This window comes from Lachnotalea sp. AF33-28, from assembly GCF_003477885.1.
GTDB lineage: Bacteria > Bacillota > Clostridia > Lachnospirales > Lachnospiraceae > AF33-28.
Genome location: NZ_QUEE01000001.1, coordinates 173,015 through 288,357 on the forward strand (window position 1 = coordinate 173,015; position 115,343 = coordinate 288,357).

93 protein-coding genes, 2 pseudogenes and 1 riboswitch (2 of these 96 running past the window's edge) are annotated in these 115,343 nt (G+C 49.5%); of the genes and pseudogenes, 32 read left to right on the forward strand and 63 right to left on the reverse strand.

Translation table 11 applies throughout. The annotated features are described in order from the left end of the window. Positions 1–272: the 5' portion of an ABC transporter permease gene (locus DWZ56_RS00710; RefSeq protein ID WP_199679532.1), read on the reverse strand. Its footprint begins 658 nt before the window's first position; only the first 272 of its 930 coding nucleotides appear in the window; it begins with the start codon at positions 270–272; its stop codon lies beyond the left edge, outside the window. A 94-nt stretch (positions 273–366) separates the two neighbouring features. Next, a complete protein-coding gene (locus DWZ56_RS00715; RefSeq protein WP_118554467.1) occupies positions 367–1,191 on the reverse strand; it encodes a metallophosphoesterase family protein in 825 nt (274 codons plus the stop codon). Positions 1,192–1,453: 262 nt separating this feature from the next. Here DWZ56_RS00715 and feoB point away from each other — a divergent pair, with 262 nt between their 5' ends. Beyond that, a complete protein-coding gene (gene feoB, locus DWZ56_RS00720; RefSeq protein WP_118554468.1) occupies positions 1,454–3,370 on the forward strand; it encodes a ferrous iron transport protein B in 1,917 nt (638 codons plus the stop codon). Between the two features lie 156 nt (positions 3,371–3,526). On the opposite strand, the gene DWZ56_RS00725 is transcribed toward feoB, so the two are convergent. After that, a complete protein-coding gene (locus DWZ56_RS00725) occupies positions 3,527–4,378 on the reverse strand; it encodes a hypothetical protein (RefSeq protein ID WP_147369367.1) in 852 nt (283 codons plus the stop codon). Between the two features lie 250 nt (positions 4,379–4,628). Between DWZ56_RS00725 and DWZ56_RS00730 the strand changes: the two genes are divergently transcribed. Further along, entirely contained in the window at positions 4,629–5,996 is a 1,368-nt protein-coding gene (locus tag DWZ56_RS00730) for a sodium-dependent transporter (protein ID WP_118554470.1), read from the forward strand. Between the two features lie 98 nt (positions 5,997–6,094). Here DWZ56_RS00730 and DWZ56_RS00735 read toward each other — a convergent pair whose 3' ends face one another. From DWZ56_RS00735 to DWZ56_RS00755, 5 genes are read right to left on the reverse strand one after another with little or no spacing between them, the layout of a single operon-like run. Continuing rightward, positions 6,095–7,771, reverse strand: a complete 1,677-nt coding sequence (locus DWZ56_RS00735; protein ID WP_118554471.1) for a hypothetical protein — start codon at positions 7,769–7,771, stop codon at positions 6,095–6,097. Beyond that, positions 7,768–9,468, reverse strand: a complete 1,701-nt coding sequence (locus DWZ56_RS00740) for a hypothetical protein (protein WP_118554472.1) — start codon at positions 9,466–9,468, stop codon at positions 7,768–7,770. The genes DWZ56_RS00735 and DWZ56_RS00740 overlap by 4 nt, the downstream gene beginning before the upstream one ends. 4 nt (positions 9,469–9,472) lie before the next feature. Then, positions 9,473–10,312 (reverse strand): carbohydrate ABC transporter permease, encoded by an 840-nt coding sequence (locus tag DWZ56_RS00745; RefSeq protein WP_118554473.1) that lies wholly within the window; start codon positions 10,310–10,312, stop codon positions 9,473–9,475. A gap of 17 nt (positions 10,313–10,329) precedes the next feature. Then, positions 10,330–11,226: a carbohydrate ABC transporter permease gene (locus DWZ56_RS00750; protein ID WP_118554474.1), complete on the reverse strand. Its 897-nt coding sequence runs from the start codon at positions 11,224–11,226 to the stop codon at positions 10,330–10,332. A 37-nt stretch (positions 11,227–11,263) separates the two neighbouring features. Next, positions 11,264–12,604 carry an ABC transporter substrate-binding protein gene (locus DWZ56_RS00755; protein ID WP_118554475.1) on the reverse strand — a complete coding sequence of 447 codons (1,341 nt, stop codon included), beginning with the start codon at positions 12,602–12,604 and terminating at the stop codon, positions 11,264–11,266. Positions 12,605–12,847: 243 nt separating this feature from the next. Between DWZ56_RS00755 and DWZ56_RS00760 the strand changes: the two genes are divergently transcribed. Continuing rightward, entirely contained in the window at positions 12,848–13,600 is a 753-nt protein-coding gene (locus DWZ56_RS00760) for a response regulator transcription factor (protein WP_243094997.1), read from the forward strand. After that, positions 13,527–15,410, forward strand: coding sequence for a sensor histidine kinase (locus DWZ56_RS00765; protein WP_118554476.1), 1,884 nt, complete (start codon positions 13,527–13,529; stop codon positions 15,408–15,410). The genes DWZ56_RS00760 and DWZ56_RS00765 overlap by 74 nt, the downstream gene beginning before the upstream one ends. Positions 15,411–15,501: 91 nt before the next feature. Here DWZ56_RS00765 and DWZ56_RS00770 read toward each other — a convergent pair whose 3' ends face one another. The 6 genes from DWZ56_RS00770 to DWZ56_RS00795 form a co-directional block, all read right to left on the reverse strand. Further along, on the reverse strand, positions 15,502–16,596 hold the full coding sequence (locus tag DWZ56_RS00770) for an ABC transporter substrate-binding protein (RefSeq protein ID WP_118554477.1): 1,095 nt from the start codon (positions 16,594–16,596) through the stop codon (positions 15,502–15,504). A gap of 89 nt (positions 16,597–16,685) precedes the next feature. Beyond that, positions 16,686–17,660: an ABC transporter permease gene (locus DWZ56_RS00775; RefSeq protein WP_118554478.1), complete on the reverse strand. Its 975-nt coding sequence runs from the start codon at positions 17,658–17,660 to the stop codon at positions 16,686–16,688. Between the two features lie 16 nt (positions 17,661–17,676). Beyond that, complete coding sequence (locus DWZ56_RS00780; RefSeq protein WP_118554479.1) at positions 17,677–19,170, reverse strand: sugar ABC transporter ATP-binding protein; 1,494 nt, start codon at positions 19,168–19,170, stop codon at positions 17,677–17,679. 146 nt (positions 19,171–19,316) lie between these two features. Continuing rightward, entirely contained in the window at positions 19,317–20,297 is a 981-nt protein-coding gene (locus DWZ56_RS00785; protein WP_118554480.1) for a substrate-binding domain-containing protein, read from the reverse strand. A 31-nt stretch (positions 20,298–20,328) separates the two neighbouring features. Next, positions 20,329–22,110: a cache domain-containing sensor histidine kinase gene (locus tag DWZ56_RS00790; protein ID WP_118554481.1), complete on the reverse strand. Its 1,782-nt coding sequence runs from the start codon at positions 22,108–22,110 to the stop codon at positions 20,329–20,331. After that, positions 22,107–23,726 (reverse strand): response regulator, encoded by a 1,620-nt coding sequence (locus tag DWZ56_RS00795; RefSeq protein ID WP_118554482.1) that lies wholly within the window; start codon positions 23,724–23,726, stop codon positions 22,107–22,109. The genes DWZ56_RS00790 and DWZ56_RS00795 overlap by 4 nt, the downstream gene beginning before the upstream one ends. A gap of 246 nt (positions 23,727–23,972) precedes the next feature. On the opposite strand from DWZ56_RS00795, the gene DWZ56_RS00800 reads away from it, so the two are divergent. Further along, positions 23,973–24,629, forward strand: a complete 657-nt coding sequence (locus tag DWZ56_RS00800) for a TetR/AcrR family transcriptional regulator (RefSeq protein WP_158584373.1) — start codon at positions 23,973–23,975, stop codon at positions 24,627–24,629. Positions 24,630–24,659: 30 nt separating this feature from the next. On the opposite strand, the gene DWZ56_RS00805 is transcribed toward DWZ56_RS00800, so the two are convergent. The 8 genes from DWZ56_RS00805 to DWZ56_RS00845 form a co-directional block, all read right to left on the reverse strand. Further along, on the reverse strand, positions 24,660–25,238 hold the full coding sequence (locus DWZ56_RS00805; RefSeq protein ID WP_118554484.1) for a manganese efflux pump MntP: 579 nt from the start codon (positions 25,236–25,238) through the stop codon (positions 24,660–24,662). 251 nt (positions 25,239–25,489) lie between these two features. Then, a complete protein-coding gene (locus DWZ56_RS23005) occupies positions 25,490–26,686 on the reverse strand; it encodes a cob(I)yrinic acid a,c-diamide adenosyltransferase (RefSeq protein ID WP_243095000.1) in 1,197 nt (398 codons plus the stop codon). Further along, entirely contained in the window at positions 26,673–27,542 is an 870-nt protein-coding gene (locus DWZ56_RS00820; RefSeq protein ID WP_118554485.1) for a cobyric acid synthase, read from the reverse strand. Before DWZ56_RS00820 ends, DWZ56_RS23005 begins: the two co-directional genes overlap by 14 nt. Next, positions 27,539–28,063, reverse strand: a complete 525-nt coding sequence (locus DWZ56_RS00825; protein ID WP_118554486.1) for an ATP--cob(I)alamin adenosyltransferase — start codon at positions 28,061–28,063, stop codon at positions 27,539–27,541. The genes DWZ56_RS00820 and DWZ56_RS00825 overlap by 4 nt, the downstream gene beginning before the upstream one ends. Positions 28,064–28,070: 7 nt before the next feature. After that, on the reverse strand, positions 28,071–28,817 hold the full coding sequence (locus tag DWZ56_RS00830) for an ABC transporter ATP-binding protein (protein WP_243095024.1): 747 nt from the start codon (positions 28,815–28,817) through the stop codon (positions 28,071–28,073). Between the two features lie 12 nt (positions 28,818–28,829). Next, positions 28,830–29,852 (reverse strand): FecCD family ABC transporter permease, encoded by a 1,023-nt coding sequence (locus DWZ56_RS00835; RefSeq protein ID WP_118554488.1) that lies wholly within the window; start codon positions 29,850–29,852, stop codon positions 28,830–28,832. Next, on the reverse strand, positions 29,849–30,874 hold the full coding sequence (locus DWZ56_RS00840; protein WP_158584374.1) for an ABC transporter substrate-binding protein: 1,026 nt from the start codon (positions 30,872–30,874) through the stop codon (positions 29,849–29,851). The genes DWZ56_RS00835 and DWZ56_RS00840 overlap by 4 nt, the downstream gene beginning before the upstream one ends. A gap of 73 nt (positions 30,875–30,947) precedes the next feature. After that, positions 30,948–31,088: riboswitch (adenosylcobalamin (AdoCbl) riboswitch) on the reverse strand. Between the two features lie 339 nt (positions 31,089–31,427). Beyond that, positions 31,428–32,786, reverse strand: coding sequence for an ATP-binding protein (locus tag DWZ56_RS00845; protein ID WP_118554490.1), 1,359 nt, complete (start codon positions 32,784–32,786; stop codon positions 31,428–31,430). Between the two features lie 470 nt (positions 32,787–33,256). On the opposite strand from DWZ56_RS00845, the gene DWZ56_RS00850 reads away from it, so the two are divergent. The 9 genes from DWZ56_RS00850 (at position 33,257) to DWZ56_RS00890 (ending at position 45,898) form a co-directional block, all read left to right on the forward strand. Next, on the forward strand, positions 33,257–33,961 hold the full coding sequence (locus DWZ56_RS00850) for an HAD family hydrolase (RefSeq protein ID WP_158584375.1): 705 nt from the start codon (positions 33,257–33,259) through the stop codon (positions 33,959–33,961). 17 nt (positions 33,962–33,978) lie between these two features. Beyond that, positions 33,979–36,198 (forward strand): helix-turn-helix domain-containing protein, encoded by a 2,220-nt coding sequence (locus DWZ56_RS00855; protein WP_158584376.1) that lies wholly within the window; start codon positions 33,979–33,981, stop codon positions 36,196–36,198. Between the two features lie 183 nt (positions 36,199–36,381). Further along, the gene (locus DWZ56_RS00860) at positions 36,382–37,950 is read left to right on the forward strand and encodes an extracellular solute-binding protein (RefSeq protein WP_118554493.1); all 1,569 of its coding nucleotides are present in this window, start codon (positions 36,382–36,384) and stop codon (positions 37,948–37,950) included. 70 nt (positions 37,951–38,020) lie between these two features. After that, on the forward strand, positions 38,021–38,953 hold the full coding sequence (locus DWZ56_RS00865; RefSeq protein WP_243095002.1) for an ABC transporter permease: 933 nt from the start codon (positions 38,021–38,023) through the stop codon (positions 38,951–38,953). A gap of 12 nt (positions 38,954–38,965) precedes the next feature. Beyond that, positions 38,966–39,856, forward strand: coding sequence for a carbohydrate ABC transporter permease (locus DWZ56_RS00870; RefSeq protein ID WP_118554494.1), 891 nt, complete (start codon positions 38,966–38,968; stop codon positions 39,854–39,856). A gap of 45 nt (positions 39,857–39,901) precedes the next feature. Then, positions 39,902–42,187 (forward strand): alpha-L-rhamnosidase-related protein, encoded by a 2,286-nt coding sequence (locus DWZ56_RS00875; protein ID WP_158584377.1) that lies wholly within the window; start codon positions 39,902–39,904, stop codon positions 42,185–42,187. A 154-nt stretch (positions 42,188–42,341) separates the two neighbouring features. Next, complete coding sequence (locus DWZ56_RS00880; RefSeq protein ID WP_158584378.1) at positions 42,342–43,061, forward strand: response regulator transcription factor; 720 nt, start codon at positions 42,342–42,344, stop codon at positions 43,059–43,061. Between the two features lie 17 nt (positions 43,062–43,078). Next, positions 43,079–44,380, forward strand: coding sequence for a sensor histidine kinase (locus tag DWZ56_RS00885; RefSeq protein ID WP_118554497.1), 1,302 nt, complete (start codon positions 43,079–43,081; stop codon positions 44,378–44,380). A gap of 282 nt (positions 44,381–44,662) precedes the next feature. After that, on the forward strand, positions 44,663–45,898 hold the full coding sequence (locus DWZ56_RS00890; RefSeq protein WP_118554498.1) for a BTAD domain-containing putative transcriptional regulator: 1,236 nt from the start codon (positions 44,663–44,665) through the stop codon (positions 45,896–45,898). A gap of 108 nt (positions 45,899–46,006) precedes the next feature. On the opposite strand, the gene DWZ56_RS00895 is transcribed toward DWZ56_RS00890, so the two are convergent. From DWZ56_RS00895 to DWZ56_RS00920, 6 genes are all read right to left on the reverse strand, one after another. Further along, on the reverse strand, positions 46,007–48,466 hold the full coding sequence (locus DWZ56_RS00895) for a hypothetical protein (protein WP_118554499.1): 2,460 nt from the start codon (positions 48,464–48,466) through the stop codon (positions 46,007–46,009). A 19-nt stretch (positions 48,467–48,485) separates the two neighbouring features. Continuing rightward, a complete protein-coding gene (locus tag DWZ56_RS00900; RefSeq protein WP_118554500.1) occupies positions 48,486–49,325 on the reverse strand; it encodes a carbohydrate ABC transporter permease in 840 nt (279 codons plus the stop codon). 12 nt (positions 49,326–49,337) lie between these two features. Further along, positions 49,338–50,273: a carbohydrate ABC transporter permease gene (locus DWZ56_RS00905; protein WP_243095003.1), complete on the reverse strand. Its 936-nt coding sequence runs from the start codon at positions 50,271–50,273 to the stop codon at positions 49,338–49,340. A gap of 112 nt (positions 50,274–50,385) precedes the next feature. Next, complete coding sequence (locus tag DWZ56_RS00910; protein ID WP_158584379.1) at positions 50,386–51,930, reverse strand: response regulator; 1,545 nt, start codon at positions 51,928–51,930, stop codon at positions 50,386–50,388. Further along, positions 51,902–53,770, reverse strand: a complete 1,869-nt coding sequence (locus DWZ56_RS00915) for a cache domain-containing sensor histidine kinase (protein WP_118554502.1) — start codon at positions 53,768–53,770, stop codon at positions 51,902–51,904. Before DWZ56_RS00915 ends, DWZ56_RS00910 begins: the two co-directional genes overlap by 29 nt. A 70-nt stretch (positions 53,771–53,840) precedes the next feature. Beyond that, positions 53,841–55,271 carry an ABC transporter substrate-binding protein gene (locus DWZ56_RS00920; RefSeq protein ID WP_118554503.1) on the reverse strand — a complete coding sequence of 477 codons (1,431 nt, stop codon included), beginning with the start codon at positions 55,269–55,271 and terminating at the stop codon, positions 53,841–53,843. A 268-nt stretch (positions 55,272–55,539) separates the two neighbouring features. Between DWZ56_RS00920 and DWZ56_RS00925 the strand changes: the two genes are divergently transcribed. Next, the gene (locus tag DWZ56_RS00925) at positions 55,540–56,040 is read left to right on the forward strand and encodes a DNA-deoxyinosine glycosylase (RefSeq protein WP_118554504.1); all 501 of its coding nucleotides are present in this window, start codon (positions 55,540–55,542) and stop codon (positions 56,038–56,040) included. Between the two features lie 44 nt (positions 56,041–56,084). Here the strand turns inward: DWZ56_RS00925 and DWZ56_RS00930 are convergent, their stop codons facing one another. From DWZ56_RS00930 to DWZ56_RS00995, 14 genes are all read right to left on the reverse strand, one after another. Then, positions 56,085–56,651: a hypothetical protein gene (locus DWZ56_RS00930; protein ID WP_118554505.1), complete on the reverse strand. Its 567-nt coding sequence runs from the start codon at positions 56,649–56,651 to the stop codon at positions 56,085–56,087. A gap of 74 nt (positions 56,652–56,725) precedes the next feature. Next, positions 56,726–57,940, reverse strand: coding sequence for an LL-diaminopimelate aminotransferase (locus tag DWZ56_RS00935; RefSeq protein ID WP_118554506.1), 1,215 nt, complete (start codon positions 57,938–57,940; stop codon positions 56,726–56,728). A gap of 55 nt (positions 57,941–57,995) precedes the next feature. Then, positions 57,996–58,853, reverse strand: a complete 858-nt coding sequence (dapF, locus tag DWZ56_RS00940) for a diaminopimelate epimerase (protein ID WP_118554507.1) — start codon at positions 58,851–58,853, stop codon at positions 57,996–57,998. Positions 58,854–59,062: 209 nt separating this feature from the next. Beyond that, positions 59,063–60,229, reverse strand: coding sequence for a sporulation integral membrane protein YtvI (gene ytvI / locus DWZ56_RS00945; protein ID WP_118554508.1), 1,167 nt, complete (start codon positions 60,227–60,229; stop codon positions 59,063–59,065). An 8-nt stretch (positions 60,230–60,237) separates the two neighbouring features. Next, positions 60,238–61,050: a metal ABC transporter permease gene (locus DWZ56_RS00950; protein WP_118554509.1), complete on the reverse strand. Its 813-nt coding sequence runs from the start codon at positions 61,048–61,050 to the stop codon at positions 60,238–60,240. Position 61,051: 1 nt separating this feature from the next. Beyond that, positions 61,052–61,786: a metal ABC transporter ATP-binding protein gene (locus tag DWZ56_RS00955; RefSeq protein WP_118554510.1), complete on the reverse strand. Its 735-nt coding sequence runs from the start codon at positions 61,784–61,786 to the stop codon at positions 61,052–61,054. A 13-nt stretch (positions 61,787–61,799) separates the two neighbouring features. Then, a complete protein-coding gene (locus DWZ56_RS00960) occupies positions 61,800–62,738 on the reverse strand; it encodes a metal ABC transporter substrate-binding protein (RefSeq protein ID WP_118554511.1) in 939 nt (312 codons plus the stop codon). A gap of 27 nt (positions 62,739–62,765) precedes the next feature. After that, positions 62,766–63,821, reverse strand: coding sequence for a histidinol-phosphate transaminase (gene hisC, locus DWZ56_RS00965; RefSeq protein WP_118554512.1), 1,056 nt, complete (start codon positions 63,819–63,821; stop codon positions 62,766–62,768). Between the two features lie 24 nt (positions 63,822–63,845). After that, positions 63,846–65,045, reverse strand: coding sequence for a pyridoxal phosphate-dependent aminotransferase (locus DWZ56_RS00970; protein ID WP_118554772.1), 1,200 nt, complete (start codon positions 65,043–65,045; stop codon positions 63,846–63,848). Positions 65,046–65,283: 238 nt separating this feature from the next. After that, complete coding sequence (gene glmM / locus DWZ56_RS00975; RefSeq protein ID WP_118554513.1) at positions 65,284–66,630, reverse strand: phosphoglucosamine mutase; 1,347 nt, start codon at positions 66,628–66,630, stop codon at positions 65,284–65,286. Between the two features lie 134 nt (positions 66,631–66,764). Next, positions 66,765–67,616: a dTDP-4-dehydrorhamnose reductase gene (rfbD, locus tag DWZ56_RS00980; RefSeq protein WP_118554514.1), complete on the reverse strand. Its 852-nt coding sequence runs from the start codon at positions 67,614–67,616 to the stop codon at positions 66,765–66,767. Positions 67,617–67,621: 5 nt separating this feature from the next. Further along, a complete protein-coding gene (rfbB, locus tag DWZ56_RS00985; protein WP_118554515.1) occupies positions 67,622–68,647 on the reverse strand; it encodes a dTDP-glucose 4,6-dehydratase in 1,026 nt (341 codons plus the stop codon). Between the two features lie 21 nt (positions 68,648–68,668). Beyond that, positions 68,669–69,550 carry a glucose-1-phosphate thymidylyltransferase RfbA gene (rfbA, locus tag DWZ56_RS00990; RefSeq protein WP_118554516.1) on the reverse strand — a complete coding sequence of 294 codons (882 nt, stop codon included), beginning with the start codon at positions 69,548–69,550 and terminating at the stop codon, positions 68,669–68,671. After that, positions 69,547–69,798, reverse strand: a complete 252-nt coding sequence (locus tag DWZ56_RS00995; protein WP_147369368.1) for a hypothetical protein — start codon at positions 69,796–69,798, stop codon at positions 69,547–69,549. The genes rfbA and DWZ56_RS00995 overlap by 4 nt, the downstream gene beginning before the upstream one ends. Before the next feature lie 432 nt (positions 69,799–70,230). Between DWZ56_RS00995 and DWZ56_RS23570 the strand changes: the two are divergent. Further along, positions 70,231–70,479, forward strand: a pseudogene (locus DWZ56_RS23570) (PD-(D/E)XK nuclease family transposase); the annotation flags it as partial. Between the two features lie 132 nt (positions 70,480–70,611). Here the strand turns inward: DWZ56_RS23570 and DWZ56_RS01005 are convergent. After that, a complete protein-coding gene (locus tag DWZ56_RS01005) occupies positions 70,612–73,839 on the reverse strand; it encodes a glycoside hydrolase family 2 protein (RefSeq protein ID WP_118554518.1) in 3,228 nt (1,075 codons plus the stop codon). A gap of 69 nt (positions 73,840–73,908) precedes the next feature. Next, complete coding sequence (locus DWZ56_RS01010) at positions 73,909–75,663, reverse strand: extracellular solute-binding protein (protein ID WP_118554519.1); 1,755 nt, start codon at positions 75,661–75,663, stop codon at positions 73,909–73,911. Between the two features lie 272 nt (positions 75,664–75,935). Here DWZ56_RS01010 and DWZ56_RS01015 point away from each other — a divergent pair, with 272 nt between their 5' ends. Together DWZ56_RS01015 and DWZ56_RS01020 are read left to right on the forward strand one after the other, a co-directional pair. Continuing rightward, positions 75,936–77,156, forward strand: coding sequence for a response regulator transcription factor (locus DWZ56_RS01015; RefSeq protein ID WP_118554520.1), 1,221 nt, complete (start codon positions 75,936–75,938; stop codon positions 77,154–77,156). 26 nt (positions 77,157–77,182) lie between these two features. After that, complete coding sequence (locus DWZ56_RS01020) at positions 77,183–78,949, forward strand: sensor histidine kinase (protein WP_118554521.1); 1,767 nt, start codon at positions 77,183–77,185, stop codon at positions 78,947–78,949. A gap of 108 nt (positions 78,950–79,057) precedes the next feature. On the opposite strand, the gene DWZ56_RS01025 is transcribed toward DWZ56_RS01020, so the two are convergent. Together DWZ56_RS01025 and DWZ56_RS01030 are read right to left on the reverse strand one after the other, a co-directional pair. After that, entirely contained in the window at positions 79,058–79,972 is a 915-nt protein-coding gene (locus DWZ56_RS01025) for a carbohydrate ABC transporter permease (RefSeq protein WP_118554522.1), read from the reverse strand. Positions 79,973–80,005: 33 nt separating this feature from the next. After that, positions 80,006–80,935, reverse strand: coding sequence for an ABC transporter permease (locus DWZ56_RS01030; RefSeq protein WP_118554523.1), 930 nt, complete (start codon positions 80,933–80,935; stop codon positions 80,006–80,008). A gap of 293 nt (positions 80,936–81,228) precedes the next feature. Between DWZ56_RS01030 and DWZ56_RS01035 the strand changes: the two genes are divergently transcribed. Beyond that, positions 81,229–82,224: a serine hydrolase domain-containing protein gene (locus tag DWZ56_RS01035; RefSeq protein WP_118554524.1), complete on the forward strand. Its 996-nt coding sequence runs from the start codon at positions 81,229–81,231 to the stop codon at positions 82,222–82,224. Here DWZ56_RS01035 and DWZ56_RS01040 read toward each other — a convergent pair. After that, positions 82,175–82,591, reverse strand: a complete 417-nt coding sequence (locus DWZ56_RS01040) for a hypothetical protein (protein ID WP_118554525.1) — start codon at positions 82,589–82,591, stop codon at positions 82,175–82,177. The genes DWZ56_RS01035 and DWZ56_RS01040 overlap by 50 nt on opposite strands. A gap of 41 nt (positions 82,592–82,632) precedes the next feature. Here DWZ56_RS01040 and DWZ56_RS01045 point away from each other — a divergent pair, with 41 nt between their 5' ends. The 3 genes from DWZ56_RS01045 to DWZ56_RS01055 are packed head-to-tail and all read left to right on the forward strand — an operon-like array spanning position 82,633 to position 85,334. Beyond that, complete coding sequence (locus DWZ56_RS01045) at positions 82,633–83,592, forward strand: CRISPR-associated endonuclease Cas3'' (protein WP_118554526.1); 960 nt, start codon at positions 82,633–82,635, stop codon at positions 83,590–83,592. A 43-nt stretch (positions 83,593–83,635) separates the two neighbouring features. Beyond that, positions 83,636–84,142: a type I-C CRISPR-associated protein Cas8c/Csd1 gene (locus DWZ56_RS23275; protein WP_118554527.1), complete on the forward strand. Its 507-nt coding sequence runs from the start codon at positions 83,636–83,638 to the stop codon at positions 84,140–84,142. After that, positions 84,114–85,334, forward strand: coding sequence for a type I-C CRISPR-associated protein Cas8c/Csd1 (locus DWZ56_RS01055; RefSeq protein ID WP_118554528.1), 1,221 nt, complete (start codon positions 84,114–84,116; stop codon positions 85,332–85,334). Before DWZ56_RS23275 ends, DWZ56_RS01055 begins: the two co-directional genes overlap by 29 nt. Positions 85,335–85,764: 430 nt before the next feature. On the opposite strand, the gene DWZ56_RS01065 is transcribed toward DWZ56_RS01055, so the two are convergent. Continuing rightward, positions 85,765–86,202 (reverse strand): ATP-binding cassette domain-containing protein, encoded by a 438-nt coding sequence (locus tag DWZ56_RS01065; protein WP_118554530.1) that lies wholly within the window; start codon positions 86,200–86,202, stop codon positions 85,765–85,767. A 29-nt stretch (positions 86,203–86,231) separates the two neighbouring features. On the opposite strand from DWZ56_RS01065, the gene DWZ56_RS01070 reads away from it, so the two are divergent. Continuing rightward, complete coding sequence (locus DWZ56_RS01070) at positions 86,232–87,068, forward strand: serine hydrolase domain-containing protein (RefSeq protein ID WP_330424813.1); 837 nt, start codon at positions 86,232–86,234, stop codon at positions 87,066–87,068. 19 nt (positions 87,069–87,087) lie between these two features. On the opposite strand, the gene DWZ56_RS01075 is transcribed toward DWZ56_RS01070, so the two are convergent. The 3 genes from DWZ56_RS01075 to DWZ56_RS01085 all read right to left on the reverse strand — a co-directional run bounded on the left by DWZ56_RS01075 (position 87,088) and on the right by DWZ56_RS01085 (position 89,289). Further along, a complete protein-coding gene (locus DWZ56_RS01075) occupies positions 87,088–87,591 on the reverse strand; it encodes a hypothetical protein (protein ID WP_147369369.1) in 504 nt (167 codons plus the stop codon). Positions 87,592–87,862: 271 nt separating this feature from the next. Beyond that, positions 87,863–88,978, reverse strand: a complete 1,116-nt coding sequence (locus DWZ56_RS01080; protein WP_158584381.1) for a tyrosine-type recombinase/integrase — start codon at positions 88,976–88,978, stop codon at positions 87,863–87,865. Positions 88,979–89,013: 35 nt separating this feature from the next. Continuing rightward, the gene (locus DWZ56_RS01085; RefSeq protein ID WP_118554533.1) at positions 89,014–89,289 is read right to left on the reverse strand and encodes a hypothetical protein; all 276 of its coding nucleotides are present in this window, start codon (positions 89,287–89,289) and stop codon (positions 89,014–89,016) included. 426 nt (positions 89,290–89,715) lie between these two features. On the opposite strand from DWZ56_RS01085, the gene DWZ56_RS01090 reads away from it, so the two are divergent. Then, positions 89,716–90,393: a hypothetical protein gene (locus DWZ56_RS01090; RefSeq protein WP_118554534.1), complete on the forward strand. Its 678-nt coding sequence runs from the start codon at positions 89,716–89,718 to the stop codon at positions 90,391–90,393. Between the two features lie 216 nt (positions 90,394–90,609). After that, positions 90,610–91,434: an AraC family transcriptional regulator gene (locus DWZ56_RS01095; protein WP_118554535.1), complete on the forward strand. Its 825-nt coding sequence runs from the start codon at positions 90,610–90,612 to the stop codon at positions 91,432–91,434. 268 nt (positions 91,435–91,702) lie between these two features. Here the strand turns inward: DWZ56_RS01095 and DWZ56_RS01105 are convergent, their stop codons facing one another. From DWZ56_RS01105 to DWZ56_RS01120, 4 genes are all read right to left on the reverse strand, one after another. Then, positions 91,703–92,824 carry a helix-turn-helix domain-containing protein gene (locus DWZ56_RS01105; RefSeq protein WP_158584382.1) on the reverse strand — a complete coding sequence of 374 codons (1,122 nt, stop codon included), beginning with the start codon at positions 92,822–92,824 and terminating at the stop codon, positions 91,703–91,705. A 185-nt stretch (positions 92,825–93,009) separates the two neighbouring features. Beyond that, positions 93,010–93,675 carry an HAD family hydrolase gene (locus DWZ56_RS01110; RefSeq protein ID WP_118554538.1) on the reverse strand — a complete coding sequence of 222 codons (666 nt, stop codon included), beginning with the start codon at positions 93,673–93,675 and terminating at the stop codon, positions 93,010–93,012. A gap of 53 nt (positions 93,676–93,728) precedes the next feature. After that, positions 93,729–94,757: a hypothetical protein gene (locus DWZ56_RS01115; RefSeq protein ID WP_118554539.1), complete on the reverse strand. Its 1,029-nt coding sequence runs from the start codon at positions 94,755–94,757 to the stop codon at positions 93,729–93,731. 173 nt (positions 94,758–94,930) lie between these two features. Next, the gene (locus tag DWZ56_RS01120) at positions 94,931–96,307 is read right to left on the reverse strand and encodes an MATE family efflux transporter (RefSeq protein WP_118554540.1); all 1,377 of its coding nucleotides are present in this window, start codon (positions 96,305–96,307) and stop codon (positions 94,931–94,933) included. Between the two features lie 31 nt (positions 96,308–96,338). On the opposite strand from DWZ56_RS01120, the pseudogene DWZ56_RS23720 reads away from it, so the two are divergent. Both DWZ56_RS23720 and DWZ56_RS01125 read left to right on the forward strand, forming a co-directional pair. Next, positions 96,339–96,389, forward strand: a pseudogene (locus tag DWZ56_RS23720) (DUF6783 domain-containing protein); the annotation flags it as partial. A gap of 438 nt (positions 96,390–96,827) precedes the next feature. Beyond that, on the forward strand, positions 96,828–97,925 hold the full coding sequence (locus tag DWZ56_RS01125; protein WP_118554541.1) for a DNA alkylation repair protein: 1,098 nt from the start codon (positions 96,828–96,830) through the stop codon (positions 97,923–97,925). A gap of 73 nt (positions 97,926–97,998) precedes the next feature. On the opposite strand, the gene DWZ56_RS01130 is transcribed toward DWZ56_RS01125, so the two are convergent. Continuing rightward, entirely contained in the window at positions 97,999–99,093 is a 1,095-nt protein-coding gene (locus DWZ56_RS01130) for an SGNH/GDSL hydrolase N-terminal domain-containing protein (protein ID WP_118554542.1), read from the reverse strand. Between the two features lie 222 nt (positions 99,094–99,315). Here DWZ56_RS01130 and DWZ56_RS01135 point away from each other — a divergent pair, with 222 nt between their 5' ends. From DWZ56_RS01135 to DWZ56_RS01145, 3 genes are read left to right on the forward strand one after another with little or no spacing between them, the layout of a single operon-like run. Then, the gene (locus DWZ56_RS01135; protein ID WP_118554543.1) at positions 99,316–99,681 is read left to right on the forward strand and encodes a BlaI/MecI/CopY family transcriptional regulator; all 366 of its coding nucleotides are present in this window, start codon (positions 99,316–99,318) and stop codon (positions 99,679–99,681) included. Between the two features lie 4 nt (positions 99,682–99,685). Continuing rightward, positions 99,686–101,659 carry a M56 family metallopeptidase gene (locus DWZ56_RS01140; RefSeq protein WP_158584383.1) on the forward strand — a complete coding sequence of 658 codons (1,974 nt, stop codon included), beginning with the start codon at positions 99,686–99,688 and terminating at the stop codon, positions 101,657–101,659. Further along, positions 101,656–102,195 (forward strand): hypothetical protein, encoded by a 540-nt coding sequence (locus tag DWZ56_RS01145; RefSeq protein ID WP_118554545.1) that lies wholly within the window; start codon positions 101,656–101,658, stop codon positions 102,193–102,195. The genes DWZ56_RS01140 and DWZ56_RS01145 overlap by 4 nt, the downstream gene beginning before the upstream one ends. Before the next feature lie 103 nt (positions 102,196–102,298). Here the strand turns inward: DWZ56_RS01145 and DWZ56_RS01150 are convergent, their stop codons facing one another. The 6 genes from DWZ56_RS01150 to DWZ56_RS01175 form a co-directional block, all read right to left on the reverse strand. Continuing rightward, positions 102,299–104,917, reverse strand: a complete 2,619-nt coding sequence (locus DWZ56_RS01150; RefSeq protein ID WP_158584384.1) for a MerR family transcriptional regulator — start codon at positions 104,915–104,917, stop codon at positions 102,299–102,301. A 242-nt stretch (positions 104,918–105,159) separates the two neighbouring features. Further along, positions 105,160–105,432, reverse strand: coding sequence for a hypothetical protein (locus DWZ56_RS01155; protein WP_118554547.1), 273 nt, complete (start codon positions 105,430–105,432; stop codon positions 105,160–105,162). A gap of 85 nt (positions 105,433–105,517) precedes the next feature. Next, the gene (locus DWZ56_RS01160) at positions 105,518–106,888 is read right to left on the reverse strand and encodes a glycoside hydrolase family 32 protein (RefSeq protein ID WP_118554548.1); all 1,371 of its coding nucleotides are present in this window, start codon (positions 106,886–106,888) and stop codon (positions 105,518–105,520) included. Between the two features lie 21 nt (positions 106,889–106,909). Further along, positions 106,910–107,800: a carbohydrate ABC transporter permease gene (locus tag DWZ56_RS01165; protein WP_118554549.1), complete on the reverse strand. Its 891-nt coding sequence runs from the start codon at positions 107,798–107,800 to the stop codon at positions 106,910–106,912. Positions 107,801–107,826: 26 nt separating this feature from the next. Next, the gene (locus DWZ56_RS01170) at positions 107,827–108,717 is read right to left on the reverse strand and encodes an ABC transporter permease (RefSeq protein ID WP_118554550.1); all 891 of its coding nucleotides are present in this window, start codon (positions 108,715–108,717) and stop codon (positions 107,827–107,829) included. A 65-nt stretch (positions 108,718–108,782) separates the two neighbouring features. Beyond that, the gene (locus DWZ56_RS01175) at positions 108,783–110,543 is read right to left on the reverse strand and encodes an extracellular solute-binding protein (protein WP_118554551.1); all 1,761 of its coding nucleotides are present in this window, start codon (positions 110,541–110,543) and stop codon (positions 108,783–108,785) included. Positions 110,544–110,811: 268 nt separating this feature from the next. Here DWZ56_RS01175 and DWZ56_RS01180 point away from each other — a divergent pair, with 268 nt between their 5' ends. Both DWZ56_RS01180 and DWZ56_RS01185 read left to right on the forward strand, forming a co-directional pair. Next, the gene (locus DWZ56_RS01180; RefSeq protein WP_118554552.1) at positions 110,812–112,530 is read left to right on the forward strand and encodes a sensor histidine kinase; all 1,719 of its coding nucleotides are present in this window, start codon (positions 110,812–110,814) and stop codon (positions 112,528–112,530) included. 12 nt (positions 112,531–112,542) lie between these two features. After that, positions 112,543–114,186, forward strand: a complete 1,644-nt coding sequence (locus tag DWZ56_RS01185; RefSeq protein WP_118554553.1) for a helix-turn-helix domain-containing protein — start codon at positions 112,543–112,545, stop codon at positions 114,184–114,186. A gap of 19 nt (positions 114,187–114,205) precedes the next feature. On the opposite strand, the gene DWZ56_RS01190 is transcribed toward DWZ56_RS01185, so the two are convergent. Next, on the reverse strand, positions 114,206–115,343 hold the 3' portion of the coding sequence (locus DWZ56_RS01190) for a glutaminase domain-containing protein (RefSeq protein WP_118554554.1). It continues 827 nt past the right edge of the window; only the last 1,138 of its 1,965 coding nucleotides appear in the window; the start codon falls outside the window, past its right edge; it ends in the stop codon at positions 114,206–114,208.

Consider the following 115,343-nt stretch of genomic DNA (forward strand, 5'->3'; position numbering starts at 1 on the left):
AGGCTGATCCTGACAGTGTTCCACAGAATTTTTGTAAAATAGGGATAATTGAAAAAATTCACAAAATGTTTGATCCCCACCCATGGGCTGTCCCATATCCCCAAACTGGAACGGAAATCCTTAAATGCGATCTGCACCCCATACAGTGGAATGTAATGAAAAATGAACACAGCCGCAACGGACGGCAAAATCATCAGATAAAGCATTCTGCAGCGATACAGCCGTTTGCAGAACACCCGCTTTCTTGTCTGAAAGGGACTCGTTTCTTTCATGTTTCATACTCTCCTGTCTTGTTTCAAATGTAGCAGACGCCCGCTTTGTTTGCAATTGCGTTATCGTCTGCGGGATCTGCTCTTTTATGTTATTTTATCCCCCGATATCAAAAAGCGCCGCTTCTCCCAGGCTGCCAAAAGCAGTGATATACTGCGGGAGCACACCGCCCACCAGATCCTCATGCGAAAAGTGAAGATGCCCGCAAAGGATAGCCCTCACAGAAGGCGCTGCTGTAAGCAGCTCTGTGATCCGGTCCGCGCTTTCATCCAGGACGATGCCTGATTGACCCATCGTTATATCCCTCTTCCAGACCTTCACCGTGTCTTCATGCAGCGTATCACAGTACAGGGGGACATGCTGCAGAATGATCACATGCTCCGCCGACCCTAGCAGCGCCTTCAACCGACTGTCCGTTTGTGGACGGTATACATCCATGCTGTTGTCCAGCGCCGCAAAGGTCAGCTCTCCGACCTTCCGCACATGGAAATCTTCGTCCCCGCCGCAGAACCGTCTAAGCAACGGCCTGCAGCAACGAACGGCATCCTCTGTTTGATAATTGTCAAAATAGGACCAGTCATGATTACCCGGCGTGTATACATATGGCACCTTCAGTGCCGCCAGCGCATCGTCCAGAACAGCCAGATTTTCCGGTGAGGGGAAATCTATGATATCGCCTGTCAGCAGTACGCCGGAAACCCGGGCCTCATTCGCATACTCAATATAAGTCTGAAGCCTCTTTTCCGGAGCAATGCCGTCTATCGAAAAAGCTCTTCTTCGTTCTTTCGCATATTCAGCCCTCACCGCCGTTTCTGTTTTTCCGAAACATGCTATGTGTGTATCCGTAATATGCAGAAATGTATAGTGTTTTTTTAATCCCTCAATCCGTATTTTTCTATGCAGGATCCTCATGTTTTCCATGTGATATGCCGCCCTCCCCTCCTGTCTGCACCCTCTTATTTCACATCACCTTATCTTCACTATAGCAATCGCATTTGCGAAACGCAATTGCGTTAACGTTTCGGGTATCTGCTCTTTTATCTTTTTCAACTTTCATGCGGATTTTCAGTACTTTTCCTCCATCCGGAACATATGTATAAAACAAACGCATTTTTTTGTATAGACCCGTCCGCAGTGCGTCACAGCAAAACTTTGCGGGTTTATTTTTAATAAGGAGGATTTTATGGATTCTGTCTCCGAATTCAAGGTCGAAAAAAATTCTAACAGTGATTTCGTAATAGCCCTGGCCGGAAATCCCAATGTCGGAAAAAGCACAGTCTTTAATAATCTGACCGGTCTGCGCCAGCACACAGGCAACTGGCCCGGCAAAACGGTCACCTGTGCCCAGGGCAGCTGTATCTTCCATGACCGCCGCTATATCTTTGTTGACCTGCCAGGCACCTACTCCCTTTTGGCGCACTCCGCTGAGGAAGAGGTGGCCAGGGACTTTATCTGCCACGGCGATGCAGATGCGGTCATCACCGTCTGCGACGCCACCAGTCTGGAGCGGAATCTGAATCTGGTTCTTCAGATTCAGGATCTGACCGACAATTTGATCCTCTGTGTCAATCTTTGCGATGAAGCCGAAAAAAGGGGAATTGACATCAATTTCGACAAACTGTCCGAGCTGCTCGGCATCCCCGTAGTCCCCACGGCGGCCAGCCGCAAAAAGGGGTTGAAACATCTGATGGAGGTGACAGAAACACTCTGTCTTAAGAATGAGCCGGTCCATCTGTCGGACGCAGCCTTAGGTGTGATGAATATGAGCATTGAGCCGGAAGAGATCCTGTCCGAGGACCAGGCCATCCGCTACATTCAAAAGGCGGAGGACATCGCCGGGCAGGTAGTGACCGTACATTCCTCAAACTACCACAAACGGGAGGAAAAAATCGACCGGATTTTCACAGGCAAGTTCACCGCCGTACCGATCATGATCCTGCTGCTGATGGGCATATTCTGGCTCACCATCACCGGCGCCAACTATCCCTCCAAACTTCTGTCGGACGGCCTGTTCTATATCCAGGATCAGCTGCTGGCGCTGGCCCAGAGCCTGAATGCGCCTGACTGGCTCACGGGATCTTTGATACTGGGCGTTTACCGGGTGCTGGCCTGGGTAGTATCCGTCATGCTGCCTCCTATGGCCATCTTCTTTCCGCTGTTTACACTGCTGGAAGATTTCGGCTATCTGCCAAGGGTGGCATTTAATCTGGACCGGCATTTCAAGAAATGCTGTGCTTGCGGGAAACAGGCCCTGACGATGTGCATGGGATTCGGGTGCAATGCGGCCGGCGTCATCGGCTGCCGCATCATCGATTCCAAACGGGAGCGTCTGATCGCCATACTCACCAACTCCCTGGTACCCTGCAACGGCCGTTTTCCTACCATCCTCTCGCTGATCACCATGTTCTTTGTAGGTTTCGGAATCGGCCTGAAAAACAGCCTGCTCAGCGCCGCCATGCTGACCTTCGTGATCTTATTCGGAATCCTTATGACCTTTGCCGTCTCCTGGATGCTTTCCAAGACCCTGCTTAGGGGAGAGCCTTCCTCTTTCACGCTGGAGCTTCCGCCCTATCGGAAACCGCAGATCGGGAAAGTGGTGGTCCGTTCCATCTTTGACCGCACCCTCTTCGTGCTGGCCCGGGCGGTGGCGGTGGCAGCTCCGGCGGGGCTGATCATCTGGATCCTGGCCAACAATACCATCGGCGGCCAGAGCATACTGGCCCACTGCACACAGTTTTTGGATCCTTTCGGCAGGCTCATCGGCATGGACGGCGTCATCATCATGGCCTTTATCCTGGGATTTCCGGCCAACGAGATCGTGGTTCCCATCATCCTCATGTGCTATCTCTCCACCGGCACTCTGCTGGAGCTGGATGATCTGTCGCAGCTGCACGCTCTCCTGGTACAAAACGGATGGACCTGGGTCACCGCCGTCTGCGTGATGCTGTTCTCCCTGCTGCACTGGCCATGTTCCACCACCTGCCTGACCATTAAAAAAGAAGCGGGCGGATGGAAATGGGCTGCTCTGGCGGTCGCGATCCCCACCGCGCTGGGGATCCTGGCATGCTTCTTAGTGGCACAGATTTCAAGATTGTTTTGATTGTGGGAATAATGGCAAAATGGATTTGTGAGATATAATCGAAAACAGCCTGCAGACCGTTAATTTAACGGTTACAGGCTGTTTCATTTTTTGCTTGAGATTTTGCAGGATACTGTATTATCTTAATAGAAACGCAGATTGCATTCAAACTCCTGATTATGCAGTCCTATCTTCACCAAGATATTCTCCACTATATAAGTCAATCCATATTACTATTGATCTTACACCGGCATCTGTAGGATAATCAAATTTTAATATCCAGGCAAGTTTGGAAAACATTTCCGCCTTTCCTTCCATGATTGGCCGCACAGTTGATATTTCACCTTGCACAAAATACTCCGCATCCAGTTGTTTAAAGTCCAAAGCTTTCTGTAAGGCCACTGCCTGCGTCAATGGTACATCACTTGTTTCCTGCTGCAACGGATAGTTGAAACGTCTGCACTCTATAACCCGCTTACCGTCTGATACAGCCAACATTTTTACCGCTTCATGTGAAGAATAAATCCCATCGGTTATCTCGCGGCTAAAATAGGCTTCTATATAGTCTCCGGCATTTATCAAACTCGTAAGCACATACTCTTGCGGCAACGGTAGCTTATGATAGATCTCCAGTATATTTGTCCGTATTTTATCTTCATCATAATCTATTTCTGTACAATCATAATCTAATAATGAATAACTCACCAGCATGCCGAGCTCGTCAACTATTATATCGCCGTATTCATATTGAATTTCCACAAAATCTCCATATATGCCATACTTATTACCAGTAATTTTAGTTGTATTAATATCACTGATTATTTCTTCACTGCCACAGGCTAATGCAATATCGGCAGCTAATTCCTCATAATTCGGTTCTGTAACGCTTTCTTTATAGTTCAAAGTCGTTGTTTGAGATTCTTCTATACTGGAATTGTTCCATTCAGCATCGCTAACTGTGGGCTCAGGCGCAACAGATGCAGTACTCTCTTGCACATTTCCTTTTGCACATCCAGAAATAAATACCAAGGAATAAACGCTTAGTATATAAAACAGAAACTTTGCGGACGGGTTTACCGTTACTGCTCACACGCTGCCGATAAAGCAGCGTATGAGAGGGCAGGAATTTTTCGGTGACTGTGAACAGTAACGGTTTACCACAGCCGCAGCATCTCAGATCCGCCATTTCATTTTTCCCTTGCATTTGATATAATATAATTGTACCTGTTCGCGTCTGCGCGGATTAGGAACTACAAGACAATACATGAGGGGTATGAATATGGAAAGAGAAAAGTTTTCCTCCCGGCTGGGTTTTCTTCTGATATCCGCCGGCTGCGCCATCGGCGTAGGAAATGTGATGCGCTTCCCGTATATCACAGGACAATACGGCGGCGCGGCATTTGTTCTGATCTATCTGTTTTTTCTTCTGATTTTAGGGCTTCCGATCATGGTCATGGAATTCTCTGTAGGAAGGGCCAGCCAGAAAAGCGTGGCAAAATCTTTTGACGAGCTGGAGCCCCGCGGTTCTAAATGGCACTGGTACAAATTCGGCGCCATCGCAGGTAACTATCTTTTAATGATGTTTTACACCACAGTAGGCGGATGGATGCTGATCTACTTTGTCAAAACTCTGTCCGGTGAATTTCAGGGACTGGATCAGGCGGGCATTCAGGAAGTCTTTGCCGGCATGCTGGCCGATCCGGCACTCATGATTATTGCCATGGTCATCGTAGTCGTGCTCTGTTTTGGGATCTGCAGCCTGGGCCTGCAGAAGGGCGTTGAAAAGATCACCAAAATCATGATGGTCAGCCTTCTACTGTTAATGATCGTGCTCGCGGTCCGCTCCGTCACACTGCCGGGCAGTGGGGAGGGGCTGAAATTTTATCTCTACCCCAGTCTGGAAAGGCTCAAAGAGGGCGGCATCGGCAACTCGGTTTCAGCTGCTATGGGACAGGCCTTCTTCACATTAAGCCTGGGCATCGGCGCCCTGGCTATCTTCGGCAGCTACATAGGCAAGGACCGCGCCCTGACAGGCGAGGCCATAAACATCACCATATTGGATACAGTTGTGGCACTGCTGTCCGGCCTGATCATCTTTCCCGCCTGCTTCGCATTCGGAGTGAATCCGGACAGCGGTGTGAACCTGATCTATGTGACCCTTCCCAATATATTTAACGCCATGAGCCAAGGCCGTATCTGGGGTTCTCTGTTCTTCATCTTTATGTTTTTTGCCTCGGCATCCACCATCATCGCGGTGTTTGAAAATATAATTTCCTTCGCCATGGATCTGACCGGCTGCAGCCGCAAAAAAGCGGTGCTTGTCAACCTGTTTGTCATCATCGTGCTGTCACTGCCATGTGTATTCGGCTTTAACCTCCTAAGCGGTTTTCAGCCTCTGGGGCCTGGCAGCACTGTCTTTGATCTGGAGGACTTCATTGTCAGCAACAACCTGCTGCCTTTGGGAAGCCTCGTGTATCTGATGTTCTGTGTCACACGCTATGGCTGGGGATGGGACAGCTTTATAAAAGAGGCCAATACAGGCAGGGGCGTGAAATTCCCGAAGTGGATACGTATATATGTGACTTTCATTCTGCCGATCATTGTGCTGGTGATATTCTTACAGGGATATATAAGCAAGTTTTTCTAAGATGAACCGAAACGTGCGCCGCCAGGCGCACCACCAAAATCCCCGGAGATTTGCGGAATATGCGCAATACTGCCGGGGATTTCTCTGACCTTATTTTGTCATGCTTCGGGGATAAATGACATCTGCAGCATCCGATCCACATCCGCCGCAAGGAGATCCAATTCTTTGGTATCCATCACCCAATATACATAGAACGGATAGGATGTATGATCCAGTCTTTTCTTCAAATTTTCTGTATACTGCTTAAGCTTCCGATTTTCCTCCTCCACCTGAGCAAAGTCCGGGGGCATTCTGTCCTCCAAAGCCTTTTGCATATGGAAATAGACCCCTGCCATCCTTTGAAATCCTTTGACATACCAGACAAACAGATCCAGGATCTTCTTTATATCTTCCGCAAACTCCTCCGGTACTCCCAAATGTTCTATATCCAGTATGCTGCCAAGCCTCATAGCCTCTTCCACAGCCGCTGACTTTTCAATCATTATGTGTTCCAAATTTTCTTTTGTAGGGCGGATTAATTCCGCACAGGGCGGATCCCATTGTATCCTCTGATGGTATACGTTCATTACGTTATAAATGCTCTGGCACGCATGTTGAAAACGGCTGCTGTAGTTAAACACATGTCCACGCACATACAGCGCTTTTTCTATGACCTCACAGCAGGCATCCATGAACTGCTTCAGCCGCCCGGCCGCATCCGGCGCAGTCGGTCTCACCGGCGTCAGCTGCTTCGATTCCTCCTGAAGCGGTGACATAAGCCCATAATCTACCCATGCCTGGTAGATTTCCTCTTCAGTGCAATCCGTGTCCCAGGACAGCATGGCGGCCGCAATCAAATTCAACATACTGAATGTATTCTGGCAGCAGCTTTCATCCAGAAGTTCCCAGTCTGTTCTGACCCACATACCGCTGCAGCCATGCATCCCACAGTGGCAGAAACGCTTCATCATGTCCCTGACCAGACCGCAGGGAAATATACCCGCACCGCAGTACTGACCCCATGCATCGTACTCAATCCATTTTTCCACATTTTCATAATGTGAGATAGCAGGGTTATCAGGAAAGGTCGGCCAAAAATCATGAGGCACATTTTTAAGACCCATTACAATATCGCTGCCGCACTGTACGGATGCACGCAGCACAGAGCTTTGTGTTCCCGCAGTATATGCGAAATCTCTGACCACCAGTCTTTTTTTGCATTCCTTCAGAGGCTTGTAGACTGCCTGGATATATCCACGGTACCATTCTTCTTCGGATGTATTCCGGCATCTTTGGCAGCCACACCGGTTTGCCGACACGGACACCTTGCTCTCACGGGTGGCCGGACTTACTATCAGACCGGCCATATCGGGAAAATGCCGCAGCAGTTCCCTGGTTTTATTCTCAAGAAATTCAAACCAGAACGAATTGGACGGACATACGTGTCCGTTTTCCTCAATCAATTCCGGATACTTATCCACCAAAGCTTCCGGATACCAGATTTCCTTAACTTCAAAGTAAAAATCGATCCCCCGCTCTCTGGCTTCCCGGATCACCTTGCGGATATACGCGCCGTTAGTGCCCACCGCACAGTACCGTATGGGCCAATAAGCCCACATTTCTTCCTCTGTAAAGTATTGTTCCGGCAGCACCACCTGATCCATCAGATCATACTGGTGAAAGATCAATGCATTCATATGGAACATCTCCATAAAATCCAGCGCTCTTTCTACAGTTTTCCATTTCCACATATGGTTGTTACACATCTCAAATCCGCGAAATACATATCTGCTCATCCCTGCTTCCCCCCGGCGTTCACCTGCCCTATTGTTCCTGAACTGCCTCCCGCAAGCCTCCTTATATCGGCCGCAAGCAGTTTTAATTCCTCCGGATCCATCATCCAGCAAATATAGAACGGATAATGCTTGTTCCGAAGCGTATCCTCCAGCTCTATGCAGAATTCTTCCAGCTCTTCACAGCTCTTCAACGCATCACCTATGCTCCGCTCATCCTGCATCTCCACGGCTCTGTTCATATGAAAATATACCTGCGCCGAGAGCTGGAACCCTCTCACATACAGCACCAGCAAATGCAGCATTTCCTTTGTATAAGTCTTCAATACATCAGATACGCCCAGGGCTTCGGCATCAAATGTTTCCGCCAGGCGGCGGGCCAGATCTAGCGCTTCCTGTTTTTCCTGAAAGATTATCTCCAGATTTTCTTTTGTTGGCAATATTTTCTGCTTAGACGAAGGATCCCACTGATCCCGCCGGTGATACACATTCATCACACGGTATATGCTTTCATAGGCATGCTGATATCTGCTGCTATAGCTGAATACATGTCCTCTGACAAACAGGGACTTCATGAGTATGGTATTTCCGGTCTCCATCAGACGGCGAAGGCCGTTTACCGAACCCTTAGAAGGTATTTGTGGAGGCGATACCGCAGATTCTTCTATAAACGCGCTGTTTATCCCATATTGAATCCACAGTTGATAGATTTCATTGACTGTGCAGTCTGGATTTTTCGCATGCATCACCCCGGCAATCAGATTCAGCATGTTCAGGCTGTTAAAGCAGCTGCAGTCATCCAGCAGCTCCCAGTCAGTGCGGTACCATATTCCGCTGCAGCCGCATTCCAAACAATGCGTCTGCCGGCGTATGATATCCTCCACCAGACTGCAGGGAAATACCCCCAGCCCGCAATACTGACCCCAAACATCATATTCGACCCACTTTTCCAGCTTTGTTTTACTTTCAACAGCCGGATTGTCCGGAAATGTGGGCCAAAAATCATGAGGCACATTTTTCAAAGCCATGACAATGTTCGAAGAACGGTCCGCTGCCGCATCCATAACTGAGCTCTGTGAATGCGAATCATAAGCAAAATCTCTGACAACCAGGCGCTTTCCGGCCTTTTTCAACGGTTCATATACCGCCTGGATATACCGGCTGTACCACTCTTTGTCCGGCAGCGATCTGCAGCGGCTGCATCCGCACTGGCCCGCAGCAATGGAAACCTTACTCTCCCGTGTTGCCGGACTCACGATCATACCTGCCATCTGTGGAAAGATCTCTGTGAGTTCCTGCACCTTATTACTTAAAAATTCAAACCAAAACGGGTCGGAGGGACATACATGACCGTCAGTTCCCCTCAGATGAGGAAATTTTTCCAGCAAGGCCGGCGGGTACCAGATCTCCTTTACTTCAAAATAAAACTGTATTCCTCTTTTTGTGCATTCACGCAGCAGTCTCTCTATATATTGTCCGTTTGTTCCGATGGCGCAGTAACGGATCGGCCAGTAGGCCCACATTTCTTCCTCGTCAAAATATTTCTGGGGTAACACCACCGCATCCAGCAGATCATTCTGATGAAAGATCAGAGCATCCATGCCGAATTCATCTATAAAGTCCAGCGCCTTTTCCACAGCCGCCCATTTCCACATACGCCGGTTATGAATCTCCAATCCGGTGAATTTAAAATTTTTCATACACTTATCCTTTCAGCCCCGTAGTAGAAATCCCTTCCACAAAGTATTTCTGCATGGATAAATAAAACAGGGTACAGGGAATCAACGATACCACACTCATCGCCAGAATCTGATTCCAGGCGCTGGCCGCATCCGTATCCAGCATCATGCGCAGCCCCAGTGACATCGTATACCGATCCACTCCCGATATCATAATGAATACATTAAAAAAATCATTCCAGTTCCAGATAAACTGAAATACAGCCACTGAAAATATCACCGGTTTCAGAAGCGGCAGCAGTATACCCGTAAGCACTCTGACCGGACCGCAGCCGTCCATACCGGCCGCCTCATCCAGCTCTATCGGAAGACCTCTAAGGAACTGATAAACCATAAAAATGTGAAAAGGTGTAGTTGCAAGCAATGCCGGAACCCAAAAAGGCAGATAGGTATTCAGCCAGCCCAGACGGTTAAACAGCATATACCTTGGGATGATCAACACCGTATTTGGCAGCATCAGCGTGGACAGCATAACCGCAAAGAATGCCTTTCGCAATGGGAAACGGAACCTGGCAAATCCGTATGCTACAAGTGATGTGGACACCACACTGAACAAAACTGTAGGGATCACCAGTTTAAAAGAATTAATCATAAAAACACGAAAACCATACTGCCAATCACTTTTTACACCCAGACGATACCCATCCAGTGAAAACCGTTTTGGAAGCAGTCCAATCCCCGTAAGGATCTCCCGGTTATCCTTAAAGGACGAGAAAAACATCCACAGCAGCGGATAGAGCATAACTAATCCGACTGCAATCAGTACCAGATAACGCAACATGAGTCTGACGTTTTTCTTTTTCATCATTTCTCTCCTGTTCACTACGCCCCGTCTTTATAAAATACCCACACGGAAGATGACTTGAAGATTACGGCAGTTACCGCGGCCATAATCAGGAACAGCACCCAGGATTCAGCGCTGGCATATCCCATGTTGAGATACTGAAACGCATTGTCATAGATCATCATAGAATACAGATAAGTCGCATTTGCCGGTCCTCCGTTCGTAATTACAAAGGGCAGGGTAAATTCCTGAAACGCATTAATCAGCTGCATCAATAGATTAAAGAAGATCACCGGAGACAAAAACGGCAGAGTGATCTTAAAAAAGGATTTCCAGGAAGTCGAGCCATCCACTCTGGCAGATTCATACATTTCGGCAGGGATTTGCTTAAGGCCGGCCAAAAACAATACCATAGATGAGCCAAACTGCCATACGGACACCAGGCTGACGGTAAGCAGCGCCGTCTTCGGACTGCCCAGCCAGTTAGGGCCGGCAATATGAAAGAATTCCAAAATGTGATTTACCACACCGTCACTCTTAAACAGGAATCTCCACAGTATGGATATCGCCACGCTCCCACCGAAGATAGAAGGCAGATAATAAACAGTACGAAACAGATGGATGCCTCTTATCTTGCGATTTAATAACAGTGCGATCAAAAGTGCGGACAGAATCTTTGCCGGCACCGACATCAACACATATAGGAGTGTGGTAAGCATGGACGGAATTACCTTATTATCTTTGCAGAACATCTTTACATAATTATCTATACCGATAAAACGGCAGCCCTTCAACGGATTATAGTTTGTAAAGGAATAGTACAGTGAATCCAGCAGCGGGAAGAGCTGAAATATGGCAAATCCGATGATCCACGGTGAGATAAATATCAATCCCCACAGTTGATGCCTTCTTATTTTACTGTCTTTTCTGTGCATATTTCTCCTCTTTCCCGTGCTGGCTCTGCACTTATTGTTAGCTGTCAAAGGATTTCAGTTCGTCTAAAACATTTATCATATCATCATAGAAACTCTGTCCCGCAGCCTCCGGCGTCATCTGGCCATAAACCACTTTTTCAATATAGTCCTGCCAGATGGTTTCAAATTCCTTAATCTGGCTGACACCGTTATCCACGATGGAGCTCGCATTATCCAAAGCGATTCCTACTGCTTCCGTCACCAGCGGATCACTAATCCCCTCTTCTTGCAGCAGCCGGCGTCCGGCGTCAGTAGGCTGAGTGCTTCTGCACTCTCCCAGTATACGGATCGCCTCCGGATCCGTGACAAACCAGTTTATAAATTCCGCAGCCTCTTTCACATGGCTGCATTTGCTGTTGATACCAAACAGATTTCCGGTACTGACAGTCACTCCGGTATCCAGCATTCCGTCATAAACAGGGGTTGTGCATACCCCATAATTCAAATCCAGCGCCTGATATCGGGAGAAATTTGTAATATATTTTATCTGCATTCCATCCTGCCCGTTGATCCATCTGGGATTTTCATTTGACACGTCGGTATACAGCGACGCTGTTTCAAACGGCTCCGTCACCCCTCTGTCCACCATGGCTTTGGCATACTCAAATGCTTCCGTAAATAATTCCGGTGCAACATTAAGTGTATAATCTTCCGCTATCATTTGGGTGCCGATTCGCTGTTTTACAAAGCATTTCAGCAAAGTCCACATCTCGCCTGCTTCACACACATACAAATAGTGATCCGGATTCTCCTGATGCACACGTTCACCGATTTCCAGAAGATTGTCCCAGGTCCAAACCGTATCTTCCGCAATATTGTGCTCCGCAAAGAAGTCTCTGTTATACAGGAAGCATACGCCGGTCACCCCCAGAGGCAGGCCAAGAAGCTTTCCTTCATAGCTGCAGTAATCCTCTAAAAAGCTTTTGTCAAATGCATTCAGATCCACATAATCCGACAGCGTATTCATATCAACCACCGCGTTCATGCCTGACATAAAGTCATAATACCACCGGTCATTGATCTGCATGATATCCGGAGCGGTATCGCTGGCTATCTGCGTTACCAGTTTATCGTAATGACCGTTCCAATCGCTGTACTCGCCTACCAAAGTGATGTTGGAATGCAGCTCCATATAGCGCTCCATCGCTTTAAGGGTAGCTTCATGCCTGGCCTCAGGTCCCCACCAGCTGACCCTCAAAGTGATCTCCTCCTGATCTTCATCAGACATGGCCGTCCCTGCAGCAGGGGGTGCTTCTGTTTTCGTACAGCCTGCGGTAATGATCACCAGTATCACGGACAGTAAAAGCGACAGCACCTTATGGTAATTTTCCTTTTTCATATTCTAACCCTCCTATCTGTATTATCTGTAATTTGATTATATCATTATATATTTCGCTTCCATAGTCACTTTAACTTTATAAAATGTCGCCAAAATTATAGATTTTATATAATAATCAAATGACAGTGTATTTTTCTTTTGAAAGTATCATCTTTTCTTTATATTCGGCTGTGTTTTTTCACAATTTCTGCTATACTTAAAAATAACAGAAAATATGCTGTACATCGCTCAGGGGGGAGGATAATGATGTATAGATTAGTACTGGTAGATGACGAAGTTTCATCAAGAAATGCTCTCTGCAATTATTTTCCCTGGAATCAAATCGGTTTTGAAGTAGTCAGCCAGTTTACAGACGGCTGTCTGGCGCTGGATTATATCCGAAAAAATCCCGTAGATGTTATTTTCTGCGACATTATCATGCCGAATATGGACGGCCTGCTTTTGGCCAAGAAAATATACCAGGAGAAGATCGGCTGTAAAATCATATTTTTAAGCGCATATAAAAAATTCGATTATGCCCGTGAAGCCCTCAATTATGGAGTGCGCGACTACCTGGTAAAACCGGCAAAATACAAAGATCTGATGGAGGTTTTTCAGCGCCTCCGGATGGAGCTGGATGAAGAAAAACGTATGGCTTTTAACAGGCTTCCACCGGATATGGAAGCCATGGGACAGAGCGTCTGTGATAAAACCATTCATGCAGTAAACGAATACCTTTCCAGAAATTATAAAAATGCAACCCTGGAAAACACGGCTAATTATATTAAAATGAATCCCTCCTATCTGAGTCAGTATTACTATCTGAAGACAGGCGTTCACTTTTCTGATAATCTCTTAAAAATACGTATGGAAAGAGCCGCAGTACTGTTGGATAATTACCGTTACAAAATCAAAGAAGTAAGTGAAATGGTGGGGTATATGAATGCAAAAAATTTCACAAAAGCCTTTAAAAAATACTATGGAAAGCTACCGAGAGATTACCGGCAGAACATTTAACAGAAAACAGTTCCGCAGGACTTTCATCCGTTATCTGCTGATTCCGGCTGCATCTTTGCTGATTCTTGGCATATTCACCTGCATCATCGCTTACTATTCCGTATTTAGAGTCATAAAGCAGAATAACAACGGTACTATACATAGAATCAGCGACTATATGGATCAGGTACTGTATGAATGCGAAGAGTTGAATTATAGCTATAGCAATAGCATTTATTTGAACATTCTGTTAAAGCGTATCCTGCAAAGCGATGAAAAGGATTATGAGATCAGCAGTTCTATGTCCATACTCCAGTCGGTCATGTTCTCCCAATCCATACAGCCCCATATCCATTCGATCTATATATATTATAATAACCCCTACGGCCGCTTTCTCACCTCTTCTGAACAGTCCTACTCTTATCTGGATTCTTATTATGATACGGGCTGGTACACTCTCTGTCAGCAAAAGACCCTCGAGTACCGGCCCTGGAGCGCTGTACGCGAACTGAAGCGGTATTCCTTTGAAAAGGTGCCTGTTAGAGTGCTCACCATATTTATCCCGATCAAGAGCTCCAGTTCCGCCCAGACTTCTGATTACGCGATCGTTAATTTAAATGCTTCTTATATGGAAACAATAATCGAAAATACGCTGCCTTCTGCCGATGAAGGCCAAATGTTTGCGATAATGAATGAAAACGGTGAAATCGTTCTGCATTCTCCCGGATTAACTCTGACCGACAGGGAAATCAGCCGTCAGCTCCTCGCAGTAAACGGGCTTATAAGGCTGAAGATTGCAGGAAGACAGCATGTAGTGACCTCTGTCCGTTCAGCGCAAAATGGATGGACATACTATATCTACACTCCTCAAAATGTATTTTTTCATGTTCCTGCACTCATGCTCTCCCTGATCCTGCTCTTTGTTTTCCTGATGATTGTAATTGAAATTCCCCTGCTTGCGCGCTTATCAAAAAAATCGCAGAGCACTCTGGAAAACATTATTGATATACTGGATGCCGCAAAACACAATCAGATTCTGTCCAAAGAAAATATGCGGAAGGATTCCTATGAATATATCATACAAAGTATCCTGAACAAGTTTATTGAAAATAATCTGTTTCAGACCCAGCTGTCCGAACGCAGATATCATATGCAGGTGCTGGAGCTTCTTGCTCTCCAGTCACAGATCAATCCTCATTTTCTCTTCAATACCCTGCACTTTATAACTTGGAATGCAATAGCCTTGACAGGCGGCCCTAATCCGGCCAGTGAGATGATTGAAAGTCTTTCCACCCTGCTAAACTATACGCTGCGCGATCCGCTGATGGAAGTCACTCTTGCGGAAGAGATTCAATGTACTGTATGCTATATCGATATTCTGAAAGCGCGTTTTCCGGATAATTTTAATATACGGTGGCAGTTCAATGAACCTCTGCCAGAGATTAAAGTGCCGAAACTGCTTTTTCAGCCCCTTATCGAAAACAGCATAACTCATGGGGCGGGCAGTTTCCGCAAAGCCATATCCATTGATATCCGCATTGAAGAATTTTCCGGTTATACAGGCATAACGCTGACCGATGACGGTCAGGGAATTTTGCCATCCCGTCTGGAGGAGATCCGCAGACAGATGTCACAGGCGGACTCGGCGGATACTAAGCATGTAGGTCTGTTCAATCTGTATAAACGCTTAAGGCTGTTTTACAGCGGCGGCTGTTCCCTGACTATAAACAGCAAACCTTCTGAAGGGACCACAATTCATATCAAACTTCCGGCAGTAACTTCTTTTCCGGGTTGCAAAGATCCGGATGAAGATCAATGCCGGCTTAAGTGACCTTCCTGTGAAAAAGGCTTCCAACCCTATTGAATGAAAAACAGCCGGGAGATCACTCTTCCGGCCGCTTCTCATCATTCTTTTATTCGCATTATTCGTACAGACAGGCTGCGATATCAGGTTCTTCAATATTTTCTGCATTATACCACTGGCATCCGGTATCCACATCGCTCACCGCGTTGCCTTTAGCCGCTTCCACAGCCAGCTTCACAGCGTTGTATCCGATGGATACAGGGTCCTGGGTAACGGAGCCGTAGAATGCGCCGGTCTTGATCGCATCGATCTGAAGAGCTCCGGAGTCAAATCCAACGGCGATGACTTTGCCTTCGCCCAGTTTGTTCATGCCTTCGTTGGCATTGATGATACATTTGGCTGCGAATTCATTGGAACCGTAGATTGCAATCAGATCATCCTTATTCAGCAGAGCCAGCGCTTCCGTCTTTCCGGCATTGTCGGTAACTTCCGCAGGAACTCTCACTTCCATAACAATGTTCACGCCGTCAACCTTGCGGGCAAATTTGTCATGACCTTCCACGGAGCACTTATCCTCACCGATCAGTTCGGACATCTTCTCCACGAAACCGGCCGTACGCTGTACGATGGAGTCAGAGTTCGCCTCCTGGGAAACAACGCCGATTCTTACCGGACCGGCCGGATTAGCCAGCTGATCTTTGATCTTGTCATACATCTTCTCTGCTGCCAGAGCGCCTGCCGCATAGTTATCGGTCGCCGCATTGGCTAAAACTGCGCCTTCAGGAGCCCCGGGCACGCCGGAGTCAAAGCCGATGATCGGAATGCCTTTGCTCTGCGCCATGGTGATTGCATCCAGCGCCGCGCTGGTATCCAGAGCTGCGAAGCAGATCGCGTTGGGATTCTTGTTGATGGCGTTGTTTAACTGCTCAACCTGGGCTGCGATTGCGCCTTCACCTTCAGGTCCCACGAAGTTTGTCTTAACGCCGAATTCTGCTTCCGCTTTCTTGCTGCCGGCCAGAACCGCCTGCCAGAAATCATGCTGGAAGCCCTTGGCAACGATCTCAATCGTAATATCGCTCGCAGGAGCACCTGTCTCCCCGCCTTCGGGGGCCTTGGTGGTCTCCCCTCCCGCCTTGTTGCTGCAGCCTGCCAGCATTGTTAACACCATCGCTCCTGCCAGAAGTAAAGCTGCCCGTTTTTTCCATTTGCTCATAATAAATCCTCCTTGATTACATTATATTGTTTTCCGCCGGTAATTGTATTCCGTGCGGGAGTACATCCAAAGTATATCCCTGGCAGAGCTTATGCCCTCCTGCGGTTGCGGTTTCTCACATCGATGTATACAGCTACAATCAGAACGATACCGGTGATGAACATCTGATAATGGGGCTGCAGATCGATGAAGGGAAGCCCTGTTTTCAGCACGCTCATGATGAATACGCCGACGATGGTGCCGGTTACGGAGCCCATGCCGCCTGCCAGAGAGGTGCCGCCGATCACTACGCCCGCGATGGCCTCCAGCTCAAAGCCGTTGCCGGTGCCTGGCATGATGGTGGAGAGGTTTGCCGCGTAAGCCACGCCCGCGATGCCCGCAAAGGTACCGCTGATCACGTAGGCCAGCATCTCCCATTTTACCACATTTACGCCGGAAAGTCTGGTCGCTTCTTTATTGCTGCCTAAGGCCAGGATATAGCGGCCGGGACGGGTTTTCGTAAGCACGATGGACATCAGGATCACCGCCACAATAAGGAGTATAATGCCGGTGGGAAAACCGGATTCCAGGCCCGGGAAACCCTGGGTGCGGAATATGTTCTTATACCATCCGTCCGGGCTGGTGCGAAGCGGGAACGTAACGCTCTGGGTCTTGGTGATGATGGAACCTAATCCTCTTGTCACCATCATGGTGCCCAGAGTTGCGATAAAAGCCGGCAGCTTCATGACCGCTACCATGAATCCATTGGCCAGGCCGAACAGCGCGCCGCAGGCGACGATGGCGATCAGGCAGAGCCACAGCGGGAGTCCCTTATCGTACAGCGTGCCGCCGATCAAAGCCGTGCAGATCAGCACGGTGCCGATGGAAAGATCGATGCCTCCGGTGATGATAACAAAGGTGACGCCTATGGCCATGAATCCGATATAATAGGAAGCATCAAATATGCTGACCAGCGTGTTGCCGGAACGAAACGCCGGGCTCATTGCAAAGAAGAACAGATAGATCACCACCAGAGCGGCAATCGCTACCAGCTTCTGCAGACTTAACGGATTTACTTTCTTCATTTCACTTCTCCTCCTGCTACTCTCTTAATGTGGCCAGATGCATGATCTTCTCCTGGCTCGCTTCTTCTATCGACAGCTCTCCGGTTTTCCTGCCCTCACACATAACCACAATGCGGTCGCTCATGCGGAGCACTTCCTGCAGCTCCGAAGAGATCATGATGATGGATTTGCCCTGCTTTACCAGTTCATTCATCAGGGTATAGATCTCACTTTTCGCCCCGACGTCGATGCCTCTGGTCGGTTCGTCAAAGATCAGGATCTCACTGTTGCAGAGCAGCCATTTGGCGATAACCACCTTTTGCTGGTTTCCGCCGGAGAGATTCATCACGAACTGTTCTACGGAAGGAGTTTTTGTTTTCAGCTTTTCCACAAATTCCTCTGCGTCTTTATGCACGCTTTTGTCATTGATCAGCCCTTTTTTCGTATACCGTTCCAGACAGGCCATGACCGAATTGTCCGCTACGGATTTCTCTACGATGATACCGTACCTCTTTCTGTCCTCCGAGAGATAGCCGATACCGTGTTTAACCGCATCCATCGGGCTGTTGACCGTCACTTCTTTCCCATTTATGAAGATCTGTCCGCTGTCCTTTTTATCAGCTCCGAATATGGCTCTGGCGGTCTCGGTGCGCCCCGCGCCCATGAGTCCTGCAAACCCCAGGATCTCACCCTTTTTCAGGTCAAAGCTCACATTCTGCACCATCCTGCCGGCATTGAGGTTCCTGACGCTTAAGACCACCGGCGCGTCCTCCGGCACATTGGAGAACTGTTTGGGTTCCTCATATATGACACGGCCCACCATCATGTTGATGATGTCGCTCTTTGTGCATTCCTCCGTGATCAGGGTCCCCACATATTCGCCGTCCCTCATGACGGTGACGCGGTCTGTGATCTGTTTGATCTCATCCATGCGGTGGGATATATAGATGATGCCGATCCCCTGATCCCGCAGATCCCTGATGATCTTAAACAGCTCATTGATCTCCGTCTCTGTCAGCGCCGCGGTGGGCTCGTCAAAGACGATGACCTTGGCTTTAGAGGAGATCGCCTTTGCGATTTCCACCATCTGCTGCCTGCCCACGGTCAGTGTTCCGATCACTGCTGCGGGATCGATATCGATATTCAGCCTTTTAAATATCTCCGCCGCATCTTTATTCATCTTCCTGTCATTGATCAGCTTGCCGTTCATGCTTTCCCTGCCGATAAACAGGTTCTGCGCAACGGTCAGATGCGTCATCATATTCAGCTCCTGATGTACGATGATGATGCCGGCTTCCTGTGCTTCTCTCGGATTCTTGTATTCCACCTCTTTGCCTTCGTAGAAAATCTGTCCCGCATCTTTACTGTAGATGCCTGTCAGGATCTTCATCAGAGTGGATTTTCCGGCTCCGTTTTCCCCCATCAGGGCGTGAACTTCTCCGGTCTTTAATTCCAGCTTTGCTTTCTTAAGCGCTGGAACTCCGGCAAAGGCCTTGTCAATGCCCTCCATCCGAATAATTACTTCGCCCATGTTTACCTCCCTGTCCGTTCATATCAACTGGCTATGAAATGATTATATTGAATTAGATGAGTATTTTTAATGGAAATTCTCACGAAAAAAGGTGAAAATCTTACGGTTTGTAAGATTTTCACCTTTTTTCGTAATATAATGACCATTTACTCTTCCTGGAACGGAAACAGCAGCTTCTGATAGATGCCGATATACATATTGTCTTTCGTCACCAGCACCGATCCGGAATCCCTGTTCATGGGCACATGTCCGCCCTGCGCCAGTTCCACCGCCGCCTCTATGCCCAGGTACCCCATGTTAAAGGCTTTTTGAATCACCAGCCCCTCATAGATTCCCTCCTCCAGATATTTGATCTGTTCTTTGGAGTTATCAAATCCCACCACCTTCACCCTGCCGGACAGGCCCAGCTGCGCCACAGCTCTGGCGGCGCCCGCCGAGGAATACTGATCCAGGCCGGCAAGCACTGTGATATCCGGATGTTCATTCAGCAGCTGCGTCGTGAGCTCAAATGCTCTCTGCTCATCTGAATCGCAGTAAACGGTATCATAAACATTGCTGTTATCCTCACCCACTGCGCTTTTTAACCCCTCTTCCCGGTCGATAGCAGTCAGAGAATTTCTCACAAAGCTTATAATTCCCAGCTTTCCGTCCTTTCCCATCAGTCTCTGGATCAGGGCTCCCGCCCGGACACCGGCGCGGTTGTTATCCGTCCCTACCATGGCATCCTCTATGTGATCCTTAAGCCCGGAGTCAATCAGCACCAGCTTGATCCCCGCCTGCTTCACCTCCAGCGCGGCCGGCATCGTCAGATTGGAGTCTATGGCGGCCAGCACGATCACATCCGGCTTTTCCGCCACCGCATCGCGTATGATTTTATTTTGCTGTTCCACATCGGACTCCTCATCAGGTCCGGTGATTCTGACATCCGCATCATATTCTTCCATGGCGGCTTCAATCCCTTCCGTGAGGGAATTCCAGAAGCCGTTTCTCTCGGTTGTCTTCAAAATACATATGATCCGCATTTTAGGATCCGGCTCCGCCTGCAGCGTGGAAAACAGGTACGCGCCGGTCACTGACAGGACCAGCAGGACGATCAGCCATATGCGGTATCTCATTAATCTTTTCATGACATTTCCAATCCGCGCCCATGCGCCTTTCTCACTGCAGTTTTAGGCCCGCACCTTCACAGTCTGCGGGGAGGTTCACCCTCACAGTAGTCCCCCTGCCCTTCTCACTGGCATAGGTCAGGCCATATTCCTTTCCATAATAGAGCTGGATCCGTTCCTGGACATTGCGCACCCCCACACCGTTGGAGCGTTCATCCGGCTCCTTCCGGTCAAAGATATGGGCCAGCTGTTCTTCATCCATCCCGATGCCGTCATCCTCCACCTCCAGAATCATGCGGTCTCCCTGCATAAATCCTCTGACGCGGATTGTGCCCGGTTCCTCTTTATATTTGATGCCGTGATAAAGGGCGTTCTCCACCAGCGGCTGCAGTATCATCTTAATCATCTTTTTGCTCCGTATGGAAGGGTCCACCTCTATTTCATAGCTTAGCTGATCCCGGTAACGCATCTTCTGTATGGTCAGGTAGCTGCTGACATACTGCGCCTCCTGTTCCACCGTCACGAATTCAGCTTCATTGCTGATGCTCTGGCGCAGCAGCCTGGCCAGAGAGGAGGTCATGATCACCACCTCCTCATCCCTGCCGCTCTCCGCCATCCACACGATGGAATCCAGCGTATTGTACAGGAAATGCGGGTTGATCTGCGACTGCAGCGCCTTAAGCTCGCTCCTGCGTTTAAGCTTCTGTTCCTTTATCTGTTCCTCCATGAGTATCTGGATCTTATCCACCATCATGGAAAAACTCCTGCCCAGCTTTCCAATCTCACTGTCATCCTTTAAGATCGGCCCGGTCACCCTGAAATTCCCTTGTTCCACTTCGCGCATGGAATTTTTCAGCGCGCGGATCGGGCGTGTCATATAGCCGGAAAGGATCAGCGAGACCACTACTGCCGCGATGGAAAGCAGGATAGCGGTCAGCAGATACATGCGCTTGGCATTCTCTTCATTTTTAAACAGTTCCGTGGCGTCCACCACCCCCACCACGGTCCATCCGGTGCTCTCCGATCTGGAGCAGGTATAGAGCTTCGCCTTTTTCACATCCGGATCCGTCAGGAAATGACCGGATCCCATCTCCATCACATCGCTGATCCGCTCGTCCTTCAGCCCGCTGTGCAGAAGCTGCTGCTGGGGATGATAGACGATCTGCCCATCCTGGTCCAGCACGAAGATATATCCCCTGCTGCCCAGATCAATGCTCCTGCACAGATCGCTGATGGCATTGTAATTCAAATCGATCCACAGCACACCCACCGGTTTCTCCCCGCCCGGCACGCGCACCGCCCTGGACACGCTGACCACCCACGGATACCTGTCATAGATCACATTCTGCACATGGGAGGAGGTGATGACCGTCTCTCCGTTGGCCTCCAGCGCGCTCTTGTACCAGCTTCTTTCACTGATGTTGGTGTTCCGATTGATGACCTCATCCCCGCCGTTTACCACCAGCCGGCCGTTCTGCCCATAGGCGGCGATGCAGTATATATCGCTCCTTGTGCTCAAAATATTGGAAAACTGATCCGCTATCCCGGCTGCCATTTCCTTCTTCTGCGTATCATCCGTGAATTCCCGGCTTAAATAGTCCCCCACATCTGAATGAAAGAGCAGCATCCAGGAGGTGTTGTCCATATAGTCCAGATAAAAATCCACCTTATCGTTCACCTGCTCCACAAGCTGTGACACGTATTTCTGGGAGTTTTCCAAAATGGATTCTTCGGTGAAGCGAAAGGATATCCAGACAAATACCGCGGTCACCGGCACAATGATCACGGTAAAGGCGGCCAGAAACGCGGAATGGATATTTTTAAACACCCTCATAAACGTCTCGTCTCCCTTGCGTACTCCTTGGGCGTCTTCCCGGTTGCCTTTTTAAACGCGATGCTGAAATAATGCGGATCCGCAAATCCAACCCTCTCCGCAATTTCATAATTCTTCATGTTGGTGTGCGCCAGAAGCTCCATGGCTTTTTCCATGCGTTTTCTGGTCAGCGACTCCACAAAGGTTTCTCCGGTATAATTCTTAAATATGGTGCTGAAATAGCTGGGGCTGATGGCCAGATAGTCGCAGACCATCTGCAGGTTCAGCTCTGCTTTTCCGTAATTTTTCTCTATATAATCCAGGGCCAGCAGAGCCTGACGGCTGCCGCTCCCCTCTCTCTGGAGTTTAAGCTCTTCCGCGGTATTGATGCAGTATCCTCCCAGGTACTCCAGCATCTGGCTCAATGTCCTGGCTTCACTGATATTGTGTATAAACAGCTCCGCGCTCTGGAAAGGACTTGTGCTGTTTAAATCCGCAGTTTTCATCAGGCCGTTGACCGCCACCACCACCTGCTGCAGATAGAGATACACCTTATTCTTCTCCTGATAGGTCTGCGCCAACATCTGACCGATCTCTTCCAGCCCATCCCTGATCTTTCTTTTGTCGTCCGACTGTATTCCCATAATTACCCGGTCGATCGGCTCTTCCAGAGTGAGGATGTCCGTCTGCTTCTCCCGTATCACCGCAGTATCGATCACCCTGCCTTCTCCCAGCAGATAGCGGTAGCCAACCGCCGCCTTCGCCTCCTCATATGACCGGCTGATTTCCTCAGGGCTGTGCACACAGCTGCCGATGCCAATGGTTACAGGCATCTTTACATGGACGGCAATGGCCTTCTGTATGTCCAGGCATGTCTTTGCAACCGCGCTGTGGAATTCCTTCTGGAAACTGGACATAAAGATGATTACCGTGCTGTTGTCATTCCGCTGAAAGGCAATGCCCGCCCTCCGGGCGTTCACCAGTTCATCCGCTATATTAAACACCATAAAGGACATCAGCGCGCTCTGCTCTTTCTGTTCCTTATCCGGTGAAAAAAGCTCGGAATACAGATCGATTTCCAGCGACGCGGCCTCATAAGCGGCGGCTTCAAGCTCGATTCCCGCCTCCGACAGCTCCGCCCGGTGTTCCTCCATCGTCTTATTGCCCAGCACCAGATTCGTCAGCGCCTTCGCCCTCACAAGGCTCCGGTTCTTCCTGTACTCCTGCTGCAGCTCACGGTTGCTCTCATCCTCCTTACGTTCCTCATCCAGCTTACGCTTTAAGCTGCAGAGCGTATCCGTCAGCTCTCTGGCCGTTACCGGCTTCAGCAGATATTCCTCCACACGGTATTTCATGGCGTTTTTCGCATATTCAAATTCATTGTATCCGCTGAAAATCACGATATGTATCTGCGGAAAATCCGTATAGACCTGCCGGCTCAACTCCATCCCGTCCATAAACGGCATGCAGATATCCGTCAGCAGCAAATCCACCGGATTCTGCCGAATAAATTCCAGCGCCTCTTTTCCGTTTTTGCAGGCGCCGGCCAGCTCATAACCCAGCTCCTCCCACCGGATCTTTGCGCTGATTGCGTCCCTTACCAATGCCTCATCGTCCACGAGCAGCACACGATACATACATTACCCCGCCTTTTTATCATATTTCCCCTATAAATTTATTCTACCGGTTTCCTTTGACGGCGTCAATGAACTTATGGCGGCTTTCCGCCTTTTTCCGGTATAAGAATGTATTTGCTGTTACCATTTTACCGCTGCTGGGCGGCTGGTGAATTCTGTGCTCTTGAAAAAAGCCGGCATCGCGCTTATACTGTATATACGCTTTGCACGGCAATGCCGGCGGGAGGAGAGCGAGGGAGGATAATCATGGCACAGTATGAAAAGGGGATCGAGACAAAAAGACTGCTGCTGCAGGCTTCCCGCGAGCTGTTTTACAGGCAGGGCTATGAACAGACCACAACCAGGCAGATTGCAGAAAAATCCGGGACCAATCTCGGCCTGATTAAATACTATTTTGAATCCAAAGCCGACATCGCGCTCCTCATCTATCTGGAGATACGAAACGCCTTCTCCGGCTGGCTGCAGCAGTTCGGCTATACGGTTCCCCAGATGTATTTAATTGACAGCGCGCTGGAGCTTAGACTCTGCTTCAACAGCCCGCCTTTCGGCCGTTTTTATGATCAGATCTATAAGGAGCCAAAACTGCGCGCGCTGTTCCAGTCCAAGGTGCTGGATTCACTGCACATGTCCTCCCGGGTAAATGCGATGGGCGCAGAATACTTCACTTTCGCCTGCCTTAGCATCTCAGCCATAAAACCCGCACTTGTCAGTTTTTATCTGAATCCGGGCGGTGAAAAATATTCTCCGGACAGCTATATCCGCTACTATATGGCCCAGCAGATCCACTACCTGCAGTATGAAAATCCCCAAGAGCTGCTGGAATTCTGTTTACAGGAGCTTACTAAATACTATTTTGATGCTGCGGATAACTTCGCGCCTGTCATGTCGAGGCTGGTACCGTGATCCAAAAAACTGCTCTGCTCCTATCCTTACTCAAAATACCCCCAGATGCTCCAGCAGGATCTTGGTCCCCATTAGAATCAGAATTATGCCTCCGGCCAGCTCCGCCTTTGATTTATAGCGCACGCCGAACACATTGCCAATCTTAACCCCTGCGGCGGAAAGGCTGAAGGTAATAATTCCGATAAAGGATACCGCCGGAATGATCTGCACCTTAAGAAATGCGAAGGTGACTCCGACAGCCAGCGCATCGATGCTGGTGGCCACCGCCAAAAGCAGCATGTTCTTCGCGCCCAGCTCCTCCTTCTCATCGGTGGGACAGACACAGTCCTCTTCTCCCTTAGAAAGCGCTTCCCTGATCATATTTGTTCCGATCAGTCCCAAAAGCACGAAGGCGATCCAATGGTCAAGCGCCGTGATCCTGTCCTGGAACTGCACGCCGAGGGCATAGCCAAGCAGTGGCATTCCCGCCTGAAACGCGCCGAAATACAGCCCGACAATCCCTGCTTTTTTCACCGTCACTTTTCTCATGCACAGGCCCTTGCAGATGCTCACGGCAAACGCATCCATGGACAGACCAACCGCCAAAATAAACAATTCCGCCAATCCCATACTTAATCTCCTTCATATGTAGTAAGAATGAATAAGGGAACATCCTTATGAAATGAAAAAAGACCCACCTGCAGAATTTCTCCGCAGATAAGTCTCATCATTTAAAATAAAGCCAGATAGAATCTATCAGCATGTTGACTTTATTACACCACCGAAGCCGATGATGCCAACTACTCCCTTATCGCCATATCGGCATATTATGAACGTTCTTTTCATTATAGAATTGCCTCGCCAAATTGTCAATCCCATAATTACATCTCTATTCCGCGCCTCGCCCCAACCCCGTTTTTGTAATAATGGCGTATCTCGGTCATACCGGTAACCAGATCCGCTTTTTCCATAACGGATTTGGCAGCATAGCGTCCGGTCAGAATCAATTCCGTAAAGTATGGCTTTTCCTCCAAGAGCTGCAGGATTTCCTCTTCCGTCAGATATCCCTTGAAAGCGGCCACATGGATCTCATCCAGGACAACCATATCATACCGTCCGCTGTTAAGCGCCTGGCGCGCTTTTATAAATCCCGCGTGCGCTGCGGCTTCATCCGCTTCCGGATCCGGATGATACAGCTCATTGCCGTCGCCGTACTGTTCGATTGTAATCGCATCGCCAAAGGTGCGCATGGCCCGGATCTCACTCGTCTCGCCTGTCTTCATGAACTGGCCGAAATATACGTTCATCCCGGCGCCCATCGCGCGCAGAATCAACCCCATCGAAGCGGTTGTCTTTCCTTTGCCGTCGCCGGTATATACCTGCACATAGCCGTTTGTGAGCACCGGCTTTCTGCTTTTTAAGAGAACCGGAAGCACCGCATAACCGTCCGGTACAACAGGGGGTGCAAACTCTACCGGAAGCGGTTTGGAAAAGATAGGGCCGGCTGTAACAAACGTGTGATATTCTCCGTTTTCCCCGCATACATCCGCGCCGACGGCCTCGATTTCCCGCATTACTTCGTGCGTCAGCTGCCGCCCCAGAAAATCAGGGCCGAGCCTTTTTATGTCAACAACCGTTATGCGGGCTGTAAAGCCGCTCTCAATGCATTCCTTCACAAGGTCCGTGCGCTTTTCATGCCAGAGCGGATAGTAAGCTTCCATTCCGGCGGCGGCGCAGCGCGCCCTGCCCCATTCCAGGTGGCCTTCGATATCAATATCCCCAAACACACAGACATCGGCTCCAAGCGCCTTATACTCTCGCAGCATCTGTTCAAAGTTAGCAGCGTAATCCGCACCGCCGGTCCGAATCAGCCTCACAGGAACACCGGCGGCCTGTTCGACCTCCTTTAGGACATCCTGGGGTATGCCATGGAACCAGGAGCGCCCCAGATCGGTATTGTATGTGATAATGAAGGCGTCCGGGACCATTCCCTTTAAAACTGCCCGGTGGATCGCCAGTACGCTGTCCTTTCCTCCGCTGTAGGAGGCCACAAAATGCTTTCCTCTATAATCTTCCATCCGAACCCTCTCCTTCCAGGACCGCCTCGATTGCCGAAATATCCAGACATGCAGCGAGTGCATCCGCCAGCCTGTCAAACTGCAATTCCTGATATTGCCCGAATGTCATCCCATCCGGTATCCGCGCCGCAATGTGCGCACGGGTCTTTGTGTCAGCTCCCTGCAGACTGTCTTCGTCCTCCAGACAAAGATCCAGATGCGGCACCGTGCCAAGCACCGGAACCTTTGTTATTTCACTTAAAATACGCATCCCTTCCCCAAAAGAAGAGGGATCGCCGTAAAAATCATTGACAATCAGTCCGCGCACCAGCGCGCGCTGTGCAGGCTCAAGCAGAGCGACTGTCCCGTAGGCGGATGCAAAGATCCCGCCGCGCCGGATATCGGCAACCAGCAGCACCGGGCAGTTTATCCGCTGGGCAAATCCCATGTTTACAATATCGCCCGCTATAAGATTTAACTCTACCGGACTTCCGGCGCCTTCCGCCACGATGAGATCGTATTCGCCGGCCAGGCGGTGAAACGCCGCCATGATCCGCTCCTGCTTAAGCTCCGGACTCAGCTGTTCGACGGCCACGCCATCCAAAATGGTTTCACAGCCGCCGTGAAACGGCTTTAACAATACCGGATTCATATCTGTATGGGGCGCGATGCCGCAGGCCGCCGCCGCGACTGCCTGTGAACGCGCCATCTGTGAGCCGTCCGGCAGGATATGTGCATTGTCCGATAAATTCTGCGCCTTAAAGGGGGCGACCCTGATCCCCTTACGCGCAAAGAGCCGGCAGAGTCCGATGGCGATTGTGCTCTTGCCAACCCCGGATGCCGTGCCCTGTACCATAATTGCCTTTGCTTTGCTCATAGCTTGTAATTCCTGCTTGTGTAGGGAATTTCATCCACACCTTCCAGCTCATTGAGCTTGAGAGCCAGATAGAAAAAGTAGCCCGACAGGAGATTGGCGAGATCCAGCAGCAGCGGGGAAACCTCGTTTCCTTGCTCGCAATACCGATAGATCAGGCGGACCAGGGTTTTCCCCTGCACGCGCAGCAGATGTGCGGTACAGGCGGCCTCACAGCCCTGGGTCAGCACAAACATCTTACAGCGGGGGCCGCATTCCTGTTTCAGGCGATTGGCAATTTCAAATAAATGATCTTTCTCCGCTTCCGTTACCGTAAGCCTTGTGCGCAGCGTCGGATTGATATGATAGATCAGTTCGCATACCCACAAAAGCTCTTCACGCAGCGTCTCATCCTTAACCTGCGCGCGTAAAAGGCCCGTACGGCTCGCCATCTGATCGGTAAACAGCTCAAAGTCACAGCGAAGGTCATCGCCGGCATCGCTCAAAAAAGGATATGCCTCATAAGGACTATGATAAATTTCCATCCGTTTATTACTCCCATCTTTTCAAAGATTTCCGCATATAGTCCTGCACATCCATATGATAGGTGCGGCTTAACAGCGAAAAGTCAAAGTGATCTGTTTTCTCAACCGCCTGCACGCGGCCTTCATCCATTAAAAGAAGCGTGTCTGCAAAAGCCAATGCCAGATTAATATCGTGCAGTACTCCGGCAACACAGCGTTTTCCCTTTAAAGACCATTCCTTCAGGTATTCAATGAGTTCAATCTGATATTTGAGATCCAGATGATTGGTAGGCTCATCTAAGAGGATAATCTGCGGATCCTGCGCGAATACGCGCGCCAGAAATACCCTCTGCAGCTGGCCGCCGGAAAGCTCGGTAATCAGGCGGTCTTTTAATTCCAAGGTGCCTGTGCGTTCCATGCTCTCCAGCACGATCCTGCGGTCTTCACTGTTTTCTCCGCCAAGCAGCCCGCGCTTCATATGCGCATATCTTCCCAGCATAACTGTCTCATAGACAGTATAGGAAAAACTGTAGGACGAAAGCTGGCTCATCAGCGCTATTTTCTGTGCCGCCTGTCTGCGCTTCATTCCCTTTAAAGACTCGCCGCAGACCGTGATTTCTCCGGAATATGGCAAAATGCCGGCCAGCGCGCGCAGAAAAGTGGTTTTACCGCAGCCGTTCGGACCTAAAATGCAGAGCCGTTCTCCTTCTTCCAGTGAAACGGAGACATCCTTTACTACCGGATATTTGTCATATCCGCAGCTTACATGCTTCACCTGCAGCAAGTTTTATCTCTCCTTCCGTTTCACAAAATAGATATAGATAAAGAAAGGGGAACCGATCAGCGCCGTAATAGATCCGATCGGAATCTCTCTCGGCACCGCCAGCGTGCGCGCCGCAAGATCGCACAGAACCATAAAGGTGCCGCCGAATAACGCGCTTGCCGGCAGGACCAGCCGGTGAGAGGAGCCGAAGAATCTCCTAACAACATGCGGAGCGATTAAGTCCACAAATCCGATGATGCCCACAAAGGCGACCGCCGTTCCTGTAAGGACCGCCACGATGCAGATCAGGAGCCGTTTTACGAATTTGAGATTCACGCCCAACGACAGCGCCTGCTCCTCTCCGAACGTCATGACATCCATTTCCTTGGCATAAAACATAAAAAGCAGCATGCAAAGCACGGTCACAACGAAGAGTATGAGCACACTGTCCCATCCCTTCATGGAGAAGCTGCCCAGCGTCCATAGGTTGATCCGCTGCGCATTGGCAGGGGAGACTGTGGCCAGCATGCTCATAATCGCATTCAGAAACAGCGAGAGCACCATACCGGTAAGGATAATCGTGGTGTTGGACATGCTCCTGTCAATCCGCGAAGAAAATCCGATCACGAGAATCACCGTTCCCAGCCCGCCAAGCAGGCTGACAGCAGGCAGGAAAAACATTCCGAGGATCCCGGAAGAAAGGCCCATTACCATTACAACAGCCGCGCCGAGGCCCGCCCCTGCCGAAATGCCGAGCCCAAACGGGGATGCGAGCGGATTCTGCAGCACGGACTGCATAACCGTACCGGCAGCCGCGAGCGCCGCTCCGGTCAGAAATGCCATGAGTACCCTGGGGAGGCGCATGTCCATGACCATCTTCGGATACACCGGGTTTATGCTTTCCGGGAGAGGAATCTGAAACAGCCGATTCCCCAAAATTGCAAGAATATCGGCAGGTGATACATACACACTGCCGATACCGATGCCGAAAATTAATGCGGCAGCCGCGATGACTGCCATGAGTGTCACCTTTAAAGTGGTTTTCATTCTGTATAATACTCCGGATAAATTGCTTCAGCCATCTGCACCAGGGCCTTTACAATGTTCTGGTTGGAAGAGGAGGAAGCCATATTATCAATATAATATACGCTCTTGTCTGCAACTGCGGTCATATCCGCCCAGCCTTCACGGTCCATGATTTCCTGTGTCGGATTTTCTATGTAGTTCACATTTGTCAGGATCACATCGGGATTAGCGGCCACCACCGTTTCCGCCTCAACTCCCAGCCATCCGTTCTGATCCGCCAATATGTTTTTTGCACCGATTAGTTCTATCATTTCATTTAAGAATACACCGCTGCCGAAGCTGTACATGGAAGGCGCCGCCGCGATCTCAAAATAAACCGTTTTCTTATCGGTTATGGTGGAGCCAATAGCAGCGATGCTGTCGATCTGTGCCTGCATATCGGCAAGCATTGCTTCTCCCTTTTCCGGAACGCCCAAAACTGCAGCCAAAAAGCTGATATCACTCTGTATAGCGGCAATGCTTTCGCTGGTTGGCACGCAGATAACGCAGACGCCCTGATCGATCAGCGTCTGATACGGATTTTCCTGGTCATATAAGGTCATGTTGGAAACGAAGAGCACATCGGGATTCAGCGCTGCCAGCTGTTCCATGTCAGGCTGCATAAAATCCAGTACGATATCACTTTCCGGAAGGCCTTCCAGCCCGACGCTCTGTGCATCATACGCCGCAATCTTATCCCCCAGGCCTAAACCAATGATTGTCTGCGCAATCGAAGGAGACAGCACGGCAATTGTTTCGATGTCTTCAGGAACCTTGATCTGGGCTCCGCTGGGATCTGTCGTCGGAAGCGCTGCGGCAGATGTTTCTGCAGTCTGCTCCGTTCCGGCACTCTGCGTTGTTTCAGGAGTCTCGGCGGCTTTTGTGGTCTGCGTTGTTTCAGCCGCCGCAGTGGAGACGTCTGTTTCCTTCGGCGCGGGTGCGCTGCAGGCCGCAAGGCTCACCGCAAGGGCACACGTCAGGATGATAGCAAGTAATTTTTTCATGTTCTTTCCTCCAAATGTCTGTCCTGATACAACAAAACACCCTTTCATACACGAAAGGGTGTTAATAAGCATAACAATGCACAATCCATCCATCGTGAATTCGTACACAGCAAACTCAGCGATCCGACTTATCGCACAGCGGCGCATCACGGTGGCGGGACCGTACAGGATTCACACCTGACTTCTCTGACAATTGTCTGCTGTTCATATGAAAACGTATTTTGATATCTCAGGCAAATTTTGATGCTTATACTTTCCGCATCACTTGCATTCTAGCTGACTGAAACGGTATTGTCAACCGGTTTCTTCTTTTTGTGCCAATGCCTCATATAAACTGTTACTGTTCACAGTTACCGTAAATTTCCGCGCAAGACAGGGCAGGGTATATTCCTCATGGGGACGCGCTCTCGCTCCGTGAAGCGCACAACGGTACTAATGCTGTAAAATACACAGCATAAGTACCGGCGGGCTTCAAGGGATCCCCATGAGGAATATACCCTGCCCTGTCTTGCGCTGCTTTATCGGTACCCGTGAACAGTAACTATAAACGTATTTAAAGGCAAATCGTCATATATGGCGGGATGCACAGAATATCATCTTTCTCCATCACATTTCGGGGATGGATGATATAGCTGCCGCCAATACGGGATTTATACTTTTCTTTGAACCTAATTAAAGATGCATTAGAATACTGCGGGCTGGATTTCACCTCAATCGGAAAAATCTTATATTTTGTTTTGCTGTTATTGGAAATGATGAAGTCGATCTCAATGTCATTTCTTCGTTTTTTATCATTGTACTGGGTGTAAAAGAACAGCCGATGCCCATTCGCCACAAGCATTTGGGCGATCACATTTTCATAGAGCATTCCTTCGTTCAAACCCAGCTTCCCAGCGAAAATCTGCTTGTAAACTTCGTCTTCCAACAGCTCGTTTTCATCGAAGGCATGGCTGACCAGCAAACCGGTATCGCCCAGATAACACTTAATGCAGGCATCTGTCTCTGTTAGTGAGAGCCCTACATTAGGATCATTTGCTTTCCGGCACTCATTTGCCAACATAGAATCAGAGAGCCAAAAGAAGGTCTCCTCATACTGTTCAGCCTTAGATCCTTCCACGATGCGATTGAAAACGACCCGTTTCTCGTGTCTGGACAAAAGGCCGGGGATCTGATCGAAAATGGCCAACACCTTAGCCCGATACTGTGCATGAATCTTCATAATGTCATTTCGGTAAAGTGCAAGAATATCTCTCTTTTCAAGGTCGGCGGCCCCAAAGTCCTTATGCCCCTCTAGAAAGGCAACAACGGCCATAGGCATTCCGCCAACCAACATATACTGCTTAAAAAGCAGCATCGCCTTGTTGTGCAGATTTCTCTCAAGAGATTCCTTCTTCTCAAAACAGGTCTTGATATAGGGGATAAGCGGTCTTTCATCCAATGCCCAGCAGAACTCCTCGAAGTCCAGTGGGTACATCTTGATTTTCCGCTCCTCGGAGGGGATCACAATGCCCTGTACATTCTCCCTGATAGAGATAAGGGAACCAGTCTCAATATAATCATACCGTCCATCGGCAACCAGATACTTGATTGCTTCCCTTGCCTTCGGATATAGCTGTACCTCATCGAATATGATTATGCTTTCCCTGGGATACAACTGCACACCGTAGTTAACGGACAGCAGCATGAAAAAGGTATCCAAATCATTCAGATGAAGATGGAAATACGACTTCACATCATCTGATGCTCTGGCAAAATCGATAAATATATAGCTCTTATATTCGTTCCGGGCAAATTCCTCCACCACAGTGGACTTACCAATTCGACGGGCTCCTTCTACAAGAAGAACTTTCTTCCCCTTTGTTTCATTCTTCCAAGCAAGAAACTTACTGTAAATCTTGCGCTCAAACAACATAATCTTCGCCTCCCACACACATGATATCACACCGACTCGCAATACGCAACTCGCATTCAATATCAAAATACCGCAATACGCATATGTCATATTGTTATACTATCCCATAATACGCGTACTTATTCAGTATATGCCCCAAATGAAGCCCGACTCACCGCAGATTACAGATTACAACGGAAGTGCCGGTAGCAATATCGGCAATACTATGGTAAAATCAATGTCAAGTTAAACATAATCATATTGCGTTACTATTTACAACTGCCGATAAAACAGCGCAAGACAGGGCAGGGTATATTCCTCATGGGGATCCCTTGAAGCCCGCCGGTACTTATGCTGTGTATTTTACAGCATTAGTATCGTTGCGCGCTTCACGGAGCGAGAGCGGGTCCCCATGAGGAATATACCCTGCCCTGTCTTGCGCGGAACTTTACGGTAACTGTATACAGTACTACAATGCCGGAGGTGCAATTTTGTCTAAAGCTATTTTTTGGGATTTTGACGGTACCATCATACATCCAAATGAGTCATTTTTTAACGCATTGCTCACAGCGCTTAAAAAACAAAAATATGAAATCCCCACTGAACAAATCAGGGCACTTTTGCAATCGGTATGTTCCTGGTACACACCCGAAATAGCATATCCCGATCAAGTGGGGCAGCAATGGTGGAGCGCTCTTTTTAAAAAGTTCAATTTGTTTTACGCAGCATACGGTATTGCCGAAGCAGACCGGCAAAAAATAAATGCAGATTTCAAACGCCAGATATTGGACGTGCACAGTTATACCCTCTACAGCGATGCAATATCAGTATTAACTCTGTGCATTGAAAAAGGTTACAGAAATTACATCTTATCAAATAATTACCCCGAACTCCCATCTATTATAGAGGATTTGGGGTTATCAGCATTTTTTACAGACTATATAATATCTTCAAATATCGGTTATGAAAAGCCGAGGATCGAGCTGTTTCAATATGCCTTGCGCATTGCAGCATATCCTGATATCTGTTATATGATCGGAGATAATCTGATAGCCGATATACAGGGCGGAAAGGATGCGGGTATGCGGACTATTTTAGTACACAGAGACGGCCATTCAGATGCCGGCTGCCGGTGTGAAACCCTGTCTGAAATTCCCCCGCTATTGGAGCCCGCCGCTCCTGCCGGCGGGAAATGACCGGGAGGCCTTTTACCATGAATAAAAAAGAACGGCGTCCAGAACACCGCATAGTGCTTGCCAGGTTCAATCCGACCTTTATTAAGTACTTCATTTCCTATTTTATAATCGTTATTATATTAATTGGATGTTTTTACTTACTATTCAGATTTAACTTTATATCCATCTACCAGGATCATCTGCAGGAATCCGCAGAAAAACAGCTTTCTTCCATTAAGACTACGCTGGATTCAGAAGTCACTGCTTTTGTTCTGCTCGATGCGCAGATCAAGAAAGACCTAAATCTCATTATGTCCAATTATACCGATTCGGCCTATGATCTCTATCAGGCGAATAAAAAGCTGACTGCCTATGCCTCCGCCAACAATATGATCGATTCCATATCCGTGCTCTCTTCCGACGGGGAGGTGCTTTTGTCTACAGCTCTGCCTGTTGTCTTATTTGAAGACGGCTACCGGATTTGTGTGGGAGGAAAAAATTATCCGATTCCTTTAGACGAGTATCTTTCCGCTCCCAAACGCCATTTTTTCCGCCTGGATACCGGCAATAAATCCTTTTTAATTTATCTGGCTCCCCGCAGCCAGAGATCCTCCATGTTCACTGTTTATGTTTTGAGTCTGCAGGGATTTGACAGTATTCTGAATTCAGAAAGCAGCAAAGGGGTAGTGTCCTTTTGGCTTCTTGATGCAGACTGCTCCTTCCTTGCAGGAGATGAGCCTGATGCCCTGTTCTCCCTGGCTGATGAACTGCCTTCCTCTTCAGGTCTTCATGAAATAGATGCTTCCAACTCACTGTACATGATAGCTGATGACAGCGATAATGCCGGAAATTTGGTGCTGACAGCGCTCCTCTCCAATCAGGAAATCGCCAGACAGACAGAAACCGCTATGGGAAGAAGTATCATTGTATTCGCCTTGGTCTTTCTGCTGAGTTTATTTATTATCCTGTTGGCCATGCAGGCCACCTTTAAGCCGCTGCAGAAGCTGATAAAGAAAATAATACCGGCGGACAGCAGCGAACACAATTATATAAGCCTTTTAGAGGACACGTTCAGTAAACTGGCGGCTGAAAAATACACACTGCAGGAAAAATTGAATAACTATCGGAGGCTGATCCAGAAATCGCTGTTTGATTCCGTAATACAGAGCCCTTCCGATATTGATTCCCTTTTTTCCATGGAATCTGACAAATGCGCCATCTATATCGCCAGGATCACAAATGATGCCGGCGGTCCGGATTTCCCCGAACATGTGGAGCTGGCTTTATCCGAAGGCCTGCAGGCATTTGAGAAAAAAATTGTTGCGATGATCGAATATACACAGGAACACGCGGTTGTCCTGATCAGCTACTATGATGACCGGCAAAACGGCTATGGCCATACCGTCATCACTGTGCTTTTGGAAGAACTGCACAAAAAGCTTGGCTGTCACTGCGTTTACAGCGACAGAGCCGATTCGCCCATGGAAATACCGGCTCTTTATAAAAATGTCATGGCAGCCTGCAGTCCTGTGGACGAATCCGTCGTTTTGTACACCAGCGTCATTGGAGAAAGCAGGGACAGCGGCCACTTACAGTATCCGATATCGCAGCTGGAAGAATTGACCCGGCATCTTCGAAACAGTCATTTTACCGAAGCCCGGGCCTGTGTGACAGAGCTTATAGGCTTATTGGACAGCACTTCGGATGTAAATGAGAATCCCTTTATAAATTTTTATGTCCGCAGTATACTGATTGATATTTTAACGATACTGACCAACGCAATCAGTGAATATAACGCTAAATTCAAGGACTACAGCGACCTTTATTTCTCAACGCTCTATCTTTGCAGAAGCTGCCCCTATGAGGAGAACAGCGGCACTATTCTTAAAAATATGCTGGCACTGCTCGACTTTTGCAAAGAAAGCTCCGACAACATCCCGGCGAGATTTTCACAGATAGAGGAAATCATGAACGCGGAATATGCATCCCCCGATTTTTCGATCACAGTGCTCGCTGATGCATTTCATATCAGCATCGCCCACATGAGTTCTCTTTTCAAGATCCGGTTCGGGAAGAATTTCTCGGAATATCTGTGGGAAATGAGGCTTGAAAAAGCAAAAGGTCTTCTTCTCGGCACGGATCAGACCATTGACCAGATCAGTACCAGTGTGGGGTATGTAAATGTATCAAGTTTCCGGCGCAAGTTTAAACAGGAGGTAGGAGTATCCCCCTCCCAATATCGGGAACAGAATATTTAAACAGCGGCGTCTGCTTTTCTTGCGGCAGACGCCGCTGTTTGCTTATTTTACCGGACGGATACAAATTTTCGGCGCGGACCGAAATTATGTACCTTGCCGGAAACGGATATCCCGCTTATATTTAAGTCATCCACTTTGAAAACGCGTTTGAGATGGATTAAAAATAAAAAATGGAGGTATGGTATGAAACATAAATTTATATCAATATTGCTGGCAGCAGCAATGGTTCTTTCAATGGCAGCGTGCGGCGGCTCACCGTCCCAATCCCAGCCCGATCATTCTTCTGCAGACGGGTCAGCTGATACAAAAGCCCCTGAGGATAAACTTACTTATTCGGCAGTAGCCGTACTGCACGCTTCTACCTATGATCTGGATGATTCCCTGCCCATGCAGATACTGCAGGAGAAATACAACATCGATATTGAATTTCAGTCACTTCTAAGTTCCGAGCTCAGTGAAAAGAGAAACCTTCTGTTAAATTCCGGGGACTATCCGGAACTGTTCATTAAGTCAGGTATGAGTTCCTCTGAAATGCTGGATTATGGCAGCCAGGGTATTTTAATCCCCTTAGAGGACCTGATTAAGGAACATATGCCGAATCTGACCGCATGGCTGGATGAGAATAATGCATGGCAGTGGATCCTCTCCAGCGACGGCCATGTATACGGCCTTCCATGCTATGAGCTGGCAATTACCGATTGGACCCCTTATTGGATCAATATGAAATGGATTGAATATCTCGGACTTAAAGAACCTTCCAGTCTGGATGAGCTGTATGAGGTATTAAAGGCATTTAAGGAACAGGACGCAAACGGCAACGGGGATCCGAATGATGAGATTCCGCTGGCCTTCAACGGCATGCCTACTTTCCTGATGCAATACCTGGGGCAGGCGGTTGACAGCAGGACATACTGCACCGTAAATGATGGCAAGCTTTCCTTTGTACCTGTAACAGATATGTATTACACCTATCTGGAATTTTTGGCTAAGCTGTACGCGGAAGGGCTTATTCTGGATACCTGCTTTACAATCACCGGTGAAGAGCTGACCGCTAAAGGCACGGAAAACGATATTTTCGGTTCCAGCGCTTCCGCAGGCATTTTCCTGGTGGTTGGAAGGGACAATGATGATGATTACAAGATGCTGACACCTTTTGGAGAAGGCCAGTATGCGATCGGCAACGGCATAGGCACCGGCGTGTTCTGTGTCACGGATAAATGCACGAATCCGGGTCCGGTTCTCGCAATGTTTGATACCTTTTATTCCCAGGAAGGCGGAATCTTAGCAACCATGGGTGTGGAGGGCGAGACCTATTCCGTAAATGAACAGGGTGAATGGGAATGGATCCTTGGCGGCAAATACGGGGAGACCGTGGATGAGGTGCGCGGAAACGGAACGATTCAGGGCACAACCGCAGGTCCGTATCTTTCCCCGGATATCTGGTGGACAAAGATGTCTCCGAATGCGGATCCGGATGAGGTTTATCTAAATCAGGAACGCGTGCGCACCGCCGCATATGGGGTATCTGTGCTGCCCAATATGCACTATACGGAGGAAGATGAGGATACTGTAGCAGCCTTGGCCACGGACATACAGATGTATTTTGAGGAGTATACCGTGGAGGTAATTACCGGCAAAAAAGATCTGGCATCCACATGGGATAACTATGTTGCGACGGTGGAAAGAATGGGCCTTTCTGATCTGATGGATGCTTACCAGAGGACCTACGACAAGTCAATTGCTTTGCAATAAAATAAATGGGAGATGTGGGATGGAAACAGCCGCATGAGCGGCCGCTTCCATCCCCGGAAAGGTGCTGCAAGTGCGGGTTAAGACAACGGATAATTTCTTACGAAGACTGAAAAAGGATCTTAAGGTGAACTACCTCCTGTACCTGCTGGTATTGCCGGGAGTGGCATACTACATAATTTTCTGTTATGTACCGATGCCGGGAGTTATGATGGCATTTGTAGATTACAAATCAAAGCTCGGGCTTCTGGGAAGTCCTTGGGTGGGTTTAAAGCATTTTCAGCGTTTTTTTAACAGCTATTACTTTGGCGTTCTGATTAAGAACACTTTGGGCATCAGCATTTACAGTCTGTTGGTTGGCTTCCCTATTCCGATTATATTCGCGTTGATGCTCAATTATTTAAACATCAAATGGCTGAAAAAAACCGTGCAGATGGTCTCTTATGCGCCTCACTTTATTTCTACGGTTGTTATCTGCGGTATGCTCACCATGTTTTTAAATCAGGAAACAGGAATTGTAAACCAGCTTTTAGGTAAGCTGGGTTTTGAAACAGTGGGGTTCCTTGCGGAACCAAAATATTTCAAGAGTATATATGTATGGTCGGATGTCTGGCAGGGGATGGGCTGGAGCGCAATCATATATATATCGGCGCTCGCCGGAGTCGATTATGAGCTGCATGAAGCGGCAATAATGGATGGGGCTACCAAAATACAGCGCATGCTGCATATCGATATCCCCTCTATTAAATCTACCATCCTGATGCTGCTCATTCTCCAGTTCGGCTCTCTTATGAGTGTTGGATTCGAAAAGGTATACTTTCTGACCAATCCAAGGAACCAGTCCGCCGCAAATATCATATCAACCTATGTATATCAGGTCGGCATGCTGGACCATGACTACGGCTTCTCTACGGCGGTCGGTCTGTTTAATTCCTTAGTTAATATGATACTTCTCATTACCGTGAACAGAATCAGCAGAAAAGTGGCCGATGAGAGCCTGTTTTAGGGAGGATATACGATGAATAGAAGAAACCATTCGGATACCATTTTTGATACGGCCAATGTCATCATCATGTGTGTCCTTCTGCTTATTTTTATATGGCCCCTGTGGTTTGTGGTGGCCGCCTCCTTCAGCGATCCCAATGAACTGTGGATGGGAAATGTGGTTCTGCTTCCCAAAGGTTTCACGCTGGAGGCCTATGAAAAACTGCTGGAATACTCTGATATCTGGGTCGGATATAAAAACAGCATCCTGTATACTGCGGCGGGAACTCTTGTAAATCTGGCTGCGACAGTCGCTCTGGCATATCCGCTCTCGCGCAAAGACTTTATGCCCAGAAATCTCATTATGATGATGCTGATTGTCACCATGTATTTCAGCGGCGGATTGATCCCGACATATCTCGTCGTAAAAAATCTCGGTATGGTGAATACCTTCTGGGCAATGATTATCCCCGGAGCGATATCCACGTACAATGTGATTGTTACAAGAACTTATTTTTCGAACAGCATTCCCGCCGAACTGCATAACGCCGCCAAAATAGACGGTGCTAACAATCTGCAGTTTCTATGGAAAATCGTGCTGCCGCTATCCAAACCTATCCTGGCCGTGATAGGGCTGTATTATGCGGTCGGACATTGGAACGATTATTATACGGCTCTGATTTACCTTTATGATAAAAAACTGTTCCCACTCACCTGCTTTTTAAAGAATATGATTATTGACGCGTCGCTGTCCATGGAGGGCTCCTTCGGCGTTTCCGCGACAGAGATGGAAAAAATGATACGGCTGTCACAGTCTCTTAAATACAGCACCATCATTATTTCTGTTATACCGCTGCTTATTATATATCCTTTTATTCAGAAGTTTTTTGTCAAAGGCGTAATGATCGGTTCCATAAAAGGCTGAATGAGAAAGAATTCCGTATTTTCCAATCAAACAAAAGGAGAGACTATGCCAATAACGGAAGTTAATAAAAGTATGTTTGACAATGCCCAGCAGATTTTTATCAAAAACTGCCGCAATATTGTAAATTTTCAGGCCGGTTTTAAATGCAGGTTCCATGCGCTGGCGGGCAGTGAATATGAGCTGCACATTACTGGAGCAACTTTGTACAGTATTTATTTAAACGGATCATTTATCTTTTACGGACCGGCCAGAGCTCCCCACGGATACCTGCGCGTGGATACAGTAAAGCTGTATCCGACGGAGGGGGAAAACACCCTATGTGTGAATCTGGCAGGATATAATTGTCCATCTTTTGCGACGATGGCTCATCCTTCCTTTCTCCAGGCGGAGATTTTTGAAAACGGGACATCCATCCGCCATACGGGACGTGACTTTTCAGCGATTTCCTTGAATAAACTTAGAGAGCCGAAAACGTATCGCTACAGTTATCAGAGGGCCTTCACAGAGGTCTGGTATCTGGATAACAGTTCCGCTTTGACTGACTGGATGGAAACAGATTTTGAAAGTGAACCGGTCTGTGCACATGTCTATGATGAGGTGCTGATTCCGAGAATATTTGAACATCCCGATTTTTGTATCGCGGATTTTGGCAGCGCCGCCGCATACGGCGCTTTTGAGCCTGCGGCCAAGCCTGTTGTCTATGACTCAGCCCATCTGACAGGGAGGGATACCTCCATGGTATGTTACCCCACCAGTGAAATCAGGCATCATGTGCTCACAGATGTACAGGGAAAGTATACCCCTGACGGCAGCAGGAACCTGACAGATAACCGATACGCACTGTTCGATTTCGGTAGGGTGAACACCGGCTTTATAAGGGTGAATATTACCGCGCTCAAAGACAGCGAGGTCTATGTCATTTTTTCAGAGGACATAACAAAGGACGCGGGCCTCAAACTGGGGGACCTGCCCAGCATAATCACATACGAGCTCAAAGCCGGCGATCGGCCGTATGATCTGGAGGCATTTGAGGCATATTCACTGCGCTATATGACGGTCCTGGTGAAGCACGGGCAGATACAGATAAACGGTGTAGAGCTGCGTGAGTACTCCTATCCGTTGAGCCACAATACCTCGCTGGAAATCAGGGATGAAAAATTATTGCGTATATTTGACGCTGCGAGGGAAACCTTCAGGCAAAACACAATTGACTGCTTTATGGACTGCCCGGGGAGAGAGCGGGGCGGCTGGCTGTGTGACAGCTATTTTACGGGACAGGCGGAACAGATTTTTGCCGGACACGGTACCGTCGAAGAGCAATTCCTGAAAAATTTCATGCTTGCAAAGGAATTTCCGGGACTTCCCGCAGGGCTGCTTCCCGACAATTACCCGGGAGAGAATCTTCAGGTTATTCCCCAATGGATCATGTGGTATATACTGGAGGTAGATGCATATCTTAGACGCCGAAGGGACGATAAAGAGATTTTCCGGGAGTACTGTTACGTTTTTCTTGAATATCTTGAGCAATTCCGGCGTGAAGACGGGCTGCTGAAAAAACTGGACGGATGGAATTTTATCGAGTGGTCTTTGGCGAACCAATATGTGGAAATGGCCGATGTAAGCTATCCCACCAATATGCTGTATGCCCTGGTACTGGAAACCGTGGGAAATCTCTATGAGGATGAGCGGCTGCTTCACAGCGCAAAACTCATGAAAAAACAGATCGCATTGTGTTCTTTTACAGGCACACTGTTCTGTGACGGCGCGCGCTGGAACGGGACAGAATACATAAACATGGAAGAGATATCCGAGGCCTGCCAGTTCTATGCTGTATTCTGCGGCATCGCGGATGAGCAGGATAAGGGATACGCCCGCTTTTATGAATATTTTTACAATATTCTTGGCTACAGGCGCAAGCTTAAACAGGAATATCCGGAAATCGCCTATTCCAACCTTTTTATCGGGATGACAATCCGATTTGAGTGCCTGCTTAAATCCGGCAGATATGAACAGCTGCTGGAAGAGGTAAAGGAATATTACTGGCATATGGCGGATGAAACCGGCACGCTTTGGGAACATGATTCTAAGTCAGCCAGCTTAAATCACGGCCTTTCCTCTGCCGCGGGCGCGTTTATCATTAAGGGGATAACTGGAATTATTGAGATTGACGAAGCGGCGCAGGTCATAACGTTCGATGAAAGGACGCCAAAAACCGCCGGGTATAAGGTTTCGATCGGCCTGGAACAGGGCTGTTTATACGTGGATAGTGACGGCATGAACCGCAGTGTAAAAGTGGACGGTCCGTATCTCCTGCAATATGTAAATAAATAACGCTTATCCGCTGAAAGGGCGGCCGCCTTATTTCTGTAATTGATACAGAATTCAACAACTTTATAACAGTCTGCTACTTTTCTCTTGCCTTTCAGGCGTTTTTCCCTCACAATAGATCATGTATAACTATCATCATGAACGAGGAGGCGGGCTTATGATAATTGCTGTATGCGATGACCAGATCACTGAGGGCCGGGCTCTGGCCGGGTGCCTCGCATCCATACTCCAAGACCGCAAGCTGTCCGGAAATCCCATATGCTTTTCAGGTTCCGGTGAAATGCTGAAGGCTATGGGAAACGGCACCTTTCCAATCAATTTTCTGGATATTTATATGGACGGCATAAACGGTGTGGAACTGGCCCGCATAATCAGAGAACGGAATCCCAGAGCCGCAATCGTCTTCACAACCGGCAGCAGAGATCACATGGCTGAAGGCTTTGAGGTAGGCGCGGCCCATTATCTGATCAAGCCCTTTTACCGGGCCGATGTGGAGCTGGCGCTGGACCGCTGTCTGATGCTCTCTAACAGCGCGGAGCCGTATCTTGAGCTGCGCATTCAGCGTGAAACCAGAAGAGTGATGTATTCACAGATTCTCTATATTGAGTCCCAGAACCGCTGCTGCATCGTCCACACGCTGGGGGATGAGATACGGTCCTATATCCGTCTGGACCAGCTGCAGGAACAGCTGAAAGATCCCAGATTCCTGCGCTGTCATCGCAGCTATATTGTTAACCTGGACTGTATACAGGGCATCTGCGGCAATGATTTTCTGTTGATAAGCGGAATGCCGATCCCTATAAGGAGGGAGAAGAGGGCAGAATTTAAAGCCTTTTTTGAAAACTACTATTTCGAGAAAACACGCAGTCAGCTGTGAGGAAAGGATGGCCGGTTATGAAGGATACAATACGGATTTTCGTCAGCGGTTTCTTGTTGAATGCGCCCTATTATCTGCTCTGCTGTGTTCCATTTTACAGCAAGCTGCGTGTGAAAAAGCATACGCTTTTTACGCTGATCACCGCTACAACGGTGCTGGTCGCAGTCTATTATGTGCTGCGCAACATCCTGTATCCGGATGCGAGGTGGATGGATACGTTTGCAGTCGTCATCTTCTATCTGGCTTATTTTGCCCAGTATATGTTCTGTTTCCGTCTGTCGCCGCCGAAGCTGCTCTATGTATTTTTAGTCGTGCAGGCCTATGCCAATATGGTCAATATTACAGCCAAATATATCGATTCGCGCTTTTTTACAAAGGATAAGGCTCTATTCGCATCCTGGCCGTACACTCTGCTGCAGCTTAGCATCCTGTTTATCAGCTATCCGTTCCTTTTTCGCCTTTTGCGCAAACATCTAAGCGTTGCCTATGATGATCTGTCGGATAAAAGCTTCTGGCAGCTCTGCATCACTCCGGCTCTGTTTTTTCTGGTGAATATGCTCTATACATCTGTATTTATACGATATGCATTTGCCGACTTTCAGATACTCTTCATCTATCTGCTTGTGCTGGTGACAGGTTTCATCACATATTTCGTCACACTGCGCACAGCGCTGGATGCCGCAAAAGGCGCGCGTCTGGCAGCAGAAAATAAAAACATGGAGCTTCAGCTGTCGCTGCAGGCACAGGGCTACCGCCAGCTCACACAGAACATTGAACAGACCAGGGCGGCGCGCCACGATCTTAGGCATCATCTGGCTGTGATGGCCGCTTATGTCGAGCAGGGCGACAGAGACAGTCTGGCTGAATATCTGGAGAATTACCGCGTCAGCCTGCCGGAAGACACTTCCGTTCCCATCTGCGGCAATTATGCTGTGGATACCATCGTTCGGCATTACCTGGCCGGCGCGCAGGAATCCGGCGCCGAACTGGACATTAAAATCACGCTTCCCATGAACATAGGCATACCGGATACAGATCTTTGCATCGTATTTGGCAATCTTTTTGAAAATGCGGCCAACAGCGTAGCCGGGCAGAAGGACGGGATAAAATTTATCACTTCCCGCTGCAGCCTGACCGGCAGCAAACTGGTCCTGACCGTTGACAATTCCACGGACTGCGGTACAATGGCCGGCGGCATCGGACAGCAGTCTGTCAGGGCTGTGGCTGAGAAATACCAGGGCGGCGTCCGTTTTGAGCGGAAGGGGTTAGTCTATAAGAGCTCTGTTCTCCTCTGCATTCCCGCACAGCGGCCGGGTTAAGACAATGTTTCAATTTTTTTGCCTATGGTTTTGACAAATAATACTTTATTCCGTATAATAAGTCTATATTATGAAAAAGAATCCCGCTCGCGGGATTCTCCGCCTGCGGCGGGTCGCTTTAGCGACATAATACCTTCCCGCCGCAGTGCGATCCTTGCGGAGCATTTTTATTCAATAGGACGCATTTTCCTATTGAATAAAATAGGGTAAGCGTGCCATAACCGTATCCCCTCCGGTTTATAGCCAGCCCAGATTCATGCGGTGGACAATACGAGGTTGAAAATGAAAACATCTGAGGAAAACAATCCGACAAATGAAAAAATAATTGTGAACCTTTTCGGCCAGTTCCAGGTAATCAGTTCCAAGGGTGTGCTGAATGAGGATAATATACGCTCCGAGATGGTGGCAAAACTGCTCGCCTACCTTCTGTCCCATCACGGCAGTATCATTCCGGTGCAGGAGCTCTCCGATGCGATGTGGTCTGAGGATGAAACGGAGAATCCGGTAGGCGCCCTGAAAAATCTCGCTTACCGGCTTCGCAATGTTTTAAAGGAAATCCTGGGGGAGAGCAATTACATACTCACAGGACGCGGTTCTTATTACTGGAATCCTGAAATACCGGTCTATGTGGATGCAGAGGAATTTGAAGAATACTGCCGGCGTGCAAAGAGCGGCGGTTCTTTGCAGGAGCAGACAGAGTGGTATGAAAACGCAGTGGAGCTCTATCAGGGTGATTTTCTGCCCAAACAGGCCTCGGAACATTGGGTGATACCTGTCTCCACCTATTATCACACACTGTTTCTGGACGCCGCCAAGGCGCTGGCGGGGCTGTATGAGCTGGATCAGCAATATGATAAGATGGCGTCCGTATGCTCAAAGGCTATAGAAAAGGATGGGCTTGACGAACAGCTGCACTGTCTGTTCATCAAAGCTTTAGTGGGGCAGAACAAGCATGGTCTGGCCCTGGCTCATTACTCCAAGGCCACCGCGGCGCTGTATGAAAATCTCGGCACGAAGCCTTCCAAAGAGCTGCAGGAAGTGTATCAGGACCTGTTAAAGTCAAAAAATGAACTGGAGACCGACTTAAGCGTCATACAGTCAGACCTGTCTGAGGAAGCGGAGCCAGAAGGTGTATTCCTGTGCGAATACGGGGTATTCCGCCAGATTTACCGCCTGGAGGTGCGCAGATCCGCCCGCCTCGGACTCTCCGAATACGTGTTGCTGCTCACAGTCACCCCCAAGGCCTATGTATCCCAGAACAGCGACACTTATCTGAAGGTCATCAACGACGCCATGGAACAGCTGAAAGGTGTGCTGAACGGCTCCCTGCGCATCGGAGATGTGGCGTCCCGTTACAGCGGTTCCCAGTATGTGGTCATGCTGCCCACCTGCACCTTTGAATCCGCCGAAATGGTGACCAACCGCATTCTGACCAGATTTTATGCGCTGTCCAAGTATCCTAAGGTGAATATACAATTCAGTCTGGAGGAAATATCGCTTTCCAGAGTCGTATCATAATTTTGCCCCCCGCCGGATTGGCGGGGGGCAAAATATTCCCATTTCTCTTCCCAGCTTTTCCGATACCCTGGTGCAGGCAAGCATGGGATAATGGGGTGCTTTATAGTGTCAAACATACTGAGTCCGGTCTCTGCTTGGCACAAACTGCATCTGAAATCCTAAAGCAGTCAGGCACCGGTTCTCTTTGTCATAAACCGGTTCCTTCTTCCGGCAGCAGTCCATAAAGCTCTCCAGATCAGGGTGTTCATCCCTGCTGCCGCACAGGCAGAGGTATGCCATATCGCTGCCATATACCCTGTATTCACAGTCAAACAGCTGATCCCCAAAGGGCTCCGGACTGCCGCTGCACCATATGCAGACATAGCCGTTCTGCCGGGCTCCGAAGAACCAGCTCCCTTCCATGTGTGTTCGGTCAAACTTGACCCTCGGCCAGAACAGATGGGTAAAATGCACGGGATGTTCCGCAGGTATGGAGTAGATCACCCCCAGCATGCTTCCCTCCTGTTTAAGAGCCGGGAGGACTCCGTTGCCATACCAGTATCCGGGGCGCATGCTGCTGGAATCACAGGTGCCCCCCGGATGGTTTGTAAAGACCAGCGTATCCTTCGCCAGCGCCGCATACCACAGATGCTGCTGATATCCGTAGACTCCCGGTTCAAAGCATGTGGTCCCATGGAAACGCTCATTAAGAGAACGCGTATACGCATGCGCTCCTGTATCCGCATCCGGCTTCAGCGTCAGGTTCTCCCATCGCACAAAACCGCCGTCCTCCCTGGGTGACTGAGCGGAAGTCAGACAGTAATCCTTTGTCTTGCACAGACAAATCAGCGCATTTCCCGTGGAATAGCTGGTGTATATCTCTTCCTCCATCAGCTTTGCAAGGCCGGCCGGCGGGCGGTACCGGGTGGTAGCGGTAAAGGCCGCCCACCCTTCTCCTCCGTCCTCAACAAAAGGCGCGGACGGATTGATCATGTTTAGCAGCACCTGTGAGGGCTGCTGGAAGGGGTAGAGCACGCCGCGGTATACCCGTCCCATCGGAGCGATAGGAGTCCCTTGAAACGCGTGCATTGCCAGCATGGTCAGCAGCCGGTCGGCGGCCGCCTCCGCCCTGCGGGCCAGCGCATCCTTCCCATAATCAATCACGTTAAGCAGGCCGGCAAAGGTTACGAACAGATAGCCGGTGCTTAAAAATTCTTCAAATCCGTCCTTTTCCACGCAGTCAAGCCACTCCCCTACCCTGCGTTCGCCAAAAGCCATAAGCTGCCGGCCAGTCATGCCCGCCCGCGAAAACCATTCAAAAGGATACATCGCCCCGGCCGTCATGGCACAGGAATAAAACATCAGGGCGTGGTTCTCACTCCAGAAGCACATACCGTCAGCGCCGTCCTGGTCCATCCAGTAACGGTAGCCCAGTATCGCCTCCTTAATGCGGGCTTTTGTCTCTTCTTCAACCTCATAGTTATGAAGATAACGGAGCAGGCCACCCATAGTGAAATCGGAACAGTCATACCGATCATGCAGGGGGATCAGGCATTCGTTAAGATACCTCCCGTCTTCCGGCAGTTCTGCGTGCAGCGCCTTCCTGGCCAAAAGGTTTGGCATGGCGAACAAACCGCCGTTCCTCCTGGTTCCCGGCTCTTTGGCTATGCGTTCAAGGATTCTCCGGTAATTCTCACAAATAATTTCCTCACTGGACCGTCCGCCTGCTTCTGTCCGGCCGGGCAGAGGTTTTATGTCCGCAATCATCTCCAGATGTCTCGTCAGCACAGTATCCTCAAGACGGCATGAAATCAGGATATGGGGCAGATTTTTAATCAGAGCAAGCTCTTTCTTCCCATCAAGCCTTACCGTCACCTCATCCGGGTCCGCATTTTCAAACTGCACGGCTTTTTTAGTAAAGCAGGCCGTGGTATTGGCAGGCGCGGGGGCGGCAAATACCAACCATCCGTCAGCGGGATGTATCCCCTCAAGCCATTGTTCCAGCTTTGCATATTCTTCCGTGATCCGGCCGGGAAGGCATACGCATACCTCATCACGGTGTTCCAGCAGCTGAAGGCCGAACAGGCTCCTGGTATCCCGCACACCCAGATTCTGAAGTTTAAGATACAGGGAGTTGTCCCCTTTTCTTAGGGGCAGGGTGAGCTCCAGACGGTTTATAGGCTTATAGACCGGCGGATCCATGCGGCCGATGTGCATAGCGTTACAGAAGATATCGGCCGTCATATAGGTCCAGAGCACCGCTCTTACTTCCATATCCTCCCGCACCCGCAGCACAGTTGCGGCGGACAGTTCCACTCTGGCCGGCACGGAGTAAAAGGTGCTGAAATCCACAAACCAGTCGCCGTGGGAGAACCAGTATCTCCATGGCCGGCCCTCCGGCCCCATATCTCCGGGAAATGCCTCATTTACCGGAGGCAGCACCTCCTTAGCTGCGACCACAGAGCGCAGATATTTTTCAAAATGCAGCTGATTGCTGTCCCTTTTGTCCGTTGTAAAAGGCGACTCCAGGGGACCGCAGACCAGATAATTGGTTACAAATCCGTTTCTGTTCACATGAAATTCCTGCATGATGGAATTCCCTCCTCTCTCATCCCTTGACAGCGCCCGCGGTCAGGCCGGTGATAAACTGCCTGTTGGCGAACAGATAGACAATCAGTATAGGCAGCAGCGCGATGGAAGCACCAGCCGCCATGATATGCCACTCAGCCGCCGCATTGGCGCTGTATCTTAAGTTGGCAACCGCTACGCTAAGCGTCTTCAGCCCCGGGTTCGACATCGTGAATACCTGCGCGGAGACAAATTCATTCCATGCCTGCCGGAAGGAAAACAGCGCCACTACTCCCAATATGGGCTTAATCGCCGGTACAATAATCTGCCAGAAGATCCGGAACATCCCGGCACCATCTATGGTCGCCGCTTCATCCAGTTCCTTAGGCACTCCCCTGACAAATCCGGATACCAGAAAGATATTGGCTGCCTGGCCGCCAGTCATAAGAAGCGCCAGACCGATGACCGATTTCGTCAGCCCCAGACCCGAAAGCAGTTTGTACAGTGGATAGAGCGCCACGGATCCGATGGAAACAAACATGGAACATAGATAGAGCGCAGACATGAGCTTTTTCCCCGGGAAAGTCCGCCTGGCCATTACATATGCAGCCATAGAGGCGGTCACGACAGAAAACAACACGGTAAAAAGGGAAAGCATCACGCTGTTTGCCGTATATCGACCGAAATCCAGCTGCTCAAAAGCGTAGGTATAATTTTCATAATGCCATTTCTCCGGAAAGAATCCTCCGCCCAACGTCAGCTCCGCATTTGTCTTGAAAGAGCCCACTACCGCGTATATAACGGGATAAATCGTAAACAGGCACATAGCCCCCACAAAGAGCCATTTCAGCACCTGGCCGATCACTTTATTGATTTTCATCGCATTTTCCTCCTATTCGGTGATCTTATCCAGCTTGCGTGACAAAAACAGGTACAGGCCGGTAAACATTCCAATGATGCAGGCGGATACCAGGCTGACCGCCGCGCCGTAACCAAACTCCTGCGGCGCTGCCGAGCCCACCGTAATCGGAAAGAACAGCTGGTAGATATACAGGAACATGACATTGGTCTGTCCCATGGGACCGCCTTCCGTCAGCACCATGATGCTCTGCATATCCATAAAGGATATGACCAGAGCCAGCATCAGAATCATCTTGAGCACGGGCGCCATCATAGGAAGCGTTACCTTAAACAGTATCTGTACGCTGTTTGCGCCGTCGATCTTTGCGCTTTCATATACATCCGAAGGTATGCCCGTAAGCCCCGCTATGAAATACACCATATAATTGCCCACGCCGCCCCAGACCGCGATAATGATGACAGTCAGCATGGCATAGTCTATACCCAGCCAGTTGACATTTTCTTTGATCAGCCCCAGATCCATCAGAAGTCGGTTGATTTCTCCGTTATAGGTATTAAACAGCAGATAGAATACCAGCGCCATGACCGCGCTGCTCATGATGGTGGGTGTAAAAATGATGGACTGCGCCACAGCATTGCTCCTGCTGCTCTTCGACAGCAGTACCGCCAGCAGAAAGGCCAGAGGTATGGTAAGAATCAGCTTTCCGCCTACATAGACCAATGTGTTGACCACCGCGTCCCAGTACTGGCTATCTCTTGTGAAGAGCCGGACAAAATTTTCAAGCCCTATGTACCTGGCCTCACCATAGCCCCTGTAATCATAGAGCATATAGCGCAGCGCCCAGCACAACGGGTAAACTGTAAAGGCCGCAAACATAATGATATTGGGAAGCAGCATCAGATAGGAGGTTCTCTCCCTTTTGAGCGTTTTCCAGAGACCGTTTTTCTTTCTGTCGTTCTTTTTCAAATCAACCCCTCCTTAGGCAACTTTATGAAATCTTTGTCATTACATGATCCCATTATACTGTTGCTCCCGGAGGGGCAGTGATGTAAAAACGTCAGAAGCGGAGTAGAAAATTTTAAGATAATGTAGAATTCGCAGAGATATCGCTGGGCGATATATGAAACATCTTTTTAAAGCAGGAAGAGAAATAGCGTGGATCCTTATAGCCGACCAGTTCCGCCGCCTCACTGACCTTCAGATCGGTGCTGCTTAGGAGAAATTTAGCATGTTCCAGGCGGGCTCTGGTCAGGTATTCCACGAAAGTCATGCCGGTCTCCTGCTTGAACAGCTGCCGAAGATAGTTGGGGCTGATGAACAAAAGTCCGGCAACATCATCCAGACTGAACTCCGGGTTGGCCATATTTTCCCGCAAAATCCGATCCACCTTTTCCGAGATCACCTGTTTTTCAGTTATCTCCCCTCTTTTTCTGCCGATGAGAAAAATTATGAAATCCAGAAAAACCTCTTTAAGCCTCAGGAAGCTCCGGGCGGTCAGCACATCCCTCCTGAACCGCTCCGCTTCCAGATAGCTGATGCGGACAGCGTCTCGGCCCGGGCTCTGGATGCGATGGCCCGCGGTCAGAAAGCACATGCGTATGAAAGCAGCGTCCCTGATCCCGTTCTCGTCAAACCAGCTGCATAAATCACATACCCGTGCCCGCGCCATCGTTTCGTTTCCGTAATTCACCGCAAGGGCCAGCTCCTTTTGTATCTCTTCGGGAGGATACAGGCAGACCGCCATGCGGCCTGCCTGGCTGTCCTCATAATTGACAGCGGGCGGCATATCCTCAATAAATCCATATTCCATGGCCTGTCTGGCCTGGTACATGGATATGGGCAGACCTTTCACAGAGGTTACAAACCCTCCGATAAAAAAATGCAGCTCTCCCAGCCCTTCCGACCGCATATAATTGGCCAGAGAAGTGAGTCCAAGGTTGAGCTTGAGGAACTCTTCTGAAGCCCGCTCTCCCGGCAGACGAAACACCGCCGCATAAATTCCGGCTTCCATCCGGATCAGAACAGGTTCTCCCAGCCTGGCGAATTTGCGGTACAGGCCTTCTCTTATAATCTCTTCCTTGACATCTCCGCTGCAGAGAACACAGCAGTAGCTGGCCGGTTCCTGTATCATAGGCTCGGTTTCACTATTTCCGCCGTTAAGCAGTTTGCCATACAGCTGTTCCAGCCTGGGATTTCTGTGACTGTCTTTGAGGTCCACTCCTGCCAAGGGCCCCAACGCCCTTCTGCTCTGATCCAGCTCTTTTTTAAATTTCTCCAGTATGGCCAGCAGCTTAGTGGTATCCAGCGGCTTCAGCAGGTACTCCCTGACACCGATTCTAAGCGCCTGCCGGGCGTACTCGAACCGGTCATAGCCGCTTAAAACAATCAGCCTTGCATCCGGCAGCAGGCAGCTGATATTTTCCAGAAAATCCAGCCCGTTCATACGCGGCATCGTAATATCTGTGATAATCACATCGGGCAGCAGCGATTGGGCCAGTTTCAGAGCTTCCTCACCGTTTTCGGCCAGTCCGGCCACTTCAAAGTCCGCACAGTGCTTTGCCAGATATCTGGCCACGCCGTCCCGAATGCTCTTTTCATCGTCTGCTATCAGAATACGGTACATAAGTTTCCACATCCTTTTCTTCAATGATGGGCATACGGATCGTTACCTTTGTGCCCTTACCGTACACGCTGTCTATCGTGACGCCGTAATCGTCTCCGAAATACAGGCGTATCCTTTCATTGACATTAAATATTCCATAGCCTTCCTTGCTGACGGAAAGATTTCTGGCCAGATCTTTCCGGATGACGGCCAGCTTATCCTCCGGTATACCCACCCCGTCATCCTCCACCGTAAACACCACCGCTCCATTCTCCTGAAAGCCGGTAATGTTCACCGTACCTCTACTGCCCTTTTCCTTAATGCCGTGATAGATGGCATTTTCCACCAGCGGCTGCAGCACCAGCTTGACGATATACAGACTGTCCAAATCAGAGGCTGCCTTGAGTTCATAGCTCAACCGATCCCCATACCGCTGGCACTGTATCTTGAGGTAACTGGTCACATGCCGTATCTCATCCTCAACAGGAATGATCTCACGGCCCCGGGACAGGCCGATACGGAACAGAGTCGCGAGGGCCTGTGTCATCTGGCTGATATCTTCCGCATCGATCTCCTCCGCCTTCCAGCGTATGGAATCCAGTGTATTGTAGAGGAAATGTGGGTTGATCTGCGCCTGCAGCGCCTTCAGCTCCGCCCGTCGTTTCAGCAGCTGCTGTATCCTCACCTTCTCCTTTTCATCCTGCAGCTGCTCTATAGTCTGATTCAGACTCATAATCAGCTCATGGGTATACTGCAGCATGTTGTTGAAACTGGAGGCCAGCACACCGATCTCATCCTTCCTGTAATAGGGAAAACCGATCTCGTAGTTTTCTTTTCCTGCATTTTTCATTGTTACAGAAAGCTGATAGAGCGGGTGAGTGATCTTTTTCACAACGCCGGTGACGGCTAAAAAAGTGATCAGGATCACCACCAGGTTGATCACGATAAATGAACGTGTCAACGAGGTCAGCCTGGCCAGGGCGTCGCTCTTGGACTGGATATAGACAATATTCCATGGAGAGGCGGATATCTCCTGATAATTAAGCCAGTATTCTTCTCCCCCCATGTGCTCATTGTAGACGCCGTTCCCCTGGCCGGCGAGCGTACTTAGATATTTAGGTTCCAGACCCTTTTCAACAAAATCTATGTGACCATCAATCATGCGGGAAGCGATTACCTGGCCGCCGTCGTCAAAAAGCAGCACACTGGCATCTTCCGCATACAGGATATCCTTAAGGTACTCATAGATCCGGTTTTGGTCCAGGTTGGCCAGTATCACATTATCCCGGCTGTAACCGTCAATAGTAAAGCGGTACAGCAGAGGAACCACCTCCTTATGGGAGATGAATATTTCATCTGTACAGGGTGTCCCCCATATTATAGGCCCATACCCTTCCCGGACAAGGGAATACAGCTTAGAATTTTCAAAGCTATAATTTTTTGTAACAAATACGGTCATATCCGTATAGGAAGCTTCCGGCGTATAGAAATAAAGGGAAGAAATCAGCGGCTCTGTGATCTTATAAAGGGACAGTGTATTGCTGATGCTGCTCATAATATCTCCGTCCATAGCAGAACCTGGTTCCAGCAGCAGTTTTTCCACCGCGTTGGAAAAGGATTGGTCCATGCGGATATAATAGAGACGTTCGATGACATTCTTCACCTTTGTTTCCATATACGTCCCGATGGCCGCCAGACTGGTCTGCGCACGTTCTCTGGCCTGAACTTCAATTCTCCCGGCCACCAGACGGTACAGCAGCCCCTGGCTTATCAGAAGGATGGCAAACACCACTGCCAGCAGCGCTACGGATAGTTTATTGCGAAAGCTAAGAGTGCGTTTGGCTTTGATTTCCGGATTCAATATGTCATCTCCTTTATGTAATATGCGGAAAAGAGAAGAGTGACCGAACTCTTCTCTGTTTCCTGTTTCTTTACTTATCGGTATTCTGATTTAACGGATCAAAATTGGGATAAACGATGCGTTCCTGACCGCTTTCCACAAGCTTGTCATATGCCGCATTGTAACGTGTATTCAGATCCTCGATAGCCGCATCCACATCGGTGATTCCAAAAATCACCTCCGTACAGACAGTGGGATAGTCTTTACCCTCCACTACCATATTGGTAGGGAGCGCCGGCCAGTTCTGATCGTCCTCCGTCAGCTCCAGACACGGCATCTTCTTCATGGATTCCGGAGGCTCCGCCTTTTCCACCGCGCTGGGTATCATGACCGTGCCCAGGCCGGCCGTGTAGTATCCGCTCATCACCTCATCGCTGTGCAAAAACTCCATCACTTTCCAGCTCTCTTCCGGATGCTCCGTATTGGCGTTGACAGCCAGGTTGGAACCTCCCACCCAAAGCTGCTGTTTGCCGGCTGCAGTGCCGTCAACCGTAGGTACCAGCGCACAGTCCCAGTGAATGTCCGTAGGGAACTGGGATTCATATACACCGGGCTCCGCATGGCTTAAGGACATATACATGGCTATCTTGCCCGCCGCAAACTGCGTTCTTAAAGGATCGATGTCCAGAGATTCGCTTCCCGGAAAGGCAGCGCCTGTAGAATACATATCCCGAAACGCTTCCAGCACCGGTTTATAACTGGAGAAATCAAAGGTACCGGTCTTATAGTCAAATCCGTTCCTCGTGCCGCCGCTTTTCATTACGATCGGATCAATGGTGCGGGCCACGGCGTTTCCGCCCTTATAATTTCCCGCGATACCGTAGATGCCCTCACCGGACAGCTGCTCTGTAATCAGCTTTGCATCCTCCACCATCTCCGCCAGGGTTTCGGGCGCATGATCTATGCCCACGCGTTCGAATATGTCCTTATTGTAAAATAGGCGTACTGCCGATGCGGTATAAGGAAGGGAGTAAACCGCATCCCCTATGGAATTGATTCCCTCTACGAAAGCGCCATCCCCAAACCTGGCTCTGTAGGCGTCATCCATGTAGGGAGCGATATCCAGGGCATAACCCTTTTCCGTAATGGTGCTGAACTCGTTGTTTGGGATCTGAAATACGTCCGGAGCGGAATCGGTGCTGAATGCCAGATCCAGCATCTGGGAATAGTTTTCCGCATAAATCTGATAGTCAATATAGATATTGTCGCTGTTAGTGTTGTTGAATTCCTCGATCAGGGGCGTCATATATTCCTGATCATGACGGTTGGTATTCCAGTAAGTGATCGTAATTTTATCCTTGGATGCGGCATTGGCCGCGGTACTGTCCTGCGCAGCCTGTCCGGCTGAACTGCCATCGGCTGCAGGAGTTGTAGTTACGGCATCTTTCCCACTGCAGCCGGCCGCTGTACAGATCAGGGTCAATGTGGTAAGAAGTGCCAGGATCTTGCTTTTCTTTTTCATTTTCATTCCTCCTTGACGAATCGTTTCTTATTTACATTGACAATCATACTGTGTATTTCCCGGATTGAGAATCGAAAAACGTAGGAATATATGTTGAAAATATACAGATCGGCATTGATCAGTGTGCCTTTTATTGCAGTATATCACAATTTGCGCAGTATGGGTATTCGTTATCTTATTGCATAACAGCGCCGGTTGACGGTATAATGCTTTTAATGGGAAAAGTAAAAGAATCAGCAGACTATGACAAAGAATGAGGATATGAAAGATGGAACATGTTGAACACACTTTTGAGCCGGTATTTGACTGCGATTCGCGCATACTGATTTTGGGGTCATTCCCTTCTGTAAAATCCCGGGAAGGAAACTTCTATTACCACCATCCCCAAAACCGTTTTTGGAAGGTGCTTGGCAGACTGCTTAATGAACCGCTGCCGGCAACGGTCGATGAAAAAAGGAAAATGCTGCTCTCCCGCCATATTGCGGTATGGGATGTTATAGAAAGCTGTGACATACAGGGTTCCAGCGACAGCAGCATCCGCAACGTGGTGCCAGCAGATCTGACAATGATACTGAAACGCGCCCCCGTAAAACAGATTTATGCCAACGGGGAGACGGCCTATAAGCTGTACCGTAAATACTGTGAGGAATCGGCCGGCATGCCGGCCGTTCGCCTTCCCTCCACCAGCCCCGCCAATGCCGCCTGGTCCCTGGAACGGCTCACGCAGGCCTGGTCGGTTATATTGGAAAATCTTATAGCCGGGGCATGAGCCCTGGCTATATTTTAAACGCATTTTACAATTGTTCAGGCACACTAGAGCAGCTGGATATTAAACGCCGTTGTCTGCGGCGGTATGCTGGCTGTCTGAAAATTTGCATGCGTGATTCTGGCCATCTGTCCCGGCTGCAGGGCGCTGAACCTGACCGGAGCGCCAAAGCGGTTGTTGATAGTCGTCGTATTTGTGATTATAAACTTGGTCTGGTTGCGGATATTATTCGGATCTTCCGTGATAATAAAGCGGTTATCGAAGTCGACCAGAATAATACGGCCTGTCGTAACCGAAGAAGGCGGACGGAAATTTCTCTGGACAGCCACCAGAAAAGCCGTTGCCTGCGGCGGTATGCTTCTGGTCGTGCTCGACGAGATCACAGCACTGATCCGCATGCCCGGCTGCAGACAGCATAAACACATATTCTGCCCGAAAGCATTTAATACAACCGTATTTCGGTTGAGATTCAGTTGGATTGTCTCCCCGTTGGCGAGGGAAACCACTATAAATGCATTCGCATTGTTTGTGCAGAAAGCATCTTCAATAAAGGCGTTATTGATCCGCCTTACGTTGCCCTGCAAAAAGAAGTTGCTGCGAGGGTCAATATTCATATAGCAGATTACCACCGATCGTTTTACTATATGTTATGCAGATAGTGTCAATCGGTGATGGAAAATAAATCCTCTTACAGACTCTTAATTCTCTCCACCGCTTCCAGCGTATTCTCATACGTTCCAAAGCCGGTCAGGCGGAAATAGCCTTCCCCGCTGGGCCCAAATCCGGAACCGGGCGTGCCTACCACATTGACATTCTCCAGCAAATAATCGAAGAATTCCCAGGAGGTCATCTTATCCGGTGTTTTCAGCCATACATAGGGAGAATTCACACCGCCAGCCACGGTATAGCCTGCGGCTTTCAGTCCGTCGAAGATCGTCCTGGCGTTATTCAGGTAATATGCAACCTGCTCTTTCAGCTGTGCCCTGCCCTCTTCACTGTAGACGGCTGCTCCGGCCTTCTGCACAATGTAAGGAGCCCCATTGTACTTCGTCCCATGGCGCCTTGCCCACATATCATGCAAGGATGCCTCCCCCCTCTTTAAGTCCTTCGGGATTACGGTGTAGCCCAGGCGTAATCCTGTAAAGCCCGCATTCTTGGAAAAGCTGCGGAATTCGATGGCGCAGGTTCTGGCGCCCTCGCATTCATAGATCGAATGGGGTATGCCCTCCTCCGTTATATATGCCTCATAGGCGGCGTCATACAGGATCACCGCACCCACTTTATTGGCATAATCCACCCATTTCTGCAGCTCCGGCTTTGTAATCGCCGCACCGGTGGGATTATTGGGATAGCACAGGTAGATCAGATCCGGCGTCTCTTTAGGAAGCTCCGGCGTAAAATGATTCTCCAGCGTACAGGGCATATAGATCACATCGCTCCAGGTTTCCGCATCGGCATCATAGGTGCCTGTCCTGCCCGCCATCACGTTGGAATCCACATAGACCGGATACACGGGATCGCATACGGCGATCTTATTATCCAGTGAAAATAGTTCCTGTATATTACCACAGTCGCATTTCGCCCCATCGCTTACAAAGATTTCATCCGCCTGAATGTCGCAGCCTCTGGAGGCAAAATCGCCTTCCACGATAGCATTGCGCAAAAACTCATAGCCCAGATCCGGCGCATAACCTTTAAAAGTAGCGGCGTCCGCCATCTCATCCACCGCGCTGTGCAGCGCCTTTATGATTGCAGGCGCCAGCGGCTGGGTCACATCCCCAATGCCCAGGCGGATGATTTTCTTATCCGGATGCAGTCCGGCATATGTGTTCACTTTCTTGCCGATGGCTGCAAACAGATAGCTTCCCGGCAGTTTAAGATAATTGTCGTTTACTTTGTACATGGTTGTTTTCCTCTCTGCTTATATTTGTCACCCTGTCTCCCCAAACATATAGCCTTTATATCTCGATCTCGCCGCGGAATACTTCCGTGGCGGAACCGGTCATCAGCACATGTCCCCTGTTTTGGTCCCAATGGATCGTAAGGGAACCTCCCAACAGCTTGACGGTAACTTCATCCTCTGCCGTATAATTGGCAAGCGCAAAAGCTACGGCCGATGCCGTGGCGCCGGTACCGCAGGCCATGGTCTCTCCTGACCCGCGCTCCCACACGCGCATCCGGATGTTCCTCGTGTCCACCACCTGGACAAATTCGGTGTTCGTACGGTCGGGAAAGCGTTCGTGCTTTTCAAAGTCCGGTCCTAACTTTTCAATATCCAGGCTGTCTATGTCCTCCATAAACACCACCGCATGGGGATTGCCCACGCTGATGCAGATCATCGGATAATCTTTACCGTTCACATTCAGCGTTTCCCAGATCTGGTCATGAATCAGCATCTCTTTGGGCACCTGCGACAGATCAAGGGAGGCCCGGTTGCTGGTCAGATACGGAACGCCCATATCCACCGTCACCAGACCCACCCGCTCGTTTTTCACGCTTAAGGTCACTGTTTTAATGCCTGAATCCGTCTCAATCGCCAGCTCGGTCATGTTCGTCATGCCATGGTCATAGACATATTTTGCCACACAGCGTATACCGTTTCCGCACATGGCTCCCCTGGAGCCATCCGCGTTGTACATCTCCATTTTAAAATCCGCGAGATCCGACGGCTTTATAAGTATCAGTCCGTCCGAACCGATGCCGAAACGCCGGCTGCTCACCAGCTCCGCCATGCGGCTGGGATCGGGGACCTCTTCTTCAAAACAGTTTACATACACATAATCGTTGCCGATACCATGCATTTTGGTAAATTTCATTCTTTGCTCCATTCTTACGCAGTTTTCTGCATGCGTCTATCTATATCTTCGTCCGAAAGCCAGGCCGGCGCCTGTTTTGTGTACGGCCCGGATCATCGGCCGCTTTGTTTTTACAGTTTCCATTGCACCGTTTTTCCTGCTTTCTGAACGGTTGCTATCATTGTATGATGATAACAGCCGCCCGGTTATTTGTCAATAAAATGCCAATATTATTCCTTATCATCCCTGCCGCCGGTATCCTTTGCGGATTGGTCTTTTGAGAACCGGAAGCTGTTGACTTCCGTTATGAGTTCCCTTACGGCATTCACCAGGGAGTCAAAAGCCCCGAACTTATAGAACTCTATGACGATCAGGCCCACAGGGACTGCCAATATCATACCGCCCAGTCCCCCGACGCGAAAGCCTACATAGAGCAGAAACAGGGTCGCCATAGGGTTTAAGCCCATGCTGTCCCCCACGATCTTAGGCTGGATCAGCTGGCGGGTCACTTGCGTCACCACATACAAAACACCCAGGCCTATGGCCAGATAATACTCGCCGTTAAAAAATTTAAGCAGCGCCCATGGGATCAGGACCGTACCGGTTCCGAACACCGGCAGAAAATCCAGGAATGCGATCAGTATGGCCAGAAGCACGCTGTATTTGATATGTAGGATCCAAAATCCCGCCACGAGAAGCACCGCCACCACGAACATGATGCGAAACTGAGCCAGGAAATATCCTCCCACCAGCCGCTTTGTATTGCTGCTCGCCATCCTCGTATAGCGCTGGAGGCTGCCGGGCATATATTTTCTAAGGACGTCCAGCACCTTCTCCCGTTCCGCTATAAAGAAATAGGAGGACATGATTGTCACCACCGTATAGACAAGCGCGCCCGGGATGCCCTTGGCCACATTGCCGGCCACCTCGATGGCTGGATCGCCGATGTGAGATACCAAGGAGCTGGCATAGTCATTGATTTTGGTGCCCATATTCTGAAGCGCTTCCTGGACAGACATCGGGAGCATGGCGAACAGTCCGGAAAAACGCATCAGCATATAGTCCAGTTCCGTCTCTATCTGTTCGAACAGATTCGGCAGGTCCCGGATAAATTCCACGCACTGCGTCACCACATTGCTGATCAGGTAATAACCGCCCAGCACGATGACCGCAAGCACTCCCACCACGATGGCGAGTGAGCTGGCCTTGCGCACGATCTTCAGCCGCTTTTCCAGAAAATGCACCAGCGGATTGGCGATCATGGCAATCACCCAGCCTATGATAAAGGGCATGAAAAAGCCCAGCAGCCGCGGTCCCAGCAAAGCGATCAACAGGATTACAGCAAACGGTATTATGATATTGAGTGTAATTCTAAGATACTTCTGAAATGTCTGCATAACTCACCTCAGCTTCCATGGCTTTTACTGTAAAAAAAGGTACAGAAGAATATGACGGCCGCAACGATCACAATGGCCGGTCCTGTGGCCATATTGCAGTAGAAGGACACAACCAGACCCAGGATGCCGGAAAACAGGGAGAACAGCACGGAGAAGAAGTGGTATTCCCTCATATTTGCGGATATATTTCTGGCGGCAGCCGCCGGCAGGATCAAAAGGGCGTTGATCAGCAGGATTCCCACCCACCGTATGGACAGCATGACGATCACGGCCAGGGCCGCTGCGAAGAGGTTCTCCATCCACTTTACCGGCACTCCGTAGCTGGCCGCCAGACTGCGGTTGATGCTGATCGCATGCAGCATGTTGAAACAGAACAGCCAGAAGATCAGGATCGCGCCGAATATCACCGCCAGGTTCACGATCTCCTGCGCCGTTATGCTAAGCACATCGCCTACCAGCACACTTGAATATCTGCTGAAATTGCCGCCCTGGGACAGTATGGCAAGTCCCAAAGCGATGCTCAAGGAGGAAAATACGGAAATTACCGTATCCGTCCCCACAAATCTGCTCTGTTTTATTTTATTCAGAAGCAGCGCAAAAAGAATCGCAAATACAATCATAATCAGATTTACATTGCCGATTCCCAGTATCACGCCTATGCCGATGCCGGTCAGCGCCGAATGCCCCAGCGCATCGGAAAAAAACGCCATCTTATTTTCCACCACCATGGTGCCCATCAGGCCGAACAGCGGCGTGATGATGCAGACGGCAAGCAGCGCGTTGCGCATGAAATCATATTCCAGAAAGGACAGCAAATTCATCTCATACCTCCTGTACCTCCCGGACGCCGAACTCTTTTTGAAAGCTCTCGCTTTCAAAGACTTCCCCGGGCGTGCCCGATGCCAGCACCGTCTTGTCCAGCAGCATGACCTGATCCGCATATCTGGCCACATAATCCAGATCATGGGAAATCAGCACCACAGCCAGATCATTGTTTTCGGAAAGATATTTTATGGTGTCAAAAAACATCTGCATGCCGGGCCGGTCTATGCCGGAAACAGGTTCATCGAGCAGCAGCAGATTAGGCTTTTTTATCGCAGCCATGGTGAGCAGAACTCTCTGCAGCTGGCCGCCTGACAGATTGCAGACCTGCCGGTCGATCAGCTCCTCCGCCTGAAACAGCTTCAGATTATCCCGTATCTCCCGGTACAGCTTTTTATTTTTATACAGAAACACCGGAGCGCCGCTGTGAAAGCTGGCAATCAGATCATAGACGCTGGAAGGCGTATTTTTATCGATGTTAAGGTGCTGCGGCACATAGCCGATCTTTAAATTATGGAAGGTCTGATCCTTCAGATCCTTAAACTCGACTTTGCCGGTATAGGGCACCTCTCCCAGTATGGCCCGGATCAAAGTGGATTTCCCGGCTCCGTTTTTTCCGATCACCGCGCAGATGGATCCGCAGTGTATATGCAGATTGACGTGTTCGATGATCGTCTCCCCGCCCATAGTGACCGTCATATCATGGATTTTAATGCAGTGAAGCCCGCATTTCATGGCGCCGCCTCCTCTACTTAACAGCCTCTGTTATCTTTTTTAAATTTGAACGGTAAGAGGTGAGGTAGGAGTCGACGGCGTAATCGCCTTCCGTCAGCGTATCCAGCACACAGACAGGTGCGCCGGTGGCCTGGGATATAGTCTCTGCAATGGATCTGCTGTAACGCTCCTCACACAGCAGAAGTGTATCTTCTCCGTCACTGCCGATCAGATCGATGATATGGGATATGTCCCCCGCGCTCACCGCTGCCTCGCCGTCCAGATCAAGGACTTCCAGAACCGGCAGCCCAAGATCCTCCGCCAGATACATAAAAGACTCCTGAAACAGAACGGCCCTCCTGCCCTTTACAAACTCCCTGACCCCGTCCGTCTCCCCGGAAAGCTCCGCTACGCTGCGCTTATAATCCGCGGCATTGTCAAGGTAAGCCAATGCATGGACCGGGTCCGCCCCGGCAAGTCCGGAAGCGATATTATCCACAAAAGTTTCATAACGGGCAAGGCTCATCCACACATGGGCGTTTTTATCCCCATGGTCATGTTCTGTTTCATGGCCCTCATGGCTCCCGCTGCGGTTTTCAAGCAGTTCCATGTTGTCGGAAGCCGTCACAATCCCAAGGCCCGGAACTCTGGAAGCCACATCCTCCATAAAGGTCTCCATGCCGCCTCCGTTGATCACAAACACATCCGCCTCATTCAGAAGCACCATATCCTTGGTGCTGGGCTGATAATCGTGAAGGCATCCGGTCTTTGGCTCGGTCATGTTGGAAAGCTCCACCCCCTCAATGCCGCCCGCAATATTCTCTACGGCGACATAGACCGGATAGAAGGAGGTCACGATCCGAAATTCCCCATGGCCGCTTTCAGAGGAGCCCGCGCTTATTGCGATGACTCCCACACCCGCCAGGCTGATGCATAGCAGCATCACAAATACAAATACATATTTATTTTTCACAGTCAATCCTTCTTATGAACCGCATGTTCATTTCATGATATCTTCCAGACAGCGGTACAGGGCCTCCATCTGCTCATCGGTGCCCACCGTAATGCGCAGATAATTGTCAATGCGGGGCGCCTTAAAATAGCGCACATAAATCCCGGACTCCTTGAGCATGGCAAAGAGCTCTTCTGCCGGGTAGTCCGGATGCGAGGCAAACAAGAAATTCGCCCGTGAATCCGTGACCTCAAACCCCAGACTCTCCAGCTTTTTCTTCGCATGCTCTCTGGTAGTAATGATTTTTTCCAATGTTTCCCTGAAATATTCATCGTCCTTTACCGCTTCGATACCCAGTATCTGCGAAGGCCGGTTCATCGTATAGGAATTATAGGAATATTTCACATCGTTCATCGCCCGGATCAGCTCCGGGCTGCCCATCGCATACCCGATGCGCAGGCCTGCCATGGAGCGGGATTTGGAAAAGGTCTGCACCACCAGCAGATTGTCATATGTACTGATCAGGCGCAGCGCCGACTCTCCGCCGAAATCCACATAGGCCTCGTCAACGATCACCACTGAATCCTGATTATGCCTTATGATATCTTCCACAGCATCAAGCTCCTCAAAGATGGCCGTGGGCGCGTTGGGATTTGGAAAGATCACCCCGCCGTTCTCCCTGTAATAGTCTTCCTTGCAAATCTTAAAGTCCGCATCCAGCGCCGGACGCTCATAGGGAATACGAAACAGGTCCGCCCATACGCTGTAAAAGGAATAGGTGATGTCCGGAAACAGTATGGGCCTGTCCGAGTTAAAGAAGGTCAGAAACGCCATGGCAAGCACGTCATCCGAGCCCACACCCACAAACACCTGATCCGGCTTCAGACCATAATGATCTGCCAGCACGCCGGTAAGCTCCGCCGCACCCGGGTCCGGATAGAGCCTAAGGACATCCGTATCCATGGACTGTGCCAGCGCGCGCACTCCCGGCGCCGGCGGATACGGGTTTTCATTGGTATTCAGCTTTATAATATCGGTCCGCCGGGGCTGCTCTCCCGGCACATAGGGAATCACCCTGCGAATATTTTCTATCCAGCCGCTCATAATCATCCTCTTTTCTCATTGCATTCATTCTGCCTGCAGCAGGCCGTACTCCGCCGCCAGCTTTTTAAAAGCGGGCAGAGCGCGCTCAATCTTCTCATAGGATACACAGTAGGATATCCGAACATAACCGGGGCAGGCGAAAGAACTGCCGGGCACCATCAGGATATTGTATTTTTTCGCCGCTTCACAGAATTTCTTCTCATCCGGCTCCGGCGATTTCAAGAATAGGTAGAAAGCCCCCTGGGGCCTTATGCAGCTGAAACCGCAGGCGATCAGGCCGGTATACAGCAGATTTCTGTTTCTCTCATAATAGGCCACATCCGCTTCCTCATCCACGCATCGCAAAATCACGCGCTGCATCAGAGACGGTGCGTTGACATAACCCAGCACACGGTTGGCGATCACCGCTGCCTGCAACAGTTCCCCGCTGTCCTCCACCGCATCGGGTATCACCAGATAGCCAATACGCTCTCCTGCCAGGGAGAGGGATTTACTGAAGGAATAGCAGACCACCGTATTATCATAATACCCGGTTATATAGGGAACATCGGCGCCGTCATAGGCCAGTTCACGGTAAGGTTCATCCGAGATAAGGACGATCGGATGCCCGATCTCTTTCTGTTTATCCTCAAGAACCTTTGCCAGGCTGCGTATGGTCTCCTCCGAATAGATCACACCGGTGGGATTGTGAGGCGTGTTGATAATCACCGCTTTGGTCCTGTCCGTGATCTTTTCTTTTAAGCATTGAAGATCCGGCTGGAAGTCGGGAGGATTCGGCGGAATCACCACCAGCTTTCCGTCATAATTGGCCGTATAGTTGCCGTATTCCAGAAAATACGGCGCAAATACAATCACCTCATCCCCGGGATTGAGCAGGCATTTCAGTATCGCGTTGAGACCGTCCGCCGCACCTGCGGTCATAATAATATTCCGCCCCTCAAGGGATGTATGAAACTTCCTGTTGATCGACTGCGCCACAGCCTCCCGCACATCCTCATAACCTGCGTTGCTCATATAGCCGTGAACAAAAGTGGAGGGCTCCTCTTCCAGGATCTCCCTGATCGCCCGGTTCACGGCCTCCGGCGCCGGCACATTCGGATTGCCGATGCTGAAATCAAACACATTCTCCGCTCCGTAAATGCCCGCCAGCCGTTTTCCTTCTTCAAACATCACGCGAATCGCCGAATTGTTGGACACAAGCGGCTTCATCTTCTCTGAAATCATCATATTCTGCCTCGTACCCTTTCCTAATTCATCCACTGTCACCAACCGTCAGGTTGATGACTTACGCGCACTTCAGTGCGCTTTCGCTTCACTGTCACCAACCGCCAGGTTGATGACCTGCGCGCACTTCAGTGCGCTTCCGCTTCGGGAAAACCGCAGACGGCCTGCTGCCACCTGCGGTCCCTCCATAATCTGATATGTTTATCGCGGACACATGATGTCCCATCCCATGAGATTTCTAACCGATAATATGCCCTTTCTGTTCCAGAACAGCCACGATTTCATCCACATATTTTCCGCACAGTTCGTCGGTTTTGGCTTCCACCATCACGCGCAGCAGGGGCTCCGTTCCGCTTTCCCTTACCAGCACACGTCCGTCCGTGCCCAGCTCGCCTTCCACTCTGGCAATCACAGCTTTTACATCCTCATCGTTTCTGGCATCCGGTTTGCTCTTTACCCGCACATTTTTAAGAAGCTGGGGATATATCTCCACAGGACTTACAAGCTTACCCAGGGATTCCTTCTTCTCCAGCATAACCTCCATGATCTTCAGCGAGGTCAGTATGCCGTCGCCGGTAGTGGCGTATTTGCTGAAAATTATATGCCCGGACTGCTCTCCACCCAGCCTGTGTCCGTTATTGGACATATTTTCATAGACATATTTATCGCCCACGCTGGTTTTCTCATAATTGATCCCCGCGATATCAAAGGCTTTGTAAAGTCCCAGATTGGACATTACGGTGGTGACCACCGTATTGGTATCCAGCATGCCCCTCTCCTTCATATAGAGACCGCAGATATACAGGATCAGGTCGCCGTCCACCACATTGCCGTTCTCATCCACAGCGATGCAGCGGTCCGCATCGCCGTCATAGGCGAATCCCACATCCAAGCCGTTGTCCACCACATATTTCTGCAGCGCTTCGATATGGGTGGACCCGCATCCGGTATTGATATTAAGGCCATTAGGCTCGTTGTTGATCACATAGGTCTTGGCGCCCAGAGCGTCAAAAATATTTTTGGCAATGGACCAGGAACTGCCGTTGGCACAGTCCAGCCCCACTTTGATGCCCTTATAGGAACGGGTGGCCAGGGAAATCAGATAGCCCACATAGCGGTTGCGTCCCATCACATAGTCGGTGGTTCTGCCGACTTTTTCCCTGGTAGCGAAGGGGATCTCTCCCATCTCTCCGTCTATGTAAGCCTCAATTTCGGTGATCACATCCTCTGTCATCTTCTCGCCTTTATCGTTGATGATTTTGATACCGTTATCATAGAAGGGATTGTGGCTGGCGGAAATCATGATACCGATATCGAAGTCCTCGGTTCTCACCACATAGGAAACGCTGGGGGTGGTGGTAACATGGAGCAGGTAGACATCGGCGCCGGAGGCGGTGAGTCCCGCTACCAGAGAATATTCAAACATATAGCTGCTTCTTCTGGTATCCTTGCCGATCGCCACCTTGCAGGTATGATCCTTCGAGAAATACCATCCCAGAAAACGTCCGACTTTATAGGCGTGTTCCACTGTAAGAGTTACGTTGGCTTCTCCGCGAAAACCGTCTGTACCAAAATATTTTCCCATTTTAACCTCTTTCCCGCGCCTGTTATGCGCATAATTGACTGATATCATATAAACCCGTGTGACATAAGCGGAAAAAATCCGGACGGCACAAAGCCATCTGGATTTTCCCGTAAAGCAGCTGGATTTGCCGCCCTTTATACCGGACCGCCGACAGCAGCCAGATACCGGGACAGCGCGTCCTGCCAGGAAGGCAGCCGCTCAAATCCCATCTCATCCAGCTTATCTTTGTTCATGCGGCTGTTTTTCGGCCGTTTTGCCTTGGCAGCGAACTGTTCGCTGCTCACCGGCGTTACCTCTACATCCATGCTAGCCTGACGGAATATCTCCTGTGCAAATTCATACCAGCTGCACAGCCCTTCATTGGTCGCGTGATAGATGCCGTATTTATCCGTCTGTATCATATCCACCAAAAGCCTTGCCAGATCATAGGTATAGGTAGGTGAACCGATCTGGTCGTCCACCACGCTGACAGCGCCCTTCTCCTTGCCAAGCCTTAACATGGTCTTGATAAAATTCTTGCCGTTTACACCGAATACCCAGGCGATGCGCACGATAAAATATTTGGACAGCAGCTTTTCAATCGCCATCTCGCCCTCGCATTTGGTCTGCCCGTATACATTCAGCGGGTCTCTCTTTTCATCCGGATCCCAGGGGCGCTCGCCCTGGCCGTCGAATACGTAGTCCGTGCTGATATACATCATCGGCAGATCCAGCTCTCTGCACACCCGAGCAATGTTATAAGTTCCGTCCGCGTTGACCCTGCGGCACAGCTCCACGTTATCTTCTGCAGCATCCACCGCCGTATAAGCGGCGCAGTGAATCACCGCGTCCGCGCCGGCCCCGCGGATACACCTGTCCACGGCGGGCGCATCGGTGATGTCCATCTCTTCCACATCCACGCCCACCGCTTCCAGGCCTCTCTTCTCCAGTTCATTTACAACATCATGGCCTAACTGGCCCTTTGCTCCGGTTACCAATACTCTCATACGTTTTATTTCAACCTTTCGCCATACATATGATCAAAATAGCTGCTATACTCACCGCTTAAAATATGCTGCCACCATTCTTTGTTATCCAGATACCACTGTATGGTCTGCTGGATACCGGTGTCGAAATTGTATTTCGGCTTCCATCCAAGCTCTGTCTCCAATTTTGTCGGATCGATCGCATATCTTCTGTCATGTCCGGGACGGTCGCTCACATACTGGATCAGGCTTTCAGGCTTGTTTAACGCCTTTAAGATTGTCTGCACCACTTCGAGATTGGTTCTTTCGTTATGGCCTCCGATATTGTAGATCTCGCCCACGCGCCCTTTGCGTATGATCAGATCGATAGCAACGCAATGGTCCTCCACATGGAGCCAGTCTCTCACATTCTGGCCGTTGCCGTATACCGGCAGCTTCTCATCCGCCAGAGCCCTGCTGATCATCAGAGGGATCAGTTTCTCCGGAAAATGATAGGGGCCGTAGTTATTGGAGCATCTGGATACGGTCACGGGAAGCCCAAATGTCCTGTAATATGCCAGCACAAACAGATCCGCGCTGGCCTTGCTGGAAGAGTACGGGCTGGAGGTGTGGATCGGGGTCTCTTCGGTAAAGAACAGATCCGGGCGGTCCAGGGGCAGATCCCCGTACACCTCATCGGTGGATACCTGATGGTACCGTTTCACGCCATATTCTTTGGAAGCGTCCAGCAGCACCTGGGTGCCCAGCACATTGGTCCTGACAAAGATCCCGGGGTCGGTGATGGAGCGGTCCACATGGCTCTCCGCTGCGAAGTTCACCACCACATCGAACCTCTCCTTCTCAAACAGGTCCATGATAAACGGACGGTCTGCGATATCCCCTCTGACAAATTTGTAATTGGGCTTTCCTTCCACCGGCTTTAAGGTCTCGAGATTGCCCGCATAGGTCAACAGATCCAGGTTAACAATCTGATCCTCCGGATACTTATTCACCATGTAATGTACAAAATTCCCGCCGATAAAGCCGGCGCCTCCGGTAACTAATATTTTCATAATCTTATGGTCCTCCCACTGCTATTTATCGATATACTTCCCGTCCATGACATCTTTTAAGTAAGCGCCGTACTGGTTCTTCTTAAGCATCTCATAGGTCTCCATCAGTTCATCCTTGCTGATCCAGCCGTTTAAGTAAGCGATTTCCTCCAGGCAGGCGATCTTGCGGTGCTGGTGCGTTTCCACCGTCTTGACGAAATTGGTGGCATCCACCAGTGACTCATGCGTTCCTGTATCCAGCCAGGTAAATCCCTGGCCCAGCAGAGTCACTTCCAGCTCTCCGTTCTCAAGATATATTCTATTCAGATCTGTGATTTCTAATTCACCGCGGGCGGAAGGTTTTAAAGATTTTGCATACTCCACCACCCGGCTGTCATAGAAATAGAGTCCGGTTACACAATAGTTGGACTTCGGATGGGCCGGTTTTTCTTCGATGGAAATTGCCTTTCCTTCTTTATCGAATTCCACGATGCCGAAGCGCTCTGGATCATCCACATAATATCCGAATACCGTAGCGCCGCTTTCTTTGGCTGCAGCGGCCTTCAGCCGCTTTGTCAGTCCATGCCCGTGGAAGATATTATCTCCCAGCACCATGGCAACCGCCTCACCGTTTATAAACTCCTCGCCGATGATAAATGCCTGCGCCAGTCCGTCTGGGCTTGGCTGCACAGCATAGGTCAGCTCAATGCCGAACTGATGGCCGTCTCCCAAAAGCGATTCAAAGCGCGGCGTATCGTCCGGTGTGGATATGATCAGGATCTCCCTGATGCCCGCGTTCATCAATACCGATAACGGATAATAGATCATCGGCTTGTCATAGATCGGCAGCAGCTGCTTGGATGTTACCTTTGTCAGCGGATATAGCCTGGTTCCGCTTCCTCCTGCCAGTATGATTCCTTTCATAAATCCGTGACCTCCTGTTGTCTCTTTTTGTTTTCCTCTTTTATAAATGTCTCGATATAATTTTCTCTGTCCTGCATATCAAGTTCCACCCATTCCACATAGGGCATATCACATACCGTCATCCTGGACCCGCATTCGTGGCAGTCTGCCGTCAGACGCTTGGAAACGATTCGATATTTATGACATTTTTCGCAGACGAATACGCGGATCATATGCTGCCCTCCCGGAATTTCTGTAGTCTGTACCATTATATCTCATAAAAAACGAATTGTAAATTGCAGTTTGAATTTGATCAATTCTGTTCACGGCTGTCGTAAATTTTCCGCGCAGCCTTGAACAGTAACGAATAGTAACCAGAGCCAGAGCAGAAAATTTCAATATGATTGATTATTTCCGGTATTTATGATAGAGTTATAAGCAGCCAATAGGCTATGTTCACTATTCTGTTCAGGAGTTTTCTCCTGATTCATGCGGCAGTTTCGCCGCCTGTTTCCCACTTGAATATGCAGAAATTACGGGAACCTGCTCTGTTTTTGGGCGTTTCCTGATTTTTGCGCCCTAAAAATTATACAGAGGAGAGTTTAAAGATGGCAAGGAAAAAAAGACAAAAGAGGCAGAATATTCCCGGATTAGCTTTCTCAAACGAAACGGTTCTACGGCCTGCCGATGAAAAAGAGCGGATGATCCGGGAACTGGCGGACAGCGATGCAACACTGAATATCTGTCTGACGAATGATTTTACATTTAAAACGGCGTTCAGGAATAAAAAAGCCCTGACAGGACTCCTAAGCGCCCTGCTTGACATGGATCCGCGGCAGATTGCCGACCTGGAGTTCCCTGATACCTTTGTGCGCGGAGACTACCCGGAGGATCGGGAAGGAATTCTGGATATTAAAGTACATTTGAACAGTCAGAAAAAAATCAATCTGGAAATGCAGCTTCTATCGTTCCCCTATTGGGAAGAACTACAACGGCTGGGGCTGTTGCACTATAACAGTGCTTCAGCCCCAGCTGCTTTCTTAAACACGGTGTACCACAAAATCAACGTAACACTTCCGTATTTATTCCATCTTCACATAGACTTTCCCTGTATAGCCGCTCTCTACCCGCACCGGAGGCTTTGTATAATCTGCCCAGGAAAGCTCCGGATAGTTGAATTCGCTGTCGATGATAAAACGGGTATCCCCCATCTCGCTTCCGTCCAGCACCAGAAAGGCATCAATGATCACATAGGAGTTAAAGCATTTCTCTCCCGGCCTGCCGGTGGCCACAATCCGGATCGTATGACTGCCCATGGGCAGATCCTGGGCGGCATACACCGGAAAACGGCTGTATTTGCGGTACCCTCTCGGATCCTTTTCGATCCGGGAGCACCCCAGATCAATATCCGTTTTCATCAGTACGTCATCCACATATACATCTGCCGTTCCGCATATGCGGTCCAGGGCGGAATACCATACGATTCCGGTCCCGCAAAAAGTGTAGCTGCAAGAATCACCGGCCTGTAAGGCCCAGGTTTCAGTTCCGCCGAAGCTGTGATGCCGGTTATCTTTATGAAACCAGCTTCCCTGATAAACCAGGTCCGGATCGCGGTCCGATATGAGGTGGGCGGGATCCACCATCAGTTCCATGCGGACCGAATCGTGATGATCGGACAGCGCGGTGAAGGATACTATTTCATTTTTCAAAGACGCTCGTTCAATATAGGATTTCATAGATGCGAAATCCCTGGTTCCGCGGCGGCCGATCTCGTATTCTCCAAATTCCGCCCAGTCCAGTTCATCCTGCTTCCATTCCCACTCCGGCTGCGCCGCCGGAAGATTGCTGCCGCCCGGGTTATATTTCGTGGTCTCGCCCTCCAGCCTGCCGATATGCCACTCGGGATACACATCCCAAAGCCCCTTTTTCTTCCAGCTCAAGGTATCCAGCTGATCGGAAACATGAAATTCTATTCCCACCTCATCATAGCCGCCCTGATGGGAAATAATGCTGCTGGTAACGGCCAGCTTTCGTGGGCTGGGATAGGGCATATCCGTCACGGTATAGGTTACCTCCATCAGCCCCTCCCCATCTATGCGGATGGTGAAATGGACGCCTACCGGCCCATAGCCGCCCTGCAGTCCAACCTGTACACAGCCCGGCAGCTCTTGTATTTCCATGCTCTCCAGTTCCCACGGCTCCAGATCCAATCCGGTCATATGCAGATAAGGGCCTCCGGTAATCACGGGCACCTCCCGGAAATATCCCCGGACAATCAGGCCGTCGTCCTTAGAAATAACCAGTCGGAATTCCTTTCCTTCCACGATATACCGATCATACGTCTCTCTAAGCTTCGGAGCGGCACTGATAAGGCGGGGCAGCTCCGTCTTTTCTCCTCCTAAAAGGAGTGCCCGCTCATCCACACAAAAGCCGAAGGGATCCGTAAACTGAAGCTTCAGGGTTTCTCCCGGACAGTATGAGGCCGGAATCTCCAGCACAGCCTTTGTACCGGAAGCGGCTTCGGGCCCGGACAGGCTGCCGGACCGCCCTTTCAGCTCCCAGTCCACCCTGATCTCCATCAGATTGGTATGGTTGAAACGGTTATAGACGGATACCGCAATCCCACGTCCGCAGGCTCTCGGCTCTTCGTCAATGACAATGGGAGAATATCCCTTGCGGATATGCCAGTACTCGGGCTTTTTCCGCCTCCAGCCGTCCACGATGCCCCACGTGCGCCCCTGCAGCACGCCGTTCTTTATAAATACATCGTCAATACCTGCCCATACAGCGCAGCCCAGCGCCCCTTCCGTCTCCCAGATCCTCCTCCAGAAGCGGCCGATGGTCTCCCCCCAGAAGTCACGCAGCGCCGGGTCTCTCCTAAGTGCCTTCCAGTCATAACAGGGAATATGTGTGCATTCATCATGAATGACCGGCATGGGCGGCACGTCGTAGAAGCTGCGTCGGAAACACTCAGTCATATCATCCAGCCTGGAATCCCAGTTACCGTAATGAACGCTCCACAAATCTGTAGCTTCATCCTCTTCCTGTTGGGTGGCGGGATAGCTGAATACCGTCAGCCTTTCCGGATCCTCCTGCCTCGCGTATCTTAAGCAGTGCCCGATGTTCTCCCCCCAGTAGCTCTCATTTGCCAGGGACCAAACAATCACGCTGGGATGGGATCTGTCACGCTCTATCATCTCTTTAAACTGTTCCAGATAGCAATCCAGATAAGCCGGGTCGTCCTGGGTGAGCATGGACGCATACCCCAGAAAAGCCACCGCGGTTTCATCTTCCACATAGATGCCGTACCGGTCGCAGAAATCCAGGAAATCGGGGCGGGGAGGATAATGGCTTGTGCGGACAAAATTGATATTGGCCTCCTTTAAGAGACGTACATCTTCCTCCGCCAGCTCATGGCTGATTGCCCTCCCTGTTAAGGGGTATATGTCATGATGGTTGATGCCCCTAAGCTTGAGCACATCCCCATTTAGGAAAACACGGTTCCCTTTTATCTCTATCTGGCGAAATCCGATTTTCCGATCGGCGCGCTCCGTTTTCCTGCCTTCCTGTGTGAGCACCGCTGTCAGAGTGTAGAGATACGGATGTTCGCTGTCCCATTTCTTGGGTTTCTCAATCACAAAACAACTCTTCAAATCGCAGCCGTCCCTGGCGCTCACGGTGCCTAACGTCAAAGTTCTGCCGTCAGGCGAGGTAAGCGAAAGCTCAATCTCACCGCATCCGCCTGTCACCTGCGTTTCCACCGTAAGTTCCGCATCCGTATACCCATTCGTGAAAACAGTCTTTGCATGCAGTCTGGACAGGTATGTATGGGGCAGCGCATAGAGCAGCACATCCCGGATCATGCCCCCTTTATGAAAGGAAGATACCTCCCCCGGCTTATCTGTCACGCCGACAGTGAGCCTGTGCCCTCCGCCGGCCTTCACCAGATCCGTGATCTCACATTCCCAGCTCACGAAGCCGCCGTAGTGGCTCCTGACAAACACTCCGTCCACAAATACGCGTGCAAGACAGTTTACCCCGTCAAATCTTAAAAATATCCTCTTTCCTTTCCACTCCTCCGGTATAAAAAGCATCCTGGCATAGGCGTATTCTTCTTTGTCCGCTTCAATCTGGCAGGGCACGTCCACATCGCTTAAGCTTCCGTCACAGTCTGCTTTCCAGAAACCCTCCCCTGGGTTCAGATTCAGTTTCCAGCGGCCGTTCAGACTTACCTTTGGCAGATCCAGATCCTCCACGATAGCCGGCAGTGGATTTAAGGTGGGCCGGCCAAACAGTTCTCTTATTTCCATATAGTCTCCTTTTACGTTAAAGGGCGGGCTGCCGTCAAGCAGTCCACCCTGTTTTACCGATATCTGTGTTTATTCGGAAAGAGCGTCTCTCGTTGCCCTGGCCTGCTCCAGATCATTCAGTCTCCAATCTATAATGTCCTGCGCTTCCAGGTTGATGCAGTCCTCCACCATCTGATTCCAGATCGCGTCAAACTGTTCATCGGATTCAGCGTATACCATCTGCCAACTGGCATTCACCACCACGTCCTTGATGGCATCCAGCGTCAGCTGCATCATGTCATCCGGAATGGATGCAAAGTTCGCCACATAATCCAGATCGCTTGTCAGGTAATAATTGCCGGCATCCATGACCTGATCCACATAATAATCATAACCGGTCATCTCCCTCCATTCCTGCTGCTGAGGGGTATTATTTACTTTATCTTGTATCTCAAACCAGCGGTCAACCCTGACCTCACGGTTGTTTCCGTCAGGGCCCTTGTAACTGGTTAGGAAACTGGAATCGCTGATTATCCACGGGGTGCTCCAAAGCTTCAGCACTTCACCGTTTTCAAACACAATGTCCTCGCCATTTCCGTAGTTATCGATAATATCCTGTCTTAAGTAAGCGATACCGTCTTCCACATACCATATATCGCCCTCATTGCCCATAAAGACACGCATATAGGCATCAGGATCCGCCATCATATCGATGAATGCCAGCGCGGCGTCAATGTTTTTGCTCTTAGCATTGATAACCATCAGGGTATTGGTACCATAAATTGAGTTCCAGCTCTCCTGGTAGATCTTCGTCCCCGGCATATAAATCGGCTGATATCCACCGTATCCCTGCAGCGTACCGCTTGTCACCATGGCATGCTTGTTATCCACCTTTGCCTTCTGTGTCTGGCGGTCGTTGTTGATGCTGTCCGGATCCATCAGGCCTTCGCGGTAAACCGTATTATACCACTTCAGACCCTCACGGTATTTGCTGTCATCTTCCAGTATGGAACGGTATTCTCCGTTCACCATATCGGTCTCCAGCAGGAATTTCAAATGAGTAGGTTCATATCCGAACCATTTCAGATACTGTGTGATATTTGCCCAGTAATCCGTATCGGAACCCGCGTTAAGATAAGTTCCCCAGTTCTCCACGCCATCTTCGCCTACCGGGTACTTTTCCGTCATCTGTTTCATCACATCGATCAGCTCCCACTGGTCTTTGAATTCCGGAGCTCCGATTCCCTTGTAGTATTCCCAGTTCAATACCAGCATGTTTTTGGTAACGCCTGTGGACAGCGTCTTGCCTCCAACCGTAGTGGGCATGCCATACAGCTTTCCTGTTCCCGCGCTCTCATATTCCCTCGCATAGTTCATAGCCACTTCCAGCTGCTCATCGCCAGCAATATGCGGAAGCTTATCCATATAGTCATCCAGATTCAGAACCATCCCGGCTTCTATCATAACCTCAAGATTATCCCTTGTGACATACATCACGTCGGGCATGTCGCCGCTGGCCAGAATCGCATTTGTCTTTTCATCCGAATATGCCCATACATCCAATGCGAATCCATGCTCTGCGAACAGATCTCCCTTGTAGCCTCCAACCAGTCCGCTCTGCAGGTTTGCATCCCCCGGATACAGGGTGATTGTCTTCACTTCCTGGTTTCCTCCATCGGACGGAGCCTCTGTCTTGTTTTCTCCGGCGGTCTGTGCAGCCGTGGTGCCGTCTGCCGCCGTCCCGGTTGTTTCTCCGGTGTTCTTATCCCCGCATCCTGCCAGGGATGCCGCCATTGCCAGCGAAAGCACAATAGCCAGTGTCTTTTTTAACAGTTGTTTCTTCAAATTACTACCTCCTCCTGAAATTTAGGATATAAGGCAAAGCTGATGCTCTGCCGCTCTGTGTTTTTATTATAAAGTAACATATTTCATTTTTATATATCTGATATTTTTGTAAATTACGTAAATTACATTTTTTGCGTAACATCCAATATTCAATATTACAGTTTCTTTCGTAAATTACGGTTGGTACTTTTTATAAACATTTACTTTTGTGTATCTATTACTTAAAATAGATAACAGCAAGATTAATAATTGCAACGGCTAGGAGGGGTTATATGTATACCGTGCTTCTTACTGATGATGAAAAATCTGTTACCGAATCATTAAAAAATGATATACCCTGGGCAAATCTCGGAGTTGAGTCCATCCTGACGGCATGCGACGGCATGCAGGCCCTGGAGATCATTGCATCCTTCCATGTGGACCTGCTCATAACCGATATCCGTATGCCCCGCATGGACGGGCTGGAACTGCTCGCGCGGGTCCGCAGTGTTCATCCTGAAATACATTGTATCCTGCTCACTGCATATGGGGAATTCGAATACGCTATGAAGGCGATGAAGCTGGGAGTGGACAACTATCTGATGAAGCCTATGCAGATACAAGAGCTGACTGAAACCATCGAAAACACACTGGACAACATCTACATCCGGAGGGAAAACCGCGAGGCGCTGTTTCGCGAAAATATACTGCGAAGGTGGGTTACCGGCAACATTTCCTCTGATGAGCTGGGAGAACGCACGGTATTTCTTGACCTCAATATATATCAGTCCAACTACTGTGTAATCGCTATTAAAAAACGAAATGCTTCCGTATCCGTCGGCGCCTTCGGAGAGGAGTGTATCCGTAAACTTTCATCTGATCTGGAATGTACGTCTGTTTGGGATAATGTGGGCCACTACATCCTCATAGCCGGTGGAAGCAGTATCAAAGAGGAACTGCTTGTTTCCACATTATATCAGACTGCTGTACAGTTTGACATCCTGAATCTGGTGGATGTTGCAGTCGGTATAACGGTTTCTGACCGGAACGAGGTGCATATCAGCTATGAGCGCGCATGTGACCTGATTGATAAGGATCAGGATCCGAACAGGCCGCCGATCCGTGTCTGCCATGTGATGACCGACAACGCTTCTATAACCTCTGAAATCAATGAGGAGGCACTAAGCCCGATTGTAAAAAGATCTATCAGCTATATAAAGGAACACTATGCGGAAGGCGTGTCAATCAAGGAATTCTGCAGCAGCCTCAACATAAATGCCGCATATCTGGGCTATCTTTTCAAAAAGGAGACCGGCATATATTTTAATAATTACCTGATTGACTTCCGCATGGACAAAGCCATTGAGCTGCTCTGCGGCACCGGGGAAAAGATCGCTGATATTGCAGAGATGACCGGATATACCACGACCAGCCATTTTATAGCGACCTTCAAAAAGAAAACCGGACTTTCGCCGTTGAAATACCGTGAAATACACGGCGGTACGCTGTCATAGGAAAAATCTGCCGAGCGGAGGACAACATGAACAAATCAAAACGTACCATTAATCAGATGTTTCTGATCATGATTATATTTTACATTACGCTGCTGCTCATGATCAGTTCCGTAGCATGCTACTATTCTTACCGGCAGAAGGAGGAACAGATTTTTTCCACCATGGACATGGCCCTGGCCCATATGGATCAGGAATACGCAAATATCCTGGAAAACTTCTGGCAGGCCTATATGCCTATATATGAAAATAATTCCACTATCTACAAAACCTTTCAGAATTACTTCGTTTTCCAGGAGACAGAGGATCTGACTCCCCTTGAAAAAAGGGATCTTATGACGGCTTTGAATCAGATGCGTGTGCGCGATTCCAGAATCCAGTGGATCGGGCTGTATTCGGACTTTCGTAAGACCAACTATATTCTCTATAATGACAACACCGGGATTAAAACCTTGGATCAGGATTTCCCTTACCTGAAGGAACTTCAGAGCAAAACTAACCAGATGGAAATCTATGCGGCCAAGAATATCGAAAACGCTCACGGCGTATCCCCAACCTTCGCTATATGCGGAGGCAAGCCGGTCGGCATGGGGGAAGGTAAAATCATCATCGGGTATTCTCTCGCTGATTTTGAAAATACAAGTGACTTTACTATAGAGGGACTGCCTTCCATCCGCTACTATATGACTGCCCAGGACCGGCTGCTCTTTGATTCGTCCGGCGAATACGACGAGTCGGGCGTATGCTTTTTTGATGGAGACAGCGAAGGAGTGATCGAATTTCAGGGACAGCGCCTGTATTCCAAATCCCGGCTGTCAGGCAATAACACCACCGTGATCTCCTATACGATAGCCAGAAATGAAATGATCATTGCAATGCTTAAGGATACCCCGTTTATATTCAGCATTACAGTGCTGTTTACAAGTTTTTCCATTATCATCCACTTTTTCATGAACGGGGTTGTCAAGCGGGAAATTTCCGTCATTCAGGACGGGTTAAGCGTGATTGCCGATAACAATCTTGATTATCGCCTTCCCACGGATTTCAAACAGAACGGGCTGCCGGAAATCGCACAAAACATCAATGAAATCAGTTCCAAACTGAACGAGAACATCAAAAAAGCATATTACTTTGAGCTGAAACAGAAAGACGCGCAGCTGGCCGAACTGCAGGCCACTTTTAATCCGCATTTTCTATATAATACGCTGGAGATGCTGCGCAGCAAAAGTTATGCTAACGGCGATGTTGAGACATCCGAACTCATAACGCAGCTTTCCGCTCTGTTTCGGGGCTTCATCAATGCTAAAACGTTTATCACCATCCGGGAAGAACTGGCTTTCAGCAACAGATATCTCACACTGCTAAGCGCTAGATATGGAAATATGGTGCAGGTCAGCTATGACATACCGGGTGAACTGCTGAACTATGGGATCATCCGGAATGTATTCCAGATTCTCATCGAAAACTATTTTGTGCACGGATTTGATGCCGGCAGAGAAGAGAATTATATTCGATTCAGCGGCAGATCCCTGGATGAACATGCGATGCTGCTTTCCGTTGAAGATAATGGTATGGGTATGGAAGAAGAGGAATTAAAAGAACTGAACGAAAAGATCAAAGCGCCTATTCGTCACGGAGAAACGAGCTACGGACTGAAGAATCTCAATCAAAGGCTGAAGCTGTTCTACGGACCTGACTGCGGCCTCACTGTACTCAAGGGGCAGCACGGCGGCCTCCTCATACAGATCAGGCTGCTGAAAATGCATGTGGAGGATTATGAAGCGCTGAAGATATAACCGGCATATCTGCCGCAGTATTTCCCCCCATACTGGGACACAAATTTCCCGCACAGGACTATCGGTCTGTCCTGGCGGGAAATTTGCGGTAACTGTGAACAGCAACTATCAGCCCTTTACCGCGCCGATCATAATACCTTTCACATAAAACTTCTGTATAAACGGATATACAATCATGATTGGTATGGTAACTATCGCAGTGAGCGTGAGCCTGATTCCCGTAGGGGTCAACGCGCTGGCCAGGGCCTGGGAATTCACCTCATACTCGATCTGCTGAGAGGCGGCCTGTATCTGGTTAAGCAGCTCATACAGCAGATACTGCAGGGTATAGAGCTTTGTATCCGTGATATAGAGCTTTGTCGTGAAGAAATCGTTCCAGTGCCCCACCGCGATAAAAAGCGCAACGGTGGCCAGTATGGGCTTCTGCAGAGGCAATACGATATGGATAAAGCGCTTCAGATAGCCGGCCCCGTCTAAAAAGGCCGATTCTTCCAGTTCCGCGGGCATGGATTCGATGGAAGTCTTAATCAGGATCATATTGTACACAGACACCAGTCCCGGCAGTATATAGATCCAAAAGGTGTTGGTCAGATGCAGCATCTGATTGTTCAGATAGACCGGTATCATGCCCGCTGAAAAGTACATGGTGATGACGGTCATCCGGTACCAGAGTTTTCTTTTCCACATATTCTCCTTGGTGAACAGATACGCCATATAGGCGGATGCCAGCAGGCTGGCCGTCGTTCCGATTACGGTCCGAAATACGGAAATCATCGCCGCATTTCCCAGATTCTGCACCTTAAATATTTCCATATAGTTACGGAAATGGATTCCTTCCGGCCAGAGAATTACCTTGCCCATATCCACCATCTGCGAGTTGCTTACGGTACAGATCAGCAGATAATAAAACGGATACGCGCACAGCAAAGTAAAAATACCGAATATTATGTATACCACCGCATGAAAGATCTTATCTTCCCTGCTCCACTTTTTCTTCTTTTTAACAGCAACTGTCATAGCCATATTTTTTTCCTCCTCACTCATTCCTCTTTCAGCTTAAAAGACGCTCGTGCCCCTTACTTTCTTGCTGATGGTGTTTGCGAAGAAGAACAGGGCAAACGCAACCAGGGACTTCATGATACCCACCGCAACAGAGAAAGAGATCTGGCCGGAGCCGACACCCAGGTTATATACATAGAGATCCAGCACTTCTATGCGGGCCTTGTTTAATGCGTTGCCAAAGGCCAGATACTGATCCACGCCGGTATTTAAGAAATTACCGATGCTCATGATCAGCAGCACGAAGTAGGTCGGGATCAGCTGCGGGATTGTGATATACCAGATCCTCTTCAGCCTGCCCGCGCCGTCCACCTGCGCCGCCTCAAACAGCTCCTGGTCCAGTCCGGCGATGGCCGCAAAATAAATGATGGAGCTCCACCCAAGCCCCTTCCATTGCTGCAGCAGCACCTGCGTCAGCCATACATGCTTGTTGGAGGTGAGGAAATCGACCACCTGATGTTCCGCGCCCATGCCCTTAAAGATGGTATTGACCAGTCCGGACGCGCCAAACAGGCTGGTTGTGAGGGAAAACAGGATCACCCAGCTGATGAAATTCGGCAGGGTCGTGATGCTCTGTACTACCTTTTTAAATTTTGTGCCCCTTACTTCACTAAGCATGATCGCAAACAGCATAGGAAGAGGGGTGAACAGGTAGCCCAGCAGATGTATGCCGAAGGTGTTTTGAAGCACCCGGATGAGGTTCTTCCTCATGACCACATTGCCAAACAGCACCTTAAAGTTCTCAAGGCCTACAAACGCCGAGTCAAACAAAGATTTTCCCGGCTTATACTGAAAAAACGCAAACGACCAGCCCCACAGCGGAGCATAGCTGAATAAAAATACGACCGCCAGCACCGGCAGCACCAGCAGAAATAATTTCACATCATTCCATTTCTTTCTCCGGTCTGCAGAAATCAAATTTTTCATAGCTTCCTCCCATCCATTTCCGTGATGATTATGAATATAAACTGTTCATAACCGTTAATAACATTATATTTTAGAGGAAGGAAACTTGTATATAACGAATATTTTGGATAGTTTTGTTTATTTTTGTTTTAAATAAATCTGCACCGGCGTTACAGACCGCTCTGCGGTTCCCGCACCGCCTCCCTGTGAACGCTTTTTCAGGAATTTTAAAATGGCGCTTGCAAAACATTTTTAATGGATTTATCCTTGATTTTAAGGATATCCTTAAATCACATTAAGGAGCAGAAGATCACATGAATCAGGAAAAAATTGAAGAGTTCGAAGAGATGATTGACAGAGACTATGACAACATTGCGGGCATAGCCGTATTAAAGGACGGCAGATCTGTATATGAACACAGCTTTCACGGATGCACAGCCCAAAGCCGTATCCATGTCTATTCGGTGACGAAAAGCGTTCTTTCCATATTGATCGGGATCGCGGCGGATAAGGGATACATTCAAAGCACCGACCAGAAGGTATTGGATTTATTCCCCGGTTACGCGGTCAAAAAGCGTGAAAAAACCATACAGGAGATCAAACTCAAGCATCTGCTGACAATGACGGCGCCCTATAAGTATAAATTCGCGCCTTATATAAAATATTTTACCAGTCAGGACTATGTGAAGTTCACTCTTGATCTGCTGGGCGGCAGAGGAAAGATTGGAGGTTTCCGGTATACGCCTCTCATAGGACCTGATATTTTATCCGGTATCCTCGCAGAGGCTGCCGGGCAGTCCGTATTCTCGTTTGCTGCAGAAAACCTGTTCTCTCCGCTGGGAATTACGGTTGAACGCAGCATATCATTTCAGTCCAAGGAGGAACAGCTCGCATTTAATGCCGCCACAGATATCAGCGGCTGGGCTGCCGATCCGTCCGGCAACAATACAGGGGGATGGGGCCTTTCGCTCTCCCCTGCGGATATGGCAAAGCTGGGTCAGTTATACTTAAACAAAGGGATGTGGGACGGTAAGCGGATTGTTTCGGAACAGTGGATCGATGAGAGCACATGCGAACACAGCCGCTGGGAAGAGCTCCATCTGTCCTACGGATATTTATGGTGGGTTCATGAAGACGGATTTGCCGCAATGGGTGACGGAGGGAATGTTATCTATGTGAATAAGACAAATAATTCTGTAACCGCGATCGCCTCACTGTTCAAGCCGAAGGTAAAGGACAGGACGGAGCTTATCAAAAACTTCATAGAACCGTTATTTGTGAACCAGAGCGTGTCTGAAAATTGGCCGTGATGCCATTCATCCGCAACCCAGTATACTCGCGTGCTGCCGGCAGAGTATCCGCACGGCAGCACATTCCATTGCGGGCCCGCTGCCAGTTTCCCGCACCGGCAGCAGCCCTGTCCAGTTTAGGATCCGGTTCGGTAAAGTCCGCACATCCGCCGCAGCCTTCCAGACTCTGACGCGGAAACTCTGCCTCTGGCCATTGAACAAGCTCCAGAATATCATCCATGATCATTAGCAGCTGGTCCATGCTTTTTCTCTTGGTTGCAGGCGTACAGTGTACATAAAATTTCAACGTGATCTGCGGCGAAGAGTGTCCCAGCAATTCGCTCAATACCTCATATCCCATGCCGTGTTCCAGATAGTGGGTATTCATGTATTAATATTTAGCCCTCACGGAAATAAAGAGGTGAATAAGTGGACCTTATAAAAGAGGAATATATTGCCCATATTAGACGTTCAGATAAATGCAGACAGACAGTGAAAGAGCATAATGATGGTGTGGCCAGGCTGGCAAAGCGTTCCGGAGCGATGTATGGACTGGGGAATTTAGCTTTTTTTAGCGGATGGTATCATGACATTGGCAAAAATACCATGATTTACTACAACTATATAAATGATGCGGCAGACGGAAAACCTGCTGTTCGCGGCTCGGTACTCCACTCAATTTATGGCGCTTGTTTCGCAGATCGTTTGGCAAAAGATACAGATCTTTTCTCAAGATTGGCGGCGGAAATGATCCGGATCTCCATAATGAGCCACCACGGACTGCGGAATTCTCTAACGAAAGACGGAATGCCTGCATTTTTGCGGGCGGTGGAACGTATCTCCGACTCGTACAAGCAGGTGGAGTCTATCGTATATGAGACTTATGGAGAAAGAGTTATTTTAGAAGAATTTGCGCGAGCTTGTGCAGAAGCAAGAAACATACAAGAAGAAATAAATAAATTTCATCCCAAAAGGAACGGATTGGGTTCCGCACATATTTATTTAGCGTTGTATGTTAGACTGCTGACCTCTATCTTGATTGATGCCGATTGCACCGATACGGCCTGCTTTGAAGATAATGTCAAAATACCTGAACAAATGTCTGCTAAAGAGCTGACTGCGATATGGTGCCGCTATCGTGTCAATTGTGAAACTGAAATTCAAAAAATGCTGTGGAAAAAAACGACGTCGCCACTTGATTGCTTTCGAATTGAGATATCTGAAGCGTGTGATAAATTTGATGGCAAAAGCTGTGGGATATTCCGGCTTGTTGTTCCCTGTGGTGCGGGGAAAACGATCTCTGCGCTGCGCTATGCACTGCAAACGGCAGAGCGATATAAAAAACGCCGTATTTTTTATATCGCCCCATCCAATTCAATTCTAATGTGACAGTCTTTCCTATATTGCCGGGGATTTCTTAGAGCGGATAACCATGTTCCTTGACGGAGAGACAGAAGATGATAAGGCCCGCACTATCCGTGATATCAAAAACAGCTTTCCGTCTTATATCAATGGCTTATCGGCGTGGTGTTCATCAGATTTCGTAACAACGAAAGTTATGGCTGTTTATAAATATGTACTGCGAAAATCAGTAATAGCGGATTTGCAGAAAAGCGGCGTTCTTTTACCAGATGAGGATGGTTTTCTGTCCGACAGAAAAAAAATTCAAGGCGCTCGCATCGAGAAAGCATTTGTCAGATTTCGGGTTTATGAGAGGAATGTTCATCAGGAGGAAACTGCGGTTTGGCTTGATAAGGAAACACAGCAGGCTTTCATCAAATACTATTTGTCTACCGCTCAAAACAAGGATCTCTGTTATTTTACGGGCAATATTGAACTATCAGCGAAAACAAATCCGGTTAAGATTCGCGGAGAATGGGATACAAAGGCAAGCCTGATATCCTCCAACGATGACCAAAGACAAAAATATCGGCTATAATGAGGCTCTCTCTGTCGGATATGAAACATCGCAGAAGATTCATAATGCGCTGAAATGGATCATTCGCCGGCAGGGATTTATTCGGGATGGAGTGTGCCTTGTAACATGGGAAAGCACTTTGAAAGAATTGCCACAATTCTATGAAAGTGCTGTTGGATTACTTGCTGCTCTGCCGAACAAAGATGAGCCACTTCAGGACTCCGAGGATGTATTATTTGGCGAAAATGAAGCTGTGCATACCGACACGAATTATGCATCCGCGCGAGACTTAAATTTAGCCATAGACGGATACGCAAAAAATATTGAAAATACCTCACATATGGTAATTCTTGCACTTGACAGCGCATCTCGCGGACGGCTTGCAATGACTTATTATAGAGAATTAGAAACATCCGCTTATCTGAGGAACATCAGGCAATGGCAGGAAAGCTGCTGCTGGCGTCAGGAATATTTTGATAAGGATAAAAGATATCGCCATTATGAAGGTATTGATTCCATCAAGGAGATTGCAAAAGCAGTTTATGGTACCGAAACAGAAAAGATCCTTACTTTGCCTTTAAATAGCGATGGCAAATGCCCATTGCTCGTATCTACTTTTGACCGGTTGAGATCATGTATCATAGACGGGGCGTCCATTCCGCCGGATATAGTCAGAACTGCAGCAATGAAAGCGTCTAACCCGTTAGCCTATGATAAGGATTTTAATTATTTGAGAGTCCTGCACACAGCATGTTCCTTTATTAAAAAATATTATTGGGAAAAGGGAGTGATATTTAATATGGTACTTGATGAACTTTGCACAGACCGGAGTTATCTTTTTGGACGGCTTTTGGCAGTTGCAGAAAAAATAGAGCGTTGCACGTTTGATAAGGGCGAAACTCGCATTACAAATGCGGAGCGGTATATGAGGCAGTTCTCGCAGACGCCTTTACGGACGTGGAAAACCATTCGCAGGAATACACAAATTTATTTAAACAGGTTAAAGCCTGGAAGCAGAGAATATTACAAAGAACTTTACGGAAAGATAGAAGGGCAATTTGAACCTGGCTGCTTTGAAGCAAAGAAAGCTCTTGATGGAAGGTTCCTACTTGGTTATGATTGCCAGCGTGAAGTCTTAAAGTTCAGAAAGAAAGACAATATCATTGTTTCAGACGAAGAAGAGATCAATACGATTAGTGAGGAGGAAGAATAAATGAACATTTTGCGACCCTCTGAATGGCAACCGTCCCAGGGAGGACTACAATGGTTATGGGATTTTTTCCCATACAGACGGAAGGGAAACAGATCAATATCGCAATTTACGTGACCGCGCAGCCAGTGATGTCCAGCTTGCTGCTGAATTAATAATGATTAAAGAACAGGGGATAATTCCATCTGTTCTTTAATTTTTTGTCGTGGGTTTGACATGACAGACGCGAATCAGAATTTTTCTAAGGTAGTATGTCTTGTTGATGAGCAAGGGACTGTTGTCATTTTAAAAAATAATAAGCCCCGGTATGCTGTTATTGACTTTTCTGAATATGATGATTTTCGCACGCCTTCATCCCTGCAGTCCGCGTGTATCCTGAATCCGCTGTACCGTCCGCGCTACATGCAGGATGCGCCCTTCAAAGTCAACATTCTCACAGTATCAGCTTATCGTCAAACGCGGCCCACGCATCTGGGTTATGCGAGACTATTATAAGTGTTTTTCCGTTAAACAGACGGATAAGATTACGCGTTACATATTGTTTAGTTGTTTCATCAAGGGAACTGGCGGCCTCATCCAATACGGCAATTTCAGGGCGGTACAATATCAGCCGTGCAATCGCAAGTCTCTGTCTCTGACCGCCGGACAGCTTTATTCCCCGTTCTCCGATCACCGTATCCAAACCTTTCTGCGCAGATTCTATAAATCCCGCCAATCCGGCCAACTCACAAGCGCCCATCATTTCCTCCTCTGACGCCTCCGGTGATACCAGCAGCAGATTATCTCTGATTGACAGGTTAAAAAAATGACTTTCCTGCATTACCGCACCGATCCGTCTCAGATACGAAGGCTGACTTACGTTTATATACATTGTAATCACATTAAGGAGCAGAAGATCACATGAATCAGGAAAAAATTGAAGAGTGCGAAGAGATGATTGACAGAGACTATGACAACATTGCGGGCATAGCCGTATTAAAGGACGGCAGATCTGTATATGAACGCAGCTTTCACGGATGTACAGCCCAAAGCCGTATCCATATCTATTCGGTGACGAAAAGTGTTCTTTCCATATTGATCGGGATCGCGGCGGATAAGGGATACATTCAAAGCACCGACCAGAAGGTATTGGATTTTTTCCCCGGTTACGCGGTCAAAAAGCGTGAAAAGACCCTACAGGAGATCAAACTCAAGCATCTGCTGACAATGACGGCGCCCTATAAGTATAAATTCGCGCCTTATGTAAAATATTTTACCAGTCAGGACTATGTGAAGTTCACTCTTGATCTGCTGGGCAGCAGAGGGAAGGTAGGGGACTTCCGGTATACGCCTCTCATAGGACCTGACATTTTATCCGGTATCCTCGCAGAGGCTGCCGGACAGTCCGTATTCTCGTTTGCTGCAGAGAACCTGTTCTCTCCGCTGGGAATTACGGTTGAACGCAGCATATCATTTCAGTCCAAGGAGGAACAGCTCGCATTTAATGCCGCCACAGATATCAGCGGCTGGGCTGCCGATCCGTCCGGCAACAATACAGGGGGATGGGGTCTTTCGCTCTCCCCTGCGGATATGGCAAAGCTAGGGCAGTTATACTTAAACAAAGGGATTTGGGGCGGTAAGCGGATTGTGTCGGAGCAGTGGATCAATGAAAGCACATGCGAACACAGCCGCTGGGAAAGCTCCATCTGTCCTACGGATATTTATGGTGGGTCCATGAAGACGGATTTGCGGAAATGAATTTTCAAACACGCTCTAACTAAGACAATTCTGATTGGCCGTATTTATTGAACAACAGCTGATGCAGCATCCTCATTAGCTCCATCCCGCTCCGGAAATTGGCCGTAATGCCATTCATCCGCAGCTCACCCTGTATACTCGCGTGCTGTCGGCAGAGTATACGCACGGCAGCACATTCCATTCCATTGCGGACCCGCTGCCATTTTCCCGCACCGGCTGCAGCCCTGTCCAGTTTAGGATCCAGTTCGGCAAAGTCCGTGCACCCGCAGCAGCCATCCAGACTCTGACGCGGGAACTCTGCCTCAGGCCAGTGAACAAGCTCCAGAATATCATCCATGATCATCAACAGCTGGTCCATGCTCTCGAATGGAAATGTTTTTTCATAGTATAAATTCTGCAGGATACCCTTTGCCACTCTTTTCTCATACGATGTAAACCAAAGAATCATTGTTCCCATGCCTTCAAAGCAGCGCTGCCCTGCAGAGTTCTCTTTTTCTGTGCCCATCATACTTAAATCTCCCATGTCGTGTTCCCCTATTTCACACAGTTTCTCCGCAGCGCCATAACTGCGGCAGTACCCTGTCTGTGGCTTTATTTTCACTTTTTCTGCCGTGATATGCATATTTTATTGAAATCGCCGGCTCCGCATGAAAAAAGCACAGAAAGCGGATACTATAAGTAAGGAAATGGGGCTGGCATTTTTCGCAATATGATCCATATTGCGGCGTCCGGCGGCTATGCCTATGCTTAAAAGATTTTTGCGGTACAAAGCGACCAGATTTGACGGCTCATCTTTACGCGGCCTGCACAGCGCGCGCCAGACGGTCCATGCTCTTTCTCTTGGTTGCAGGCGTGCAGTGTACATAAAATTTCAGCGTGATCTGCGGCGAAGAGTGTCCCAGCAATTCACTTAATACCTCATATCCTATACCGTGTTCCAGACAGCGGGTAGCAAAGGTATGACGGAGCGTGTGCATATGCACGCCTCTCATCCCCAGCTGTTTTGATAATTTTTTGATCCGCTGCTGCATGGTGCGCGGGTCACGGCATCCCTTTTTGGCCGGAAACAGGTATCCGGTCAATGCACCATCCTTTTTCTGTTTTTCTTCCAATAATGAGGAGAGGAAAAGCGGCAGAGGGATTTCACGGACTGAGCAGTCGGATTTGGGCGTGCCGACAGACAGGCGGGTCTTGTGCAGTCTGCGCGTATCCTGAATCCGCTGTACCGTCCGCGCTACATGCAGGATGCGCCCTTCAAAGTCAATGTCCTCCCAGCGCAGCGCACATAGTTCACCCACGCGAAGGCCGGTATAGAGACAGAGAAGATATTCTATTTCGTCAGCCTCTGCGGCAGCCTGTTCCAGCCTGGCCTGCTCCGGGACCGTCAGCACCCGGGGCGCCCGACGTCCGGCTTTTGGGATTTTTATCTTTTGACAGGGGTTGCGCAGAAGCAGCCCTTCATTGTGCGCGGCTGTAAATACCGAACGCAGCAGCCGCCAGACCCCGCCAAGCGTGCTGGCAGCAAGGCGTGACTGCAGCCGGTCCACAGCATTCTGGATTTGGCTGGACGTGATCTCTCTAATGGGCAGGTCCTTCAGATACGGATAGATGTGCTTGTCTATATTTCTGCGGTATCCCTCATATGTGCTCTCTTTTATATAGGGGCGCACCGTCACTTCCAGCCAGTATTCCGTCCAGTCATGCAGGCTTCCATCTCCATAAAGAAGCGGCACAGCCCCGTCCTTATATAACTCCGCCTTGATCAGCACCAGCTTTTTTTTCACCTCACCGTATTGCCTTCCATAAACTGAACCGAACCTGGGCTTTCCGTCCGGACGGCGGCCTTTCATATAGCGGCCCTCCCATCTTCCATCTTTCCGCAGGTAAATGTTCTCTCCTTTTCTTGCCATATAAGTCCTCCTTTTTTGACGGCTCATTTGACGGCTTAAAAATATTGCTGCGAAAAGCCTGCAAAAACAGGATTTCCTGGTATTGCCGCCGCCAGAACCGGACTCACGTGCTTGACAAAGCGCTTCTTTGATGATAACATCAAAGCTGAATAAGTGGGTTTCTGGCAGTTTTTCATAATATGGATCATATTGCGAACGTCCTTCGGCAGAAGGATGTATTTTTTTGCTCTGCGGCTGCTTAAAGCGTATATGCCGAACGTCAGATGTGGCTCTTGCGGGCACATTTCCCAGTTGAAACCAAAAAACGCCATCCCAATTCCATATGCATCAGGATGGCGGCTTTTGTGCTGGCGTTTTTTAGGTCTCAGAAAGGCTAACCGAAATCTTTCACCGGCTCAAATTCTTTTATGCTTCTTTAGGTACATCTCTTTCAGCTCGTTTAAAGTATTGCCATAGCAGGGCATCGCCTGCATCATGCCGAATCCAAATTCTTCCATTTACCTTTCTACACCATCAACAAAGAAATACAAACACATCTACCACAACAGCTCAAATAAAGTTGGCCTTTGGAAAAAGAAATGCTATAATTATTTCAAAGAAAATTTAGTCATAGGAGGTTAATGTCATGTGGTGTCACTTTTTATACAGCAACAATAGAATCCGATAATTAATAAGTAATCAAAGCTTTAACACGCCTATAATTTATAGGCTTTGTTGTTGTGCAAAAAGGAGAAAACATGAATATTAAAAATAACATACTAAAGCATTATTTGAAGAACTGCTTCTTCATTAACGGAACAGCTTATGCGGGCAAATCAACGATGTGTAAAATGCTGGCGGAAAAGTACGATTTGATTTTATGCGGCGAAAACTACGGGCTGGACAGACTGCTGCAAATAATTAATCCCGTGGATCAGCCGAATTTGAGTTACTTCAATACGATGAAAGATTGGCAGGAATTTATAAACAGAACGCCGGATGAGTATCTGGCTTGGGTTGTTGGCAACTCACGTGAAAGCGCAGAGTTTGAAATTGCTGAGCTAATACGGCTGTCCGGGGATAAAAAAACAATTGTTGACACAAATATTCCTTTGGAAATATTAAAACAAATAGCGGATTACCACCAAGTTGCTGTTATGCTGTCACCTCAATCGTTATCTGTGGATATGTTTTTCGAAAGGGAGGATGAAGAGAAGCAATTTCTTTTATACCAAATTGAGCACTCTGCAGATCCTGAAAAAACCATGCAAAACTTTCGTGAATGTGTGGCAAAATTCAATAGCCAAAAGATTTATAACGAATGGCTCAACAGCGGCTTTTTTACGATTGTCAGAGAGGACGCCGAAACGGATACCCGCTTCGAAACTTTGCAGCTTTTAGCAAAGCATTTTGGGCTTTATTCTTCCCCGGATTGAGTATATTCCCTGATTAGACTGCAGCCGAGACAACCCTGATGTATAAAGAGATTCACATTTATTTTCTTTTTCTGCTATAATAAAAATATGAATTTTACGCTTTTTTGCCCAGACTCCTTCCCTATTCCTCACGCATCCGTTAAAATTAAGTATAAAAATATCGGGCAGGATTCTGCATTTCAGGTATACTGGATTTAAGGAGGAGGCAGAAAGATAATGGACTGGACAACAAGGCTTAACAAAGTGATGGACTATGTGGAGGATTCTGTACACGGCGAAATTTCAGAGGAAGATATCAGCAGAATTGCGGCATGTCCCTATTCCATGTTTCAGAGTTCCTTTTCACAGATTGTGGGGATTTCTTTCTCTGAATATGTTAGAAGGCGGCGGCTGACCATGGCAGCTTACGAACTGCTGAATACCGACAGAAAGCTTCTTGACATCGCAATGGACTATGGCTACCAGTCGGATGATGCCTTTCGGGTGGCGTTTAAAAACCTGTATGGCATTACTCCTGCAGAAGTCAGGAAGTCCAATCCCAGTCTGGTGTTTTACTGCCGTCTCACTTTTGAAATCAATATCAAGGGGGTAGAAAAAATGAATTACAGCGTAGTAGAAAAAGATGCATTTCAGGTCATCGGCATACGAAGAGTTACGCCCTACGGCGGCGGTACCTGGGCCATTGTAAAGAGCGACGGCAGCAATGACCGGATACGTTCGCTTACCGGAAGCTTTTTCGATTTAGGGTTATGTTTCGGGTTTGACGAAGAAGGAAACAATGACTATATGTGTGCTGTAGAATGTGCGGATTATGACGGCAGCGAGTACAGCGTGTACCAATATCCGGCAACGACCTGGCTGAAGTTCGAAGCAAATGGTAAAATATCAGACAACACACTGGGTAATGTCTGGCACCAGATTAACACGGAATTCCTTCCCTCCAGCAGATTCCATAAGGGACCGCTTCCCACCATTGAAAAATATGTGTCCTGGAATGATGCGGAGGATACCTGTCTGGTCGAGATATGGATCCCTCAATAGAAACGAAAATACAAGGGGCTGCCGCACTAATTAGTGCGCAGCTCCTTGTCTCATAATAGAACCCTGCTCGCAGGATTCTCCGCCTCCATATTCTCTAACAGTAACAGCCTCTCGTCAAACGCTGTCCAGGCATCGGGTTTATGTGAGATTATAATGAGCGTCCTGCCGTTAAACAGACTATTAAGATTATGTATTACATATTGTTTAGTGGTTTCATCCAGGGAACTGGCGGCCTCATCCAAAATGACTATTTCAGGATGATACAATATCACTCCGCCTTTCTCCCATACGCAATCAGCATTCCCAGCACATGGGTCAGTTCCGCCGTTTCTTCATTGTCCGCCAGATACTCGGTTATCATCCGCTGTTTATCCAGATACGCTTCCGCTTCTCTGCGGTCCATTCCATGGTTCATAAAACGGCCGATAAGTTCTTCGGCCTCTTTCGGCTTCAGAGGCCTCTCCCAGTTATGAGCTCTGCAAAAATCCTCAATGGACTGTTTATGCCCCGGGATCGCGGCATTCAGACAGGTCACCTTATCATTCATGCGCACTCCGATATCGGTGAGTCCGAGACGATGCAGTTCATGCGGCACCTTCATTGCCACGCTGTAATCCCTGCCCTGCTTCTCAAGCTCGGTTTTCCACATCTTGCGGAACCCGTGTCTCTCACAGAGCATGGCATAATCCAGCCCTTCAATATAGATGCCGTCACATTCAAACTCCCGGTTGACATCCGCGCAGACCACAAGGCCCCCCGGTTCGGTCAGATCTGCCATATGCTCCAAAATATGAAAGGGATCATCGCTGTGACGCAGCACCGCCTGGCATACCGTAAGCCCAAATCTTCTTTCCGTCCGGTATCTGTGGATATCTTCACAGATAAATGTTCCGTTCAGACCCAGCCCGTTAAAATAACGCCCGCCCTCCTCTAAAAGCTTTTCACTGATATCAATGCCCGTATAGCTGCTGCCCTCCGGCAGCAGAGGCAGCATCAGCGCTCCCAGGAAACCGTAACCGCAGCCGCAGTCCAGCATATCCACAGGCTTTGTGATCTTCCACACCTGACCGATCAGAAAGCGCAGATAATCCGTGTTCCAGAAATAATCCCTGGTGCGCTTGAGATAATCCAACCTGCCGCTCCAGTAAGAAGCCTCCCCGGTGCGCACCGGAATATAATCGGACTCGGCCAGGGGCTTTAATCCCAGCAGCTGGTCCACCGTCACCTGAAAATACTCCGCCAGCTCCGGCAGCATGCCGATATCAGGCATGGCGGCCTGTGTCTCCCATTTGCTGACCGCCTGACAGCTGACACCCACGGCATCCGCCAGCTCCTGCTGTGTGATATTTCTGTTCTTTCTAAGTTCCGCTACTTTTAAGTGAATTTCCATTTTCACCCCTCCATATGAATTATTCATGTGCTTCCTCTGAATTCAACAATCCGGGAAGTCTAACACTGCCTGTACCGACCATACTCATAGCTTAAAATAAAAAAAAAATCAGCACATGATGCAATGTCTGCCGACATTATATCATGTGCCTTATCACATTTCATTCGAGCATATTTATATTTTCATCAACTGACGGTTGTAACCGTATATAGCAGCATGTTTTGAAGCTCCTCCACCGTCTGTGCAATGCTGCCGGCGCCGGCGCTTTCCAGCTCTTCACGGCTGCCATAGCCATAAAGCACTCCTACACAGTCAATGCCTGCTGCCTTCGCACCGATCACATCATGTTCCCGGTCCCCCACCATCAGGACCGAGGTTTTGTCATTTACCTTCAAGGTTTCCAGCGCATAATTGATCACATCCGCCTTGCTTATGCGTGAACCGTCCAAATTGCTGCCGGCTGTCACTGTAAAATATTGAGCCAGGTCAAAATGCTCCAGAATCCTTTCGGCGAACACCTCCGGCTTGGAAGTAGCTACGGCCAGGATCATGCCCGCATTCTTCAGACTGCTTAAAAGTACGTCGATCCCTTTATAAGGACGGTTTTCAAAAATACCCTTATCCTTAAAATATTCTCTGTAAAATTCAACCGCTTCTTTCGCCTGACCGGGCGTAAAACCGTAAAACCTTTCAAACGATTCGGTCAGCGGAGGTCCGATGAACTTGTAGAGCTCACTTCTGTCGGACGGCTCTATCCCATATTTTTTAAGCGCATACATAACCGAGTTGGTGATACCGATGCCCGGATCCGTCAGAGTACCGTCCAGGTCAAATAAAACCGTGCCATACATTTATGTTTCCTCCCCGTTCATTCTTAGACGGCCATGCTGCCGCCGGATAGTGATTAATCCGCCATATTCAGGTTTTCAAATATATCCTGGGCATTCACAGTGGATCCGTCCGGCAGAACCATATCGCAGAAATTCTCCATGTACACCCAGCCGGTCTCCCCGGAATCCGACTGCAGCCCGATCCAGTTTAGATCGTCAGTGCCCGTACATAGCAGCGCAGTGCCTTTTGGCACCGTCAGCGTCTCCGCCTGCCGGTCCATTTCCCTATACAGTTCCAGGTCCGTATGTAAAATGAGTTCGGATCCTTCATAAGCGTAGGGAACATAGAGATCCCTTAACACCTCTGTCATCATGCCGTTTGCATCCGGCCGCCACGTGCCTTCTGCCCACCATGTCTGCAAAAGCTGCAGGCGTTTGCGGGAATAAACCGTTTTATCCCCCTTAAGGACTGCCGCCTGCGGACCGTAATCCGTACTGATATAGCCGGTAAAGCTGCCCTCATACCGAAGGCCTCCGCTCTCCAGACGCAGCAGAGAAACTACGGGATCATCACTCGGCCCCTGATCAAACAGGCCGACGGACCGGCTGCCGTCCCCCCATGTGATGATATAATATTCTTCGCCCGGATTATCCAGATACACGCCCATCTCATCCAACAGGTACTTCTCATCGTACACCATATCGTCCAACCTGCAATTTAATCCGCCCGAAGCGCTGTCCGCCTTAAATATTTCCAGTTCCTCCGGCGTTTTGTCTCCGTCCAGATCCAGTTCCACGGAAGATCCCAGAGGGAAAGTCAGCACTTCCGCATCGCTGTCCGGAAGGGGACCGGATTGGGTCTGCCCACCCGTGGGCTGTTCCGTCTGATTTACATCCTGTACCGATTCTGCGGTCTTTGCCGGAGCCGTCTGCTCCTCCTCATGCCCGTTCTCCGTCAGCACAGGCGGCTGTGTTTCCTCCGTTTTGCTCACATTCCGATCGGTACAGGCCGCCAGAAGCATCGCTGTCACGAGAATAGCCGCCACGGTGAACCGTTTCTTAGTGAACCGCTTCTTAGCGGACCGTCTTTCCCTATTATCCATATTCGTTCCTCCCCCGCATACAGATCATCTATATCTATATCCATATGCATTCCGCACAGTGCGCGGCTGATAAGCACACAGCATACGCTTATAAAATATTTAAAGTGTTCCTAAACATCAGTATAGCAAAATCACAGACGCACGGCAAGACAGTCTGCAAACGGATACACCGGTCAAACAACATCATCCTGCCGGCCCGCAGTGCCGGATGCCGCCTTGCGGCTTTTGCTCCGCATATATGCCAGATAGAGCGCACACAGCAGGATCTGCACAACGGAGGAACAGGGCGTAGCCAGCCCCACTTTAAACAGGGACACCGGCAGGATCCGGCTCATGAGGAAGGATACGGGAATCCTCACGCAAAACGCCCCGATAATTCCCTGGACCATCACGAAGGTCGTCTTTCCCCAGCCGTTAAAGTAGCCGATCATACAGAACAGAAACGATACCAGCAGGCAGTCGATGGCGTAAGCCTTCAGATAGTCCGCCGCAGCCGCGATCACCGCCCCATCCCTGGCGAACAGTCCAGCCAGCAGATCGCCGTGGAAGAAGGACAGATACGCCATGAGCACCCCGACAAGCAGGGATGTGCCGATGCCGTATACCAGGGCTTTATCGGCCCTTTTCACCTTGCCCGCGCCGATATTCTGGGATACAAATGCAGCCATGGACTGGTTAAACGCAGAGGGCACCAGCATGATAAAGCCGCAGAGTTTCTCCGCCACACCCACACCGGCGGAAGCGATCACTCCCAGCGTATTGACGATTGCTGTAATCGTGAGAAAGGAGATGCTCACCAGCAGATCCTGAAAGGCAATGGGAAATCCCAGCCGGAATACCTCCCACATCTGCACCCTGTCCGCCCGGATATCACTCATATGAAATTCGAAGGGGAAGCTCTGGCGCCTTATAATGATCACGGAAATAATCACGCTGATCGCCTGTGCGCATACGGTCGCGATCGCTGCTCCCGCCGTCGCCATGCCGAATACGCCCACCAGCAGGAAATCACCCGCAATATTACAGACGCAGGCGATGGCTACGGTAATCAGCGGCATCCTGGAATTGCCGATGCCGCGGAAGATGCTCCCCAGCACATTATAAGCCACAATAAAAATCGAACCGGCCGAACAGATCCTTACATAGAGAACAGTGGCATCAAACGCCTCAGACGGAGTCTGCATGATCCGCGCCACCGGCACCGCGAATACCTCCATAAATACAGTTATAACGATACCGATGATCAGAAAAAGCACAATGCTGGCTCCTATAGTACTGCCGGCTTCCTTATGTCTCCCTTCACCGATCCTTCTTCCCAGCAGGATCGTGGTTCCCATTGCGATTCCTACCACAAAGGATGTGATCAGCTGCATCAGCCAGCTGCCCGTTGAGACCGCCGATACATCGGCCGCTGTGGCGAACTGGCCCACCACCAGCATATCCACGGCGCCGTACATGGTCTGCAGAAACAGCGCTGCCAGCACCGGCAGCGCGAATTTCAAAAGCGGTGACAGTATCTTGCCCTGTGTGAAGTTTTGGCTCGTGTTCATAAATAATTCAACCCTTTCCCAGGAGCTCTAGGGCGTGCAGATTGCGAAAATGAATTTTCAAACACGCTCTAAGGCTCTGTAAACTATGTAATCCTATCCGTTCCGGATGGTCCGCAGTGCGGTAAAGCTCTGCCTAAATCAAAAAACCGGATAAGAAGGCGGCATTTTATGCCAGCATCTTATCCGGTTACCATTTCACTGCGAATGGTTCACCCTCCGATGAACGACATTTATTATACAACAGTATTTTGTGGTTGTCAATCCGTCAGTTCCGCCTTGAGAAAAGCCCTTGAGAAGAGGTTACTGCTCACACGCTGCCGATAGAGCAGCGTATGAGAGGGCAGGGTATGGTCCCCATGAGGACCATACCCTGCCCTCTCATACGCGGGAAGTTTTCGGTAACTGTGAACTGCAACGAGAAGAGCCTTGAGAAGAGCAGGCCGATATGATATCATCAAAAGCAGTAAATGAATATAAAAGCATTTAGGCGCAGGCACTGGCTGTCACAGGAGGGTATTACATGCCGGAATTACTAAAAGATAAGTATTATAACTATCATTCACTTCATGAGCTCGCCTTAAACTTCAAAACCGCATATTCCTTGTTTCAGGCTGACAATTTTGTGAGTGACGTAATGGACAATCCGTGGCATGAGTTAGAGTTAAAGGCCCGTATACGGAAAATCACTATATGTTTAGGAAAATATCTGCCGGCCGACTATGAGCAGGCCCTAAATATCATTGATTCGGTGATTGCGGGGTATCCTGATGGGTTTAACGACAGCGCCTTTGTAATTTTTCCTGATTTTGTTGAAGTCTACGGGCAGGATGAGTGCTATTGGGATCTGTCAATCGCTGCATTGGCAAGGTATACGCAGATTTCTTCTTCAGAGTTTGCCGTAAGGCCGTTTATCATAAAACAGGAAGAACGGATGATGAAGCAGATGGCGGCCTGGGCCAAGAATGACAATGAACATATAAGGCGGCTCGCCAGCGAAGGCTGCCGCCCCAGATTGCCATGGGGGCAGGCGCTGCCCGCTTTTCAAAAAGATCCCTCGCCGGTTCTTCGTATTTTGGAAGAGCTCAAAGCCGACCCATCACTGTATGTCCGTAAAAGTGTGGCCAATAATCTAAACGATATCTCCAAAACCCATCCTGACCTGGTAACAAAAATCGCGAAAGACTGGTATGGCAGGAACGATTATACCGATTGGATTGTGAAACATGGATGCCGGACACTGCTTAAAAAAGGAGATCCGGAGGCATTATCCATTTTTGGCTATGATAACAGCCCGGCCGACATAAGCGCCTTCGCTTTGGGAGCATCCTCTGTTATGATCGGAGAGGAATTGATGTTTTCATTTACGGTTTCAGCAAAGGAAACAATGAAAGTCAGGCTGGAATATGGGGTGGATTATGTAAAAGCCAACGGCCGCCGAAACCGGAAAGTATTTAAAATTTCCGAGATTTTATTAAAAGAAGGCGAAAAAAAATCATATACAAAAGTCCATTGCTTTGCAGACCTAAGTACAAGAAAACATTACCCCGGAACGCACTCCATCGCGCTGATCATTAATGGCATAGAGTGTGAGAAATTGGACTTTGAACTGGTCCGTTAAACCAAAAAAGCCAAGATGTGCGGAGGGGGATACGGCATCTGCGGCCTCCAGCCCTCCGCCTCCGGCTGATCTGCTATACCGCAAGCCGTCGGATTACAGGGACCAGATTCTGCACCATCATATAAAATCCCAGATCCGTAGGATGCACATCATCCACAATAAAATCGTCGCCTCCGCCGGGCCACAGAAGCCTTCCGTCCATAAACCGGAACTGTTCCCAGCCCTGTCTGCGGCAGGTCTTAACAGTTTCCCGCTGCTGTTCTCTCCACAAATCCTTTTGGCGCACATAATCCGGAGCATACGCTTCCAGCGAACCTAAAGGGGCGCTTAACACAAGTACCGGCAGCGCCGGCGCAGTCCCATGCACCGCCTCAAGAAAAGGGTACAGACGGTCCATCATCCCAAGCGGTCCGGCATTCGCCTCCACATTCACGATCAAAAGTGACAGTCCGGGGATCCCCGCAATCACCGGCGCCAGAATCTGATCCGCCCAGCCATTTCCGGAAAAGCCGAAATTGTAAACCGTCCTGTCCTCCGACCTGCTGATCTGATTGGACGGGCACATGCCCGGCCTGGACGCACAGCCGCCCTGATCGATGGAAGTGCCGTAAATGGCAACAGGCGCATTGCCATGCTCCTTTGCCGGCAGCACTAAAGCCGGTTCCTCAAGCCCGATCTCCACTTTTTTTACGCCCATATAGAGCGGGAAGTTAATAATCCATTCCTTCCACTCACGGTCTCCTCCCTGCCACAGCGTGGAGGTATATTCTGATTCCCCTACGGCAAAGCGCCCCACGCCGGCGAATACATAATCCTCTGCGCCTTCCCTGCGCAGATAGCAGTCAAATCCGCCCTGCCCCAGTATCGTCATATTGTGCATATCGCACCGGCTGTTTAAAACGGCTCTCACATAGAGCCTTCCCGTATTGCTGCGAAACCGTATCTGTCCTCCCGCCGTATGCCATCCTAAATCCGCCACAGCCGGCCTGCCCATATCCCGCAGTTTGGGCAGCAGCTCACAGGGCAGGCGGCAATAACGGTGTTCCTGCTGAAAGAAGGCAAAGCCTTCCACCAGAAATGGCGCATCTCCCGGCGTATACCAGCAAATGCCATCCTCGCTCTCCGGTTTCACAAGCCGCATATTCTGATCCAATTCTTCTGTTTTCATAAATACCTCCCCATATATACATATCTGACATATACCTGCAGTATACCAAAATCCCAGACATACGGCAACCGCAGTCTAAGAATGGAGGATACCCGCTACTGTTCACACGCTGCCGATAAAGCAGCGCATGACAGGACAGCCGGATTGCATTTCGGTATTGACATATGCCTCCTACAGTTGTAGGATGTTTATAGAGAATACTACACTTGTAGGAGGTGTTTCATGAATACGCTGTCAGACACAGAATGGGCTGTTTTGGAAGTGCTTTGGGGAAAGAATTTCTTCATCCTGGGGGAGGTGGTGGACGCGCTGAAGCCGGCGACCGGATGGAGCCGCAATACGGTTCATACCTATCTCACCCGGATGGAGGGCAAACATCTCGTAGCCATTGACCGCAGCGCGGAACCGCACCGGTATTCAGCCGCTGTCTCCAGGGAATCCTGTGCCAAGAAGGAGCGCAGCACCCTGCTCAACAAGGTCTATGGGGGCGCGGCCGGGGATCTGATCGCGGCCTTTTTAAAGGAATCCAGGATATCCCCGCAGGAACGCGACAGGCTGCGGAAATTACTGGATGAAATGGAGGTTTAAGAATATGACGAATATATGGTCCTTTCTCATGCAGACCGCGGAAGTCACGCTGGCCGCGTATCTGCTCCTCCTGATCAAGCAGATTTTCAGCAACAAACTGTCCCCCCGCTGGCAGTATGGGATTTGGGTCCTCCTGATTCCCAGGATTCTGCTCCCCGCAGGCCTGTCCGGCAAATACCTGCTGCCGGAGCTGCCAATCTTTCTGGAATACTGCAAGACGCTGGCAGAAGCGCCCCTTTCGTCCGGCTATATAACTGCCTACACCCCGATACACACGGGCTTTGTGCTGCCATGGGTCATACGGGCTCCTTTAAGCATCACGGACTGGCTGTTTGTGCTGTATGTGCTGGGCACCCTCGTCCTGCTGTTTAAATATGCCTTTGTCTATATCCGCCTGCGCTTTTTGCTCAAGAAGGGGATGCCCTTAACGGCCGATCAGGAGAATCGGCTGGAACAGGTCTGCGATACCTATGAGCTAAAGCCGTGCCGGGCCGTATCCGTGCCCGGACTGCCTTCCGCTTTCGTCTGCGGTGTGCTCAAGCCCGTGCTGGCGCTGCCTGACGGCTGCGTGACGGATGACAAGGTGCTTCTCCATGAACTGCTGCATCTGCGCTATCATGACTCCCTGCAGAATATTTTCTGGAGCCTGCTGCGCGCGCTTAACTGGTGTAATCCGTTCATGAATTATATCTTTGACCGGATAAGCAGCGACATGGAAGCGCTCTGCGACCAGCGCGTCATGGAACGGATCGAGGGCGAAGAACGCCGTGAATACGGCAGAATACTGCTATCCATGACCAATGAACGCTACCCCCATGCGCCCGGAACCACCTCCCTGTCCAACGGCGGCAAAAATATCTCCCGCAGGATCCTCTCCATCGCCCGTTTTAAGAAATACCCGAAGGGAATGCTGCTGGTCTCCGTCTGCATCGCCATTCTGCTGCTGCCGCCAACACTGGTGGGAGTCGCCGCGCCAGGCTTTCATGATATGAGTTACAGCACCGGCACAGGCTTTGATTATGGAATGGCGATGGCATCGGCCAGAGCACGCAGATGTACCACCCCTGCCGGAGCCATCGATACCTTTGCCAAGGCGCTGATCTATGACAACCCCGTTTACTATGCGGCGGTTACCCCCCTGGATGAAATGGAGGAACTGGTAAGCAGAACAGACGGTAAAATCAGAGAGGCGCAGCTCGCCTGCAGCCAATATCTGGTCTATAACCTCACCGGTGAAGCGGACGGCGGCTTCCGGGCCCTGCTGGTTCTTGTCATGGATTCCATGGCGCCTCCGGAAGGAGGCTATTATTATGATGAGCAGGGAAATCATGTGAACCGGGGCTGCTATGTATATCCGATCCGGGTCTTTAAGGAAAATGGCTGGGTCATCGAACAGACCGGCCAGTGCCAGGCAGTTACCGGGATCAGCGAATCCCCCCTCGAATACAGGTCTGGGAATCTTCCCTGCCTGTCATCTTTGGAACAGATGGGAAGCACAGGGTCCATCCGAATAGAGGAGCAGGTTATCGCAATGGTGGATAACCAGCTGGCAAACAATGATCAGTCCTTTTTATTCGGAAGCTATTATCACTTTGACGGCAGGGCTAAGCCGGATGCCGTTTTCAGCCAGATCAACTCCGCCTATAAGGTTACCTATGCCTTTAACGGCACTGCGCAAGAGCGCCGGTCGCTTTGGTCCGCCGGCATTGCAACCGTCTGTGCCGATGAAAACGGCCTGCCGTCTGAACCGGTACAGCTCAATATGACCGGGGATACCGGAGGCAGCAGAGACGGCTGCACCTATACCAACAGGAACGTGGATGAAACCTGGGACGGCCTGATCACCGATATCGATACGGAGTTTCATTATACTTATCCAAATGATTACGATGTGCTGCCAGATGCTTATGCCATACAGGTATACTGGAACGGAAGCCTTGAGGAAACCGTCACCCTGGAAAGGAGCGATACGAAATGACCGAACGGAAATATCCAGGAGCCCTGTCCCTGATCGCCTGGGGCACGCTCCTGCTGTTTGTAAATATCACCGTGGGGAATCTGAATCTGCTTCCGAACTGGCTGGGCTATCTCCTGATCTGCCGCGCTCTGCCCGCTGTAGGTGAGGAAGAACCCGAAGCCCTTCTCCTCAAACCGCTGTGTGCCGCTCTGGCGCTCTGGGAAGGGCTGTTATGGCTCTTACTGCTGTTTGGAACCGTTCCTGACTGGCCGGTGGTGCGGCTGGCATTTTCCGTCATCTTCCTGTATTTCGACTTCCAGTTGCTAAGCAATCTGGCCTCAACCGCTCAGAGACATGGCTGCCAGGAGGAAAAAAGCCTGCGGCGCTTAAGAAATATCCGCGCTGTATTAAATACCCTGCTGGCGCTGCCGTTCGGATGGGAGATGGTGCCGTATTTCAGCTCAGTCATGATTGTGATCTGTCTGGTTGCAGGTCTTTGGACCTGCTGTGTGCTCTTTGCTTACCGCAGATCCGAAGAAGCGCTGGAGAGTGTTTAAAAAATCATTTCCGCAATCCGCCCCACTTTGTGGTATATTACCTCCAAATTCGGTCAGCAAAGCCCGCTATGCTCCCTCATTTGGAGGCAATCTCCCACAAAGATCATGGTGTAAACGCCTCTGATAATATTTCTGCAGCTGTTTTTTCACATGCGGCGAATTCACGGAGCTTTGCCGCTATCGCTGCTGATTTATCCTTATCCTGCAGAGTCTCTAACGAAATATTAAACCCGCCGCCCAACTTCTCCAGCTCTCCCCAGAGCACGCCCATGGCCCCATACTGTTCCCCGACCGCTTTCAAAAATTCCATATCCGGGTTCAGCTTCCGTGTTCTTTCCAGGAAAGTGTGGCAGCAGCTCGCATTGGTGGACAGATTGCAGACATAGCTTTTATGCATTGCCCAATCGTCAAATTCCTCCGGTTTCAGGCCGGCATACCTGCCCTTTTCCACATCATCCGCCCATGTGAGGAACGCTTTGTGGCCAAAACAGTACTCATCTGTTTCCGTAATAAGCAGATCCGCCAGATTCTGTACCGCCTTCCGGCAGATTCGGGCCAGGTCTGTTTTCTGATACTTCTCACCCACAAAGATCCATACATTGCGCGGCGGAAGGCTGTTGGAAACGGCGCAGCCGCCGGCAGCCTCCTTCAGTGACACCCTCTCGGGTTCCTGTTTTTCTTCCGTAAGATACAGAAGCACATTGCCGTGTTCCTCATATCCTACGATCACGCTCCATTCCGGATAGTCATTTTTTCCCCAGATCACAGGCACCCCGCTGTCGATATATGCCATCAGGGTCTGCACATACACATCGGAGTTTTTCTTAAGCTCCTCTCCCGTTACACAGGTGGCGCCATATCCGCAGGCATGAAATATCTCTTCGATGGCCCCCTTATTGCCATCGGTTAGAAGATATCCCGTCCTGCCATTTCCCCTGAACTGCCTGTAAGGATACACCTGCACAAAATTGTCGCCTGTCAGGCCGGCAAAAAAATCATAGTCATAGTCCGGCTCCCCCTTCGCCTCCATAACATACCGGGCACATCCGTTAAACCAGTAATTTTCTCCGTAATGCATGGTAATCAGCGGATGAATGTTATCCAGCACATTGTTGCTCCGCCTTATACTTATACGGAAATCTCCGTTCATCAGCCGTTTCACGCTCTGCCTTAACTGTGATACACAGATGCTTTTCAGACAGATCTTTCCCTGCCCGTTGCCGCCGATCACAACCGTGGCGGCCGGGATTTCCCGAAAGTCGGTTTTCATATATGGGAAATCTGTCCCACAGTAGCGCACTTCATCATTTATGATTACGGCAAGCATCTGTTCCCCCACAATCCATGTCAGCCGGTTATAGCGGTCCGGTTCGATCTTTCCGCGCTTTGGAATCATGTATTCATCCCCGAATACCGGCTGCTGGAACAAAATCGCTTCCTGGGAAGAGCCCGGCGCGCTGTTCTCCATATTTATGCCGTACATCTGTCCTCCATGATAGATACGCAGGCTGCCCTCATCCGCTCCCCAGGCATACTGTGCGGACGTGCTGTCCATCCGAAATTCCACATCCACGCAAAACGGAAGCCTCACTTCCGTCTCCGTTGACAGCCGTCTGGCGCCGATATACGGGATATATTCCGCCTCTCCCTGTTCATTTACCCTGTAATAGGGCTGCATGATCGGTTTCAGCCCATCCATACGGATATCCTTCTGCCATACCGCTTTGACGCTCTCGAGCACCTCTGCCGCGGTAATGCCCTCCAAAACTCTGCACGGGCCGTACAGGGACGCGTCCGGCAGCCGCTTCTTGACCGGAAGGAACAGATTAATTCTGTCGCGCTGCCTGTCCGCCGACATCACGGACTCAGCCAGCACCGGGCATCTCATGCCGCCGTTATGTAGGTAATCCGGTTCATAGTAAGGATTTTCATCCATACATTTTAAGAGTCTTAGATAATAGGCCTCCATATCCTCATCCGCATATACGCTCCCCACGGCAAACATCCCGCCTTCCAAAACAGTTTCCGTAAAAGGACCCGGGATGCCTGCGCCATCCTCCTGCCTGCGGATCATCACCGGCTCGCCGTCCGCCGTCTGATATTCAAACTGCGTATGCCTTTCAGGGAACCCTGACAGCAGTCCACAGCTTTCCAGCCATTCCAGAAATCCCTCCGGGTCGGAACGGCCGCTGTCCCTTCTTACAGAGGACCAGACCCTCATAAACGGGAGCACAATGATCTCCGGATCGCAGGGCGCTGAAATCTCCGCCGACAACTGCTCCAGCTGTGCGTAAGTAACCGTCCCTCCGTCCCCTTCATCTGCGAATTCCCGCCCGATCCTCTCATAGATCAGGGGCAGAGCCGATATATGGCGCACCCCCATCTGGAGCATGGTCTGAAGGAATTCGTTGGTGATACTTTTCAGCTCCGTAAGCGAGCTGATTTTGAACTCAATGTCATCAAGACTCTTGACAAAAGTCTCCACCACAACGCTCATATCCCGGCTCTCAAAGATTCGGATCACATCCCTGATCGGTATCTGCATCTTCCGGAGCACACAGATTTCCCTGATCCGCTCCACGTTTTCCTCGTCGTAATAGCGGTATGCCTCAAACTGAGGCCTTACGCTCTGAATCAGGCCGGTTTCCTCATAATACCGCAACGTCCTTGACGATATCCCCAATCCGGCGGTGATATCCGAGATCTTCACCAATTCACCCATAGCTGCCTCCTTTGCTTTACAGTATGGAGCTGCACGCTCATACCCAGGTAAGTATTTTCTCCAGTATAGCACTTTACGCAGCGTCAAAGTCAAGGGGGACATTACAGGAACCGAACTTGGTAAAACCTAAAAGAAGCGCCCGCCATCGGTCTTTTCACCGTTTGGCAGCGCTTCTTACCTGTTTCTACCTGTTATAATTTCAGCAGTTCCAATGCCCTGTTCCCTTTTACACAGGGTAACACTCACACCGGTGATCCCATTCCTCTGACCGCCTGTGCCGCCCTGTCATACTCATTTTTATTCACATAAAATATATACTCGTATTCCGACGCCAGGTTCTCTCCGAGCGTACCTGTCATCGCCCGCGTGCCGGCGGATACGGGAGACGGGCTTTTTCTGTTGACTACTTTCACAGTATAGTCAATCCCTCCATGGGACAGAATCCGTCTTATTTCCCCCTGTTTCTGCATATCAAATGTGATCAATAGCTCCCTGCGGTTAAAAATCGTGATCATATATCCTCCCTCATCTGTTACGTCCGCACTCACTCCTGTACTTAACGATATATTACCATCTGCAGGGTTATACGTCTACAGCTAATTATTCCAAATAGTAGCAGAACACTTTTACATCCCCATCAATGCATATTCTGTCATAGGGCACCTCAGGGTAAACAGTCATAGTGATGGGTATCAAGCCGTCCTCGGCCAGCACTTCCAATACAGAGACGTCAAACAAAAGTTCTGTACGGCTCCCCCCTTCTGTATATCTGGGCACATGCACAGCCGAATAGCGCAAAGATGCGTAGTTTTCATCGAAATCCTTCAAACCGGCATTGGATCTGTCGACCGCGACTTCCCCGTCCGTGATCTGAACAATCAGGCTGTTTCCCCTCTGATTCTGCAGTGTCAGCCGCCACGGACCGCCTTCCAGTATCAGTCCGAAGGTTTCGGCGTCCGGATGCCATGAATCCTGTATTTCAAACGCGTGCGCCTTATATTTTTCCAGCCCCCAAAAAGCAGCTTTCAGCCGATCGCCGCGGCCGGTCTTACTTAGCGACAGCTTCCTTGGGAATGAGAGCTGGCCGCGATACTCTCCGGTAGGAGTCTGCAGCGCGTACAGCCAGTTCATCGCCACGCCCATCATCACCGGTTCCGAATAATTCTGGAAAGTGGTGCCCGCGAAATAATCAAACCCATAGTCCAGCCACAGAGGTTCCTTACATGGCTTTGTACTGCGAAATGTCTCTCCGTCAAACTCTCCCAGAAAATATTGGCTGACCGCCTTTCTGTAATGTTCGGCAAAAGGCATGCTCACGGGCAATGCCCACAGCTTTCGGCCGTCCTCCCTGGCTGTCACCGCAAAAAGATCCGGACATTCAAAAATACTGTCCACAGGGTTCTCTTCCTTTCCGAATTCACCGCTTTGCACCCAATCGACCAGATTCTGCGATTTCCAGAACTGCACATGGTCTCCGGCTGCCAGCACCATGCCAAAACCGCCGTTTATCCCGTTAAGGAACACCTTGGGATCTCTGAAATCCCGAAATCCGGGATTGGGTATCACAGGGTTTCGGTATGTTTTTTCAAAATGCACCCCATCCGTGCTGTATGCCATGCTCTGGGATTCCGTCCCGCGATCCAGGTCATGGTTCGTATAAAACGCCAGCAGCGCACCCCCCTCTCCCCCGCCAAGCCCGGATGCATTATTCCTGTCATACAGACAGCTTCCCGAAAAAATGCAGCCAAGTTCATCCGGATACAGGGCCACCGGCAGGTGCTGCCAGTGCAACAGGTCTTTGGACACGGCGTGCCCCCAGTGCATGGCCCCTCTTGACAGCGCATACGGGTAATACTGATAAAACAGATGCCATACTCCATCCGCATATACCAAACCGTTCGGATCGTTGATTACCATAGCGGGCGGTGTGAAATGGACCTTCGGCCTGAAATCCCTTTTCTTATTATCCATAAGACTCTCCTCTCCATACGATCAGCCCTTCACGCTCCCCAGCACCAGCCCCTTGGTGAAATATTTCTGAAGGAACGGATAGACGATCAGCATCGGCAGAGCACCCAAAAACAGCTGCGCCGCCCTGCCCGTCCTGGCGTTCATCATGGACAGAAGCAGCACATAGTCGCCGCCCGAAGCCCTCATCATAGTCTCCATATCCATGATCATCTTTTGAAGGTAGCTCTGCAGAGGATAATGGATCATCTTATTCATATAGATAATGCCGTCAAACCATGAGTTCCAGTGTCCCACAATGCAAAACAGCAAAACGGTAGCGATCCCCGGTTTGGAAACAGGGACGATAATTCTCCACAGCACGCACCACTCATTCGCGCCGTCTATGAGAGCGGCATCCTCCAGCTCCGGCGGCAGACCGCGGAAAAAATTCATCAGGATTACCATATTATAAACAGGAAGCGCTCCGGGCAGCACCAGCGCCCATATGGTGTCCATCAGCCCCAGCTGGTTGATCACCATATAATTCGGTATCAGTCCGCCGCTGAAGATCATCGTAAATACACAGATACCCATATAGATATTTCTTCCCAGCAGTTTTTCCCGCGGCTTGGACAGAGGATATGCCATCAACAGCATGAGCAGCAGGTTAAGTCCCGCTCCCAGCACCACGCGAACGAAGGAATTGCCCATGGTCCGAAAAAAATAGGGAGACTTTAATGCGAACTGATAGGAAGCAAATGTAAAGTCCCTGGGCCACAGCCCCACGCTCCCTGCCGCCACAGGCACGCTTCCGCTGAAGGACAGAGCCAGAAGATGCACAAAGGGGAGCAGGCACAGCAGGGCTGTCACGCCCAGAAATGTATAGTTTATACACAGAAATATCTTTCTGGAAAGCCCGGTTTTTATTTTCATACGGAAATTTCCTCCCTGCTTCGGATTTAAAACACCCGGTAGTCCGCAAATTTATATGCCAGTGAATATGCCGTGACCAATAGAAGGCCGGATATCACGGATTTGATCAGGCCCACGGCGGTGGCCGCCGAATATTGAGCCTGTTCAATACCGATGCGGAATACATAGGTATCGATGATATCCCCGGTCTCGTAGACAGCGCTGTTGTACAGGTTGTAGATCTGATCAAAACCCGCGTTGAAGATATTGCCCAGACTTAAAAATGCCATCAGCACAATGATGGATTTTAAGCACGGCATGGTGATATAGCGAACCTGTGAAAGCCTCCCAGCGCCGTCTATCATAGCCGCTTCATATAACCCCGGATCAATCCCGGAGAGCGCGGCCAGATATACGACCGTGCCGAATCCAAAGCCTTTCCAGACGTCCGTCACGATCATAGTAAACGGAAACACCTCCGGATTTCCGAGAAAGGACACCGGAGCAAACCCAATCCTGCCCAATATCCGGTTGACCACTCCGTCCGTTGCGAGGATATCGATAAAAACTCCGGCTATGATCACCCATGAAAGAAAATTCGGCAGATACACCAATGTCTGAAACGTCCGTTTTACAAACCCGTTGCCGATTTCATTGAGAAGCAGTGCGAAGGCTACGGGAACAGCCACCCCCAGAACGATTTTGCATATTGCAATAAACAGCGTGTTGGGTATGGTGCGCACAAAGCCCGGCATGGAAAATATGTACCTGAAATTCTCAAGTCCCACCCATGGGGAATGAAATCCTTTAGCCACACTGTAGTCCTCAAACGCGATCACCAGCCCATATAAGGGATAATACGCAAAAACAGCCAGTATAATCAGTCCCGGTATCATCATGACATGCAGCCGCCACTGCTTTCTTATTTTTCTTATCATAATCTTCTCCCGCGCGGGCCGCTGTCCGCGGCCCGCGCTCCTTGCATGATCCGTAAGATGCAGCCTTATTTTCCATACATGCTGTTCATTTCCTCAGTCATTAAGTCCCCTCCGGATTTATTCCATGACTCCACCAGCGTATCAAAATAATCGATTGGCTGGACGCCTGTTATGATCTGGGTAAATCCTTCCTGCAGCAGCGCATCCAGCGTGCTGCCCTTTTTCACCATGGTGGGAACGGAAACCCCGTGGAACTCATCATCCAGGTAATTGCCCTCTGTCAGCACAGCATTAGCGATATCATAGGCCGCCATCTGCGACCAGTAACCATAGCCGTCCGGGTCCTTATTATCGAGCCATTTCAATGCGCCCTCATACTTTTCAATTTCCGGAGGCGTGGTGAATACGGATTCATCCCTGGTATCAAAGGCCGTCCATATCTTTTTATACTGATTCCAGTCCGCGTTGGGATTGATCATGCGGAATGCTCCGGTAATGTGCGGCATGTCGTTTTCCATATGCTTAAGAACCGTGTCCCACGGAATATCCGTCGCATCGTTGTTCATGTATATATAGAAATTGATCAGCTTCATCACCGCTTCAGGATTCTTGCAGTCCTTTGTGATAACCGTATACAGGGAATTGCCCCAGTCCACCGTATGCATAACGGTCTCCCCGTTTTGCGACGGGATGGGACTCGGATACATCACCGCTTCGCTCCCGTTATTCTTAATGACATCAATGCCGGGCACCCAGCCGGTGGCCTGATGGGAGCAGGTTGCCCCTACTTTTCCGGAAATGAAATTTTGATTCATCGCATCCGTATCCTGGGAGATAAAATCAGTATTAATCACGCCATCCGCATACCATTTAGAGAATGTCTCCAGAACGCTTTTCATCTCCTTCTGCACATTTCCGTAAACGATCTTTCCGCTCTCATCCTTTATCCAGATGCCCGGGTGTGCTCCAAAGGCCACCGCCATCATTTTCATCTGTGAAAGGCCTTTGTCCAGTCCGAATCCGTAAGTATCGTTTTGGCCGTTTCCGTCCGGATCGTCATTGGTGAATGCATACAGGATTTTCTCCCACTCCTCCCAGGTCTGCGGCCTTGTCAGGCCGCAGTTCTTCAGCCAGTCTTCCCGGATCCAGAGAAAATCCGGATCGTCTATGGAACCGTAATGCAGCTGCGGTATGCCGTACAGTTTGCCGTCCCGCTGAGCAGGTTCCATCGCGTTAGGATCGGCATCGAGGCATTCCCGGACTCTGGGGGAGGCATATTCCTCCACGAGATCCGTTACATCCATCAAAAGCCCCGCGTCCATCAGCTCCACCAGCTGTGAAGTGTTGCAGCGGAATACATCCGGAAGCTGTCCGGAAGCTATCGATAAGTTCAGCTTATTCATATACTCTGTGGAAGTCCACAGGGTCTCAACCTCCACATTGAAATACTGTTCATAATCCCGATGCCAGAGATTGCTCGTGATATCATCCCCCGGATCATATTTAGCCGCGGTATTCTCCTCATAGACGGTCGTGATTTTTACCGGTTCCTCAAAAGGCGCCCAGCAGGGCATGGACGGATCAATGCCGTAAGGATTGGATTGCTGCGTCTGCGGCGATGTTTCGGCTGCCTGTGTGACAGCCTGCGTTTGCTCTGCCTCCGTACCGATGCCTGCTGCTGTGGCGGGACTGCTCTCAGTCCCATGTGCTGTCGGGGTATCTCCTTTTGCGGCGCAGGCACAGCAGGCCGCCGAAACAGCCGCCGCCATAATTACCGCCAGAACCCTCCTGCCTTTGTGCTTTACCCCTTTAATGCCTGACTTCATAAACTTCCCTCCTTTTAATTCTGTCACCAACCGAAGGTTGATGACCTACGCGCGCATCAGCGCGCTTCTTAAAACGAACGCCCGCATCAAATGCTTAGCAATGCCTGTGCCTGGCATCTCATTGATTGATGCTGATAACATTTTAGAATAGAAACTGGCGCGCTGCTATTTTAATATTTTTATATTATTGCACTATTTTTTCATGATTCAGAAAAAATATAGGACGATACGGATAAATAAAGTACAATAGCCATAGGAGGTGCAGCATATGACGAATCTAAGACACAGTGTTTTTGTCAAGTTACTCATACTGTTTATTGTGATCACCCTGCCGATCCTCATCATCGGCATTACCGCCATAGCCTTAAGCAGCAAAAAGCTTGAAAAAGAAATCTATCAGTCTGTCCAGGCCTCGACGAACAGCTTTGCCGCCGCGCTGGATGAAGAGATGGAAGCGCTGTCCAATTCCGCCTACTCCATCTACTCAGCCACAAAGCTAGACTGGTACTCCCTGTCCGACTCCCTGATGTCACCCTATGACCGGGAACAGAATTTCAATCAAATTGTTACATTCATAACAAATCTGCGAAACTCCAATTCCTGTGTCCGCAACATTCGCGTATACATATCCCCGCTGCTTAGGGCAGCCAACGCCGAAGGGTCCGGTATGGGTTCCAGCAGTCCCATCAGCGAGGAAGAGTTCGCCCATGCGGCTTCTCTTCTGCCGGGAGGAAATATCCTCCAATATGAGGACGGCCGTCTGTTCTGGCTGCAGAGCAAAACGCCCCGGGATCCGGATAGCATTATTGAGATGGAGCTGGATGAGACCAGGCTCAAACGGCGGATACTGTCCGCCATGACTTCACCGGAAAATTATTACGCTTTCTTTATACAGCCAGGGGATTTCGCTCTGTCCAATATAGAGGACGACGGACTTATGGAGGCCATCCGCCTTAACGATATGCCGGACTCATCGGGCAGACCTGTTACGGTCGATATCTCCGGCAAACACTATACCGTTTTTTATACGTATCTGGATTTTCTGGACTGCACATATATACAGGCTGTCCCCTATACCAGGCTGATGTACCAGTCCCAGCTGTCCGCCGTCCTGACTGTGATCTTTCTTTTGACCATGTTCGCAGGCACCCTGCTGTTTTTATCCGGAGTACGTTTCTATGTTCACAAACCGCTGGCCAACCTGATTCTTGCCTTTTCCCGCGTTGGGCTCGGCGATCTTAACGTGCGCATTACGGAAACGGCCAATACGGAGTTTTCCCGGCTGTATGAAGAGTTTAATCATATGGCCGCCAGGCTCAATACACTGATTGAGCAGGGATACCGCCAGAAAATCCTTCTGCAGAAGGCTGAGATGAAACAGCTGCAGGCACAGATTAATCCTCATTTTTTATATAATTCGTTTTTCATGCTGCAGCGCACCATACAGGATGACAACCAGCAGGAAGCAGAGAAAATTGCGGGGGAGCTGGGGATGTATTTCCGGTACATCACCCGAAATACGAAAGATACCGCCCTGTTATCCCAGGAATACGAACATGCCCGGATTTACTGCCACATACAGCAGCTTCGCTTCGCAGGCCGCATTACCATAACTCTTAAGGAGCTTCCCGAAGCCTATGCACATCTGCCGGTGCCAAAATTTATCCTGCAGCCCATACTGGAAAATTCCTTTACACACGGTCTGGAAAACAAGATAGCGGACGGACTCCTCATGATCACGTTTCAGGACATGGGCAGCAGGCTGGTCATTCAGATCGAAGACAACGGCGAGGAGCTTACCGATGACAGGCTGAAAAAGATGCAGGACATGATTGAACGCTGCGGCACAGACGACAGCGGACAGGAAATCACAGGCATACTCAACGTCTATAAACGGCTTGCCTTTTACAGCCAAAACAGCGGAGCCTTCCGCCTCGGCCGTTCCGAACTGGGAGGACTTCTCACCGAAATCATACTATACAGCTGAAGGGAGAAAAGTATGTACAGAATACTGCTCGCAGATGACGAGAAACACATCACAGACTGGCTGCACGCGCTGCTGGCGTCCCAGGACAGGATGGAATTTGAAGTTTACAAGGCCTTTACGGGGCCGGATGCCATCCGCATCCTCGATGAAATGAAGGTAGATATTGTGCTGCTGGATATAAAGATGCCCGGATACAGCGGCCTGCAGATTGCGGACAAAATCACACAAAACTGGCCCCGGTGCCGCATCATCTTCCTGACCGGATTTGACAGCTTTGAATACATCTATGAAGCCGGCAGATATAAATATACAGCCTATCTTTTAAAGACAGAATCGGATCAGAAAATTCTTGAGGCTGTTTATCAGGCTGCCAGATCCCTGGAACTGGAGAAAGCAGAGGCTTCGCTGCCCGAACCGGCCATACAGAAGGAACTGCTGCTTAAGCATTTCTTTAACCGTGCATTTTTAACGGACATCATCGCCGGCAAGAGCCAGGTTTCGAACGATGAGCTCTGCCAGTGGTACTTCAGGGATCTGATTCTGACCCCCGAACAGCCTGTATTTTACATGGAGACCACATTTTTCTGGACACGGGCGGCACATTCCGCAGCGGATTTTAACAACAGGATACTGAAGCTGTACGGCGCAGCAGAAGCAGTGCTTCAGGGGAATTACCGCCTCTGTCTGCTTGACACGAGCCGCACCGAGGTCCTGTGGTTCCTGCAGCCGTCCACGGACTGTACTCTGAACGATCCGTTTCTCTATCTGAAGGAGAGCATTAACGACATCATACAGTACTGCCAGAACTGCCTGCCCTGCGAACTCCTGCTGATTATGTCCGAGAAACCCGAGATGCTGTCCGATATATGGCGCATACATGAGCAGATTGCAGGATACTGCGGCACATGTCTGGCACCGGATATCAGCCGCAGCTCCAGAGGCGTCCTGTTCGGGTCAAACCTGCCGGATCTCAAGCCCTCCGACAGCCGCCAGGCTCTGCCCTGCATTACGGATCAGCAGCTGAATAACCTCGCATTCTCCCTGAATCAGGGGAATTTAAAAGAACTGCTTGCGGATCTGCACCTTATACGCCAGGCATTTATATCAGTGAAAAGCATGCACTGCCTCCCCGCCATAGAAGCCTATCTGCACATATCCGCACTGTATCTGAAACATATTTCCAGCTGCCGTCTTGAGGAAAAGATATCCTTCCGCATCGGCATCCATCCTCTGTATTTTCTCAACGAATTTCAGTCCTGGGAGGATGCCTTTGACTATCTGGAACGTTTGAGCGTCCAGCTCTTTCAAATCATGGAAAAAGCTGCTGCTACAAAAAATATGCTGCTCATTGACAGCATTAAGTCCTATATTCAGGACAACCTTCCGTCCGATCTGTCCCTGACGGTCATATCCAGGCAGGTCTGTTATAACAGCTCCTATATCTCCCATATATTCAAAAAGATCACCGGAGAGAGCCTGTTTCAGTACATCAATCAGGCGCGGATCAAACGGGCGGGAGAACTGCTGGAGGGCACGGAAATGACCGTTCAGGAAATCGCATTTCAGGTTGGCTACGATACCCCCCAGTATTTCAACCGGGTCTTCAAAAATATGACCGGTCTGACTCCGAGGGAATACCGCAGCCGTTTAAATTAATGTGCTGAATATCACCCGGTCAGCTCTTCCGGCGCTCTTCTATAAGTATGGGCATAAAGAGCCCTCCCTGCACGCTGCGGGCTTTAAAATGACAGTAATGACCGCTCACCGTGTCATACCAGTCTGAAAAGGGCACCCTGTCGGGCGTTTCCCGCACAAAGTCCGCCACACATGCCATCAGCCGTTCGGACTGGGCTCTCTCCGGCGCCATCGCTGCGCACCACAGGGTCCAGTCGCTCTTGGTATACTCCCTCCGGCAATCCAGCGGGACACCGTAACGGTTGATCCTGCGCATATAATAGTCCGACTCTTTTCTGAAAACATCCTCCGAAAACAGCCCCGATCCAAAAAACAGATCCCAGACAAGATTATATTTCAGGCTCCAGCTGTCCGGCCTGTCAAAGGCCAGGCTGTAATGATCCCCCGCGTCCGCCCGCGCTTCCCAGCCCCTGGCCATACGAACAGCCTCTTCATGATACTGCGAGGCTGCCGCCGTTTTTCCAAGCAAACCGGCAATCCTTGAAAAAGCCTCAATTCCAAGCACGGCCTTCGCAGCCAGGTTCACATTATGGGATAAATGTCCCGCGAAATCATCGGTGCAAAGCTGTTCCTTCGGGTCGCCTCCATGCTCCAGGAGATAACCGGCCCAGGTCTCCAGTTCCTCATAATATTCCGCCGCAAAATCCGCGCAGCCGTCCGTCTCACATACGGCCGCGGTCATGATCAGCATATTGCCGCATTCCTCTACCGGCATTTGGTCGGCGAGGTCATAAATCCCGCATCCTCCCGGATACATGTAATAAAACGGAGGGATATTTCCGGAGTCGAGGTTATAGCCAAGTCCCTCTTCCTTTTTATTCAATGCACAGACCTGCCCTACCGCATAGGGATAACGCCCAACGTCATGGGGTGCAAATCCATACTCCCACACAGCGCAGCGCGCAAACCGGAATACCGGCCGCAGCATTCCTTTCACATATTCCGTATTATAGAGCAAAAACAGCGGGACAGACGGATAGCTCACATCCACCGTTCCGATACAGCCGTTTGAGTCATTCTCCTTGGAAAGAAAAATGATCTGTCCGTCTTCGTCCGTAATCAGCTTGTGGGCCGCGATTGCCTGCCGGTAGCTTAAATTGCACAGAAAGGCATACTCT

Bases quoted from the DNA above. Each gene is read 5' to 3' on its own strand.
- DWZ56_RS00715 (WP_118554467.1), bottom strand. From the start codon at position 1,191: ATGGAAAACATGAGGATCCTGCATAGAAAAATACGGATTGAGGGATTA.
- feoB (WP_118554468.1), top strand. From the start codon at position 1,454: ATGGATTCTGTCTCCGAATTCAAGGTCGAAAAAAATTCTAACAGTGAT.
- DWZ56_RS00730 (WP_118554470.1), top strand. From the start codon at position 4,629: ATGGAAAGAGAAAAGTTTTCCTCCCGGCTGGGTTTTCTTCTGATATCC.
- DWZ56_RS00735 (WP_118554471.1), bottom strand. From the start codon at position 7,771: ATGAGCAGATATGTATTTCGCGGATTTGAGATGTGTAACAACCATATG.
- DWZ56_RS00740 (WP_118554472.1), bottom strand. From the start codon at position 9,468: ATGAAAAATTTTAAATTCACCGGATTGGAGATTCATAACCGGCGTATG.
- DWZ56_RS00745 (WP_118554473.1), bottom strand. From the start codon at position 10,312: ATGAAAAAGAAAAACGTCAGACTCATGTTGCGTTATCTGGTACTGATT.
- DWZ56_RS00750 (WP_118554474.1), bottom strand. From the start codon at position 11,226: ATGCACAGAAAAGACAGTAAAATAAGAAGGCATCAACTGTGGGGATTG.
- DWZ56_RS00755 (WP_118554475.1), bottom strand. From the start codon at position 12,604: ATGAAAAAGGAAAATTACCATAAGGTGCTGTCGCTTTTACTGTCCGTG.
- DWZ56_RS00760 (WP_243094997.1), top strand. From the start codon at position 12,848: ATGATGTATAGATTAGTACTGGTAGATGACGAAGTTTCATCAAGAAAT.
- DWZ56_RS00765 (WP_118554476.1), top strand. From the start codon at position 13,527: ATGCAAAAAATTTCACAAAAGCCTTTAAAAAATACTATGGAAAGCTAC.
- DWZ56_RS00770 (WP_118554477.1), bottom strand. From the start codon at position 16,596: ATGAGCAAATGGAAAAAACGGGCAGCTTTACTTCTGGCAGGAGCGATG.
- DWZ56_RS00775 (WP_118554478.1), bottom strand. From the start codon at position 17,660: ATGAAGAAAGTAAATCCGTTAAGTCTGCAGAAGCTGGTAGCGATTGCC.
- DWZ56_RS00780 (WP_118554479.1), bottom strand. From the start codon at position 19,170: ATGGGCGAAGTAATTATTCGGATGGAGGGCATTGACAAGGCCTTTGCC.
- DWZ56_RS00785 (WP_118554480.1), bottom strand. From the start codon at position 20,297: ATGAAAAGATTAATGAGATACCGCATATGGCTGATCGTCCTGCTGGTC.
- DWZ56_RS00790 (WP_118554481.1), bottom strand. From the start codon at position 22,110: ATGAGGGTGTTTAAAAATATCCATTCCGCGTTTCTGGCCGCCTTTACC.
- DWZ56_RS00795 (WP_118554482.1), bottom strand. From the start codon at position 23,726: ATGTATCGTGTGCTGCTCGTGGACGATGAGGCATTGGTAAGGGACGCA.
- DWZ56_RS00800 (WP_158584373.1), top strand. From the start codon at position 23,973: ATGGCACAGTATGAAAAGGGGATCGAGACAAAAAGACTGCTGCTGCAG.
- DWZ56_RS00805 (WP_118554484.1), bottom strand. From the start codon at position 25,238: ATGGGATTGGCGGAATTGTTTATTTTGGCGGTTGGTCTGTCCATGGAT.
- DWZ56_RS23005 (WP_243095000.1), bottom strand. From the start codon at position 26,686: ATGGAAGATTATAGAGGAAAGCATTTTGTGGCCTCCTACAGCGGAGGA.
- DWZ56_RS00820 (WP_118554485.1), bottom strand. From the start codon at position 27,542: ATGAGCAAAGCAAAGGCAATTATGGTACAGGGCACGGCATCCGGGGTT.
- DWZ56_RS00825 (WP_118554486.1), bottom strand. From the start codon at position 28,063: ATGGAAATTTATCATAGTCCTTATGAGGCATATCCTTTTTTGAGCGAT.
- DWZ56_RS00835 (WP_118554488.1), bottom strand. From the start codon at position 29,852: ATGAAAACCACTTTAAAGGTGACACTCATGGCAGTCATCGCGGCTGCC.
- DWZ56_RS00840 (WP_158584374.1), bottom strand. From the start codon at position 30,874: ATGAAAAAATTACTTGCTATCATCCTGACGTGTGCCCTTGCGGTGAGC.
- DWZ56_RS00845 (WP_118554490.1), bottom strand. From the start codon at position 32,786: ATGTTGTTTGAGCGCAAGATTTACAGTAAGTTTCTTGCTTGGAAGAAT.
- DWZ56_RS00855 (WP_158584376.1), top strand. From the start codon at position 33,979: ATGAATAAAAAAGAACGGCGTCCAGAACACCGCATAGTGCTTGCCAGG.
- DWZ56_RS00860 (WP_118554493.1), top strand. From the start codon at position 36,382: ATGAAACATAAATTTATATCAATATTGCTGGCAGCAGCAATGGTTCTT.
- DWZ56_RS00870 (WP_118554494.1), top strand. From the start codon at position 38,966: ATGAATAGAAGAAACCATTCGGATACCATTTTTGATACGGCCAATGTC.
- DWZ56_RS00875 (WP_158584377.1), top strand. From the start codon at position 39,902: ATGCCAATAACGGAAGTTAATAAAAGTATGTTTGACAATGCCCAGCAG.
- DWZ56_RS00880 (WP_158584378.1), top strand. From the start codon at position 42,342: ATGATAATTGCTGTATGCGATGACCAGATCACTGAGGGCCGGGCTCTG.
- DWZ56_RS00885 (WP_118554497.1), top strand. From the start codon at position 43,079: ATGAAGGATACAATACGGATTTTCGTCAGCGGTTTCTTGTTGAATGCG.
- DWZ56_RS00890 (WP_118554498.1), top strand. From the start codon at position 44,663: ATGAAAACATCTGAGGAAAACAATCCGACAAATGAAAAAATAATTGTG.
- DWZ56_RS00895 (WP_118554499.1), bottom strand. From the start codon at position 48,466: ATGCAGGAATTTCATGTGAACAGAAACGGATTTGTAACCAATTATCTG.
- DWZ56_RS00900 (WP_118554500.1), bottom strand. From the start codon at position 49,325: ATGAAAATCAATAAAGTGATCGGCCAGGTGCTGAAATGGCTCTTTGTG.
- DWZ56_RS00910 (WP_158584379.1), bottom strand. From the start codon at position 51,930: ATGTACCGTATTCTGATAGCAGACGATGAAAAGAGCATTCGGGACGGC.
- DWZ56_RS00920 (WP_118554503.1), bottom strand. From the start codon at position 55,271: ATGAAAAAGAAAAGCAAGATCCTGGCACTTCTTACCACATTGACCCTG.
- DWZ56_RS00925 (WP_118554504.1), top strand. From the start codon at position 55,540: ATGGAACATGTTGAACACACTTTTGAGCCGGTATTTGACTGCGATTCG.
- DWZ56_RS00930 (WP_118554505.1), bottom strand. From the start codon at position 56,651: ATGAATATTGACCCTCGCAGCAACTTCTTTTTGCAGGGCAACGTAAGG.
- DWZ56_RS00935 (WP_118554506.1), bottom strand. From the start codon at position 57,940: ATGTACAAAGTAAACGACAATTATCTTAAACTGCCGGGAAGCTATCTG.
- dapF (WP_118554507.1), bottom strand. From the start codon at position 58,853: ATGAAATTTACCAAAATGCATGGTATCGGCAACGATTATGTGTATGTA.
- ytvI (WP_118554508.1), bottom strand. From the start codon at position 60,229: ATGCAGACATTTCAGAAGTATCTTAGAATTACACTCAATATCATAATA.
- DWZ56_RS00950 (WP_118554509.1), bottom strand. From the start codon at position 61,050: ATGAATTTGCTGTCCTTTCTGGAATATGATTTCATGCGCAACGCGCTG.
- DWZ56_RS00955 (WP_118554510.1), bottom strand. From the start codon at position 61,786: ATGAAATGCGGGCTTCACTGCATTAAAATCCATGATATGACGGTCACT.
- hisC (WP_118554512.1), bottom strand. From the start codon at position 63,821: ATGAGCGGCTGGATAGAAAATATTCGCAGGGTGATTCCCTATGTGCCG.
- DWZ56_RS00970 (WP_118554772.1), bottom strand. From the start codon at position 65,045: ATGATTTCAGAGAAGATGAAGCCGCTTGTGTCCAACAATTCGGCGATT.
- glmM (WP_118554513.1), bottom strand. From the start codon at position 66,630: ATGGGAAAATATTTTGGTACAGACGGTTTTCGCGGAGAAGCCAACGTA.
- rfbD (WP_118554514.1), bottom strand. From the start codon at position 67,616: ATGAGAGTATTGGTAACCGGAGCAAAGGGCCAGTTAGGCCATGATGTT.
- rfbB (WP_118554515.1), bottom strand. From the start codon at position 68,647: ATGAAAATATTAGTTACCGGAGGCGCCGGCTTTATCGGCGGGAATTTT.
- rfbA (WP_118554516.1), bottom strand. From the start codon at position 69,550: ATGAAAGGAATCATACTGGCAGGAGGAAGCGGAACCAGGCTATATCCG.
- DWZ56_RS00995 (WP_147369368.1), bottom strand. From the start codon at position 69,798: ATGGTACAGACTACAGAAATTCCGGGAGGGCAGCATATGATCCGCGTA.
- DWZ56_RS01005 (WP_118554518.1), bottom strand. From the start codon at position 73,839: ATGGAAATAAGAGAACTGTTTGGCCGGCCCACCTTAAATCCACTGCCG.
- DWZ56_RS01015 (WP_118554520.1), top strand. From the start codon at position 75,936: ATGTATACCGTGCTTCTTACTGATGATGAAAAATCTGTTACCGAATCA.
- DWZ56_RS01020 (WP_118554521.1), top strand. From the start codon at position 77,183: ATGAACAAATCAAAACGTACCATTAATCAGATGTTTCTGATCATGATT.
- DWZ56_RS01025 (WP_118554522.1), bottom strand. From the start codon at position 79,972: ATGGCTATGACAGTTGCTGTTAAAAAGAAGAAAAAGTGGAGCAGGGAA.
- DWZ56_RS01030 (WP_118554523.1), bottom strand. From the start codon at position 80,935: ATGAAAAATTTGATTTCTGCAGACCGGAGAAAGAAATGGAATGATGTG.
- DWZ56_RS01035 (WP_118554524.1), top strand. From the start codon at position 81,229: ATGAATCAGGAAAAAATTGAAGAGTTCGAAGAGATGATTGACAGAGAC.
- DWZ56_RS01040 (WP_118554525.1), bottom strand. From the start codon at position 82,591: ATGAATACCCACTATCTGGAACACGGCATGGGATATGAGGTATTGAGC.
- DWZ56_RS23275 (WP_118554527.1), top strand. From the start codon at position 83,636: ATGTTCCTTGACGGAGAGACAGAAGATGATAAGGCCCGCACTATCCGT.
- DWZ56_RS01055 (WP_118554528.1), top strand. From the start codon at position 84,114: ATGACCAAAGACAAAAATATCGGCTATAATGAGGCTCTCTCTGTCGGA.
- DWZ56_RS01065 (WP_118554530.1), bottom strand. From the start codon at position 86,202: ATGTATATAAACGTAAGTCAGCCTTCGTATCTGAGACGGATCGGTGCG.
- DWZ56_RS01070 (WP_330424813.1), top strand. From the start codon at position 86,232: ATGAATCAGGAAAAAATTGAAGAGTGCGAAGAGATGATTGACAGAGAC.
- DWZ56_RS01075 (WP_147369369.1), bottom strand. From the start codon at position 87,591: ATGGGAGATTTAAGTATGATGGGCACAGAAAAAGAGAACTCTGCAGGG.
- DWZ56_RS01080 (WP_158584381.1), bottom strand. From the start codon at position 88,978: ATGGCAAGAAAAGGAGAGAACATTTACCTGCGGAAAGATGGAAGATGG.
- DWZ56_RS01085 (WP_118554533.1), bottom strand. From the start codon at position 89,289: ATGGCGTTTTTTGGTTTCAACTGGGAAATGTGCCCGCAAGAGCCACAT.
- DWZ56_RS01090 (WP_118554534.1), top strand. From the start codon at position 89,716: ATGAATATTAAAAATAACATACTAAAGCATTATTTGAAGAACTGCTTC.
- DWZ56_RS01095 (WP_118554535.1), top strand. From the start codon at position 90,610: ATGGACTGGACAACAAGGCTTAACAAAGTGATGGACTATGTGGAGGAT.
- DWZ56_RS01105 (WP_158584382.1), bottom strand. From the start codon at position 92,824: ATGGAAATTCACTTAAAAGTAGCGGAACTTAGAAAGAACAGAAATATC.
- DWZ56_RS01110 (WP_118554538.1), bottom strand. From the start codon at position 93,675: ATGTATGGCACGGTTTTATTTGACCTGGACGGTACTCTGACGGATCCG.
- DWZ56_RS01115 (WP_118554539.1), bottom strand. From the start codon at position 94,757: ATGGATAATAGGGAAAGACGGTCCGCTAAGAAGCGGTTCACTAAGAAA.
- DWZ56_RS01120 (WP_118554540.1), bottom strand. From the start codon at position 96,307: ATGAACACGAGCCAAAACTTCACACAGGGCAAGATACTGTCACCGCTT.
- DWZ56_RS01125 (WP_118554541.1), top strand. From the start codon at position 96,828: ATGCCGGAATTACTAAAAGATAAGTATTATAACTATCATTCACTTCAT.
- DWZ56_RS01130 (WP_118554542.1), bottom strand. From the start codon at position 99,093: ATGAAAACAGAAGAATTGGATCAGAATATGCGGCTTGTGAAACCGGAG.
- DWZ56_RS01135 (WP_118554543.1), top strand. From the start codon at position 99,316: ATGAATACGCTGTCAGACACAGAATGGGCTGTTTTGGAAGTGCTTTGG.
- DWZ56_RS01140 (WP_158584383.1), top strand. From the start codon at position 99,686: ATGACGAATATATGGTCCTTTCTCATGCAGACCGCGGAAGTCACGCTG.
- DWZ56_RS01145 (WP_118554545.1), top strand. From the start codon at position 101,656: ATGACCGAACGGAAATATCCAGGAGCCCTGTCCCTGATCGCCTGGGGC.
- DWZ56_RS01150 (WP_158584384.1), bottom strand. From the start codon at position 104,917: ATGGGTGAATTGGTGAAGATCTCGGATATCACCGCCGGATTGGGGATA.
- DWZ56_RS01155 (WP_118554547.1), bottom strand. From the start codon at position 105,432: ATGATCACGATTTTTAACCGCAGGGAGCTATTGATCACATTTGATATG.
- DWZ56_RS01160 (WP_118554548.1), bottom strand. From the start codon at position 106,888: ATGGATAATAAGAAAAGGGATTTCAGGCCGAAGGTCCATTTCACACCG.
- DWZ56_RS01165 (WP_118554549.1), bottom strand. From the start codon at position 107,800: ATGAAAATAAAAACCGGGCTTTCCAGAAAGATATTTCTGTGTATAAAC.
- DWZ56_RS01170 (WP_118554550.1), bottom strand. From the start codon at position 108,717: ATGATAAGAAAAATAAGAAAGCAGTGGCGGCTGCATGTCATGATGATA.
- DWZ56_RS01175 (WP_118554551.1), bottom strand. From the start codon at position 110,543: ATGAAGTCAGGCATTAAAGGGGTAAAGCACAAAGGCAGGAGGGTTCTG.
- DWZ56_RS01180 (WP_118554552.1), top strand. From the start codon at position 110,812: ATGACGAATCTAAGACACAGTGTTTTTGTCAAGTTACTCATACTGTTT.
- DWZ56_RS01185 (WP_118554553.1), top strand. From the start codon at position 112,543: ATGTACAGAATACTGCTCGCAGATGACGAGAAACACATCACAGACTGG.